Source organism: uncultured Roseibium sp., from assembly GCF_947494555.1.
Taxonomy (GTDB): domain Bacteria; phylum Pseudomonadota; class Alphaproteobacteria; order Rhizobiales; family Stappiaceae; genus Roseibium.
On the sequence record NZ_CANLVF010000003.1, the window covers coordinates 746,379 to 861,721 of the forward strand.

Sequence of the window (115,343 nt, forward strand, 5' to 3'; positions counted from 1 at the left end):
TCAGCTCCAGAACACGCTGACGGGCCTGGGTGTCTCCCATGCCGCGATGCGTTTTCAAAATTTCCGAAATCTGTTTTTCGACCGTATGAAGCGGATTGAGCGATGTCATCGGCTCCTGAAAGATCATGGAAACGGTATTGCCGCGGATCTTGCGCATCTCATTGTCTGACGCCGCCAGCATTTCCTTGCCGTCCATAACGATTTCGCCTGACGGATGAGACGCTGCCGGATAGGGCAGCAACTTTAGGATCGAAAGGGCGGTCACCGATTTTCCCGATCCGCTTTCGCCCACGAGCGAGACGGTCTCGCCCTTCTTGATATCGAAGGAAATCTTGTCGACCGCGACAGTCTGGTTGCCACCTTGTGTGAAGACAACGGACAGATCTTTTACGGAAACGAGCGCGTTGTTCGTCATGCTGCCTTCCTCACGCCAGGCTCTTGCGCGGATCGAAGGCATCGCGCACGGCTTCACCGATAAAGATCAAAAGACTGAGCATCAGCGAAATCACCACAAATCCCGAGATCCCGAGCCAGGGTGCTCCGAGATTGTTCTTGCCCTGGGCGAGCAACTCGCCGAGCGAGGCGGATCCCGGCGGCAATCCAAAGCCGAGGAAGTCGAGTGCGGTGAGGGTTGAGATCGATCCGTTCAAAATAAACGGCATGAAAGTGAGCGTGGCAACCATGGCGTTCGGAAGCAGATGCCGCCACATGATCACCGGGTTCGACACGCCAAGCGCTCTCGCTGCCGATATATATTCAAAATTCCGGCCGCGCAGAAACTCCGCGCGCACGACCCCCACAAGCGCCACCCATGAAAAGGCAAGCAGGATCGTGAACAGTGTCCAGAATCCCGGCACCAGGAACGACGACACGATCAAAATGAGATAGAGCGAAGGAACTGCCGTCCATATTTCGATAAACCGCTGGGACAGAAGGTCTACCATCCCGCCATAGTAGCCCTGAACGGCACCGGCGGCGATGCCGATGACTGAGGAGGCCAGCGTCAGGCTCAGACCGAATAACACCGATACACGGAACCCGTAGATGACACGCGCCAGAACGTCCCGCGCCTGATCGTCCGTTCCAAGCCAGTTCCAGTTGCCGATGATGCAGTTGGGATCATCGGCTCCCAGAGGATATCGGGCGCATCGCGTTTCCTTGTCCATCGTCCATGAGGGAGGCGCCGGTGCCGTAACCGGAATTTCCCTGTTGACGGTTCTGAAGTTGTAGCGGACCGGTGGCCAGATCATCCAGCCGTTTTCTTCGATGATCTCCTGAATGAACGGATCGCGATAGTCGGTCACCGGAAAGGCGAACGGATCGTCGCTGAACCTGTCTTCTGGATAATCAATCAGCGCGGGTACCAGCACGTCGCCTTTGAAATACACCAGGATCGGGCGGTCGTTGGCGAGAAAATTGGCGAGAAGCGCCAGAATGAACAGGACCAGGAAAATCCACAGCGACCAGTAACCGCGTTTGTTCGCCTTGAAGTTTGTCAGGCGCCGCTGATTGATCGGCGACATCTTCATCCGTTTCGGCGGAGGTGCGGTTTCCTCCGGCAATGGATTATAGACGTCGTAGCCGCTGTTTTCGAGGTTGTCCCGTGTCTGCGAATCCATGGATCAGACCTCCCTGCTCTCAAAATCGATCCGCGGATCGATCCAGGTGTAGGTGAGGTCCGAAATCAGGCCGATGACCAATGCCATAAGTCCGAAGATATAGGCTGTCGCGAACACCACGGCATAGTCACGGTTCAGAATCGATTCAAATCCGAGCAGACCCAGTCCGTCGAGCGTGAACACCGTTTCGATCAACAGTGAACCGGCGAAAAAGGCCGAGATGAACGCCCCCGGAAAGCCGGCAACCACGATCAACATGGCATTGCGGAAGACGTGGCCATAAAGAACCTGTTTTTCCGTGAGCCCCTTGGCGCGCGCCGTGACCACGTATTGCTTTCGGATTTCATCGAGAAAGGAATTTTTTGTCAGCAGCGTCGTCGTTGCGAAAGCGGACAGGACCATGGCCGTCAGCGGGAGCACCAGATGCCAGAAATAATCGACAATTCGTTCCGGCCAGGACAAGTCCGCCCAATTGTCCGATGTCAGCCCTCTCAACGGAAAAATGTCCCAAAAGGAGCCGCCGGCAAACAGGACGATCAGGAGAACGGCAAAGAGAAACCCGGGGATTGCGTAGCCGACGACAATCACGCCCGACGTCCACACATCGAAGCGCGAACCGTCGGAAACGGCTTTGCGAATGCCGAGAGGGATCGACACCAGATAGGATATCAGGGTCATCCAGAGCCCGAGGGAGATAGACACCGGCAGTTTTTCTGCGATCAGATCGATGATTTTGATGTCGCGAAAATAGCTTTCGCCGAAATCGAACCGCGCATAGTTCCACAAGAGATTCAGGAACCGTTCGAGCGGCGGCTTGTCAAAGCCGAATTGCTCCTCCAGTTGCTTGATGAATTCCGGATCGAGCCCCTGTGCACCCCGATACTTAGATGTGACGCTGTCGGCCGCCGAGCCCGTGCCTCCCGAGGTGTCGTTGCTCGCCCCGACGAAATCGTTGCCACCGCCGCTGATCCGAGATGTGGCGGAAACATCTGTTCCCTGCAGCTGCGCGATGACCCTTTCAACCGGTCCGCCCGGAGCGAACTGGACGATCATGAAGTTGACCGCCATGATCCCGACAAGCGTCGGTATCATCAACAGCAAACGGCGAAGGATATAGGCACCCATGGGGTTCGTGCGTTCCCTTTTCTTTATCTCGGCCTTCTGGAACGGGCTTAGGTATCTGTTTGAAGACTAACCGGCTTTGCCAAGTTTTTCTGCCTTTTCCTGGTCTATCCACCAGAGATCTTCAACAGGAAAGAAATAAGGCGGCGTTATGTCGGGATGACCGAAGATGTCCCAAACCGCAACGTTGTGAACAGGTTTGAACCATTGCGGTACCCAGTAGTGGCCGGACCGCAGAACCCTGTCGAGTGAGCGAGCGGCGACATTCATTTCCGCTCGCGTATCCGCTTCAAGTGCCTTGTCGATGAGTGCATCCACGACAGGATCGGAAATACCAGCGATGTTGTAAGTGCCCGGCGTATTTGCCGCAGCAGAACCCCAGGAGGTTCGGATAGCTTCCGAAAGCGTCGGGTTGAGCGAATAACGGCGCGAGCAAATATCGAAATCGTAGTCGTTCAGGCGCGACTGGTATTGTGCGGCGTCTACAAGCCGGAACGTTGCTTTGATGCCGAGCCGTTCGAGGTTCTTGATATAGGGATTGAGGACCCGCTCGAAGGCCGGTGAATTGTTGAGAAACTCGATTGTCAGCGGGTTACCATCCGGACCGACAAGCTCCGTACCCTGCCGCTGATATCCTGCGTCCGAAAAGAGCTGGCTGGCCTCGCGCAGCAGGCCGCGATCGAAACCCGAGCCATTGCTGACCGGCTGTATGTAAGCTTCCTCAAAGACGCTTTCAGACACCTGATCCCGGAACGGCTCAAGGAGCGTCAGTTCCTCGGGCGTGGGCAGTCCAGTCGCCTTCATTTCGGAATTTTCAAAGAAGGACTGGGTCCGCTGATAAAGATTGAAAAACAGGTTCTTGTTGGACCACTCGAAGTCGAATGCGTAGCTGAGCGCCCTGCGAACACGCGGGTCCTTGAACTTTTCCAGCCGCGTGTTGATGAACCAGCCCTGTGCACCGGACGGGCGGCCGTCGGGGAAATTCTTCTTGATGACGCGTTTGTCTTCGGCTGCTGGGAAGGTGTATTCGGTCGCCCAGGTTTTCGACCTGAATTCTTCCCGGTAGGTCATTTCCCCCTTCTTGAAGGCTTCAAAGGAGATCTGGAGATCGCGATAGAAATCTACCCTGACAACGTCGAAATTTTTCTGGCCTCTCAGGACCGGCAGGTCGTTCCCCCAGTAGTCCTCGACCCTGTGGTATTCCACGAACCTGCCCACGGCATGCTTGCCGACCTTGTAGGCTCCTGATGAAAGCGGGGCCGTCAATGTGCTCTGACTGAAATCGTAAGCGGTGTAGTACCTCTTGGAGAAAATCGGCAGAGCGGCGATCAGCAGCGGCAGCTGTCGCGATTGTTTGCCCGAAAAGTGCAGCGCGACCCGATATTCGTCGAGAATTTCCGCATCCAGAAGTTCCTGGATATTCTGGCTGATCTGCGGATGCCCGTCTCCCTTTAGCAGCATCAGCGAAAAGGCAACATCATCGGCGGTCAGTTTGGAGCCGTCATGGAAACGGGCTTCGGGCCGCAGATTGAACGTATAGGTATTGCCGTCTTCGGAAACCTCGACCGTTTCGGCAAGCAAGCCATACATCGCATCGGGCTCGTCATAGGCCCGCACCATCAAGGTGTCGAAACACAGTTCCATACGCGGCGGCGCATCACCCTTCAGTATGAATGCATTGAAGGTGTTATAGGTCAGGCTGTTCTGGTTGTAGTACCAATAAGGCGCCTGAAAGATGAACCTGCCGCCCTTCGGCGCGTCCGGATTGACATAGTCGAAATGCGTGAAATCCGGTCCGTATTTCAGATCGCCGAATACGGACAGACCGTGACGGCGTTTGCCGGCTATGCCGTCCCCCGCAAGGGACGCACCGGGGACAAGCGGTGCGGAAGCTGCGAGCGCAGCAGCGCCGGTCAATTTCAGGAGTTTCCGGCGCGACGGCCTTGAAAATGTGTTCATCTCGCAGCTCCCGTCTTTTCGGCCAGGTCTTGATCGTACCACCAGATCGACGGGAAGCCGGTTGAAAATTCCGGCATGTTTTCCGGATGCGCAAACCGGTTCCAGCGCGCTGTGCGCGTCTCACCTGTGTAAAATTGCGGCACCAGATAGTGGTTCCACAAAAGAACACGATCGAGTGCCCGCGTTGCCGCTACCAGCGTATCCCTGTCCTCTGCAAAGATAACCTTGTCGATCAGGTGATCGATTGCCGGGTTCTTGATGCCCATATAGTTGGCGGAACTTGGATTGTCGGCTGCTTCAGTTCCCCAGTATTCCCGCTGCTCGTTGCCGGGCGACAGGGATTGTCCGATTGCCAGTGTCGTGGCGTCGAAATCCCTGCTGCGAATGCGATTAATGAACTGGGAGGTGTCGACGAGACGCAAGACCGGCTTGATGCCGATGCTTTCCAGGTTCTTGGCGTAGGGCAGAAGCGTGCGTTCGCTGGCCTTGTCCCGGTAAAGAAATTCAATGCTCAGCTGCTCTCCGGTCGCCGGATCGATCATCTTGCGGTCCTTGAACTCAAATCCCGCTTTGTTGAACAGCTTGACCGCCTCACGCAGATTGGCGCGAACATTTCGCGGATTACCGCCGACGGGGTTCTTGAATTCTTCGGTAAAGACTTCGGGCGGAACCTGGTCCCGGACCTCCTCCAGGATTTCCAGTTCCTTGCCTTCCGGCAGCCCGGACGAGGCAAGATCCGTTCCGGCAAAATAGGAATTGATCCGCTTCAGGAGATTTGCCGAAACGATCTCGTTGGTGGTCTCGAAGTCGTAAGCGTAGTTCAAAGCCCTGCGCACGTCAGGATTCTTGAACTTGTCCCGGCGAAGGTTCAAAAAGAACCCCTGCATCACGCCGGACGACTTATCGAGGAAAATTTCCTTGACCACACGTCCGTCTTCTATCGCCGGAAAGTCGTAGCGTTTTGCCCACTGACTGGAGCTCCGCTCCAGGTGATAGTCGTACTGGTCGCCCTTGAAGGCTTCGAACTGAACGGCATCATCGAGAAAGAGGACATAGCGAAGCTCATCGAAGTTTCCGGTCCCGACCCTGATCGGCAGATCCTTGCCCCAATAGTCGTCAACGCGCTCATAGATAACATTGCGGTTCGGGGAAAAGTCCTTGATCCGGTACTGGCCGGACCCGAGCGGCGGCTCGAGCGTTCCCTTCGAAATGTCGCGCTTCTCACCTTTGTCGTTCGTGCCTTCCCACCAGTGTTTCGGCAGGATATCCAGCTGACCCATGATTTTGGGCAGCTCCCGGTTACCGACGGTGTCGAATGTGAAGCGGACAACACCGTCTCCGACAATTTCCTTCTCAACAACGTTCTGAAAATAGAATTTTCTTTGCGGATTCAGCTCAATCGCCTTTTCAAACGACCAGATCACGTCTTCCGCTGTGACGGGTTCTCCGTCGTGCCACTTTGCTTTGGGATTAAGGCGGTATTCCACCCAGGAATAGTCGTCCGGAAATCGCACCGCTTCTGCCAGAACCCCGTAGGCCGCGCTGATATCTTCTTCATCAAGCGAGGGTTCCATGAGGCTTTCGTAGATGTTCTGAATACCCGGGGCCGGGTTGCCCTTGGTCAAAATGAAGTTGAACGTATCGAAACCGCCTCGGCTGGCAAGGCGCACCGTGCCCTCTTTGGGCGCATCCGGATTGACATAGTCGAAATGGGAAGCGTCAGGTCCGTATTTCGGTGTGCCGTTCAACGCCGATGCGTGGTGCCACTCAGCTTCTTCCGCATTCACCGGCATCGCAGCCAGACTTGTGAAAGAAATAAAACCTGCAAACGCTGCAATTGCAGTCGCCGCATTCCAAGCGCGCGATCCTAACACTATCGGTTTCTCCGTCCCGTTCCGTTCCTCAGACCCAGATTAATAGGGTTGCTTGAACAATAGTGTAGGGATCACCCGGCCAAAGGTCACGCGCTGGATGCCATTATGACATAAATTTAACCGGCTTGAGGGACACCGTTTTCGGGAACGTCCATCGCGGACTGTTTGGATTTGGCTTTTTGCGCATACATCCGCCGGTCTGCGACGCGCAAAAGGTCTGCAACGGTCGAAGCGTCTTTTGGAAAGCTCGCGCTGCCGATGCTCGCCTTGACGTCGATGGAAGCGCCGGAAAACTCAAACACCCGCGTAACGCGTTCCAGCATGCGGTTCACGAAAGTGTCTTTCTCCGGGCTGCGCATGTTTCCAGGCGTGAGAACGATGAACTCGTCACCGCCGACGCGGGCGACCGTATCGGATTGACGGGTCTGACCTTGGAGCCTGTCTCCGATCTCGATCAGCAACTGGTCACCCACCGAGTGACCATAACTGTCGTTGACAGGTTTGAATGCATCCAGATCGACGTAGAAAATTTCGAACCCGACACCGGATCGCTCGCACATGGATGCTAGCTGATACATGCGCTCTTCGAGCAGGCGACGATTGGCAAGCCCGGTCAGCGGATCGTGCAGGGCCATCGACCTGACCTTGTAGATCTCGCTGATCAGCAGAAACGCCATGACGCCGAAGACCAGGGATATCAGGCTCCCGACAAATTGCGTGATCCAGACCTGTTTTCCAGTGCTGGACCAACCACCGGCCGGATAACCCAGCAATTCCCAGTTCAGTCCACCCGGCAGAAGAAGAGGCAGGGCGACATGATCCAGGTCGGCAAGTGTTTTGTCGCCAAAAAGAAATCCTGAGCCGGCACCATCTTCGCCTTTGTCGAGGACGGAAAGACTTATGTCTTTGATCACCGGCTGGATGCCTGCCGAGGCCATCAGGCTTTCTTCATCGAGCACGAGCGACGCAACGCCCCAATACGTTCGATCCGCCAGCGGCTGGCCGGAAAACTGCGCGGGATATACAGGAATGCGGATCAAAAGTGCACGGCCGCCTTGCACCAGATCGATCGGTCCGGCGATCACGGTCTCCCGGGACAGCATCGCTTTTTCTACCGCCGGCCATTGCGAGGCGTTCGAACGATAGTCCAGGCCGAGCGCTGCTTTGTTCGGCTCCAGCGGAAATACGGCTCTTAGTATGTTTCCGGGCGCCAGTCCTACAGAACGGATAGAAGGGTTTTCATTGATGAGTTCGGTCGAGATGTTCCGGTAGTCGGCCGCAACAAACCGCTTGTCCTTGAGTTCGGCTACAAATGCCCTCAACGCAAGCCCATGTGCGACGGTGCGGCTGATTTCGGTTTCAAGGCGTGCACGGGCTTCCGACAATTCGGTCGCAATGCCACGCTTGTGTTGGGCGACCAGCTCGTTACGGACGAGAAGGCCGACATGCGCCGTGACCGCGATGCCTGTCAGGAAACAGACAATCGCAATAGCCGAAGCGACCCAGGTTCCGTTGGACCTGGACACAAATTTTCTCGTCAGCTGCCTGCCCATACGGCCCCTGTCTGACGTTAACCCCAACGTCACCCTACAACGGAAGCCAAACTTTGTTAATTTTTCTTGTAAATCAAGAAAAAGCCGGGCGAGAGGCCCAGCTTTTCACAACTCATTCCGTATTGGAACAGGTTTACATCACTCGGCAGGTAGCGGCTTGGGCGCTCCGGACTGCTCTCTCAGATAGGCGATCATGTCTGCGCGCTCTTCCGGCTTGCGCAACCCGGCGAAGCCCATCGAGGTACCGTTGATGTATTTCTTCGGAGCCTGGAGAAAATTGTTCAGGGACTCGTAGGTCCACTCCGGGTTCTCCTCGCCGTATGTCGTCATTGCCGACGAATACCGGAAACCTTCATGGCCACCCGGCTTACGGCCGACGATGTCCCAGAGCGCCGGTCCAACCTTGTTGGCTCCGCCGTCATCGAAGGTGTGGCACGCAGTGCATTTCTTGGCGACATTTGCACCTTCCGATGCAGACGCTGCGAGCAGAAGTTCGGAAATCGGTACGACGTCCGGCTCGGCTTCGACCGTCGACGTTGCATCCGAAGCCGCTTCCACGACGATTTCGTAACCCGGTTTTCCGGGTATCGTCGGGTGGAAGATGATGTCGGATACGATCCCAACACCCATTGTCAGAATAAGAACCATCAGAACCGCACCAGCGGCCTTGTTCAGCGTGAAGGAATCCATTCTCTCCGGCTCCAAGCTCATACGCGCCCGGGCCCGCGATACCGATCGCGAACCCTATCAGCTTTTGTAAATTTGCCGGAACCTACAAATTTTTTGACCTCGCTGTCCATAGCTTTAAAAGGGCAACTGATATGACAAACGGACGCGGCAGGTTTTTTTAGCTAGAAATCATCGCGGCACCGCCCAATGGAGACCCGATTGACAGCAGCACTGGTGATCATCCCTGCCCGACTCGCGGCGACCCGCCTGCCACGCAAGATTCTTGCGGACATCTGCGGAAAACCGATGATCGTTCGCGTGGTCGAGCAGGCATTGCAGGCCGACATAGGACCCGTGGCGGTCGCCTGCGATCACGTCGAAATTGCAGAAGCAGTGACAGATCACGGCGGCAAGGCCATTTTGACCCGCACCGATCACGTATCCGGCTCCGATCGTATCCAGGAGGCTGCCGAACTGCTGGATCCCGAAGGGCGATTCGACGTTATCCTGAATGTGCAGGGAGACGTCCCGCTCATCGAACCGGGCGCAATTCGCGCCGCCTTCGCGCCTCTGGAAATCCCGGACGTTTCGATCGGCACGATCATGACGGAAATTACGGAACAGAGATTCCGTGACGATCCCAGTTTCGTAAAGGCCGTAACGACGCCCAACGGCCAGGGTCATCACAGAGCGCTGTATTTCACCCGGACAACGGCTCCCGGCGGCGAGGGCGTGCTTTATCAGCATATCGGCGTTTATGCTTATAGAAGGTCCGCACTCGACCGGTTTGTCCGCCTTCCTCCGTCCCCGCTGGAGCAGCGCGAGAAGCTGGAACAGTTGCGCGCGCTTGAAGCAGGCATGCGCATTGACGTTTCAATCATTGACAGCGCCCCCATGGATGTGAACACACCTGAAGACCTGGAGCGCGCCCGAGCCGCCTACCAGACCCTATGAACCAGACTGCCAGAACGCGAAAAGATCCATGACAGACAGAAAGAAAATTGTATTTCAGGGAGAAACCGGCGCAAATTCCCATATGGCCTGCCGGAGTGTCTATCCGGACTATGAGGCTATTCCCTGCGCGACGTTCGAGGATTGCTTTTCCGCGATGGCCGACGGTACAGCCGACCTTGCCATGATACCGATCGAGAATTCCGTTGCCGGCCGCGTGGCGGATATCCATCACCTGCTGCCGAAATCCGACCTGCACATCATCGGCGAATATTTCATGCCGATCCGGTTTCAGCTGATGGCCCCAAAGGGCGCAACTGTGCAGTCGCTGAAGAAGGTTCAAAGCCATATTCACGCTTTGGGTCAGTGCCGCAACATCATCCGCGAGCTGGGCCTGACGGCCGTTGTCGGCGGCGACACGGCCGGATCCGCGCGTCAGGTCGCCGATCTCAACGATCCGACAGTGGGTGCCTTCGCGCCTGAAATGGCCGCGGAGATTTACGGGCTCGACATTCTGCGGCGGGACGTGGAGGATGCGGCACACAACACGACACGCTTTGTGATCCTGTCACGCGAGAAGATGGAAGCGGCCCATAACGGGCAGCCGGTTATCTCGACATTCATCTTCAGGGTCCGCAACGTGCCGGCTGCGCTTTACAAGGCGCTTGGCGGGTTTGCGACCAACGGCGTCAACATGACCAAGCTGGAATCCTATCAGCTGGAAGGCCAGTTCTTCGCTTCGATGTTTTATGCGGACGTTGAAGGTCATCCGGAAGATCCCGCAGTCGGCCTAGCCCTTGAAGAACTTGCCTTTTTCTGCGCAGAACTGAACATTCTCGGCGTTTATCGCGCAAGCCCGTTCCGGGACAAGATCAAGGAACCGGAAGCCAATCGCGCCCTGCGTCCCAATCCACATTCCTGAACCTGTGCAAGCAGTGAGCAACAGAGGTATTTATGACCGAAACGAGATTTGATGCGCTGTGCATCGGCAATGCGATTTGCGACGTCTTCGCCCATGTCGAAGAAGATTTCCTGGTTCGGGAAAATCTGGTCAAGGGGTCCATGCGGCTGATCGACACCGAAGAAGCGGTGCGTCTGTTCGACAAGATGGGCCAGACCGTGCGCATCTCCGGTGGCAGCGCGGGCAACACGGCGGCAGGCATTGCCTCGCTTGGCGGCAAGCCCGCCTATTTCGGGAAGGTTGCCGAAGATGAACTTGGCGACAGCTACTATCACGACATGAACGGGACAGGCGTTTATTTCAACACGCCCCGCCTGGTGGAAGGCAACCCGACCGCACGTTCGATGATCCTGATCACGCCCGACGGCGAGCGGACAATGAACACGTATCTCGGCGCTTGCGTCGAATTCGGCACGACCGACGTTGACGAAGAGGTCGTTGCCGCATCGGCGGTGACCTACATGGAAGGATATCTGTGGGATCCTGAAGAGGCCAAGAAGGCCTTTTTGAAGGCCGCAGACGTCGCGCATGCGAACGGGCGGAAAGTCGCGATCACCTTGTCGGATTCCTTTTGCGTCGACAGGTATCGCGGCGAGTTCCAGGCGCTCCTAACGGACGGTGTTGTGGATCTCATGTTCGCAAATGAACATGAGCTCAAGGCGCTCTACCAAACGTCGGATCTCGATAGCGCTATCTCGGGAGCGCGCGAGACCGGAGCGCTCACCGCCCTGACGCTCGGCTCTGAAGGAGCCATGGCATTTAAGGGAGACGAAACCGTCAAGGTTGCCGCGCAGACTGTCGACAACGTCGTCGACCTGACGGGTGCAGGTGACCTGTTTGCGTCCGGTTTCCTCTTCGGTCTGGCGCGGGACTACAAGCTCGGAGATGCTGCCGAACTCGGCTGCCTGTGCGCCGCCAACGTCATCAGCCATGTCGGCGCACGCCCGGAAAAGCCGCTCAAAAACGTTGCCGCACAGGGCGGATTTGAAATCTGATCAAAAAAAGAAGGCGGTCTAAATGACCGCCTTTTTGTTACTGCGTGCAACCGAGCATCAGTCAGCCAGATCCTGCACACTCATGACACCGCCATTTTCGTCCAGCCGGTAGACGATGGGTGTTCCGGTCCCGAGTTCTCTTTTCAGGATTTCTTCAGAGCTCAGGCCCTCAAGCTCCATGATAAGCGATCTCAGTGAGTTGCCGTGCGCTGAGACGAGTGTTCGCTTGCCTGCAAGTACGCGAGGAAGAATTTCCGCCTTGTAGTAGGGCAGGACGCGTTCCGCGGTCATCTTCAGGCTTTCGCCACCGGGAGGTGGCACGTCGTAGGACCGGCGCCAGATGTGCACCTGCTCTTCGCCGAACTCCTGACGCGCCTGATCCTTGTTCATGCCGGTCAGATCACCGTAGTCCCGTTCGTTCAGCGCTTGATCCTTCAGTGTTTCCAGACCGGACTGGCCGAGCTCACCCAGGATGATATCAAGTGTCCTCTGCGCACGGGACAGCACCGATGTGAACGCAATATCGAACTCCAGCTTCAGATCCCGCAATTGCTGGCCCGCCTTGTGCGCCTCAGAGACGCCCTGCTCGGTCAGGCCCGGATCCTTCCAGCCCGTGAACAGGTTCTTCAAATTCCACTCGCTCTGTCCGTGACGGACAAGTACAAGAAGGCGTTCCATGCCGTTCTCCTTAAACTAGATAAATCGTCATGCGTTCAGGCCGAGGACATCGGCCATCGAATAAAATCCGGGTTTTTGGTCAAATCCCCAAAGCGCCGCTTTTACTGCTCCGCGCGCAAACAGCTGCCGGTCCTCGGCGCGATGGGTGAGTTCAATACGTTCGCCCTGACCGGCGAAGACGACCGAATGCTCGCCAATCACCGATCCGCCCCGCAGGGTGGCGAAGCCGATGTCACCGGTTTTTCTGGGATCCATGATGCCGTCACGAGATCGCACAGAATGAGTTGGCAGGTCTATGCCACGCCCTTCCGCTGCGGCCTGCCCCAGCAGAAGCGCTGTGCCGGACGGTGCATCGACCTTGTGTTTGTGATGCATTTCAATAACTTCGATATCGAAGTCCGAATCGAGCGCAGCCGCGGCCTTGCGAACGAGGCTTGCCAGCAGATTCACGCCAAGGCTCATATTGCCCGACTTGATGATACGCGCATGCCGCGCAGCGGCTTTCAGAGGCTCGTCTTCACCATCTGCCCAGCCAGTCGTACCGATAACATGAACAATGCGTGCCTGCGCAGCAAGTTCTGCGAACCAGAGCGTTGCAGCCGGAGCGGTAAAGTCCAGGACGCCGTCGGAATTTGCAAAAGCCGTCAGGGGATCGTCGGAAACAGCAACACCAAGCGGACCGACACCAGCAAGTTCACCGGCGTCCTTGCCAAGAAATTCGGAGCCTTCCCGCTCAATTGCGGCAACGACTTCCGTGCCGTCCTGCTCCGTCACTGCCTGCGTCAATGCGCGCCCCATCCTGCCGCCGGCGCCGACGATTACCAAGCGCATATGACCCATGCCTATCCTCTTTCTCACTATTCGCCAGCGGGTATAGCAGCTTCGCCGGAAGAGGCAAATCCATGTTCAGGTATCAGCGGCTATTCTCGATTGCCGCCCTATGAGACACGGTTCAAAAACCGGATATGCGCGACATCGGCAGGGGGCTGTTTTGGCGGCGCGCAAAGAAAAACGCACGAAAGACGATGCCCTTCGCGCGTTCCTTTTTAGAAAATGCAGATAAGCTTATTCTGCGGTTTCTTTTTCGATTTCCTTGCCGCTCTCCTGGTCGACGACTTTCATAGACAGGCGAACCTTGCCACGCTCATCGAAGCCCATCAGCTTGACCCAGACCTTGTCGCCTTCCTTGACGACGTCGGTGACCTTGCCGACTTTGCGGGGTGCCAGCTGCGAGATATGCACCAGGCCGTCCTTCGCGCCGAAGAAGTTGACGAATGCACCGAAGTCAACGCACTTGACGACCGTACCTTCGTAGATCACACCGACTTCCGGCTCCGCCGCGATGGAGTTGATCCAGTTGACGGCCGCCTTGATCGCTTTGCCGTCCGAGGACGCGATCTTGACAGTGCCATCGTCTTCGATGTTGACCTTCGCGCCGGTCTTTTCGACGATTTCGCGAATGACCTTGCCGCCCGAGCCGATAACTTCACGGATCTTGTCGACCGGAATTTTCATCATTTCGATGCGCGGTGCATGTTCACCCAGCTCCGAACGGGCCTCGGTGATCGCATTGGCCATCTCGCCGAGAATGTGGATGCGCCCATCCTTCGCCTGACCCAGAGCGACCTTCATGATCTCTTCGGTGATACCGTCGATCTTGATGTCCATCTGGAGCGAGGTGATGCCGCCTTCGGTGCCGGCCACCTTGAAGTCCATGTCGCCGAGGTGATCTTCGTCGCCGAGAATGTCGGACAGAACGGCAAAGCGGTCACCGTCCTTGATCAGGCCCATCGCGATACCCGCAACCGGTGCCTTCAGCGGGACACCTGCATCCATCAGCGCCAGCGATGTGCCGCAGACGGTTGCCATGGAGGACGACCCGTTGGATTCGGTGATTTCGGATACGACACGCAGCGTGTACGGGAAATCGTGGTGCTGAGGCAGCATCGGGTTGATCGCACGCCAGGCCAGCTTGCCGTGACCGATTTCGCGGCGTCCCGGAGAGCCCATGCGGCCCGTTTCACCGACCGAATAGGGCGGGAAGTTGTAGTGCAGCATGAAGTGCGACTTCACGGTGCCTTCCAGCAGGTCGATGAACTGCTCGTCTTCACCCGTACCAAGCGTTGCGACCACGAGACCCTGGGTTTCACCGCGCGTGAAGAGCGACGAACCATGTGCGCGCGGCAGAATGCCGACTTCGGAGGAGATGGCGCGCACAGTGGAAAGATCGCGGCCGTCGATACGTGTGCCGGTGTCGAGGATGGCGCCACGAACGATCTCTGCTTCCAGTTTCTTGAACTGCTCGCCGAGAACGGTGCCTTCCGGTGCCTCGCCTTCTGCGGCGTTGGTGATCAGGGCCTCAACAACCTTCGCCTTGGCGGCGTCGACAGCGTTCTTGCGGTCGGTCTTTGAGGTGATCTTGTAGGCAGCCGTCAGTTCGTCTGCAGCCATGGCCTTGACCTTGCCGAACAGGTCGGAATGGTCCGGTATTGAAAGTTCACGCGGCTCTTTCGCTGCGGTTTCGGCCAGCTTGATGATCGCGTCGATCACGGTCTGGAAACCCTTGTGACCGAACATCACCGCGCCGAGCATGGTGTCTTCGTCCAGTTCCTTGGCTTCCGATTCCACCATGAGAACCGCGTCATTCGTGCCGGCGACTACAAGGTCGAGAGCGCTCTCCGGCATGTCGTCGACAGCCGGGTTCAGCACATATTCGCCGTTGATGTAACCGACGCGTGCACCGCCGATCGGGCCCATGAACGGAACGCCCGACAGCGTCAGCGCAGCAGAGGCTGCAACCATCGCCAGAATGTCCGGTGCGTTTTCCATGTCATGGGACAGGACGGTGATCACAACCTGGGTGTCGTTCTTGTAACCATCAGCAAAGAGCGGGCGGATCGGCCGGTCGATCAGACGGGAGGTGAGCGTCTCGTGCTCCGACGGGCGGCCTTCGCGCTTGAAATAACCGCCCGGGATCTTACCGGCGGCAAACGCCTTTTCCTGGTAGTTCACAGTGAGCGGGAAAAAATCCTGTCCGGGCCGCGGCTCCTTTGCGGAGACGACGGTCGCCAGAACCTTGGTTTCGCCATAGGTCGCCATAACTGCGCCATCGGCTTGACGGGCAACCTTGCCCGTCTCGAGAACGAGCGGCCGTCCGCCCCACTCGACTTCCACACGATGAATATCAAACATCATCTGTCCTTACGTATTTGCCCGCTCCGCGCTGCTTTCGGTACAGCTTTCGCGAACAGGCACATTCCCGGTCGGCCCCGGATGGGCCGGTTACCGGCGGACAGGTCACGGGCAAGACAACGGGCTGCTTTCTTGGGTTCAAATCGAAAGAAGCCGGCAATCCTGCCCCATGACATGTCACGAGGTTTCTATAGAGCGTTTGCCGTCACTTGGAAACGCACTAACTGCCTGAAGTTTTTCCGAACCACAAATGGATTGCTGTTTTGAAGAAAACGCATTCAGGCCTTGAAGCGTTTCCGGACTTTCAAAGCCAACTTGCCTTTGATGGAAACGCTAAAAAAAACGCGGTGGACACTCATCCACCGCGCTTCAAATTTCAACCTTAGCGACGGATGCCAAGACGCTCGATGAGGGTCTTGTAACGCTCTTCGCTCTTGCCGCGCGTGTAGTCCAGAAGGGACCGGCGCTGCGCAACCATCTTCAGGAGACCGCGGCGGGAGTGATTGTCCTTGCCATGGCCCTTGAAGTGTTCGGTCAGGTTGTTGATGCGCTCGGTGAGGATCGCCACCTGGACTTCCGGAGAGCCGGTGTCGCCTTCCTTGGTCGCAAATTCCTTGATGAGCTCAGCTTTACGCTCTGTAGTAATCGACATCGCTCTTTCCTTTCAAAGAGAGAGGTCCGTTGACCGGACACGTTGAACTGCCGGAAAACCGGCCAAATCCGGATGTCTCCAGAGCCGAGATGTCGTTCAGCAAAGGATCTTTCCGGATGCATCGGGCCTCAATGCCCAATGGCGGCGGTATATGGCAGAAAACGCAGGGAAAAGCTAGGAGATTCTTCGCCAATCCGGTCGACCGTTTTGCGTGGCATCAAATCTCTTCAACCTCCAAGGGAAATCAGCTCGCATCAATGCGGGTGTGACAGCAACATGATCAAACTGTCAAAAAGCAGCTTGCCGCCGGCCAGCGCCAAAAAGCCGTAGACGAGTGCGGTAAACCGTCGTTGGTCAATGTGTCTGTGCAGCAAGGTGCCAACCGCTATGCCAAGAAGCAGCACCGGCGAAATGGCTGCGCTTACCACGAGACTTTCCAAAGACAGTTGCCCCATTGCCGCATAGGAGACGGACTTCAGTGCATTCATCGAGAAGAAGAACATGGTGTTTGTGCCGACAAAGAGGGACTTGTCCATCCGCTGGCTCAGCAGATAGCCCTTTACGGGCGGTCCGCCGGCATGCGCGACATAGCTTGCAAATCCGGACGTCGTGGCCATGAGGAACGCCGCACTTTGGCTGTGCTGCGGTTTCTCGGTCGAGCCATTTCGGGAAAGCAGATACTGCGCCACGAAGGAAATGGCCAGGACGCCAACCGCGAGGCGGATCGTCTGGGCATCCATCCAGCGAAATGTCGCGAGGCCAATAGCCAGACCGACCAACGCGCCCGGCAACAAGGTGCGCACCACCGCCGCGTCCCAACGATGACGGTACTGCCACGCAACGATGATATCCGTCGCAATCAGCAGCGGCATCAGCACGGCAACGGCAAATTGCGGCGCCACGAAGAGGCTCATAAGCGGCACCGACAAGACGCCCAGCCCGCCGCCAAATCCGCTTTTCGACAATCCTGTCAGAAATATTGCAACAGCGGACAACAGGAAAAAAGACAGCGGCAAGGTCACGATCGGCTCCTTTGGTGGAAGGAGCCAATCCATAGGCCTTGTTTTAAAATCCTGAAAACGATTTATTCTGCCACTTAAAATCCTGAAAGGAGATTTTAATGCTTGATCTCAATTGTCTGGAGAGCTTTATCGTTGCAGCTGAAACGCTGAACTTCACTGACGCGGCAGAGCGCCGCAACACCGTACAGTCCGCGATCAGCAATCATGTACGCAAGCTCGAGGACGAAACCGGCCGCACCCTGTTTGAGCGCGGGCGCGGACAAAGCATGCGGCTGACACCGGAAGGGCACGCGCTTCTGGCTTACGCGCGCAGGATTCTGTCCTTGACCGATGAAGCCCTGACCACGGTGAAAAATTCGCGTTTCTCACGTGCAATCCGACTTGGTACGACCGTCACTTTGGCTCAATCGGTGCTCCCGCCCGTGCTCAGTGCATTTTCGGAGCAAGAACAGGACTTCCAGATTCATATTCATTGCGGCCGCAGCAACGCATTGCTTGATCAGCTTGATGCGGGTGAAATCGACGTTGCCTTCATGTTGGATCAAGGCAAACGCACCGAACGTGTCTTTGCCGAAAGCACGCCCCTTGTCTGGGCGGGATGCGCAACTTTCAATCCCCAGGATTGGACCGATATTCCACTGGTCTTTCTGACCGACGGGCGCGATTTGAGACGGCACGCGTTCGACGCTCTGGATCGGGCCAGGCGAACGGGTCACATTGCCCATCAAAGTCCACACCCGGTCGGCCTTAGGGCCTTTGTCCTTGCGGGGCTTGCATTGACCGTCATGGTCAAGCCAGCCGTTACGCCACCTCTGAAGGTCTTTGGACCCGACGATGGTCTGCCACCGCTTGCAACCAGCGTGCTTTCGTTCTACCGGCATTCCCGCCACAACACCCGGGAAGCAGACGTGCTTGCAGAAATTCTAAATCAGGAAGTCAGAAAACAGTCTTCATAGTCCCTTGTCGCATACACCCAGAGGTGCGACGACATCAGAGATTGAAGACGCGTGTCGGCTGAAAACGGCCCTTTTCGATCGAACCGATCGCCACCGGCACGCTGGCATGGCTGGCGAAAGCGACATCCGAATTCAACGGTGCCTCCCGACCACGCAGCAGGACTGCCATGCCCTTGCGGATCCTGGCCGCGTCGTCAAGCGAGACAGGCACTTCGACCAGTGCATCCATCGCCTCGCGCACAGGCAACACGAATTCTTCGACAAGAGCCTCAACGCCCTCACTTTCATCAAGTTCCGTCGACGCTTCCATCATGTCTTCGAAGTCTATCAGATCGTCTTCCCCAAAGGGACCGACCAGAAGGCGGCGCAGTTCGGTAACATGGCCGAACGTGCCGAGGCGGCGTCCAAGATCGCGCGCCAGTGCGCGGACATATGTGCCCTTGCCGCACTCTGCCTCAAAGACGGCGCGCTCCGCGTCCGGGCATTCCACAAGATCCAGGCGGTGGACATCGATCGGGCGGGCTTCCAATTTCACCGTTTCGCCATCGCGGGCCAGATCATAGGCTCGCTCGCCGGCGACCTTGATCGCCGAGAATTTCGGCGGCACCTGCATGATCGTGCCGGTAAATTCGCTCAAGACCGATCCAATTGCGTCAGCAGATGGCCGGGTTTCAGAAGTCGCGATGACCTCACCCTCGGTGTCATCCGTGTCGGTTTCAGTTCCCCAGGTCACTTCGAACCGGTAGACCTTGCGTCCGTCCATGACGAAGGGCACGGTCTTGGTTGCCTCGCCGAAGGCAACCGGCAACAGTCCTGACGCACGCGGGTCCAAAGTGCCTGCATGCCCGACCTTTTGCGGGGAGAAAATCCGCTTGATCTTGCCGAGCGCCTCGTTCGACGTGATGCCGTAAGGCTTGTCGAGCACCAGCCAGCCGTTGATGGCGTTCTTTTTTCTTTTGACCTGTTTCTGGCGAGCCATGTGTCCGCTTTGAATTCCAATGGACAGCACCTGCAACTGAGCTTTGGGTGCATTTGTCCCTGCTGCTGTCCTGTTGTCGTCCCGGTTCGAGCAAAGCGAGAGACCGGGATCCAGTAGTCTCGACGCCGAACTAAATCCAAGGCTACAGCTGAGGAAAGTGTTTACTGGATCCCTGCCTACGCAGGGATGACAATCCTAACTGCCTATGCCTGGACCCCGTACATTCAGTCGCCGTGATTTTCGTCTTTATCCAGATCCCGCGATACGCCTGGCGAATGAAGCAATGTGCCAATTCGGTCGTCGTCGTCGAAACGGGTGTCCAGAACGAAGCGCAGGTCCGGCATGTACTTCATTGTCAGACGGCGCGAAACCTGGCCGCGCAGATACTTGGCGCTGCGGTTCAACGCCTTTTCGACTTTCTCGGCATTTTTACCGCCAAGCGGCATGACAAGGCACGTCGCCAGACGAAGGTCCGGTGTCATTCGCACTTCGGGTATCGTGACAATGGCTCCGTCCAGATCCGGGTCGGAGAACTCGCCGCGTGTGAAAATGTCGGACAGTTCTTTGCGCACCGTTTCACCAACCTTGAGCTGGCGCTGAGACGGGCCACGGTTGTCCTGACCGTGATGTCTAGCCATCTTAAATCCTTTTCGAGGCAGCACGGCCCCTGAAACAGACGGCGCCGGCGCGATCCCATTGAACCCCGCCGGCGCATTCGCCATTGTGTCTGATCCGGCGGTTAGAGCGATCTTGCGATCTGCTCAACCCGGAAACATTCGATGATGTCGCCCGGACGCATATCCTGATACTTCACGAAGTTCATGCCGCACTCCTGTCCGGATTCGACGGTCTTGACCTCGTCCTTGAAGCGCTTGAGCGTGCCAAGTTCGCCTTCGTGGATGACCACGTCGTCGCGGATGAGGCGCACGTTCGCGCCGCGTTCCACGATCCCCTCGGTGACAAGACAGCCTGCGACCTTGCCGACCTTCGAAATGTGGAAGATCTCCTTGATCTCCGCATTGCCGAGGAAGGTTTCGCGCCGCTCCGGCGACAACAGTCCGGACATGGCAGACTTGATGTCGTCGACGAGATCGTAGATCACGTTGTAGTAACGGATCTCGATACCGTCGCGGGAAGCAGCTTCACGGGCCTGCTTGTTGGCGCGCACGTTAAATCCGAGGATCGGTGCATTGGACGCAGCCGCAAGCGTTATGTCGCTTTCGGTGATGCCGCCGACGCCCGACAAAAGGATCCGGGCTCCGACCTCATCGGTTCCCAGCTCGTTCAGCGCATGTGCGATCGCTTCTGCCGATCCCTGCACATCCGCCTTCAGCACCAACGGGAACTCCTTGCGGCCGGATTCCTGCAGACGGTTCATCATCTGCTCGAGCGAACCGCGGGCGCCGGATGCAACTACCGAAGCTTTTTCGCGGATCTGGCGCTGACGATAGTCCGTGATTTCGCGCGCACGGGCTTCGTTTTCCACGACCGCGACAAGATCACCGGCGGCCGGCGTTCCCTGGAAGCCAAGCACTTCAACGGGCTTTGCCGGACCGGCTTCCTTGACCTGCTTGCCATTCTCATCGAGCATGGCGCGGACACGGCCCCACTCGGAACCGGCGACGAGAATATCACCCGGCTTAAGCGTACCCTTTTGAACCAGAACGGTCGCCACGGGTCCGCGGCCACGATCCAGCTGCGCTTCGATGACGATGCCTTCAGCGGTCCGTTCGGGATTGGCCTGCAACTCCAGAACCTCGGCCTGCAGCAGGATCATTTCCAGCAGCTTGTCGAGATTGGTGCCATTCAGGGCCGAGACTTCCACGTCGATGATATCACCGCCCATGGATTCGGTAACGAGTTCCTCGCTGAGCAGTTCCGTGCGCACACGGTTCGGGTCAGCACCGGGTTTGTCGATCTTGTTGATTGCAACAATAATCGGAGCCTCGGCGGCCTTTGCGTGCGCGATCGCTTCCTTGGTCTGGGGCATGACGCCATCGTCGGCGGCCACAACCAGAATGACGATATCGGTCGACTTGGCGCCGCGGGCACGCATTTGCGAGAATGCCGCGTGGCCAGGCGTATCGATGAAGGTGATCTTCTGACCATCCTGATCGACCTGATAAGCGCCGATGTGCTGCGTGATGCCGCCTGCTTCTCCCGAGACCACCTTGGATTTACGGATCGCGTCGAGAAGAGAGGTCTTGCCGTGATCGACGTGACCCATGATCGTCACCACCGGAGGACGCGCTTGCAGTGTTTCTGCGTCGTCTTCCTTGGTGAAGAGGCCTTCTTCAACGTCCGCCTCGGAGACACGCTTCACCGTGTGTCCCATTTCCTCGGCGATCAGCTCTGCCGTGTCGGCATCGATGACGTCGTTGATCTTGAGCATCTGGCCCTGCTTCATGAGCAGCTTGATCACATCAACAGCGCGCTCCGCCATACGGTTGGCGAGTTCCTGGATCGTGATCGCTTCAGGAAGCGTGACTTCGCGAGAGATCTTCTCACGCACAACCTGCTGCTGGCCCCGCTTGGCTTTTTCCTGACGGCGGCGCATCGAAGCAAGTGAGCGCGCACGTTGCCCGTCATCTCCGCCTGTCGCAGCAGAAATTGTGAGCTTCGACCGCCTGCGGTCTTCACCGCCCCTTGGTCGGGTCGTGGGCGCCGGAGCCTGTTTCGGACGCTTGACGGCGCGGAGCCCTTTGTTGGCACGATCGTCTTCGGCAGCTGGCTGCGCGTCCGGTTTCGGTCGTGCCGGAGCCGGTGCGTTACGCTTGCCCATGTCGTCCAGGCTACGCGGCTTGTTGCCGTTGGACGGTGCCGGCCTGCGCGCAGGTGCCCTGGCAGCATCGGCTCTTGCCGCCTGAGGCGCTTCTTCCACTGCAGCCTGTTCGGCTGCCGGCTGTGTCGGCGCTGCCGCGGAGCTTTCTTCCACCTTGGCAGTTTCAGCAGCCTGCAGTGCTTCTTCCGCTTCACGCTTGGCGCGCTCTTCGGCTTCGACCTTGGCGCGTTCTTCTTCTTCCGCCTTGCGCAACGCGGCTTCCGCTGCGAGGCGCTTCTCATCTTCAGCGCGGCGCTTACGCTCTTCGACTTCCCTTTCCTTGGCCATCTGAAGTGCAGCCGCGCGTGCAGCCGCTTCTTCCTTGGTCAGGGTGCGAAGCACGTTGCCGTTGCCTTTCTGACGCTGACCAGAAGCGGCGCGGCGCGCCTGCTTGGCGGCCTGCGGGTCGGGCTGTTGCGGCTTGCGCGGCGCTTCAGCCGGTTTGTCGAGACGCTGCGTCGTCGGCGCCGGCGCTTCCGGTTTCGGTTCCTGGCCCGGAATTACAACACGGCGCTTCTTCTTTTCCACGACGACGGCCTTCGACCGGCCATGCGAAAAGGACTGGCGAACAGTCCCCTGATCGCCGCCGCCCCGCTTGAGGCCGAGCGTCTTGCCACGCTCAACGCTGATTGTCTTGTCGCCTGGATTTTTCGTATCGCTCATATTGCCTTCAGTCCTGCGCAACCGCCCTGCTATGCGTTGCTCTATTCGTCACTTGCTGCGGAATAACCGCGAAATCGTTCAATGTCACGCACTCGTGCAAGAAAGTTTTCGCTCGCCTGCCCTGCAAGCAGTGCAGCATGTATCACATTTGACCGGCCCAATGCCAAATCCATTTGGGTCGAATTGAACAAACGGACGATTTGACACCCGTTTGCCAGTTCTTCTCTTGCGGCGACCACAGCCGCCAGTTTTCGTATCCCATCCTCGGCCGCATCCGAGGCGTGGATCAGTCCCGCAACGGCGTCCCGCCGCAAGGCTGCGTCTACTTTTGCGTAACCAGTGACGAGTTCACCGGCCTTGCGCGTCAGGGAAAGCGCCTGAAGCGCTGCCCGTTCAAGGAGCGCATCGACGCGATCTGCCAGTCCCGGTTCTGCCCGGGCTTCACATTTGAACCCCCGGCCAAACACCTTCTTCCGGTTCTTTTCTGCTGCAACGACACTTTCTCTCGTTGCCGTTACCCAAACGCCGCGCCCCGGAAGCACGCGTTTCAGGTCCGGAACCACCTCGCCCTCGGGATCGAGCACGAACCGGATCAGCAAATCGATCGGGTGAACCTCCCGCGTCACGGCGCATTGCCGTTCGGTTGGTTCATTCTTCCTTGGCACGCCGTTACTCCTTCGGACCAGTCGGACTCAATCCGGTCCGTCGGCGGTCAAACGATCAATTCACTTCCAAGCCTGAGGCCTTCACCTCATTCATCCATTCAAAATGGCACCCGCCGGTGCTTCTTCTTCAGCCGTTTCCAAGACGTCGACAACGTCTTCCTCGATTTCCTCTACCTCAGCCGCCTGCGCGGCCAATTCTTCTTCCGTGACCCAGCCAGCGGCAAGACGTGCCGCCATGACAACGTTTTCCGCGTCCGCACGGGACAAGTCGAAAGCAGACAAAGTGCCTTCAAACCGCTTGGTTTCTCCGTCCTTGCGCTCCGTCCAGCCGACAAGGTCGTCCGCTGCGCACCCTGCAAGGTCTTCCATTGTCTTGATGTCGTCCTGACCAAGAGCGACGAGCATCGCCGTGGTCAGTCCGTCGATCGCGCGAAGATCGTCCGAAACTCCGAGCGCGATGCGTTCTTCATCGAGCTTGGCTTCCAGTTCGCCGAGATAGTCGCGGGCACGCGCCTGAATCTCAACAGCGGTATCGTCGTCGAAGCCTTCGATCATGGAGATTTCCTCAATCTCCACATAGGCGACTTCCTCCACGGAGGTAAAGCCTTCGGTCGCAAGCAGCTGACCCACCATCTCGTCGACGTTGAGAGCTTCCATGAACAGCTGTGAGCGTTCCAGGAATTCCTTCTGGCGACGATCCGATTCTTCCTGTTCGGTCATGATGTCGATCGCCCAGCCGGTCAGCTGAGAAGCGAGGCGAACGTTCTGGCCGCGCCGACCGATCGCAAGAGACAATTGGTCATCTGGAACGACAACTTCAATACGTTCCGCATCTTCATCAAGAACGACTTTTGCAACTTCGGCAGGCTGCAACGCGTTGACGATAAATGTTGCAGGCTCCTCGTTCCACGGAATGATGTCGATCTTCTCGCCCTGCAGTTCGCCGACAACAGCCTGAACGCGGCTGCCGCGCATCCCTACGCAGGCGCCGACCGGATCGATGGACGTGTCCTTGGAAATCACCGCGATCTTCGCGCGTGAGCCCGGGTCACGGGCAACGGACTTGATTTCGATCACACCATCATAGATTTCAGGTACTTCCTGCGCAAAAAGCTTTGCCATGAACTGCGGATGGGTCCGTGACAGGAAGATCTGCGGCCCACGCTGTTCGCGGCGCACATCGTAAATGAATGCGCGAATGCGGTCGCCCGTCCGGAAGATTTCGCGAGGGATCAGTTCGTCCCTGCGTACAATGCCTTCACCGCGTCCGAGATCGACGATGACATTGCCGTATTCGGCACGCTTGACGACTCCGTTGATGACATCGCCGACACGATCCTTGAACTCATCGTATTGCCGGTCGCGTTCAGCTTCGCGCACCTTCTGGACGATGACCTGCTTTGCAGACTGGGCCGCGATACGTCCAAAATCGAGCGGCGGCAGCGGCTCGGCGATAAAGTCACCGAGGCTTGCTTCAGGATTGCGAGCCGTCGCATCGCCAAGCGAGATCTCCGTGGAGACGTTTTCAACGGTTTCGACCACCTGCAGGAGGCGTTGTAAACGGATCTCGCCGGTCTTTGGATTGATTTCAGCGCGCACTTCGGTTTCGGTGCCGTATCGGGAACGGGCCGCCTTCTGGATCGCGTCTTCCATTGCATTGATCACGATCATCCGGTCGATCGACTTTTCCCGGGCGACCGCGTCAGCAATTTGCAGCAGTTCCAGCCGATTCGCGCTGATTGCCATATTCCACTCCTCTTGCGCCAGCTTCATGCCTTGGTCGTTGTGGCGCGTTTGTCTTGGCCCCGAGCCGGATGCTCAGTTGGGCGTGTTGTCCTGTGTCAGGTCATCTTCCTGGCCACGGGCTGCGAGTGCAGCCTTTTCCGCCTGAAGAGCCGCGGTAATCAAATCGTCTGTCAGTACGAGCTTGGCTTCACCGATATTTTCAAGCGGCAGCAAGACGGTATCGTTCTCACCCTCGCGCGCATCCGGCACGCGCATCTGCGCCGCACCGTCCTGCGCTCCAAGCAGCGTACCGCGAAACCGTTTGCGGCCGTCCAGCATGACCTCCATTTCGACCTTCAGCTCGTGGCCGGCCCAGCGATCGAAGTCACCGGGGCGTACAAGTGGGCGGTCAATACCGGGGGAAGAAACTTCCAGGTGATAGGCCCGGTTGATCGGGTCCTCGACGTCCAGTGCCGGAGAAACAGCCCGGCTGATCGTCTCGCAATCCTCCACCGTCATCGTGCCGTCCGGACGCTCAGCCATGATCTGCAATGTGCAGCCATTGGCCGCGCTGATCTTGGTGCGCACAAGACGATAGCCGAGATCTTCGATCACCGGCTCAACAATCGCGGCAACACGGGCGTCAAGGCCCTGCTCCGTAACAATTCTTGGTTCGTGTGCGCTCACACTTGGCTCCTGTCAAAACCGTTTCCGGTCATAAGCATCAGATGCGCCCGATTGTCGGTCTACATGAGGCTATCCTGCTTCGTTCGTTGCTTCCGGCCTGTACTTAAGCAAAAAAGAGCGGGTCCCCGGCGGGCCCACTCTCAAAGTGCTCTGATTAAGCCGTTTGAGGTGAAACACCGGCTGTATAACGCCAAAGCCTGCCGGAAAGCAAGTCTCCCGAACCGAATCCCAAAAAGAACTTGATCAAATATCGGCAGCGCATGATTGCCGGCGATGCAGAGACCGGTCAGATGCGCCGGAAAGTCAGATACCGCCCAATTCGGCCTTCGCGAATTGCCTTGGCTTCATATCGTGTCCCGGGCCACCCCTGCCACGGCTCCTTCCAGTCGCGCGCTCTTTCGGCACTCCATTGGAATGCCTCGTGATCGCGCAAATGCCGCAGCGTCCAGTCCACATAGGTATCAATGTCGCTCGCGAACCTGAGTTCACTGCCCGGTCGCAAAACGCGCGCATAGCGATCCAGATTCTGCCGATTGATAAAGCGCCGTTTCCAGTGCCGCTTCTTTGGCCAGGGATCAGGGTAAAGCTGATAGGCAATATCGAGAGACGCGTCCGGAAGCCAGTCCAGCACATTTACCGCGTCATCCTCATATAACCTGACATTCCGCAGACCTTCGTCGACGACCGCGGCGAGTGCCTTGGCCATGCTGCCAACAAAAGGTTCAATTCCGATGAAGCCGGTTTCCGGACTTGTGCGGGCCCTGTGCAGCAGATGCTCGCCTCCACCAAAGCCGACTTCCAGACAGACAGTGTGCACGTCAGCGTCAAATAGGTCTTTCACATCGGAGGGGGCGGCTGCATTCAGGTCGAGCGCCAGACGCGGCAGCTCCTTTTCCATCAACGCTTCTCGGCGCGGACTCAATGGCTTGCCCTTGCGGCGGCCAAAAAACGAACCTTCGTAACGGTCTGTCATCTTGAACAAGTAAAGTCTTAATCAAGCAGACCGCCGGCGCATTACCGGCGATCCACTCCATGTTCCCGGGTTCTGTTCGCTTTGAACAGATTTATCCAGCAAGCGGACGCAGCGCGTCGACGAGATCGGTCTTTTCCCAGCTGAAGCCGCCATCGGCGTCCGGCTGACGGCCGAAGTGGCCATATGCAGCGGTGCGCTCGTAGATGGGGTTGTTGAGCTTCAGGTGCTCGCGAATACCACGCGGACTCAGACCCATGACCTCACGAAGTGTTGCTTCCAGCTTTGCTTCGTCGCAGCGTCCGCTCTGGTGCAGGTCGACGTAGACCGAGAGAGGTTCGGAAACACCGATTGCGTAAGACAGCTGGATCGTGCACCGGTCCGCCAGATCTGCCGCCACAACGTTCTTTGCAAGATACCTGGCTGCGTAGGCAGCAGAGCGGTCGACCTTGGTCGGGTCTTTACCGGAGAAAGCGCCGCCGCCATGTGGTGCCGCGCCGCCATAGGTATCGACGATGATCTTGCGTCCGGTGAGGCCGGCATCGCCATCAGGACCGCCGATCACAAATGCACCCGTCGGGTTCACGTGCCATGCGGTTTCACCGCTGATCCACCCGTCCGGGAGCGCCGTGCGGATGTAGGGCTCGACAATCCTGCGAACGTCTTCGGACGTCAGCGCCGGATCAAGGTGCTGCGTCGACAGCACGATTGAAGTCGCTGCGACAGGCTTGCCGTTTTCGTAGCGGACCGTTACCTGGCTTTTCGCATCCGGGCCGAGAACCGGCTCCTTGCCGGACTTGCGCGCTTCAGCCAAAATCTGGAGAATCCTGTGAGAATACAGGATCGGGGCCGGCATCAACTCTTCGGTTTCACGGCATGCATAACCGAACATGATGCCCTGATCGCCAGCGCCCTCGTCCTTGTTGCCGCCAGCGTCCACACCCTGCGCAATGTGCGCGGACTGTGCGTGCAGATGAACCGCTACGTCGCAATTTTCCCAGTGGAAACCATCCTGCTCGTAGCCGATATCCTTGACGGCCATGCGCGCAAGATGGGCGATGTATTCGTTGGTGATGCTCGCCGGTCCACGCGTTTCGCCTGCAATGACGATTCGATTTGTCGTTGCCAGGGTTTCACAGGCAACACGCGCTTCGGGCATTTCTTTGAGATAAGCGTCGACAACTGCATCGGAAATGCGGTCGCAGACTTTGTCCGGGTGCCCTTCAGAAACAGACTCGGACGTGAATAGATAATTCTGACGTGCCATTGGCGATCGTCCTTCTGGGAATGAATATAACTGAAGCGGCAAATGACATTGCCGCTTCAGGTGCATCAATCTTAGATGTTTTTCGCCGCGTCAAGCGCAATATGAAAAATTATCGGTCGTCACCTGCCAGCGAACGCACAAGATCTACAATGCGGCGACGTACCTTCGGATCCTCGATCCGCACAAAGGCCTTGTTCAAAGACAACCCTTCAGAAGATGACAGGAAATCGACGACATAAGAGGTCGGCTGGGTTTCTCCAAACCCTTCAGCTTCCTCCGGCGTACCCGGAGCGTCCTCGAAAAAGAATGAAACCGGAACCTTCAGAATGGTCGCAATGTGCTGCAGGCGGCTGGCACCGATACGGTTGGTGCCCTTTTCGTATTTTTGAATCTGCTGGAAGGTGATGCCAAGGCTTTCACCCAGTTTTTCCTGGCTCATACCGAGCATCATCCGCCTCAGGCGAACTCGGCTACCTACATGTATGTCTATCGGGTTTGGAGACTTCTTACTGGGCATGTACGTCGCTCTTTCTTTTTCTTGCGGCGAATGTCCGCTCGTTTTCGATTGTACAAGTTCCCCTTAGTCCTCCCACGAGACCTTGGAGATTGAAGCAAGCCCGCAACCCCTCACTTGTACATGAATCAACCTTCAATCGGCTATTTCACGGTTGTATCACACTTTAATCACTCAACTCAAACAAAAAATATCAATTTTTACGCGAGTAGCGGTTGTATTTCGATAGACCCGCAAATACAACAAGCACTATTGAAATAAACAACACGGGAAGATCGCCAAAAATCCCGTAGAAAGTTCTGCCTAACCTCTGTGGAAGCTTGGCATCGAGCACACCGCGCTCAAAAATTACCAATTCCTCAACGACAGCTCCGCGTCCATCCACGACAGCCGATATCCCGGTATTGGCCGCCCTGACCAGCGGAAGACCGGTCTCGATAGCGCGCATGCGCGCCTGAGCAAAATGCTGATACGGTCCGGGTGTGCGTCCGAACCATGCGTCGTTGGTCACATTGAGCAGAAACGAACTCTCTCCTGCAGCAGAAGCGATTGCGGCGGGGAAAATGGCCTCGTAGCAAATCAGGGGTAGAAACGGGTACCGCTCGGAGGTTGTCAAAACACGTTGCTGATACCCTGCTTCGAAACCTTCCAAGGGACCGGCGAGATTTGAAACTCCCAGTCTTTCAAGCAAGTCCCTCAGCGGCACGTACTCGCCGAATGGCACCAGCCGGACCTTGTCGTAAAATCCTTTTATCGTGCCATTACCCGCAACGACAAAGACGCTGTTGAAATACGCTGGACCGGAGGGTGAGTTTTCGGCACGCACCGCTCCGGTGACAAGTTCCGTATTCGCGCCAAGCACGTTCCCAATCCGAAACAAGGCCCCCGGTTCCTGCGTCAGCAGAAAGGGCAGCGCCGATTCGGGCCACACCACAAGTCTGGGCGCTCCGACGCGGGCGTCGCCGCCAAGCGGGCGTTCGGTCATGTCCAGATAAGTCTGGAAGATTTCATCCTTGAGTTCGGGGCGCCATTTGTCTTTTTGATCGATGGCAGGCTGAATTATTCGTATGTCAAGATCGGTATTCTCGGTTTCGACGGTCCAGATCCGCACCGAACCGTACACCGCAATAACGCCCAATGCCGTGACGGCGATCGCCAAAGCCCTCAATCGCGCGCCGATCGGTTTGACGTCAGCCAGAACGGCCGGCGCCGCGCCGATAGCAACGACAAGAAACGACAAACCGTAAATTCCTACCAGGCTCGCAGGTTGCGCAAGGGGCAGATAGTCGGAAACACCGTACCCGAAGGCATTCCACGGAAAGCCGGTCAGAACATGGCCCCGCAACCAGTCGGATAGCGTGAGACAGGCCGCGAGCAACAGGACCCGGCGGAAACGGTCGCTCCAGAGTAACGCAGCAATTGCAACACCAACGCCCGAAAACAGCGCCAGACCGGCGGGCATGGCCAGGACCGCGAAAGGCATCAGCCAGGCAAACCGCTCCGCCTCCACGAGAAAAGCCGAACCGATCCACCAAAGACCTGCGAGAAAGTACCCGAAACCGAAGAGCCAGCCGAGAAAGAACCCCGCGCGCGCATTTGCCCAAGACTTGCCTGTACCCGGCTCAAGTGCTCCGTCCAAAGTCCAGACGAGTGCGGGGAACGTGATCAGAAAGATCGGCAGGAACGCGTAAGGCGGCATTGCCAGTGCGGTCAAGGCCCCGCAAACCACACAGAGAAATCGCCGCTGCCAACCCCAAGCCAGCAGGAAGGTGTTTGGCAGGACCGAAAGTCTTTGTGATAGCCAATGCATGAAAACCGCCCCCCAAGCTAGCCTTGGAGAGTTGTCGGCTCATCGCGGGCCGGTCAAGGGCAATTATCCCGAACGCTCGCCCAATTCACTGCGTATATCGCTGTCCTGCGGTGCGGCAGACTCCTCGCCGCTTGTATCGGTACGCTGTTCTGACGGGCTGTCTTGCGTATTCGCACCGGGCTTCTTCTGTCGCCGCCTGAGATCCTGAGCGCGCGGCTCAGCGCGCCTTCTGCGGATTTTGAGGCGTTTGATCCGCCGCGGATCGGCATCCATGACTTCAAATTCAAATCCGGGGACTTCACCTGGAACAAACAAAAGCTCTCCGCGAACCGGCACGCGGCCGATCGAGACATAAAGAAGGCCGCCCAGCGTATCGACGTCCTCCGAAATCTCGCCATCCGTCAGCCGCGTTCCTAGCGCCCCGTCCAGATCTTCCAGCGGCAGCCGCGGATCAGCGATCCATACGCCATCGCCGGCCGACACGAGCATTGCCTCTTCATCCTCATCATGCTCGTCTTCAATGTCACCAACGACTTCCTCGACCAGATCTTCCAGGGAGACAAGCCCGTCAGTGCCGCCATACTCATCTATCACGAGCGCCATCTGAATTCGGCCGGCCTGCATTTTCGCCATGAGATCGGTTGCGGGCATGGAGGGCGGAACAAACAACAGGTTCCGCAAAAGATCCGTATCCTTCAGCGTGACCGACAGATCGACACAGGACAGATCCAGGTCCGGTAAATTATGACCTTTGCGCGCCGAACCGTTGTCCGGCTGGTCGTTACCTGACCCTTCGTCAACGCCATTTTCCACAGCAGTTGCAACGCGGCGCCGAGCACCCCGCTCCGCGATAAACGCCATCAAATCCTTGATGTGGACCATGCCGCGCGGATCATCCAGCGTGTCTTCATAGACCGGCATACGGGAATGACCGCTTTTTTGGAAAAGCTCCATGAGCCGGCTGAGACTCGTGTCAAGGTCGACCGCGTCGATGTCAGCGCGCGGGATCATGACATCGTCGACGCGCAATTCACGCAGCCGAAGAATGTTTCCGAGCAACAAACGCTCTTCCGGCGAAAACGCAGCGTCATCGCTCACTTCCCGGGCAAGCTCGTCTTCCAGATTTTCACGCAGGCTCGAAGACTGGCGCCCCAAGCGCAGGATGCGTTTGAGATTGTCGAGAAAGGCCGCAGTCCGCTGCGGCTTTATCTGTTGCGGGTCTTCTCCTTCCGGAGACTGTCCGGAACTTGCGGGCTTCCGCTCTCCCGCCGGACTTTGCGTTTCAACTGCGCTCATCATCTATCAATACAAGAACATTGTGCCTCATGATGCCACTTAACCGCCATCGGCCACAAGGGCACTGTCGGCGTAAGGGTCATCGATGTCAATTGACGCCAGGACCGCCTTTTCAAGACTTTCCATCAGCTCGGCTTCCTCTCGCTCCTGATGATCATAGTCGAAAAGGTGAAGCAAACCATGAACCGTCAGATGGGAAAGATGGTCCGAGAAATCAACTCCTAATTCCTGTGCTTCCCGCGAAATGGTCTCGCAGGCAAACACGATGTCGCCCAGCAAAGGGCCGTAGGTTTCGTCATTCGGGTCACTGCCCGGAAAAGACAGAACATTTGTCGGTTTGTCCTTGTCGCGCCACTCGCCGTTCAATTTGCGGATCGCTTCATCGTCGGTGAACAGAAGCGAGATTTCCGAATTATCCAGAACCTTGAGGTCTGCTTTTGCAAAGCAGGCGTGAATTGCGCGCAGAACGACCTCGCGCAATTCATCTTCAGACGGCCACCGTCCCGCCTCAATCGTCAGATCGACGGCAACTCCCTCTGGCAATGCGTCGGTCATATCGGCACTGAACCCTCAGGATGCCGCAGCTTTGCGCGACCGGGGCGGTGTTTCATCATTTTCAGCTTCACGTCGGCGCTCGTTGTAACGGCGCTCACGGGCTTCGGATTCCTCGCGTCCCGCGTTGTCGTAAGCGGTCACGATCCTGCCGACAAGTTCATGACGCACGACGTCGGTTTCGTTAAAGCGGATGTGTGACACAGCCGGAATGTCCGTCAACAAGCCGAGAGCTTCGCGCAATCCGGATTTCTGCCCTGCCGGAAGATCGATCTGGCTGGGGTCGCCGGTGACGATCATCTTTGACCCTTCACCAAGCCTGGTGAGAAACATTTTCATCTGCATCGAGGTCGTGTTTTGGGCCTCATCGAGAAGAACAACCGCGTTTGACAATGTCCTGCCGCGCATGAACGCGAGCGGTGCGACCTCGATCATCCCTGACTGCAGTCCCCTGTCGACCTTTTCGGCCGGCATCATCTCGTATAGCGCGTCGTAGATCGGGCGCAGATAAGGATCCACCTTGTCTTTCATCTCGCCGGGCAAAAACCCCAGTCGTTCGCCGGCCTCTACAGCCGGGCGCGACAGGATGAGGCGCGCGACGTCACCGCGCTCCAGCAAGGCGGCCGCGTAGGCCACGGCGAGAAAGGTCTTGCCGGTGCCGGCGGGCCCCGTTCCGAAAATCAGATCGGCCCTGTCCATGGACCTGATATAGGCATCCTGGGTCGGCGTGCGCGCAACAATGGTCTTGCGCCGCGTGGCAATCTGGGCAAAGGCCAACCTTGATTTCGGCTCCAGTGTCGGCAGCGGCAGTTGTGCATCGGCCGCTGCGGCCATGCGAAGAGCCCCGTCGACGTCGCCGGGATGAACTTCCTGGCCTTGAAGAAGACGCTGATAGAGTGCTTCAAGCGCTGTGCGTGCCTGGGCGCACCCGGCCCGAGAGCCCTTAAGGGTGACCTGGTTGCCACGGGCAATCGCGTCGATCCCGAGCCGCTGCTCGATCAGCGCCAGGTTCTGGTCGAATTGGCCAAAAAGATCGCCAATCAGCCGATTGTCTTCAAATGCAAGAACGATATGAGTCATGTCGGATGCCGAACCGGCAGGTGATGATTGATCTGATTGCTTGCGTGAAGAAGAACTGTCGCGCGTCAAAAGACGTCTCCTTTAGACCACCGTGGCCGGGACCGGCCGGGCTTTCTGGGTGGTATCTTGCCTGTCAATAAGTTGCCCGAACAGCGAATTAGATCCGATCTCAACGATTTCCACCGCTTGTATCGAGCCGATCAGGTCGTCGGGCGCATCCAGCTGGACGGGCTGGAGCCAGGGTGACTTTCCAACGAGCTGGCCGGGATTGCGGCCCTTCTTTTCCAATAACACGTCGCAGATCATTCCCAATCGGGACGCGTTGAAAGCTTTCTGCTGTTCGCTCACCAGCGCCTGTAGCTCTGCAAGGCGGGCCGACTTCACGTCTTCGGGCACCTGATCTTCCATCGTGGCACCTGGGGTTCCCGGACGCTGGCTGTATTTGAACGAGAACGCAGACCCGTATTCGACACGCCGGATCAGATCCATGGTGTCTTCAAAGTCCTGATCCGTCTCGCCCGGAAACCCGACGATGAAATCGCCTGAAAGGGCAATGTCGGGTGCAGCTGCACGGATCCGGTCGATCAGCCTGAAATACTCCTCGCGCGTGTGACGCCGGTTCATGGATTTCAGGATCTTGTCGGATCCGGACTGCACCGGAAGATGCAGATAGGGCATGAGGCTCTTGAGGTCGCGATGGGCCTCGATCAGATCGTCATCCATATCGCGCGGGTGGCTTGTGGTGTAACGCAGCCGGTCAAGTCCGCCGATCTCCGACAAACGGCGCAGCAAACGGCCCAGGCCCCACGTCGAACCGTCGGGTGCCTCTCCGTGATATGCGTTGACGTTTTGCCCCAGCAACGTCACCTCACGCACGCCGGAAGCTGCCATACGCTCTGCTTCGGTGACAATCTGTTCCACAGATCGCGACACTTCTGCGCCGCGCGTATACGGCACAACACAGAATGTGCAGAACTTGTCGCATCCTTCCTGGACCGTCAGGAACGCGGAGGGAGCACGTTTCAGCACATGCTTTTGCGCACGATCGGAGAGGTGATCGAATTTCGCATCAATATCGAATTCGGTTTCGACCACCTTCTTGCCGCCGCGTGCCTTTTGCAGAAGGTCTGGCAACTGATGATAGCTTTGCGGGCCGACGACAACGTCGACGATGGGCGCTCGCCTTGAAATCTCTTCGCCTTCGGCCTGTGCGACACAGCCGGCGACACCGACCATCATGTCCTTGCCGGATTTCGCCCGCTCTTCCTTGACTTTCCGGATACGGCCCAGTTCGGAATAGACCTTTTCCGCGGCTTTTTCACGGATATGGCAGGTATTGAGAATAACAAGATCGGCGTCTTCCAGATCATGGGTCGCCTCAAACCCCTCGGGTGCCAGAACATCCGTCATGCGCTCGCTGTCATAGACATTCATCTGACAGCCATAGGTGCGCACAAAGACCTTGCGCGTGTTGCTGGCAGTGTTTGAACTGGAGTCACTTGCGGAAACGGCGGATGGGGTCGTTTCGTTATCTGCTTCCGGGCGGCTTGTCATTCGCTCCTCATGGCCCTGTTCGGTCGGCCGGCATGTCATGGTGATATGGTGCCTTGCGGTCTGTCGGTCCAACACGCGACCGGGACAAAACGTTGTCGCCGGTCACTCAAACAGGTTCACCGTATGACGGCACTCAAATTCAGGCGCCAGCTTTAACGGGTTTTTCCTCGTTTGAGAAGAACTCAGACGCTTCGATTTCGCTTAATTCCGGCCGCTCGACCGGCTTTTGAAGCAAAGAGGCGACCGTCAGGGATCTGACTTCATTCTCAAGCTGCCGCGTAAGCGCCTTTCGGTCCGTGGATTTGTCGACAAGGACAGGTTCGCCCCAAGTCACAATAACGTCCAATGCACCGCGCGTGAAAATACCCCACAAGTGCCCGGGGAGCTCCATGTCACCGTACCAGGCGACATGCGGACGATGCGCCCTGCCCATGGGAAGACCATAGAAACCCTGATAGGCGACAGACAGCGGCTGTACCCAGACCTTTGTGTCCCCGTTTTCGCCGAGCGCTCTTGTGGCCGCGCCCAGAAGGGCGGAGCGGAAAGGCAGAACGCAGTTGCCGTCATTCGATGTCCCCTCCGCGAACAGAACCATCGCGTCGCCCGCAGCCATACGTTCGGCAATCTCATCGGCAACCTGACCAGTTTCCGTTCGCCTGGTCCTGTTCACAAAAATCGTTCGTTGCAATTTTGCAAGCAAACCGAATATCGGCCAGCCGGACACTTCGGACTTCGCGATGAAAGAGAGCGGGATCAGAGAACCGAGAACGGTAATGTCGACCCAGGATGCGTGATTTGCGGTGATGAGCAAGGGTCGATCCAGGGCCGGAGCGCCAACCTGTTTCACCTTGATGCCAACAAGACGCGACGCAATCCTGTGCCAGATCAGCGGAAGATGTCTTTGAACCGGGAGACGCAGCCTGATGGAAACCCATTGAAGGGGAATCAGAACCAGCGAGACAAGCGTCAGAACAAAGATAATGAATCCTGCCTTGACTTCAGCCATCGCCCTTTTCACCCTTCGAGGACGAGAGCGGAACGCCGTAAAGTTCCAGCCGGTGATCAACGAGTTTGTAACCCAGCTTCTTGGCCATGAACTCCTGCAACGCCTCGATTTCCTCGCTGCGGAATTCGATCACGCGGCCGCTGCGCAAATCGATCAGATGATCGTGGTGTTCATCCGGCACCGTTTCATAGCGCGACCGCCCGTCCCTGAAGTCGTGGCGTTCGATCATCCCGGCGTCTTCGAAAAGCTTGACAGTGCGATAAACAGTGGAAATGGAAATTCCAGGGTCGATTGCGACCGAGCGGCGATAAAGTTCTTCGACGTCTGGATGATCGTCGGACGCTTCTTCGATGACCGTTGCAATGATGCGGCGCTGTTCGGTCATGCGCATGCCCTTTGCAACACACATTTCCGCCAGCGTTGTTTGCCGCTCGTCCGTCATTTCATCGCCACCTGCTGGTTGACTGGAATTCTCGTAACACAGCGATTAGCGAAGATCGATACGCATGACAAGCGCCGTGCCGTCGCCTTCGCTGTTGCCGTAATAACCTTTTCGCTGGCCAACTTCCTTGAAGCCCAGGCCCCGATAAAGAAGCAATGCGGCTTCGTTGGCAGCGTCAACTTCCAGAAACAGGTGGCTGCATCGTTCGCTGTAAAGACGGAAGAGACCTGCTTCCATCAGCTTTTTGCCGATCCCGCGGCCGCGTTGTCTGGGATGCACGGCGACCGTGATGACTTCCGCTTCGTCGGCCACTCTTCGCAGGATCAAAAAACCGAGCGGTGCGCGCGTTCCGTACGGGCTGGCTCGGCGGGCAACCAGAATAGACGTTCCCTCCTGCGCTTTCATCCGCGCAAGGTCTTCGGTATTCCATTTGTTTGCGAACGAGGCGGCGTGGATATCGGCAATCTTCGGCAGATCCTCGTCCAGCGCCTCTTCCACAACCGGCGGCTGGGTCCAGAACCACCAGAAACTCATTGCCGTTCAATCCTTCCCCTGGTTTGCGGTGTCGCATCGGGTGGCCGCAGGTAGAGCGGCGAGGGCGTACAAATGACCGGATCTGCAAGAAGCCCGAGTTCGGCGACTTCCCGAATTCCCGGAAACGCCGACCGGGACACGATCTGTTCCAGCGGCAGACCCAACGAAGATGCGACCGAGTCCGCAGCCGACCCCGCCAACCTTATGCGCTTCGATGTCGTTGCTGCAAGATCCGACAAAGTGCGAACGGCGGCATCGCCGATCGTATCGCCAAACGGCGTAAACTCTTGACAATAGACCTCCTCCCCCTTGCCTGTCAGTGCAACAAGCAATGGTCCGCCGGCATCCCTGGGCGCAGAGGAGCGGGCAATTGCCGCGAGTGTCGTAATGCCGACCACGGGCTTACCAAGAACAAGTCCGAAGCCGCGCGCAACCGAAAGACCGACCCGCAGACCGGTAAAACTACCCGGGCCGACCGTGACCGCCACCCGGTCCAGATCTGAAAATGCAGTGGATGTCTCGGCCATGACTTCGCCGATCATGTCCATCAGCCTTTCAGCATGACCCCGGCCAATTTCCTCCCCGATTGAGTCAAAACAGGCGGTGTCTTTTCCGTCGTCGAGAACGGCGGCAGCGCAATTGGAAAGGGCTGTGTCTATGGCAAGTACACGCATACTCAATGCCACTACCTTGGACGCGGTCCGGAGTCGAGCCGAGCTTTGGGCCTAAGTCCAATTGAGGGCTTGCGTTCCACAAAGAATGGTGTAGCGAAATAAAAACGGCCCGGCGTGGCAACCGGACCGTTGAAAACACTCGGAAAACCCGATCAGATCGGTCGAACTTCCTCAACTTCCGGCACGAAGTGGCGGAGCAAATTCTGGATCCCGTGCTGCAAAGTTGCCGTTGAAGACGGACATCCGGCACAAGCACCACGCATGGAAAGATAAACGATCCCTTCCTTGAACCCCTTGAACGTGATGTCGCCACCATCCTGTGCAACAGCCGGACGGACACGTGTTTCAAGGAGTTCCTTGATTGTGTTGACGGTCTCCTCGGTGCCTTCATCGAAGAATTCCCCTTCCTCGATGTCTTCGACCTGGCCGGCGGCCATGACCGGTTGCCCGGACATGAATTGTTCCATGATGACGCCGAGAATTGCCGGCTTCATGTGCTGCCAATCCGTCTCGTCCTTGGTGACGGTTACAAAGTCGTGGCCAAAGAACACTGCTGCGACACCCGGCACGTCGAAAAGCTTTTCGGCAAGTGGTGACGCCCCGGCATCCGCGCGCGTGCGGAAATCGTACGTGCCTTCCGGCAAGACAACGCGGCCCGGCAAAAACTTGAGCGTGGCCGGATTGGGTGTTGCTTCGGTCTGAATGAACATGTGTTTCGTCCTTGCGTTTCAACAACGCGTCCTGAGGTCCAGTGTTCCGCGCCTCTCTATCATCGCAAAACACCGATGGGTTTTTGTACCCCATCTTGAAGCAGTTTGGAATAGTTAAAAACTAGATAGTCTTTAACACCGCAAGATCAAGCGCATCCTGCACATTTGAGCCAGTTTTCACTCGCTTTAGGCCAACGCGTCAATCGAATCGTCATCGAGGTTGCCAGGAACGATCGTGACCGGAATCGGAAACGTACCAGCGGATTTTCCGGCAATGGAGGAGACAAGCGGCCCGGGCCCTTCTGAACCGGTGCTCGCGGCCAGCACAAGGATCGCGATGTCGGCATCGGCCTCGATCAGTTCGAGTATCTCTTCGGACTTGGAACCTTCACGGACAACCGTCTCCGGCTCGGTTCTGGCGACCGACCTCACGCGCTCGCCCGCCTTGGCAAGCGTTGCCTCGGCCCCTTCAAGAGCTTCGGCGCGCATAATGTCCTCAACTCCCAGCCAATGCTGGAAGTCTCCCGGTGCGATCACGAACACGAGCGTGACCACGCCGCCAGTGCGCGCAGCCCGCTTCGCCGCATAGACGATTGCCCTGTCACTCTCGGGCGTTTCATCAACCACGACCAGAAACTTCCGGCGGTGGCCTTCTTCGTTGCTTTTGCGAATAGCTACCATAGGCGCATGCTGCCATCGCCGCGCGCGCATCGCAAGCGGCGAAATCGCCGCTTGCATCAGCTCTCATTTTACAGAATGAACTTCGAGAGATCGACGTTCTTGGCAAGGTCGCCGATATTTTCATTCACGAAATCCGCTGTGATCTCAATGGTTTCCCCTGAACGATCGGGAGCGGTGAAGGAGATCTCGTCAAGAATGCGTTCCATGACGGTCTGAAGACGCCGGGCACCGATGTTTTCAACAGATGCGTTGAGATCAACCGCCACGGAGGCAATTTCCTCAATCGCATCTTCGGTGAAGGCCAGATTGACCTCTTCAGTTTGCATGAGCGCCACATACTGCTTGATCAGGCTCGCTTCGGGTTCTGTCAGGATGGCCCGGAAGTCATCCTTGTTGAGCGCCCTGAGTTCAACCCTGATCGGCAGGCGGCCCTGCAGCTCCGGAAGGAGATCCGAGGGCTTGGCTACGTGAAACGCACCCGAGGCAATGAAAAGAATATGATCGGTCTTGACCGGGCCGTGTTTGGTGGAAACGACCGTCCCCTCGATCAGCGGCAGAAGGTCGCGCTGAACGCCTTCACGGGAAACATCGGCTCCTGCCCTGCCTTCTCTTGCACAGATCTTGTCAATCTCGTCCAAAAACACGATACCGGAATTCTCCACGAGCGTGATCGCCTCTTCGACCACCTTGTCCTCATCGAGCAGCTTGTCCGATTCTTCGTTGATCAGAAGAGCGTAGCTTTCGCTTACAGTCGTGCGCTTGGTCTTGGTCTGGCCACCGAAGGCTTTCCCGAGAAGGTCCGACACATTCATCACACCGACGCTAGCGCCCGGCATCCCCGGCAGGTCGAAACTCGGCATCTGCGCCTGCGCGCGCACTTCGACCTCGATTTCCTTGTCGTCCATTTCGCCATCGCGCAATTTCGTGCGGAAACTCTCTCGGGTCGCAGGGCTCGCGTTTGCGCCGACAAGGGCGTCCAGGACACGCTCTTCCGCGAGGACATGCGCTTTCGCCTTCACCTCGTCACGCTTTTTGTCCCTGACCAGCGTGATCCCGGCCTCAACCAGATCTCGGACGATCTGTTCCACATCGCGGCCGACATAGCCCACTTCGGTGAATTTTGTTGCCTCGACCTTGGAAAAGGGCGCGTTCGCAAGCTTGGCAAGACGGCGCGAGATTTCTGTCTTGCCGACACCGGTCGGTCCAATCATGAGAATGTTCTTCGGCAGAACCTCTTCGCGCATCTGACCCTGAAGCTGCTGACGACGCCAGCGGTTGCGCAAGGCAATCGCGACCGCCCGTTTGGCGTCCTTCTGGCCCACGATATAGCGGTCGAGTTCGGAAACGATCTCGCGCGGTGAAAAATCGGTCATTTCTTAAGACACACCTTCTGTATTCATGTGTTCCATAAGCAGACTGTCATCCGTCTTTCCGGCGAGCTCCGGCATCTCCCGGAACCCCGCGTTGCGGTAGGCCCTGACCGCCCTCGTGTTAACCGGGTCCGGATCGATGATGATCCGGTCATGGCCTTCCTGACGCAATTTGCGGACAAACATCTGCAAAACTCTGGTTCCAATTCCCTTTGACAGGTCTTCCTGGTCGGCAATCGACAGGTCCACCCCAACGGCATCGGCGGGCAGGAGGTCGAGCCAGGGGTAATCCTTGGCGAACTCCGTCCCCAGCTGGTCCTTTACGAACCAGACTTGTATGTAACCCTTGTCAACTCCATCGACCTGAAAGATGTAGGGAAGCGTGGTGTCGCGTCCCTCGATCATGTCGACTACATAGCGCACTTCCTCGTCCGGTTCGCCCCACCATTTGCGCCAATGCGGCCTTGCCATCCAATCGGAAAGCATCGGCACGTCTGCGTGTGTGAGGGGGCGAAACGTTATCATGACAGGCTATTCGACAGTTTCCAGCGATTCGACTGTGACACTCTCGTTCGTGTAGACGCAGATTTCAGCCGCGACGGCCATCGCCTTTCGGGCGACCGTTTCCGCATCATAGTCGGTTTCTGCCAAGGCCCGGCCGGCGGCAAGTGCATAGTTGCCGCCTGATCCGATGCCCATGACACCACCCTCGGGCTCAAGGACATCGCCTGTTCCGGTGAGCACGAGAGACACGTTCTTGTCCGCAACGAGCATCATCGCCTCGAGGCGTCGCAGATAACGGTCGGTTCGCCAGTCCTTGGCCAGCTCCACGCAGGCGCGCATCAGCTGACCCGGATACTGCTCCAGCTTCGCTTCCAGCCGCTCAAACAATGTAAACGCGTCCGCGGTCGCTCCAGCGAAACCTGCGATGACTTCGCCTTTGGCAAGCAGCCGCACTTTGCGGGCCGAGTGTTTGATCACGGTTTGGCCCAGAGAGACCTGGCCATCACCGGCAATGACAACTTTTCCGCCCTTGCGTACCATCATGATCGTCGTCCCGTGCCATTGGGCCGGTTCGCGCGTTTCGCTCATTCATTCCTCTTGGGTTTGTAGTGTGCCTGGTTTCATTAATGCTGCCGCCCTATGTAGGCGGCATTTCCGTCTTTTCCAAGCCGTCGGTCTGTTGTGGCGGATCAGCACCCTTTTCCGGGCTCCCGGTTTTATCGCGACATCTCGAGTTTCGACGCCCGAAGGAATGCGTCCACCAGCTTGTCGAGCTGACCGCTTAAGCGCTCTTCTGCGAGCTCATCTGTGTCATCGAAGGCGCTCGATGCCTTGGGAATGGTCACCATCTGCGGCACAACAATTGCCCCAAGGCCGACTTCCAGAATGGTCCGCATTCCGATAAGACCGCGCATCCCGCCGAATCCACCCGGTGACGCCGCCCCCAGGGCAAAAACCCGATGCCTGAAAGGTTCGCCCGGTTCTTTCACGCGGCTGATCCAGTCCAGCGTGTTTTTCAGCAACGGTGTAATGCCGGCATTGTATTCCGGACAGGCGAGAAAGATACCGTCATGGCCAACGAAGAGGCGTTGAAGTCGCTTGGCATTTTCCGGAACACCGTCGCTGTCCTCCAGATCGCCGTCATAAACCGGTAGGGGATAGTCGCGAAGCGAGAGGCGGGTTACGTCCGCATCGCGTATCGACAATCGCTTGGCTGCCAGGGCAGTCAGTTTTCCGTTGTGTGATCCGCTTCGCACAGAGCCGGAGCAAACGATTATTTTCGGATTGCGCATCAAAAGACCCTTTTCGGCAAATGGAGAGGCGAGGGTCTTATTGTTAAGGCAAAAAGAGGACGTTTATCCAGTCTGCCGCGTCTTGAAAACAAGGGCGTGCGCCGTTCGATAGCGCCCGCCCTTGCGAAGATCAGAAAATGCTTGCAATGAAGCCTGGAATGCACTTGACGGCGTACGACCAGTCATCCTTGCGCCACTTGGATATTTCGTATGCGGCGTCGCCAAGGTCTTCGCCCATTTCGGCAAAAACCCGCGTAGGGCCCTGCTTCATACGATCGACAAGCCTGCTAAATCGCGCCATGTCCAGGTCGCCGGTCTTGACAAAATGAATGCCCCCAAGAGCGAGCGTCGTCACGCTGTCGACGCCGGACGCGCCAAGACCGATCGGATCGCAGGCACGGATCACCTGAAACACCTTGCTGTTCTTGACCGACCCGGGTGCGATCGCTTCCACAAGGCTTTGCAGGCCCTCAACCATGCCAGCCCAGGGAATGGCCTTGCCCATGAAGTGTTTGTAGAGCTCGGACGTCCCATAAAGATAGTCGCCCTGCTCAAACTTGTCGGCAACTTCTATAAGAGTGATGACATGACCGGCGGCGCCCGCCTTGCTTCCAACCGTACCCAGGAACCGGCCGAACTTTGACGCCGGTGCGCCAATGGCATCAAGGGCACCGAACTGCCGTCCCTTCATTCCGGAAATCGCCTTCATGACGTCCCGTGCCTCGGAGACGGAGAAGCCCCACTTGCGCAGTTGAGACCAGGCCGCAATGACCTTGCGCGCATCTTCGGCACGTCCGATCGTGCCGAGAAACTTCTTCATATCAGGGATGCTTTTGTCGATCAGCTCACGCCTGAATTCGTCAAAGGCACCGCTGTCACCGATATTGGCAGCCTCTTTTGCCAGCAGTTTTTCTGCCGGTGTCAGGCGATCGTCGCGTGTTGTCTCGTTGGCAACAGTTGAAGGGTGGGCTTCCGGCGGAATACACATTCTCTGCCAGACCGATGCCGAGTTCGGATCATTGAGCGCATTGATGGTCCGGTTGGCCGGATCGACGCGGCCATCCGGAGAGCGCAGGCGGACAACGCTTGCCTGAAAATCCTTGATGGTTCCGATCGTCTTCGTTCCGACCTTGCCGTCGATAGCAAGTTCCTTGCGCGAGGCTCCCATCAGCGCATTCAAGCGCGTCTGAACCGTCTTTACGTCTAAAAATTCATTGTTGCCGAACCGGCCTACCGAGCCGGTAATTCCGATACTTGAATTGATCATTTTTAAAAAAACCTTGTCGTGACTAACAATTTCAAAATGCACGGTCAGGCTTATGTCTCAATTCGGGTGCTTTGACCTGTGACTTGCGTCACCGGAAAAACGATACTGTGCGTATTTGTCGCAAAGTGGTTCTGACAATCGGACCAGGTAGGCCGCAGAACCTCTTTACAGGCGCATGGCTTTACCAGCGCGGAAGACTGGCCTTCAGCGCAGGACGAGCGGAATTCAAGTGCCAATGACAATGTAAATGTATTCCAGGCGGTGCCGCCTGAAACGTCCGGACCTAATGGCCTTTGCGATAAACCCACACGCGCGCAGGTGGCAGATTTTTCCAGACCCAATCGGAGCTATAGACGGAGACCCCTTGGCTGTCGGGTTTGACCGGCATGACCAGTCCATAGGAAAACTGGATGAAGGGAGCGCCGGGTTTCAACAGGGCCAATGCCTCGTTCAGCAATGCCCTTCGGGCCGGCTCCGGCCGCGTCAACAACGGCAGCGATGACACCACGCCATCCAGAAGGCGTTCGCCTTCTTGCGCCTCGCTCAGAAATCCGCCTTGTTTGTGGAGCGTGCGCCCGAGCGCGTATGCATCTCCCCGCAAGACTGACAATCCAGGGTATCTCAAACTCAGGAGTTCGCAGAAGTCTGCGCTGTATTCAATGAGATTGAGGTGTTTATGTGCAAAGCCCCTCTCAAACAGTGCCTTTGTAACGACACCTGTGCCAGGACCAAGTTCAACAACGCGCGAGTGAGGGCGCGGCGCAAGAAACGACGCCATTTTCGCAGCAAGGTCCGGCCCCGAAGGGGCGACCGCGCCGGTACGGAGTGGATTTTGAGCCCAGGAGCGGATGAATTTCATTTCGTCCAGGACCTTGGTGCGCACAGCAGCTGCCTTGTCAATTTTCTCTCGAAAACGTTCGACATGAATACTGTTGCGTTTCAGCATGTTACCTCACTCTCCCCCAAGAGAATCGAATATAGGGGGGATTGTCAGGTATTGCTATATCAAGGCGCACAAATTGCGTGATCATGCACCCAGATTGTCGATGAAGTCCTTCACCTTGGAAAAGAAACCGGCCGATTCCGGGTGGTTTTCTCCGGAGGATTCCTTCTCGAATTCCGCGAGCAATTCTCTTTGACGGCGTGTCAGATTGGTCGGCGTTTCAACGGTGACCTGAATGTACATGTCCCCATGCTGGCTGGAGCGCATCACCGGCATTCCCTTGCCGCGCAAGCGGAACTGCTTACCGGTCTGCGTGCCATCGGGCACTTTCACGCGGCTGGTATTGCCCTGCACGGTTGGAACGTCGAACTGCCCGCCCAGCGTCGCGGTCGACATCGATATCGGCACGCGGCAATAGAGGTCAGCACCGTCACGCTGAAACAGGTCGTGCGGCTTGATGGTCAGAAAAATATAAAGATCGCCCGCGGGACCGCCGCGAACGCCGGCTTCACCTTCACCGGCCAGCCGAATGCGCGTACCGTCCTCGATACCCGCCGGGATGTTGACCGAAAGCGTGCGGTCCTGGGTCTTCCGGCCGGTGCCGCTGCAGCTTTCGCACGGATCGGAAATAACCTGGCCGCGCCCCTGACATGTTGGACAGGTTCGCTCCAGCGTAAAGAAACCCTGCGCTGCCCGCACGCGACCCGCCCCGCCGCAGGTACGGCAGGTTGTCGGGCTGGTGCCCGGTTTGGCTCCGGAACCGGAGCAGGTGTCGCAGGTGATGCTGGTCGGGACCTCGATTTCAACCGTCTTGCCGGTAAAGGCATCTTCCAGCGTGATGTCCAGATTATAGCGCAGATCGGCACCGCGCTCGCGGCCACCGGACCGGCGCCCGCCGCCCATGCCGAAAAATTCCTCGAAGATATCCGACATGGTGGACGAGAAATCATGCGCACCGGCACCCCCGCCGCCGCCAAATCCGCCATTTTCGAAAGCTGCATGACCGAACCTGTCATAGGCCGCGCGCTTCTGCCCGTCCTTCAACGTGTCATACGCTTCGTTGACTTCCTTAAATTTGGCTTCGGCTTCGGTATTACCCGGGTTTCTGTCTGGATGAAATTGCATCGCCATCTTGCGGTAAGCGCTCTTCAGCACTTTTTCGTCCGCATCGCGGGATACGCCCAGCACCTCATAGAAATCACGTTTGGACATCAAGATCTCTCGGTCTTGTTGTTGCGCCGCCGGCAGCCAGGATTTCTCCGGCGCCAAGGACGGCGAAAGCGCCGGACACTGGCTCCCCGTTCAACGGGCAATCAAGTGGCCGGCGCCAGACTTAAACAGCCAGCCGGAGGACCGGCTGGCTGCAGTTTCGTAGGTTATGCGGATTTCTTGTCGTCTTCGTCTTTGACTTCTTCAAAATCCGCATCGACGACATCGTCTTCGGCTTCAGATGCGGCCTCTTCGCCGCCTTCAGCTTCAGCCTCAGCATCGGCCTGGGCCGCCTGGTACATGGCTTCACCAAGCTTCATGGATGCTTCCGCAAGAGCCTGCGTCTTCGCCTTGATGTCTTCCAGATCTTCGCCTTCAAGCGCGGTTTTCAACTCGGCAAGAGCGCTTTCGATGGCAGACTTGTCGTCTTCTGAGACCTTGTCGCCATAGTCCTTGAGGGACTTCTCCGTGGAGTGGACCAGAGATTCACCCTGGTTCTTTGCTTCCACGAGCTCCTTGCGCTTCTTGTCCTCGTCCGCGTGAGACTCAGCATCCTTGATCATCTGATCGATGTCGTTGTCGCTGAGGCCGCCAGAGGCCTGGATCCGGATCTGCTGTTCCTTGCCGGTTCCCTTGTCCTTGGCAGACACGTTGACGATGCCGTTGGCGTCGATGTCAAAGGTGACTTCGATCTGCGGCACGCCGCGCGGTGCCGGCGGAAGGCCGACAAGGTCGAACTGACCAAGGACCTTGTTGTCCGCAGCCATTTCGCGCTCGCCCTGGAAAACCCTGATGGTCACAGCCGTCTGGTTGTCTTCGGCGGTAGAGAACACCTGGCCCTTCTTCGTCGGGATCGTCGTATTGCGATCGATCAGACGGGTGAAGACGCCGCCAAGTGTTTCGATGCCGAGAGACAGAGGTGTCACGTCGAGCAGGAGAACGTCCTTGACGTCGCCCTGCAGTACGCCGGCCTGGATCGCAGCACCCATGGCCACGACTTCGTCCGGGTTCACACCCTTGTGCGGCTCCTTGCCGAAGAAGGTCTTCACAGTTTCCTGGATCTTCGGCATGCGGGTCATGCCGCCGACCAGCACCACTTCGTCGATTTCACCGGCTGCCAGACCTGCGTCTTTCAGCGCCGCTTTCATCGGATTGCTGGTCCGCTTGACCAGATCCTCAACCAGCGACTCGAATTTCGCACGCGTCAGCTTGAGCGTCAGGTGCTTCGGACCGGATGCATCGGCCGTGATGAACGGCAGGTTGATTTCGGTCTGTGACGAAGAAGACAGCTCGATCTTCGCTTTTTCGGCAGCTTCCTTCAGACGCTGCAGAGCCAGCTTGTCGTTCTTCAGATCGATGCCCTGGTCTTTCTTGAACTCGGCAGCGAGATAGTCGACCAAGACCATGTCAAAGTCTTCACCACCCAGGAAGGTGTCACCGTTGGTGGACTTCACTTCGAAGACGCCGTCGCCGATTTCCAGGATGGACACGTCGAACGTACCACCACCAAGGTCATAGACCGCGATGGTCTTGCCGTCGTTCTTTTCAAGGCCGTAAGCGAGCGCTGCCGCGGTCGGCTCGTTGATGATGCGCAGAACTTCAAGACCTGCAATCTTGCCGGCGTCCTTGGTTGCCTGGCGCTGTGCGTCGTTGAAGTATGCCGGAACGGTGATGACCGCCTGGGTCACTGTCTCACCGAGATAGCTCTCGGCGGTTTCCTTCATTTTCTGAAGGATGAACGCTGACACCTGTGAAGGGGAGTATTTGTCGCCGTTGGCTTCAACCCAGGCATCGCCGTTGTCGGCTTTGACGATTTCGAACGGAACGAGCTTCTTGTCCTTGTCGACGGTCGGATCGTCGTAGCGGCGTCCGATGAGACGCTTGACCGCGAAGAGCGTGTTCGTGGGGTTGGTAACCGCCTGACGTTTCGCCGGCTGGCCGACAAGACGTTCGCCATCGTCGGAAAAAGCCACCATAGAAGGGGTGGTGCGGGCGCCTTCAGCGTTTTCAATTACTTTGGGATCCTTGCCGTCCATGACGGCGACGCACGAGTTGGTCGTGCCGAGGTCGATACCAATGACCTTTGCCATATGTGCCTCTCTTTCTAGCAAACCGGATAGACCCATGAAGGCGTCAGTCCGGCTCCTCTCACTTGGGTTCCGGGATGTCCCGGACATCGCGCCAGGGCATGGGCCCGGGATTTGGCGCGAAGCTTGACCGCTATATAGGTGGATGAAACTTTGCCTGCAAGACATCTGTCCACCGACAATGGTCCCTGTTGGTGGATAATTCCTCCAGATGGTTACTTCGCGTGCTCAGATGGCAATCAGGCAACTACATCCGTGAGTTCCGTCCCGGTTTGTAATTGGTTCAGCCTTTCGCCCTAAGGTCGCGGTGAAGACCCCTTACCGCACCCGAGGAGGCCGCCGTGCAAGACCCTGAGCTGTGGAAACGCATCAGCGAATGTCACCCCGACGATGTGGAAGCCGATTTTCCGTTCTCAAGGCGCCTTGCACGGGACAACGGCTGGAGCCACGACTTTGCCCTGAGCGTGATTACGGAATATCAGCGCTTTGCTTATCTCAGCCGGATGAAGTCCGGCATGGTGACGCCGAGTGACGAGGTTGATCAGGCCTGGCACCTGCACCTGACATATACGCGTCATTACTGGGGCGTGTTCAAAGACGCGCTGGGCGGCGCTCTGCACCATATGCCGACCAAGGGTGGCGCCGGACAGGCCGCTCTCTTCCGGGAGGCCTACCAGAAGACGCTCGATCTTTACGAAACCGAATTCGGCGCCCGGCCGCCCGAAGACACCTGGCCCTCACCGGATGTGCGCTTCGGCAGGGCCCCGCATTTTCAGCGGATCAATACGAAAGACGTCTGGGTCGTTCCGAAGCCTGCCTGGCCCAAACCCTTGATACGCGCGTGGACCTCGCTTAAGGCCGTTCCCGCAAAGGTTTACGGCGGCCTCCTCGGCTTTACAGCGCTCTTGTTCGGAACCGGACTTGCGTTCGCCCATGGCGAGCCTTCCGGTGACACGCTGGTCGAAAAACTCCGCAACATGGTGTGGCACTGGGCAAGCGAGCACACACTCTGGTTCGTTTTCGGGATTGTCGTTGCCGTCTTGATCCTCAAAGCCATGATGCAAAAGGCTTCCGGCAATGCCTCCGGCTGCGGTTCAACATGCGGCAGCGATGGTGGCGGCGGAGGTGGTTCAGGCTGCGGGGGCTGCGGCGACTGATCCGACCCTATATAAAGAGCGAATGCAGGATACTTCGATCAACGGCCTGACGGGCCTTGCCTATCTGCCCGAGTATTTCGACCGCGAGCGACAAGCCTCGCTCCTAGAAGACATTCGAGGCGTTGTTGAAACCGCGCCGCTTTATCACCCTGTCATGCCGAAGACCGGCAAACCGTTTTCCGTCAGGATGAGCAATTGCGGCCCGCTTGGCTGGGTCTCGGATATCAACGGCTACCGCTATCAATCCGCGCACCCGGACACCGGAGAAGCCTGGCCTGACATACCACCGGTTCTGATGTCACTTTGGCGCGATCTAGCGCCAGAGGCGCCGCTGCCCGAAGCCTGTCTGATCAACTATTATGAAACAGGTGCAAAGATGGGGCTTCACCAGGACCGGGACGAAGAGACCTTCGACGCTCCGGTTGTTTCCGTCTCTCTCGGCGATACCGCCACGTTCCGGGTTGGCGGCCTCAAGCGGAGCGACCCGACCAAATCCTTCCGGCTTCAATCGGGAGATGTCGTGGTTTTGGGGGGAGATGCCCGCCTTGCCTATCACGGCATCGACCGCGTCCTGAAGGGAACCTCCACGCTCTTGAAGAACAGCGGGCGCATCAATCTCACGCTCCGACGGGTGACACAGCCCGACTAGCTTTTTCGAGCAGTCATTCGCTGACGCTTGTCGCGGCGATCGTCAAACCCAAACCAGTTTAATCAGAGCGGCAACGGCTATGACGATGTTTGCCAAAAGGCAGACAACAAAAGCCATCGTGCGCGGTCCCCCGGCAACTTTGCCAAAGCCACTGTAGTAGAAACCCCAGAATAGAAGCCTGGCGAGAAGATAGACACCTGCAGCGACATTAATGGCAAACGGCGACGCACCGGCGACGATCGCGACGAGACAGGCGGCAAGGAAGGCCGGAAAGCTTTCAGCAGAGTTCTGATAAGTCCTGACAGCCCGAAAACTCAGTTTGGAATGATCGAACTTGAGCGGCATGCCAGGGGTTTGTTCCTCTTTTGCGAACGCAAGCGGCGCCGTCAAAAAGTTTTGAACCAGGACAACCAGCGACAGAAGGGCCAGCACAAGAAATGCAGGTTTGTAGGCGTTAATATACGGGATGGCTTCAAACAGATTTTCCATTTTTCGATCCGGCTTGTTTTGAAAAGATGCCCTTTCATGCCACTTTTCAATTTATGTTAAAGAACATTTTTTGAACCGGAGTAGCCTGTAGCCGCTACCAATTGGAGAGAGCGTTGCCCTACAGTTCCCAACACAAATCCAGAACCCGAAAGCGCATCGTGGAGTGCGCACGGATCCTGTTCAACCGGCATGGGTTCTCGGAAGTTTCGATTGACGAGATCATGGCAGAGGCCGGCCTGACGCGCGGCGGCTTCTATAATCATTTCAAAAACAAAGAAGAGCTCTACGCTGAAGCTGTCGCCTCGTTTTTGAACGGGCGCGGCAAAACCTGGCGGGACGAAGCCGGTGTCGATCCTGAAAACGGAGGATTGCAAACTGTTCACGACATGATTTCGAGCTATCTCTCTGACCAGCATCTCGGCGACCTTGAGGGCCAATGTCCGATGATCGCTTTGCCATCAGACGTCGCGCGTGCATCGCAGGAGGCGCGCCTTGCCTATGAATCCCTGCTACGGGCAATGATCTGGCTGTTCGAACACAACCTTCCTGAACAGCAGCACAAAAGAGACAAGGCCATCGGGCTGGCCGTTACGTGCGTTGGCGGGATGGTCCTGTCACGCACGATCAATGACAGCGCACTGGCCGATGAAATCCGCACGGTTTCGAAAGAAATCGCATTCAGCCAGCTTAGCGGCTCGTGACGCCCGGCCCGCCAGCAGACGGCTTATATTGCCAGATAGGTCAGAACCAGAGCACAGGCTGCAATCACCCAGAGCGCAATCCGTCCTGAGCGCGTGTGCCGGGCCTCCGCCTTGCCGATGGCTTCGGCGGTTTCCTTGTCGAAGCGCAATCCGTCGCGCGTCATCTTTTCCATCGCCGCTGACATGTGGCCAATCCTGTCGGCAAAAATCGGCAGATCGTTCGCGGCTTTGGTCAGGGCCGAGACCACATCACCAGCATCGCGCAATTTGCCAACCGGTCCGAGATGTTCCTTGATCCAGCTGCCGACAACCGGTTCGGCGGTCCGCCACATGTCCAGATTGGGATTGAGCGAGCGCGCAACGCCTTCCACCACGACCATGGTCTTCTGCAGCATGATCAGCTGGGTTTGCGTTCGCATTTCAAAGAGTTCGGTCACTTCGAAAAGTTGAGTGAGCAGCCGCGCCATTGAGATTTCACTGGCATCATGGCCGTGGATCGGCTCGCCAATAGCCCGGATCGCCTGGGCAAACATCTCGACATCCTGGTCCGGCGGGACGTAACCGGCTTCGAAATGCACTTCGGCGACGCGCCTGTAGTCACGCGTAATGAACCCGAACAGAATCTCGGCGAGGAACCTGCGCTCCCGCTTGTTCAGACGGCCTGTAATGCCGAAGTCGACGGCAACAAGCGTTCCATCCTGCTGAACGAACAGGTTGCCCTGGTGCATGTCGGCGTGAAAGAAACCGTCCCGCAGCGTGTGGCGCAGAAAACTTTGGATGACGGCCGCACCCAGTTCCTCAAGATCCAGGCCATCCTCGATCAGGCCCTCGACATCCGACATCTTGCGGCCGTCGACCCACTCCATGGTCAGGACACCTTTTGCCGTGTGCAGCCACTCGACCGCCGGAACACTGAAACCGGGGTCATCGGCGGTGTTTTCAGCCATTTCGGAAAGTGCGGCCGCCTCGAGCCGAAAATCCATCTCGATGGCGACCGATTGCGCCAGCGTGTCCACGATTGCAACGGGCCGCAGCCTGCGGGATGGCGCATGGAACCGTTCGGCCAATCTGGCGACCAGGTAATAGCTTTCCAGATCGCGCTGAAACCGGCGCGCAACGCCGGGGCGCAGGACTTTTACAGCGACTTTTGTCTCAGTTCCGTCTTTTTGACGGATGATAGCGGGATGGACCTGCGCGATCGACGCGGCGGCAACCGCTTCGCCGAAATCGGAAAAGATCTCGTCCACCGGACGCCCGAGTTGCTCGGAAACAGCCACTCTGGCCGCTTCATGTTCAAATGCCGGCAGACGGTCCTGCAACGCCGACAATTCGCGTGCCGCTTCCTTGCCGACCACATCCGCCCTTGTGGCGAGAAACTGGCCAAGCTTGACGTAGGACGGGCCAAGCTTATTGAGCGCATCCGACAGGCGCAGCTCCGCGCTCTTGTCCCTGACCGCCCGGCGCTCCAGCAGGCGGGCCATTGCAATCCCGATGCGCGGGGCCGGCGGCAGGTCCGGCAGGGAGACAAGGCCGAATACGCCCTCGCGCGCCATGACGAAGCCTGCCCGCACCAGGCGGAAGAATGGCATTACCGGGACTGACATAAATCAGAATTTCCAACCAAAATGCAAAGCGGCGATGCCGCCGGAATAGTTGCGGTAGCCCACCCGTTCGAAGCCGGCTTCCCTGATCATTTCGGCAAAGCGCTCCTGACTTGGGAACTTGCGGATGGATTCCACCAGATACTGGTAAGGATCGGCGTCACCGGTCACCCATTTGCCCATCGGCGGGATCGCCCTGAAAGAAAACGCATCATAGATCTTGTCGAGAACAGGAATGTCCACTTCGGAAAACTCAAGGCAGAGAAAACGGCCGCCACGCTTCAAGACGCGGCGCGCTTCCGCCAGCGCCCTGGGAATGTTGGGCACATTGCGAATGCCGAACGCGATCGTATAAGCGTCGAAACTCTTGTCCGGGAACGGCAGCTCTTCCGCGTTGCCCTGCGAAAATGTAATCAGGTCCGACAGACCGGCCTTGGCGGCCCGGTCCCGGCCGACCGCAAGCATGGACTCGTTGATATCACAGACGATTGCCTCAACGGTTTCGCCCGAGCGGCGAACGGTCCGCGTCGCAATGTCACCCGTGCCACCGGCAACATCCAGAAGACGCCAGCCGGATGCGGTCGATTTCGGGGGCGCCAGATACGATACCATCGCGTCTTTCCACACCCTGTGGAAACCACCCGACATCAGGTCGTTCATCAGGTCATAACGATCGGCAACCTTATGAAAAACGTCGTCCACCAGCGACTGTTTCTGCCCCTCCGCGACTTTTGAATACCCGAAACTGGTCGGCATATCCTCCGGTGCACGGCTTGAGCTGCCCGAATGGCCCTGAGACTGTTGCGTCATGAATGCGCCTCCTGGCGGATACTTGTCTTAAATTCACTGCAAATCGCGCCGGACAATAGTACAAGCACTGAGCAAGCGCTATCTTTCCAGACGCGAAAAGCCATATGACGCAGGCCTATAGCGCGCAAGCGATGAGGAAACCAGTGCGGAGCGGATTGTAAATGCCTGAATTGCCGGAAGTTGAGACGGTCAAAAGGGGACTGGCGCCAACACTTGAAGGCGCAAACATCGTCTCCGTCGATCAAAACCGTGCGGATCTCCGGTTTCCCTTTCCGAGCGGATTCGCAAACCGGCTTTCGGGAACGAGCGTCACATCTTTGTCGCGCCGGTCGAAATACCTGCTTGCCGACATCAACAACGGCGACGTTCTGATAATGCATCTTGGCATGTCAGGGTCGTTTCGGGTGGAAAACGACGTCTCAGCCACCACACCCGGCCAATTTACCCACGAGAGGGGAAAGGATCCGAAACACGATCACGTCGTGTTTCACCTGATGTCCCGGGACCAACACAGCGCGCGCATCATTTATAATGATCCACGCCGCTTCGGCTTCATGGACCTTGTTCCCCGTGCGCAGCTGGGCGAGCACCCATACTTCAAGGAGCTGGGCCTTGAGCCGCTCGGGAACGATCTGAGCGGTGAAAGCCTGGCACGTTTGTTTCGGGACCGCAAAACACCGCTTAAAGCCGCGCTTCTTAATCAGAAGCTCATCGCGGGGCTCGGCAATATATATGTCTGTGAAGCCCTTTGGCGCAGCGGTCTCAGCCCAATGCGCGCTGCCGGGACCCTGGTGACGAAGTCAGGCCGCCCGACAAAAAATGCCAACGAGCTCGCCTCCCATATCCGGCAAACGCTGCACGATGCCATCGACGCGGGCGGCTCCTCCTTGCGGGACCACGCTCAAACCGATGGAACCCTGGGTTATTTTCAGCATTCGTTTGCCGTATATGGTCGTGAAGGAGACGCTTGCCGGAAAGACGGATGCGGTGGAACTGTCGAGCGCACAGTGCAGTCCAACCGGTCGACCTTCCTGTGTGCGAAGTGCCAGTCGTAACTCACTCAAAGATTGCGACCTCCCCCTTTTGCCAACCTTGCCAGACCGGCATCGGGTCGGTTAGGCATGTGCGGTAAATTTGGCATGTCCTTGCATTGGGAGCAGGCGAAATGGGATACAAGAACATCCGTGTTGAAAAACGCGGCAAGGTCGGACTGGTCACGCTTGACAGGCCGAAGGCGTTGAACGCACTGAATTCGGAATTGATCGCCGAACTTGGCACTGCCCTGGACAGTTTCGACGAAGACGAGCGCATCGGCTGCGTCGTGATCACGGGATCGGAAAAAGCGTTTGCTGCGGGCGCCGACATCAAGGAAATGCATCCGCATGACTTTTCCTCCGCTTATCAGACGGATCTGATCACGCCTTTTGACCGGGTATCGCGCAACCGAAAGCCGATTATCGCAGCCGTTGCCGGCTATGCTCTGGGCGGCGGATGCGAACTGGCGATGCTGTGCGATTTCATCATTGCTGCCGACACCGCCAAATTCGGCCAACCCGAAATCACGCTCGGCGTCATCCCCGGTGCGGGCGGTACACAGCGGCTGACACGGTTTGTCGGCAAGTCGAAAGCCATGGAGATGGTGCTCACTGGCCGCATGATGGACGCAGAAGAAGCCGAACGCAGCGGACTCGTCAGCCGCATTGTTCCTGCCGACGATTTGCTCGAGGAAACGTTGAAGGCGGCGGAAAAAATCGCCGAATTCTCGTTGCCTGTGGTGATGATGGCCAAGGAAAGTGTCGACCGGGCCTACGAGACGACCCTGTCTGAGGGCGTGCGCTTTGAACGGCGGGTCTTCCAGGCGATGTTTGCGCTCGAAGACCAAAAGGAAGGGATGACCGCTTTTTCCGAAAAGCGCACACCACAGTTTCGCAACAAATAAACTTACTGGTATCAACGATAAAGCCGTTGACGACAGCCCCAAGCGCGATTATAAGCAGCGCCCAATCGGTGGCGGACTTCCGCCGCCTTTGTTTTTTGATCGGGTCTTGCCGCCTCTGCGCCTTGGTCCCGATCGCCACCGGACACTAGTCCCAATTACCGATCAGGATTGAGCCCATGGCCAACACACCATCGGCCAAGAAGGCGGCCCGTAAGATTGCCCGCCGGACGGCCACGAACAAAGCGCGCCGTAGCCGCGTACGCACATTCCTGCGCCAGGTTGAAGAAGCGATCGCTTCCGGCGACCAGGGCGCCGCTAGCGAAGCCTTCAAGGCAGCGCAGCCCGAGATCATGCGCGCTGCCTCCAAAGGCGTCATGCATGCCAATACGGCGTCTAGGAAGGTTTCCCGCCTCAATGCCCGCATCAAGGCACTCGGCGCATAATCACGGCGTCACAGGACCGTTAAAAAGACCCGGCAGAACTGCCGGGTTTTTTTTTAGCCGTGCAATTTTGTGGATGACCTGATTTGTCAACAGGCGCGGTCGATATCGTTAATTTTTACAGCCAAGACGCTGTCAGAAAAAGCCTAATAATTTCATATGTTTATATACATGTAGCGATCGGCATTCTAGATCGAACCGGATTCGGAACGAGTCAAGCTATTCGTTCTGAAAATTTTTTTAAATATGTCGTTTTTGAATTGTGACATTCAGTGAAAATGCAAAAAGTCATTGCCGCAAAAAGCATTTGCTGTCTCACCCACAGATCGCAAATTATCTCCACCGCAGGGGCAAAAACAGGACATATCGGAAAATAGTGAAAGACGCGGTTGCCCCCTTCAACTTCGTCTGTATATTAAGGGCACGGCTGGCGACGAAGACCAGCAAACAACTTGAAAACGGTGCTTGGGTCAAAAATGAATAAGTCTAAAATATCTAAAACTGAGCACGTGGCGGCAATATCACAGATTGGATACATGAACGTATTCGATCATAAGGGTATTTAGCTCCAACTTGGACTAATTCTCTATCCCGAAATTCTTGATATTACTTTTACTCGATAGCTATTAGCTATTGAAGGGGGCAATTGTGCGCAGTGAGGGTGGTTACGCTGGAAATGTCACGTCGCAGGAAGCTTTCGACAAGCTCTCCAATCAGCAAGATGCAACACTTGTCGACGTTCGTACGCAGGCCGAGTGGGCCTTCGTAGGCATTCCGGATCTGCGCCCGATCGGCAAAGAGCCCGTTCTGGTGGAATGGCAGGGTTTCCCGTCTTCCGGACCCAACCCCGAGTTTGCCGGCACAATATCCGACCATCTGATCAAAAAAGGACTTGACCAGAGCGCTCCGATATATTTTCTGTGCCGCTCCGGTGTCCGGAGCCAGGCTGCGGCCGTGGCGCTCACGCAAGTCGGACACACACACTGCTTTAACATCTCCGATGGTTTCGAAGGTCCGCTCGACGCGGACAGTCATCGCGGAACCCAGTCCGGGTGGAAGGCCGCCGGACTGCCTTGGATCCAAAGTTAGTTTAGCTGCCCTTAAAAAGGGTCAGGTGGCAGGAGAGCTCCCGCCGCCCAGATAATAACCGTCCCAAAAGGGACAAAATAAAGCTGCAAAAGCAGCAAGGCGTCGAAGATCGACTGTGGCGGACGGTCTTCATAGTACAGGAGGCAAATGACATGCAGGTTCAGGAGGCAGGTGGCTCTGAACATTGGAAGCGGGTAAAAAAGCAGCTTCGCGCGGAATTGGGCGATGATGTGTTTACCAGCTGGTTCGCGCGCGTTGACCTTGAGGAGCATCAGGACGGCACTGTGCGGTTGTCCGTTCCAACCCGTTTCCTTAAGCAGTGGATTCAAAACAACTACAACGACCAGCTCATGGGTTTGTGGCAGCGCGAGTGCGACAACGTGCACCGCATTGAGCTGACCGTTCGCGGTGCTATGCGCCCACGTCAGACCCCGGTCAGCCAGCCAAGTCTTGCTGCGCCCGGAGGTGTCAAGTCTTTGTCCACCGACGCTCGCTCGGATGCACTTGCCGATGCGACCCAGGTTACCCGCGCACAGGCGGCGACGGCGGCGCTCGGGCGGGGGGATTCCAATACGGACAGCACCCGAGACGTGCTGCAGGGTGCATCTCTCGATCCGAAATACACTTTCGAGACGTTTGTCGAGGGAGAATCGAACAATCTTGCGCTGGCTGCAGCCCGTCAGGTCGCAGCAGGTGGTTCAGTTACATTCAATCCGCTTTATCTGCACGCGGCCGTCGGGCTCGGCAAAACCCATCTGATGCAGGCAGTGGCGGCAAAAGCACGTGCCAACGGCCACAAGGTGCTCTACCTGACAGCCGAGCATTTCATGTACAAATTCGTGGCGGCGTTGAAATCGCAGTCCGCGCTTGCCTTCAAGGACACCTTGCGCACGATCGACCTCCTCCTGATCGATGACATGCAATTTCTGCACGGCAAGCAGGTTCAGCAGGAATTCTGCCATACACTGAATGCCCTCATAGATGGCGCTCGCCAGGTTATTGTCGCAGCCGACCGCGCCCCTTCGGATCTCGACACGCTTGACGACAGGGTTCGCTCGCGGCTCTCCGGGGGACTGGTCGTTGGCATCCAGGAACCCGATTTCACATTGCGCCGCAATATTCTGGAGTCACGCGTCGAGACAGCCCAAAAGTCTTATCCTCAGTTCGATGTTCCAGACGGCGTTCTGGACTATGTTGCACGCCATGTGGCGTCCTCAGGACGTGACCTGGAAGGTGCGCTGAACCGGCTGATTGCGCATAATCAGCTGACCAACCAGCCGATCACCCAGGAAATGGCCGAATTGACGCTGCGCGACCTGGTGCGCTCCAGCGAACCGCGCCGTGTCAAAATCGAAGACATTCAACGCGTTGTTTCCAAACACTACAACGTGACGAAGGCTGATCTCCTATCGGCCCGCCGTACACGGACGATCGTACGCCCACGTCAGATTGCGATGTATCTTGCAAAGGTCATGACACCGCGCTCACTGCCCGAAATCGGGCGCCGTTTCGGAAACAGGGACCACACAACCGTGCTTCATGCGGTTCGGAAAATCGAGGAAATGGCCCGCGCCGACTATGCCCTTGCCCAGGAGCTTGAACTGCTCAAACGCATGCTGGATGCCTGACGGCAAAATTGCACGATTTTCGATCTGAATTGGGGGCGTTCGCACAGAGCGCCCTCTTGCTTTTGACGCCGGTTAAGGGCAGTGTCTTCCCCCGCTCCCAAAGGGAGCCCAAATGTCCAAGCTGGTCAGGAATTTCGACCTGGCCCCCCACGAGTATGGAAGAAGCGTATGAAAGCGACCCTCGAGCGGACCGACCTACTCAAGTCCCTGACCCACGTTCACCGGGTGGTCGAACGGCGGAATACAATCCCCATCCTGTCGAACGTTCTTCTGCGCGCCGATGGCAGCGCCATCAACCTGAAGGCGACCGACCTCGACCTGGAAATCGTCGAAACCGTTCCGGCAATGATTGAAATGCCGGGCGCGACCACTGTGCCGGCGCATATGTTTTACGACATTGTGCGCAAGCTGCCGGAAGGCTCTCAGGTTGTGCTGGAGACAACCGGCGACAACTCGACCCTTGAGATCCGCGCAGGTCGCTCGAAATTCACAGTCCAGATGCTGCCGGAAACCGACTTTCCGGATCTCACAGCGGGCGACTTCAGCCATGGCTTCAGCCTGTCTGCTGCCGACGTCCGCAAACTCATCGACACAACGCAATTCGCAATCTCGACCGAAGAGACCCGCTATTACCTGAACGGCATCTATGTTCACACGGTCGACGCAGGTTCTGGCCAGCAATTCCGCGCCGTTGCGACCGACGGACATCGCCTTGCGCAGGCGGAAGTGTCTGCTCCGCAAGGTGCATCGGGGATGCCAGGCATCATTGTGCCGAGGAAAACGGTCGGCGAAATCCAGAAACTCCTGGAAGACCCGGACGCAAATGTTCAGATCGAACTCTCGGACACGAAAATCCGGATCACCACCGGGTCCGTTGTGCTTACTTCGAAGCTGATCGACGGTACGTTTCCCGATTACGGCCGGGTCATTCCGCAGGGCAACGACAAGGAAATGCGCGTCGACCGAGACGAGTTCAAGGAAGCGGTTGATCGCGTTTCGACGATCTCTTCAGAGCGCGGGCGCGCTGTAAAACTTTCTCTGAACGAGGGACGGATGGTGCTTACCGTCAACAATCCCGATTCAGGCAGCGCCACCGAGGAACTCGCCGTTGAATTTGACGCCGACCCGCTCGAAATCGGCTTCAACTCGCGCTATCTGCTCGACATAGCTAACCAGCTCAGCAGCGACACCGCTCTGTTCCGGCTGGCGGATTCAGGATCACCGACGCTCATCCAGGACAACACGGTCGACGATTGCCTGTTCGTTCTGATGCCGATGCGTGTCTGATCCCATGACGAGGGGCAAGTAAGGCAGGCGTTGCGCGATGAGTGAATTCCGGACAGCGCGACTTACGCGCCTGTCTTTGACCGATTTTCGCAATTACACGCATCTGATCATGCCCATCGCGGCAAACATGGTTGCTTTCGTCGGCGCAAACGGCGCCGGCAAGACCAATATCCTCGAAGCCATCTCGTTTTTGACCGCCGGACGCGGGCTCCGCCGCGCTGCCCTGGCAGATGCCGCCCGTTCCAGCGGAGACGGCAACTGGAGCGTCGCCGCAACTGTAATCCTGGACGGGCTGGAAACAAAAATCGGAACGGGTCTCGTTGCCGGCGTCTCGGGCAGGAAAGTGCGGATCGACGGACAGGAAGTCCGCGGCTCTGACGCACTTCTCGATTACATGCGGGTTCTGTGGCTGGTGCCTGCAATGGACGGCCTGTTCACGGGATCCGGATCGGACCGCCGCCGGTTTCTGGACCGCCTGACCCTTGCGATTGATCCCGCGCATGGCCGCCGGGTCGCCGATTTCGAAAATGCCCTCAGGCAACGCAACCGGCTTCTCGATCAGGGGGGCGCAGACGCTTACCTGAGCGCGCTCGAACAACAGGTTGCCGAAGTCGGGACGGCCGTTTCGATTGCGCGCCAGGAAACGGTCGGGCTTTTGTCCCATACGATTGAGGACCAGGCAGCGCAGTCTCTGCCGTTTCCGCATGCTTCGCTAGCGCTCGAAGGTGCCTTTGAAACCGAAACGTCAGGTCTGAGCGCGACGGATCGGGAAGAACGCTATCGGCGCTTCTTGTCGGATGGGCGCGCGCGGGATCGTGCCGCCGGACGGACGCTGAGCGGTCCGCACCTGAGCGACCTGAAAGTGCGCCATGCTGCCAAGGACATGCCGGCTGCCCAGTCTTCAACCGGAGAGCAAAAGGCACTTTTGATCGGCCTTATCCTTGCCCATGCCGAATTGACCGCGAAAGTCAGCGGCATGACCCCGGTGCTGCTGCTCGACGAAGTCGCCGCGCATCTCGATCCGAACCGCCGGGCGGCCCTCTTTTCAAAGCTCGATTCACTTGGTGGACAGGTGTTCATGACGGGTACGGATGAAGCCCTTTTCGACGCCCTGCCACCGGCCGCCGAGATCATAAAGATTTCCGCAGGCGCAAGCCGGCAGATACGGCCCGCTCAAATCCCATAAATCCGCCTGAATCTTATGGTTTTCCACCAGAATCGCTTCGCTGGTCTCGCGACGGCCCGCCTGCGGTTGAACGCGCCGGTGAACCCCGTATAACGGGGTGAGAAAAGACAAACCGATTGGTGATTGATTCGCATGAGCGACACATCCACGTCAGAGCCTAATCCGACCCCGGAAACCGACAACGGCGCCGAATACGGGGCCGACTCCATCAAGGTGCTCAAAGGGCTCGATGCCGTGCGCAAGCGGCCTGGCATGTATATCGGAGACACCGATGACGGCTCGGGTCTGCATCACATGGTCTATGAGGTGGTCGACAACGCGATCGACGAGGCACTTGCCGGACACGCTGACCATGTAACCGTCACACTCAACCCCGACGGCTCGGTCACAGTTTCGGACAATGGCCGCGGGATCCCGACCGACATGCACTCCGAAGAAGGTGTCTCGGCCGCCGAGGTCATCATGACGCAGCTTCATGCTGGCGGAAAATTCGACCAGAACTCGTACAAGGTATCAGGCGGTCTGCACGGCGTGGGTGTCTCTGTTGTGAACGCGCTTTCCAACAGGCTCGACCTGCGGATCTGGCGCGACGACAAAGAGCACTTCATGACCTTCGCACATGGCGAAGCGCAAGGTGCACTCGAGGTTGTCGGTCCGGCACACGGCAAAAAGGGAACGGAGGTGACGTTCCAGCCATCTTCCGAGACCTTCAGCAAGATCGAGTTTGATTTCAACACGCTTGAGCACCGCTTGCGGGAACTTGCCTTTCTCAATTCCGGCGTACGCATCATTCTGACAGACAAGCGCGGCGTTGAGGATGTGGTCGAGGAGCTCTTCTATGACGGGGGGCTGGAAGCCTTCGTACGCTACCTTGATCGTGCCAAGCATCCGCTGATCGAAGAACCCATCACCATGAAAGCTGAAAAGGACGGCATCACCGTTGAAGCGGCGATGTGGTGGAACGACAGTTACCACGAACACGTTCTGTGCTTTACCAACAATATCCCGCAGCGCGACGGCGGCACGCACCTGGCGGGATTCCGTGCCGCGCTGACGCGGCAGGTCACCGGCTATGCTGAATCCACCGGCCTAATGAAAAAGGAAAAGGTATCGCTCTCCGGTGACGATTGCCGTGAGGGACTGACCTGCGTCCTGTCGGTGAAAGTGCCCGATCCGAAATTCTCGTCGCAGACAAAGGACAAGCTGGTTTCCTCGGAAGTCCGGCCTGTGGTCGAGAACCTGATATCGCAGAACCTCAATGACTGGCTGGAAGAAAATCCTGCGCCTGCGAAAACCATCGTTTCAAAAGTTGTCGAAGCCGCGTCTGCCCGCGAAGCCGCCCGCAAGGCGCGGGAACTGACACGGCGCAAGGGCGCGCTCGATATCGCCTCTTTGCCGGGCAAGCTTGCCGATTGCCAGGAGCGGGACGCATCCAAAGCCGAACTCTTCCTGGTGGAGGGCGATTCCGCCGGCGGCTCGGCCAAACAGGGCCGGCACAGGGAAAATCAGGCGGTTCTGCCGCTGCGCGGCAAGATCCTGAACGTCGAGCGTGCGCGCTTTGACAAGATGCTGTCTTCAAACGAGATCGGAACACTTATCACGGCGCTTGGCACCGGCATCGGCAAAGAAGAGTTCAATATCGAGAAACTGCGCTACCACAAGATCATCATCATGACGGATGCGGACGTGGATGGTGCTCATATCCGAACACTTCTTTTGACATTCTTCTTCCGGCAGATGCCTGACCTGATCGAAAACGGGTATGTCTATATTGCACAGCCGCCGCTTTACAAAGTGAAGCGGGGACAGTCGGAACAGTACCTGAAAGACCAGCAGGCGCTGGAGGACTATCTCATCGCGCAGGGACTCGACGAAACGTCGCTCACTCTCGCCAACGGCGAGGTCAGGATGGGACAAGACCTGCAAAACGTCGTGCAGACCTCCCGCAAGATCTCCGAAATTTTCGACGGACTGCATTCGCGTTATAACCGCGACGTTGTTGAACAGGCGGCAATCGCCGGTGCCCTGAACGCCGAGATCCTTGAAGACCGTTCCAAGGCGGAGGAAGCCGCGGCCTATATCGCCCGGCGCATGGACATTCTGGCCGATGAATTCGAACGGGGCTGGGCCGGCGAAGCCAGGGACGACGGCAGCCTCGTGTTCCGGCGCACGGTTCGCGGCGTGGAAGAAGTCGCAACCATTGATGCGGCACTGCTGGATTCCGCTGATGCCCGCCGGCTCGCAGCCCATGCGGACCACTTGAGCGAAGTCTACGGCAAGGCCGCGGTGCTTCGACGCAAGGATGTTCCGACCGAAATTCGCGGGCCCCGTGCGCTCCTGGATCATGTCTACACATTCGGCCAGAAGGGTATTTCGCTGCAGCGCTACAAGGGCCTCGGCGAGATGAACCCTGAGCAACTCTGGGAAACGACACTCGACCCCAATGTCCGGTCGCTGTTGCAGGTCAAGGTGAAGGAAGCAGACGATGCCGACGACATCTTCACAAAACTGATGGGTGACGAGGTCGAGCCGCGCCGCGAGTTCATTCAGGACAACGCGCTCACGGTGGCCAATCTTGACGTCTGATCCCTTGCAGGGAAGCGCATAGTGTTTCGCCGAGCGCATAAGATTTTGTGAAGCGATGGCTTGGCGTTAACCTACTTTCATAATTTTCAACAGCTTAGACGGAAACCAACATTCTGTCTGAGTTTTGGGACATGAGCCTCACCTCGTCCCGAAACGGATTTTCGGATTTCGAGTCGATCCGGAAAGTCGTACCCCACTGTTGATCAGAACATCTCATTGCTGCGAGGTACCCCATACCTCCCATTAGTTACGCACCCGAACCTGATTTTAGTGTAAAGTCAGAAAACACAATCAAATTGAAAATGTGCGTATCGTTTTACAATGTTGTTAAGTCTAGAGATATTAGCATACGCTGGCTTGGCGCTGACAGCTTTTTCGTCAGCTTGGGGCATGCTCCATGAAACAACTGAGGACCGTGGAGCCGGCAAGCGTGCTTTAACAAAGTCAGGGCAAGTTGCTATGATATTGATCGTAATTGGTTTAGCGATCAATATCAGCTCTCGGGCGATTAAGAGCGCAAATGATGCGTTTGCAGCGGAACAACGTATTTCTCAAAACCGACTTCAGGCTTTGCGGCTTGCCGTCGGATCGCAACCACTACAAACGCTTAAACTGCATTGGGAGTTTACGAATCTACCAGACCATGTGACGAACGAGATCAAAAAGCGCTTCGATGAAGTATCGGACGCCGTAAGCCTTGACGATGATCATAAGTATATAAGTCACAAAGATCATTTAACCTGGATAAATTCTTTAGAACGGGACCAAGTAGCATATCCATTCTTTTCCTATATTGCATCAAATCGATGGGACTATGGAGATGGGATTGTAATTCGTGTACCCATTTATGGAACCCAAGCTGCGGTACTCCCAATCGGCATCCTTCCCCTAGAGCAATCTGTGTTTGAGACAGATGCCCATAAGTCGAAGGCAAACTACCTCGCGGGATGGAACCTCGAAACAAATTTGCTTGCTGACGTCGGTGCTGGAATTGATTTTGAGCAGTACATTTACGCTGATCCGGCTTCAATTGACCATGAATTCTTTGAGCAAAGGACTCGCTGGCCTCAACTACAATCGACTTCGACCTTAGAAGGCAGCAAATTCACGTTTGTTGTGGAACTTGAGCTTGAAGCTTTGGGCGACGCAATTGATCGGGTCAGCGAAGACCTTGCCGTTCTGGCTCAACTGCCAACCGAAATGGAAATCCTAATTCTTTCAGATGTCTCTGCTCTTCCGTGGCCAGCAAACAATCTATCAGGTCAATTAGCTAGTGCGGAAGAAAGTACAAGTGGGACCAATACACCTGAAATTGGCGATGCATTCCTAAAGATGGTACCCAACGGTATTGATGAACTTGCTGTGCTTTACGATTTGCGACTGGCCTACCACGGTAAGCTTACAGAACGTTCCGGGCCAGAATCTTTAAACGCAGATTTCAGTGCCGCGGCGCGCCTGACAGCTATGGGTATGAAGTAACGTTACAATCGGCCCTGAGAGGTCATGGACTTACTGATACGCTGCCGCAAAGCAGACGTTGGCATGCTGAATTCAATCTGCTGCGAGAAAAATCTTTTGCGGCAAGCCGAGCGCGCGTATCACAGCCACATGGCATACCTTTACCTTGACGACAGCAAACATCATCGTTTTGGGTTTTCGCTGGCTGCTTTTGTGATCTGCGAAGCTAATCCGTCGGGCTATCTTAGTTCGGTCTTCCGAGAGCGGCGATTCAATCCCAAAGAATTTGAATACAAGTCCTCGGCCAAGATGGCGGGAGACAACCGGCTTCGAGATCTACGAGATGCCATGAAGTACTATGTAGGCAGACATTGCAAGGTCGCCGTATGCGTTGTAAATGGCGACAATAGGCTGGGACCTACAGCTCTCAGATTGCTAAGTCTCGCCCTGACCCACCCCAGTCTTGAAGGGCAAGATCACGAAGTATTTTTTGACGAAGGGTTGTTTAAATCGCCTAAATCAGCGGCTGACTTGGCCGCAACAGAAGCCAAGCTCGCTCGCTGCAATTTTCATTTTGAGCAAGACTCGAAAAAGCACTTGGGCATTCAGCTCGCTGACCTTGTAGCCCACACGTGTAGTACGATTCTACTGGAAACACTGGGCCATGTAACCAAAAAAGTTGTCCTCGATACGCCTGGAGACAGCATTTATGATAGCCAAGAAGTCAAACTCGGCTTCGAAATGTGGGCGGGCATTCGCTATGCCTTCCTGGCTAGGAACAAACAGCTTCTGAGCGATGACATCGATCCAGCTATGGTCGACGTTTGCCCGTGGGGCTTATTTATAGACGAAAGCGCAAGCGAACAGGTCTCGGAAGCAGCAATGCAGCGGTTTGGTGAGAATTACCTTGGATGCATTCACTGACGGCCCAAAGTGGAAGTTCGTTCGCCAATAATCAGATGACCGTTTTACGCCCCCCCCAAACTGACGTTCGTTACGTTTCCACGACCAGCAGAAATAGACTGTAGGTGGCCTCCTATCTGATCATCATCGCACCGCTACGGGTCCTGGAGCAGCATCAGGCTCAGCTGCGGGTTCGCTCCTGAATGTAAAACTATGCATGCCAGCATTTGTTTCGTGTGAGATGTCTACTCTTATTTCTTTTGGGCCGGAGATTTTTAGGACAGCGTTGAACTCTCTCTCTCCTCTTCTCTCAAATTCTTCGAGAGTTATCAGCTTGGCGATTCCAGATTGGGCCATAGTGAAATGAGCTTCGATCTGAGCTTTATCCCAGTTAGCTTTTCCGACCACAATCCCTTGGAGTTCATGAATATAGTCGCCGACATAAGCACGAAGCACTCTTTCTGTGTCTACTGCTGGTTTGGCAGGCAATGCAGCTATGCACTGGAATAGTTCACCATATCTATCTTCCAAGTTGTCATCTATAGCTCCACTTGCAAGCAACGCGACCTCGTCCATAACAGCTACTTTCTTTGCGCTGTCGGTGAGATCGTATCTTTCTCCGGAGTATGAGGGCAGATAATGCTCAAGCGCACCACCCCCTAGAAGAAAGATGTTTTTTGTCCTTAGCGCAGCCCTTATTTGACTCAGCCGACCTTCGATACTGGCGACAACTGGCTCTGTCAAAAGTGCTACAATTGCGTCGCGATCAGCGGCCATTTCGATAAGAACAGCTACGCGCTGACGCTTCAGTTTCTTGTTATCTTCTGTGATAGACCGAAAGTAATTTTGAAGCGTCTCTATAACACCGACAGCATTATCAGCACCTTCGATAGTTCTGACTGCGTCCGTTAATTCGCGGTCAAGTGCGCCACAATAGGCAGCAAAATCAGCCCCAAGACCGAGGCTTGCAAGAAATTCCGCTATGCTTCCATCTTCGCGAATACACCGTCGAAGACTTCCTAAAAATAGACTATCAAGGTCGAACAGAAAGTAGGCGTTTTTCCCGTAGTGGCGACATAGTTCGACATATTTAGTCACTTCTTCACAACCTCCAACGTCAATAAGGCAGCTTCCCGCTGCGGTGATGGAGGTATTTCGGCGTTCCTGTATCGCTTCGATTATTTGGGCGTCAAATACTCCTTCCACGAAAATTGGATTGTCAGAAAAGAATAGTTGTTTGTGATGAACGTTGAGTCGCGGGACAAGCGATGCGAAACGGGCACGTTCCGCTTCCGCTAATGCGCCAATATATTTTGGAGGACTGTGGTCCGTAGAAAAGCAGACAATGGTCTGCATATCGTCTACGCTTCGGAGATCCAATATAAATGGCGAATGTGTTATTAGGATTATACCCTTGCGGCTCGTACCGGGTTCATGAGTACCTGCAACCTTTCGAACTTCTTGGACAAAAAAAGACTGGAACTGCGGGTGCAAGTTTAGTTCAGGCTCATCAACAATCAGAAACTGGTGTTCGTCATTATGCAAATGAGTGAGAAGGACCAAGAGTTCCCGAATGCCGTGGCATTCATCTCGGTCCATTCGATAATATGCACCGGTTCGAGCAAGCCGCGCTTTTGGAACGAGATTTCCAGAGTCCCATTCAAGTACGATTTCGCGACCAAAAAGCGAACTCAGTGTTGCTTCGACAATAACTCTAATGTCGGGTCGTTCTTCGAGTATGATAAACGTATCAATACCTGAGCCTTGACGACCAGCTGTGCGAAAATGTTGGAAGTGATTTTTTTGGAGTCCAGTTTTTAAGTTGTCTCCGAAGAAGTTAGAAAGACCAGTCACCGACATACGTTCGAGCCGATCTGTACCTAGCATTCGTGCGTTTGGAAGAACCGCATTTAAGGTCTCGGAAAAACGCGATTTTCCACTACCATTTGGTCCAACGAAAAAGGAGACGTCGCCAAAGCGCTCGATCGTGAATTGCTGTGTTTCCCACGGAACTGGCAAAGCAAATGTAACCGGTTGTTCGATCATGCATGCGTCTCCAGACAAACAAATTATAACCTGAAGTAGTATATTTAAATTGCAATCAATCCAACAACGTCATGTCCGGTTTGTCCGCGGAGTTGGCACTAGTTTCTGGTGTGGAGAAGGTCGGGAATCCGCTCATTTTACGAATTCGGTGCATTACACAATTAGTCCCTATGTAAGTGACTTTTTGCCATTTATTCAGTGCTCTGCGTTTAGAGAATCAAGAATCAATTCCCAGGATTGGCGTTTAGCGCTGCGTCGACGAAATTATTTGCGCTAAGTCCGCGAAAATTTATGCGTACAAAACTCTCCTAACTATTTGACTTTCCAAGAGGGCAAACGAAACATTAAGCGCTTCCCTACATCCGTTGCAGGGTAGCGCATAGTGTTTCGCCGAGCGCATAATATTTTGCGAGACGGCGGGCTGATATTCACCTACTTTCATAAATTACAACAACTTAGGCGGAGTGTTTGATTCCGTCTAAGTTGTCAGGGGATGTGTTTCGTCTCGACTCGATACAATGCCTCCTGATTTCAGTTTCATTTGAAAAACCCGATTCCTGCCATTGCCCAACATTCGCTGTTTGGGTCGCATTACGTTCAAACTCCGACACAACTCGCCGCATTGATCAAATGGTGTCCCAGGTCCGGGACCAATGCCGACCTGCATTAGCTTTTCGGTCAACGACCACTTTGCGCGCACAAAACGGTCGCACTCTGATCTGAGATTGCACCCTGGAAGCCGACATTCGTTGTCATCGGAGCAAATCCATGGGATAGGCGGGAAGCAGTCTTTTGCTGCAGTTTGAATGAATGTCCGCGTTGCGGGACCTTCACGACTTTCGGCTTTATACGAATGTCGGGCCGCCGCAGAAGACGGCCCCGCGGAACCATCACGATAGGTTCGGTGATTTAAGTGCAGACAAAGCAAATCATCTTTCTGAAATGAGCTTCGCTGAACGTTTAAAGGGATTTGCATCCGGCACTGCGAAATCCAGCTTGATCTCGCCCTTGTCGACGGCGTCGGAGATATAGCGGAAAGCGCCGACTGTCATGCGCATCAGGTGATCACCGGCCTTGATGGGCGGATATTTTTCAGCAGTTTCCGCCGTCTTGAATTTCGGCAGCGGCTCAACGACAGCATCATAATCAAGGCCGAAGAAAAGGGGCATCGAATACCGTTCCTTGCCGGTGTTCACGACGCGATGCTGGGTGGACTTGTAAAGGCCGCCTGACCAAGTCTCGAAAATATCGCCTATGTTGACAATGAAAGTGCCGGGGATTGGCGGCGCTTCCATCCAATAGTCATCTGCGTTGAGTACCTGAAGGCCAGGACCGCCTTGGAGAAGGATTGTAAAACACTCAAAGTCCGAATGGGCTTCGATGCCGACGAAGTCCTTGCTCGCCGGAACATCATTTTCCAGATAGCGCAAGAGACGCAGCTGGGATGTGGGGCAGTTGACGTGTTTCTTCAGCGTTCCAGCTTCAACGCCCAACTCCAGTTCAAGAGCGCCCAGAAGTTTCAGTCCAAGCCCGAAGACCGCGTCGTAGTATTGCGAGATCGTGTCCTTCCATCCGGGCAAATCGGGCCAGACATTTGGGCCGGTCATGCGCCAACCGGCAAGATAATCCGGATGATCGGCAGGGGCTTCAAATGACATGTCCCAGGCCTCGTTGTAGTTGATCGTAATTGGAAACGAGCTGCCGTTTTCTTCAAAGGGTACATAGCCCCGATGATTGGTGCTGTAGCCGCACCAGTATTTCATCTTGTAGCGCCGGGACTGGGTATGGAAGGCGCGGGACGCTGCGAAAGCCTCGTCGATCAGCGCCTGATCGACACCGTGGTTCTTGATGTAGAAGAAGCCAGATGTTTTCGCCGCCTTTCCAAGCTCCTTGGCAACTGAGGCCAGAGCCGCCGGATCGCTTTCGTTGAGCCCGGTCAAGTCAATGACCGGCAGTGACACGTTTTCAGAACTTAGTGCGATCTGGTCATCGGTTCCATCGGCCGCCATCTCCGGTTTAAGCGTCCTTTGGTCCAAGAGGTCGCGCATGGTGAGGCTCCAAAGTTTAGCGTGACTGTTGAGGCAATAGGTTTCCGGTAGGCCGATCATGACTGTTGGGTCGGCGCGATCGCGTTGTGGTCAGAATATCATCTGCACCTATTTGCACAATAAATGTATATGTAGAAAAAATAGGCAATTCGCCCACTAATCGCACAGACTTTATGTCCGGAGCATTGGTATTTTTTCTAATCATTTGTTTTTGTTTGTTTTTTTGTTTGGCATGCAACGTGCTTGTTTGCACTCATGCCTCAAACTCAATGAGGTTCCACCAAGGTTGGCGAACGAGGGGCCGCCGAAAATTGAGAGGAACACGCTGGATGACGCAGAAATTCAAAACAAGGCGCGCGGGCGATCTGACACGCCGATCAATCCTGAAAGGTGCGGCAGGCACCGCCGTCCTGGCAGCTGGCAGTTCATTGCTTGCCATGCCCGCGATCGCCCAGGCGCGATCAATCAAGATTGGGTCTTATGGCGGCTACTTCGAAGACAGTTTCAAGAAATTTGTGTACCCGGCCTTTACCGAGGCAACCGGTATAACAGTCGAATCCGTCACGCAGCCCAACTCGAGTGACTGGCTTGTGACGATGCAGCAGGCAGCAGCCTCCGGCACCGTGCCGGCTGACGTGTCGCTTTACGGCAAGGACACCATGATCAAGGCGACGCGTATCGGCGAAATGCTGAAACCTCTGGACGCGTCAAAGATCCCCGGGGTGACCAATCTGGACGCGGAATTTTTGTACGAAGGTCCCGATGGTCTCGTCGGCGTAGGCTCAATGGCGTGGTTCAATGCCATGGTGATCAACCCCAACGAAGTGACGCCGGCACCAACCAGCTGGAAAGAGTTCTGGGAAAACCCCGCCTACGAGGGTTCGCTCGGCATTTCCAAGAAAATCGACGGTCGTCTTCTCGATATTACGGCAAAGACATTCTTTGACGGCGCAGAAACGCTCATGACGGAAGACGGGATCGTTGCGGTTCTGGACAAGGTCGCCGAGCTGAAGCCGCATGTCGCGCTCTGGTGGTCGGCTGAAAGCCAGATGGAACAGGCTATGAAGAACGAAGACGTCATCGCCGGATCCTACTATCTGGACGTCGCAAACATCATGGCGTCCGATGGTTTCCCGATCAAACCGCTCTTCCCTGTCGAAGGCAATCCGATTGGTTACGGGTCCTGGTGCCTGAGCCCGCTTTCGGAAAAAACCGGTGAAGCCTACGAATTCATGGCGTTTTCCAGTGACCCGGCCACCCAGGCACTTATGTCGCGCAACATCGGCACTGCGCCGCTTGTCAACCGGGAGCTGACGGATCTGACGGATGAAGAGTTCGCTTTCGTCTCCGGATCGCCGATCATCACGCCTGCTTATGAATCTTATCTCGACAACGAGACGTTCATCAAAGAGCGTTGGGACGCGATGCTCGCAGGCGCTTGACGCCATTTGTGTGTGGAGCGGGTAATAAGGAACGTAGACCGTTGATCCCGCTCTTCCCACCAGATCGCGTGCGAACCTGAGTTTCGCTTGCCGAATAATCTGATAGCGAAAGCCCGCAACCTTCCAGATTTCACATTTCGAGAGTAGCAGCTTCATGGCCGGACTGGTCCTAAAGGATGTCAGAAAGATCTATGGCGACGTAACTGCGTTGCAGAATATTGATTTGGTTTTCCCCTCGGGGAAGTTGACGGCGCTTCTGGGGCCTTCAGGCTGCGGAAAAACAACGTTGCTGCGCATCATTGCAGGGCTCGACACACCAACCCGGGGAAGTCTTTCCCTCAACGGCGATGACATCACGACGCTGCCTGCGAACAAGCGGAAGTTCGGCATGGTGTTTCAGTCCTTTGCCTTGTTTCCTCATTTGTCGGTCGGAGAGAATGTCGCCTACAGCCTGAGTATTTCGGGCGTTGAGAAATCGACGCGCTTAAAGCGCGCGCAGGAACTTCTCGACCTCGTCCAGATGGCGGATTTTCAGGATCGACGGATTGGCCAACTGTCAGGCGGTCAGCGCCAGCGTGTGGCAATCGCCCGGGCACTCGCACAGGAGCCCGAGGTGTTTCTGCTCGACGAGCCCATGTCCGCACTGGACGCTCAGTTGCGCGAAACCATGCAGGTCGAACTTCGGCTCCTGCAGCAACAGTTGAACATCACCACGATCGTCGTGACACACGATCAACGTGAAGCTATGACAATGGCCGACGAGATCGTAGTCATGAGCAACGGGCGTTCTGAACAAATCGGTTCTCCGACGGACATATATCAACGCCCGGAAACACCTTTTGTCGCCTCATTCATCGGCAAGGCGAACTTTATCGACGGTATCGTTCGCGGCGGCCGCATATTTGTCGGCGACGACGCGTTTGATCTGGAAAAACCGGCCTCTTTTGTCGACGGTGCACCAGTACAGCTCGTTTGCAGACCGGAGAATGTCGAACTGTGTTCAGTTGATGAGACTTCGCCAAACAAGTTGACCGGTTCGGTTTCGTTTGTGAGAGACGTCGGCCCTACCAGGGAAGTCTTTGTTGAGACGAACGCCGGACGGGTGATCTGCGAAATGCCGTCATCAGCGGGTGCCTTTGTGGCTCAAGGCGAAAACACAGGCGTCAGACTGAGATCAAACTCCCTGTTGTGCTTTCCAGGGCAAGCACCTGCGGCGGCCGGTAAACAAACGTTGGCATCTGCCAGTCACCAGGAGAACGTCGCTGCATGAGCGACCTGGCAACAGCTTCCTATCTGGCGCAGGCAGACAATGAAACCCGTCTGAACAAAACGCTGCGCCCGCCGTTTGATGTAGTTCACCGGTTCAGCGCGCAATCGATCATCATGACAACGATCGCAGCCATTCTGCTCTTCGTCTTCCTGTCGCCGATCCTGCTGGTTGTTGCTGTCAGTTTTGGTGAGAAAATCGAAGGTGCGAGCTGGGTGTGGGCATTTGACCCGAGCAATTATGCGCGTGTTTTCGTTGGCATCGGCTGGCCGGACGAGATCACGCTGCTTTATGCCTATAAGCTTGGCTATACGCTTGCATACGCCGTCCTCGGTTCGCTGATCGCAATCGCGTTCGCCTTTCCCTTTACATATTTCCTCAGTCAGTGTTCGCGCCCGGTGCAGGCGGCCTGGCTGGTGTTCATTCTGGCAAGCCTTTCGATGTCGGAAGTCTTCATCGTGATGGGCTGGGACATCATGCTGTCCAACCGATCGGGCCTCCCGGCTCTTTTCAAGGCAACCGGTGTGACAGAGTGGCTGAAGGAGACCGGCTGGCTTGCCGTGCTCAAGGACTGGGGCCTCGCAAACCCGCGTAACGTGAAGTTCAAAACGTCTCAGATGGCAACGGTTCTGACAATGGCCTATCTGGTCTGGCCCTATGCGGTGATTTTGCTCTACGCGCCACTCTCGCGCATCGATCGCTCGATGATTGAAGCGGCGCGCACCATGGGGGCCGGCTCTTTCACCGTCATGCGCACAGTCATTGTGCCGGTCGTTCGCATCCCGGTTATGGGTACCTTGCTGCTGCTCTTCGTCTACCTGCTCGGTGCCTACGTGACAGTCACCTATTTCGCGGAGCCCGCCCACCAGACACTTCCGGTCTCGATTTACGAGGCGATCCGCGGTGCAACGCTCAATGCACCCTTTGGGGCCGCACAGGCCGTCGTGTTGCTGAGCACAGCCGGTGTATTCATTTTCGCCAGTCTCTGGCTCAGCCGTCTCGCGGAGAAACGGGGCCGATGAAAGCTGCTCTCAAACACGGCTTTATGCTGATTTGCGCCGCCTATATCAGCCTGCCGATTGTGATTGTGTGCCTGAGCGCCCTGAATGGCGGGCGCTCGATGCTGTTCCCCCCAAAGGACCCGACATTTGCGAGATTCTGGGAGTTTTTCGTGTCTGAGCCGGTTTGGCTCCGATCGATGGAAAACTCCATCATCGTCGCGCTTGCGAGTGCCACTTTGGCGGTGCTGATCACCTGGCCAATTGCCTATGACCAATGGAAACGCAACACGGCGTTTTCCCGTGCGCTCACCGGTCTTGCCGGGCTACCGTTTGCCTTGCCGCCAATCGTCTTTGGGGTAGGTCTCAGCTTTTTGTGGACCTTTGTCGGTGGGCTTGGAAATATCTTCACCGGCATCCTGAGCCACACCGCCCTGCTTGCAGCTCTGCCGCTCGTGACGATATCGATCGGGCTGCAGTCTATCGACAGGTATCACCTTGACGCAGCGCAAACCATGGGGGCCGACGAGCCGACGAGCCTGCGGACGATCATCTTGCCGCAGACCCTGTCGTATACCTTGTCCGGTTTCTTCTTCGTGGTGGTGCTGAGCTTCCACGAATTCATCGTCATCTTTTTCGTGTCTGCCTCCGCCTACAGCACGGTGACGCTGCAGATCTTCAACTCGCTGCGAAACGGGTTCACGCCGACCATGGCTGTCGGGGCGATCACCTTCCTTTTGGTATCGATCGCCGTTTTCAGCGCCGTCGCCCGCTATGGTGACTTGCCCCGTCTGCTGGGCGCGGATCCAGCGCGCAAAGACAATTGACCTGAGGAGGACAACAGTCATGCCCGAACAGCCCCTTCTTGTTGGAAACCCGGTGTTGCTGGTGATCGACATTCAAAAGAGCGCATTTCTGGAAAACTATGATGGCGGCATTCCAAAAATGTCTGCCTATACAAACGCCATGCGCCAGGCGCGCACGGTGATCGATGCTGCGCGCGCCAGTGAAATTCCAGTGATCTTCTTCCAGGAAGCCCATCGCCCCAACATGGTGGACTTTGGCCGTGAGCTCGATGGTACGGAGGACGTACATTGCGTCGAAGGCCGCGAAGGGACGGAAATCGCCGATGAAATCGTTGGCCTGAAACCAGATGACTACGTGATCAAGAAGCGCCGGTATTCATGCTTTATCGGCACCGACCTCGACATCCTGCTGCGCGGTCTGAAAGCCGACACGCTGATCATGGTCGGCGGGCTGACCAATGTGTGCGTACACTACACATTTGCGGATGGCCACCAGAAGGATTTTTACTGCCGGGTTGTAAAGGACTGCGTCGGCGGGTCCGATCCGGATGCACATTCGGCCGCTCTCGATGCGATGGAATATCTGCAAACCGGCGCTGTGCGCTCCTCTAAAGAAATCATCGCTGCGTTCAATTCACACAATGCCGCCGCGGCCTGATGACGGATAGCGCAAACGCGGTCTCGGAGCCGGTTTCAGACGCCGATATTCGCGGACTTTGGCGTCGGGCCTTTATCAAGGCCCCGGCAGAGGTTCCGGATTTCGAAGACCATGAAACGCACGTCTACTGGTTTCAGGCGGATAGCCTTTTTACAGACCTGCGAATTCCGGCCCGCTTTTCAAACGGCCTGCCGGTCGCCTGCCTTGCTGAACTCGATCAGGCAGACCTTATGGCGCTGGCGGATGCAGAAGGGTTCGCTGGTCGATCTTCCGTCGTCGGCAGTGTCTGTACCTGGGAAAGGGTGATAAATCTCCAGGGTCCGGAGACCGGACGCGATATCGGCCGCTTGCAGCGCACCTCGGGCGGTCTTTTTGAGTACGGCGTTAACGCGGATTTTGTCGAACTGTGGCTTCACCAGAAAATAAACGGTACCGCCCCGGAAGGACGGGTTTTGACATGCGATGGGGGCCTGTGGGGATTTCTGATCAGCTCTGAATCACGGTTTCTGTTCGCGCTTGATCGGCCCGCTCGGAAAAACCTCACACTCCCCTGGAAGGAAGCTCTTGCACACGCGCTGACAAATGCCGACCGGGACCAGCTCGCCGATCTGTTTCAGGCCGAATACAGTTTTGGCCGAATTGTTGATGGATCGGCCATGATCGAACTTTCGAGCCACCCTAATCGCGTTGGTGCCGTATTGTGCGACAATCTCCACGCCGTGAGCGACAAGCTCGAAACAAATCACACGCGTTTCGATGGCCAAACGCTCAGGCGAATTTGGACCGCAGCTGAGCTCAAGGTCTGATCTGTGAAATTCCGTTCACACGTCCCAGATCCGGAAATACTTTTCAACAATCTCGTCCAGCCGTTTTTTGTCGAAGCTCGGATCGTGACCTCCGTGAACAATCGACACGTCAAGTGCTTGCAGCTTTTTCATCGTGACAATGTAGTCTTCGACACGCATGCCTGGTCCGTCATAAATAAGTGGGCCGTCATAGATCGCATCGCCGGCAAATAGAACGCCCGTTTTTTCTTCAAAGAGCGCAATGCTGCCCGGCGAATGCCCCGGCACATGCAGGACGGTGTATTTCCGGTCACCCAATTCGACGGTGTCTCCTTCTTCTAGAAGTCCGGTAGCCGGCGCACCTTTGAGCACGTAGGACCTCGGATCATACCCCTCGTGGGGCAACGCGGTGATCAGCAGTTCATCCAGCGGCGGATACCCCGAGGAGGCAAAGAGATCCAACAGGGCCGGGTCTATTTCATCACGAACGATTGTGTTCATGATGGAGGGCGAAGCCATCTCGTCCGCTTCGATCGGATGCACAAGGCGGATATCGAACTCATGCACACCGCCAATGTGATCAATGTGCGTATGCGTTGAAACACAAATGATTTCCGAATGCGGTTTGGCTGAAAGAGGGTCGACATAAGGTGCGATCGGGACGATGCCCATCCCCGTGTCGATGATCATGTCGCGCTCAGACCCGCGCACGAAGAACATGTTTGCCTGTTCCAGAATATGGACATTCGGCTCAAGCAACATATCGGTGGAGTCATCGACCTTCGTAATGGTGAACCAGTTCTCGGCAATTGGGTAATCTGAAAGGTCAAGCATTTTTGCTCCAATGATCCAAGTCGTTCAAATAACGATTCGTGCCTGGTATCGTTTGTCTGTTCAAAATCGAAATTAGATCAAATATGGCTGAGCGTCTCATGTTTTGATGATGTCAAAGATCCTTGTCTTCGGTGACCTGCTAGGATCGCGTCTATAAACCGCGAAGATATAGTGAAAGATCGAATAAGCATTACCTCGGCAATTGATTGCTGCATACTCGCCCTTTGCTTGCCTCAACAACAGTGAGGAACCATGCGTTTCAAAGACGAATTTTTTGGCACCGCGGCACAAGTTTCAGTGTCGCGTCGTGCACGAGATACTTGGAAACTCATTCAAGATGATCCGCGATACGCCTATAATGGCAGGATCGTTACTGTGGCGGGGTTCATTGGGAACGAAACCTCGGAAAAACTTGCGGCTCTGGCGCGCTTGCAGGGATCCACGACCTGTCATTTCCTTCCAAAGGATCGGGTCGGCGACATAGAGAGGTTGTTGGGGGGCGAGGGACTTGCGTGCAATGTCTGGGAGTTTTGCAAAGGTGGCCTCGCTGCTTACAACGCTGCGCAAAGGATTTTGTCCACTTATCGATTGCCACCTGACATTTCCGTGGCGCGTATCGACGCCGACAAAAGTGCCGCGCTGGTAAGCGAATTTGCCAAGATGGTTGGAGAATGCGGCGTTATGGTGATGGCTGGGCGAGTAATGCGTGGTCTAGATATGCCAGGCATAACTCTCGCCGCTATCGACGACTCCGGAAGCATTGTCGGGAGTGCTTGGGGATACAAATGCTATCACCCAAAAAGTAAGTTTTCTGATTTTGCGTTCTGGGGCGGTTTGACTTGTCACCCAGAGCGACGAGGTCAAAAAATCGCACTCGTTTTGGGAGCGCTGAGCATTGTTTGGCTGTGGGACGAACTCGAGGTGCGCGGGTTTTGTACCGGGATTGCCGGGGACAATACAGCTTCGTTTGCTCTTTGCGAGAAACTGAGCGTGCTGCCTTCTGACGAAATTGGACTAGGCGTGTCGGACCCGGAGATGTTTCGGGGGACGACACTTACGAAATAGACCTTTGCGAACTCACATTGAAATAGTCGAAACCGTCCGAGATTGGGCAGGGGAGACTGCTGACTTGGTTTAGCGTCTGCGTAAGAAATCCCATTGGCTCAAAATACAATAGGCCGAACTTGGGCGGTAAGCGGGGCCCTCTACGGCCCTTTGATCTTAAATATTTTTGAATTTGCAAGGGAGGGTTTTCAATGGCAGACCAATTCGACGTGATTGTGGTTGGCGCAGGCACTGCTGGTTGCGTGCTTGCGAGCAGGTTGAGCGAAGACCCCAATCGACGCGTCCTCCTGCTTGAGGCAGGAGGTGATGACCACGACGCGCGCGTAACGACACCAGCCACCTTTGGTGCATTAACGAATACGCGTTTCGACTGGGGGTTTCGAACCGGACCACAGGATCATCTTTCAAAACGCCAAATCAATTATCCGCGTGGCCGGGGGCTCGGAGGAACAGGCTCAATCAATTACATGATTTATCTGAGAGGGCATCCTTCCGACTACAACACCTGGCAACAGCTTGGGGCGACGGGTTGGGGATGGGATGACGTTCTTCCTTATTTTCGCAAGGCGGAAAACTGGCAAGGATCAGGACAGACGAACGTCCATGGAGATACCGGCCCCTTGACGGTCACCGGACAAAGCGAGAAATCGCCACTGACTGAAATTTTCCTCTCGGCGTGCCAGCAAGCGGGCGTTCCGTTCAATGATGATTTGAATGGTGATGAAATAGAAGGCTGCGGGTATTTTCCGGCAACTCTGCAAGACAACAAGCGTGGCAGCACCGCGCGCACATATCTCAGATTTGCGACCAATCGGGATAATCTGACGGTGGCAACCGGAGCGACGGTACTTGGCTTTATCGTAGAGGGTAAGCGTGTCCTGGGGGTTAACTATTTTGCACGCGGACAAGTTCAACGTGCCGTAGCACCGGAAACCGTCCTCTCGGCCGGTGCTGTTGGATCTCCGCAACTTCTTCAGATCTCGGGTATTGGTCCAGCGGAACTTCTTCAAAGTGTCGGGGTTGAAGTCCGGCATAATTTGCCCGGCGTTGGCAAAAACCTGCAAGACCATTTGCACTACCGCAGCCGTTGGGAGATCGACAAACCATTGACCTTCTACGGGCGTACTGCGGAAGACCTTGCCGATGCCCAACGTCAATTTGAAGAAGGGCGCGGACCGCTAACGACCAATCATTTTGAGTCAGGCGCGTTTCTGAAATCAAATCCGGGCGTTGAAGCACCTGACATCGAACTTCTGATGATCCCGTTTTTTATCAGCCTCGGTGCGCCTGAAATGCGTCCGCCCGACCGGCATGGTTTTACAATCTCTGGCTTCCCGACGCGCCCACGGAGCACGGGGCATATTGCCATCGTGTCTGACAATCCTTTGGACCGGCCATTGATCGACCCGGGATATCTGAGCGACCCTGCTGATATCGATCTCATGCTTGCCTGCATTTCAGAGGCGCGACGCGTCGTGTCGCAAGAGGCCTTTGCAGAGCTAAGGCCGCGAGAAATCTCGCCTGGTCCGGACCTGACAAACTACGAAGACCTGATCGCCAATATTCGTGAAGTGTCGTCCACATCATGGCATCCGGTTGGCAGCTGCCGCATGGGTCAGGACAAAAACGCCGTTGTAGCACCTGATCTAAGAGTGCACGGACTAGACGAGCTGAGTATCGCCGATGCCTCCGTGATGCCCCGGATGAACACCGGCCATCCCCAAGCCCCTGTTATTATGATCGCGGAAAAGGCCGTCGACTTGATTGCAGCGCGCGCCTGAGAAATGGACATAAACCCGTGCAATTCAAAAGGCAGGTTTGGGCCGAAAATGCCCCCCTAACAGCTCGGAAAGGGTGTCCGTTTGGTGATCCAATAGAAAAAACCCGATAGTCCACTCCCGGCCCCGTTTGCGTCATTCATTCAGTACGCAGCGAGTAACTCCTTCTCGCCAGATTGTAAATTCGATGTATTGTGCATTTCACCCTTTTTAGGGAGCGACTTTTCTGTGATGAAATCTTTGAAAATCAAGAGAAACAAAAACTAATTCTCGAGATTTTCCTTTAAAGAGACCGCAAACGAAATTATGTGCGCCACGCCCGCAAAATTATTTGCGAACTGACCTGCTCTCCCGAAGCTGATGAGGATTGGTCACCAACCAACCTCCGGTCTTCAATGCGAGTGAACATTCTTCCTGGAACCCCACCTGGAGCGGTTCCAGCTAAGCTTGAACCGCTCTAGGCCCCGCGTTGCTCTTTTTCCGGCTGCGTGCCACCCAAGGTATTTCGGAGCTTCGTGGAAAGGGCGGTGAGTGTCTCGGCCTGACTGTCGCCAAGTGCCAAGGTGATCAGGGCAGTCGCCTCCTGCCAAACGATCAATACTTTTTCCAAAGCTGCCCGGCCGTCCGGCGTCAGGTCGAGAATATCGCTGCGGCGGTTTACAGGATTTGTGCTTTGCGTGATGAAGCCCAGCGCCACCAACCGTTCTGTCATGGAACTCATACTGCCCGCCGAAACATCGAACTGTTTTGCCAGATGCCTCTGTGAGGTCGGTCCGATCTTGGACAAGGCATCCAGGATAAGAGCCTGTCGGTGACGGATCCCGGTTGGTTTCAGCAGCATTTCAACCCGCTTTTCCAGCAAGGTGGCTGAATGCAAAACAGGGTGAAGGTCTACTGCTGTTCGTTTCATGGCCTGACTGCGTTGCAAAAAGGTGGTCACGACACTTAACAGTCATAATGTTCTGATGTAAATAGTTTGGATCAGAACAAACATTGGCATGCAACTCCCACCTTCACTGAATTCCCAAGGAGTAACACCATGAAACCGCTTATCGGGATCGCACTAGCAACCCTCGGCTTGGGAGCACTCGCCGTACCGGCTCAATCGGCAGGAAACCTTGTTGAAGTTCAACTGACTGACAGGCTGGACGACGCTCGCGGCTACTGTCTGGACATAGCTGGTGGACGGGGCAAAAATGCGCCGCTTGACAGCGGACTACAGGCACACACCTGCTACAACTACACGGGCGGCATCCTTGAAGATCAGGGCTTTGACGCGGATCTCATCGGCAAGGGAGAGTTCCGAATTCCCTATTTTGATGTCTGTATGACAGTTCCATCCGTTGAAGCTGGAGCGCCGATTGTGCTTGGCTCATGTACCGGGACAGACACACAGAAATTCACCCTGAAAGACAATGGACATCTGGTCACCCAGGCCGACCCGAAGCTGTGCGTAACGGTCAACAGTACGGAAAAACGGGAAGGACGCGGTGGCTCTCCCATCCATGTGATGCGCCCTTTGTCCCTCCAGCCCTGTGACGATGCCAACTTGGCCTACCAAACCTGGTCTTTGTTCCAATTGTAGGAGCATTCGATGAACACCAGTGTGACCAGAATTGCCTCATATGATGCCATTTCGTGGTACAGTCACTGGATCATCGCCGATGCGATGATTGGGATGAAGCCTTCCGGGCAAGGGTCGATCTTGCGCTCACTTGAAAGTTCTGCGCATTGCCACGACCGCATATTTCTGAGCTGATTTTGCGAATATGGTTTGGGTCGAAGTCTATCCGGCCAGATGAACCTTAGGACGGTGCCGCCGAGCGCATTAAATTTGCGAAGCGGCGGGCCAGCATCAATCTATATTCATAAATTACAAGACCTTAGGCGGCAACCAACATTCTGTCTGAGTTCTTGGGGCATGAGCCTCACTTCGCCTTGAAACGGATTTTCGATTTCGAAATCGATCCGAAAATCCGTCTGCTGCCAGTACCATCAATCGATCAGGGATCGGACAAGTGCGTTCGACTGATCGAGACGTTCGGCGATAGTGCGAATGAAGTGGCTGTTGAGTGCGTGGGCCAGTTCCGGCTGCGAGCGGGCAATCTGAAACAAATCGTTGTGGCTGAGCCGCCAGAGAACCGCTTCGGTTTCTGCTATTGCAGAAGCGGTTCGGGCGCGCTGCAAGAAGAATGACATCTCACCAACAGTCGTGCCTGGACCCAGCGTGCGCAAGTGCACTGGCTGTTCATTTAGGGTCTCGAGCTGAACTCTGACAAAACCACTTTCGATAAAATAGATATCTGTCCCCCCTTCGCCCTGGTTGATAATGCGGTTTTGCGTCTGGTATGTGATTTTTTCCAGGTATGGCCGCATTGCTTCGAACGCGTGCGGATCGTCCAGATCGTGCGCGAGTCGATCAGCAAACCGCTGGGTGTGCTGCGTGCCGGGGCGGTTCTCCCATTCATGCAGCAGACAGTCTTCGCACCATGCAACGGCTTGGTCTGTCTCATCGAAATGCAAAACGGCTGAACCGTGCATGCCTCCCAAAATCAGCCTGTTCAGCCTTTGGGACAGGGCCGGGTTGAGCCCGCTGACGATCAGCCTGCAGTCCTTTTCCCGAACCATCCCGCAAATCTTGGTCAAACTCTGAATGGCGGAGGAGTCAAAGCCCGTAACATCCCGGCAATCCAGAACCAGGAACCGAACGTCCGAGGTCTCGAAGCACTGTCGCACACGATGATACACCTGCTGTACACTTCCAAAAAAGATGAACCCCTGAAGCCTCAACACTTGTATTTTCGAGCCGTTTTTCCGCAGATAGGCCTGGTCATCGGGATGATGCTCCACGCGACTTTGATAGGTTTCGCCGCTGATGGCGTATTTCACAACCTCAACGCGTGCATATTCCAGCACAAAGAGCGCCGCTGCCGCGAAAACGCCCACCAACACACCCTCCAAAAGCCCGACATTGATAATCAGCGCGACGATAAGCAAGACGATGAGGTACTCACGACGCGACACCTTGGCGTAGATGCCGATCAGCCATTGATAGAGCAAGCCACCGCCGATCCAGAGCAGAAGGCCACCAAAAAGCGGGATTGGAATGAAGCTGAGCAGGGTCGCTCCATAGAGCAGAATGGCTATACAAACGGCCGCCACCAGCAGACCCGTGATGCGATAGGACGCGCCGAGATGGTGCGCCAATATCGTCAGGCCCAACCCCTGAAACCCTGCGGCCCCGCCCCCCGCACCGGCAAGCACATTCGCAAGGCCAGCGGCGCGCAACTCGCGGTCCAGATCAATGTCGCGGCGCACAGACAATTCGATGCCGCTGGATGCAAACAGCAGCGCCGCGCCGCTGATCGCCAGCAGAGCGCTGATTTTCGGAAGCTCCGACCAGATCGCCGTCCAATCGGCCTGCGCCAGCGGGTTGCCCTGAAATGGCAGGGTGATGCTGCCGTCCTGCGCAGGCGTAAAGAACCAGCCCTGGCCTTGCAGTTCAGCCATTGGCAGGCCGAGCACCCAGGCGGCCACATGGAACGCCACCAGGAAGACTGCAATGGCGAGCGGCAGGACCATCGGGCTTCCGCTGCGCCGCGCGGCAAGATCCACGACAAGAGCGAAGGCGACAGCGGGGAGCCATTTGATCAGGTTTGCGGTCTCAAACAGCGTGGGCAGGGTCTGTGCCGAGAGAGGATTGCCAAGGATGACCGCCATGGCTCCGGAGACGATCAGCCAGCCCATACCAGCCAGAAACCCGGCCAGCACCGGATAGGGAATGAAGCGGATCAGCCCGCCCAGGCCGAACACTCCCATCGCAAGGAGCGCAGCACCGGTGACGGTTGTTGCCAGTCCGATCATCACGATGATGGTGGCCAGGATTTCGGCTTCGCTGTGTGCCGCGGACATGGTGCCGTGGATTGAAGCCGCGATGACGGCCAGCGTGACCACCGTCACCTCTTGCGTCACCGACAGCATTCCCGGGCAGGAACTGAAGAGTGCGATCACCATGCTCAGCACGATGGTGCCAAGAAGGCAAATGCCGATGGCCAGTGTGATGTGCGTGCTCAACACCGAAGAAAACAGCAGCGCTGCCGCAGAAATGGCAAACATCGCGGTGAGCACACCGCAGATCAGCCCGGCGGAGAGGATGGCCAGCAGGTCGGTCAGCCAGTGTGCGCCGGTCAGAGGGCCGAAGCCACCCTCTGCCACGGGCGCGCGTCCTGCGCCAGCGGCGACGGGGCCGCTGGTCTCCTCTGCGAAAGCCTCTGCGTGGGCGTGGTCATCCATGTTGCGCGATGCGGCATCAAGGATGCCGTCCTTCAGAGGTTAGCCGGGTATCAGCGAGCCTCGTCTGTCTTGCTCCGCGCTTGAACCAATCCGAGCCCGGCGAGCCCGGCGAGCAACAAAAGCCCACCCGCAGGAAGGGGAACGGCGGTGATCTGTGACGGGGTGAAACGGGCAAAGACAAAGTAGTCGATATTGGATGTATCATCAGCGACTTTTATGCTCGTGTTAGAATTTGTCGAAACTGCATCATCCCCGCCCAACACACCATAATTGAAAAAGGCGATTGTTCCTGCACGCATAAGCCCCGGTCGGAACTCATACGGAATGTTGATCCAACCACGGTTAAAAAAGTTTGTTTCAATACCGGCAGTCAGAGTATGATCACTGTCGAAATCTCCCAGGGGTCCATCGAGAAAAACCGTGTTCATGAGACTTGTGGCCGCTGCAGCGGCCAGAGTGCGTGTCGAGAAATCAAAGTCGGATGCGCTGGTGCACCCGTTAAACAGCGCCACGCAGGTGCCATCGACAAATTCAACATCATAAAACGTGCCATTGACATCGACGTTTCTGGCGCCCAGCAGCTGGCCGCCGGCGACGTTCAACTGCACGGTGGCCGCGAGGCCCGATGTGGTTGTCAGTGCAACCAGAGCGGCGGCGATGGCAAGTGACCTGATGGTCATATCTATGTCTCCTTGTGAGTGGTCCTGATTGACAGGCCTTTGGGACGTTTGAACCCAGACAGTGACCGCTTGACCGCTCGGTACGAGGGCGCGCGACGACGTCCGAGACATGGGTTGCACCTGTCTGACGTCCTGCGCCAGCGGCGGCGGGGCCGTTGGTCTCCTCTGCGAAAGCCGCCGGGTGGGCGTGATCGTTCATGGGTCGCGTTGCGGCATCAAAGATGCCGTCCTTCAGAGGTAAGCCGGTTATCAGCGAACCTCTTCTGTCTTGCGCCGCGCTTGAACCAATCCAAGCCCGGCGAGCCCGGCAAGCAACAAAAGCCCACCCGCAGGAAGGGGAACGGCGGTGATCTGCGACGGGGTGAAACGGGCAAAGACAAAGTAGTCGATATTGGACGTATCAGTAGTGAGTTTTATGGAAGAGAGCGTTGAAAGAATGTCGAAGTCGTCAGGCTCATTGAAAAAGTTGATTGTTCCTGCACTCAAAGATCCCGGTCGGAACTCATACGGAACAGCGATAAAGCCAACGTCCAAAAAGTTTTGTTCAATGCCGGCAGTCAGTGCTGGATCACTGTCGAAATCTCCCAGGGGTCCATCGAGAAAAACTGTGTTCATGAGACTTGTGGCCGCTGCAACGGCCAGAGTGCGCGTCGAGAAAGCGAAGTCGGATGCGCTGGTGCACCCATTAAAAAGCGCCACGCAGGTGCCATCGACAAATTCCACATCGTAGAGCGCGCCGTTGACATCGACGTTTCTGGCGCCAAACAATTGGCCACCGACGACGTTCAACTGCACGGTGGCCGCGAGGCCCGATGTGGCTGTCAGTGCAACCAGAGCGGCGGCTATAGCAACTGACCTGATGGTCATATCTATGTCTCCTTGTGAATGGCCCTGATTGACAGGCCTTTGGAACGTTCGGGCGCAGCAGGACGTCGACCTCTTGACCGCTCGGTACGAGGGCGCGCGACGACGTCCGAGACATGGGCTGCACCCGTCTCACGGTAGTTCTCGTCCCGGTTGAAGTGGGCGGCGATTGCAGGCATCATCAAAACCAAGTTTGCTGTGTGAAGAAAACCGCGCGACTGACTTTTGACCGAAACGTGGCCAATTTTGTCCCAAACAAGCGCAGTCGGATGCTGCGAATTCGCATGGAACCTTCGAAACACACAGTCTTGGTTGGGGACGATGATCAGAAATTGTGTGATCGCCTGCGTGCTGTTTTTGCTGTCTTGCGGCAGCGGTGCCGTCTGGGCTGACGATGCGCGGAATCCGGCATGCCAGCAGCCGGAGCAGACTGCGCCAATGGCCAATTCGCTCTTGGACGAGCCGACCGACAAACTGCGCCCTCTTGGAGCCGAATACTACCTCGATCCTGCCGGAGACGCCGGGCCCGACCGCATTTTCACCGAGGCCTTCGCCCCCGCCGCCTGCAACGGGATTTTCAAAGCGCCTTTGCCGGGTCAGTCCGCATGGCTGCGGTTTGCGCTCGCCAACCCGCATGACGAAACCCACCGCTGGGTGATTGGCCTGATGGAGACGATCTTCGACGAGGTGACCCTGTTCGAAGAGAGGGATGCCAGGCTGGTCGAAGTCGGACGCACGGGCCGCGTGGTGCCCTGGATGGACAAGAACAACACCGCTATCCGGACAGGCATTGAAGTTACCATGCAGCCAGGAGACGAGCGGGTGTTTTACCTGCGTCTCGCAGGCACCTTCGCGCCCACCATGACCGCTGTGATCATGTCGGCGGACCTGTTCTTCGGCTGGAGCACGCTGAGACTGATCATGACCGCCCTGTTTTTGGGGTATGTCGCGACAATCGCGCTGTTCAGCCTGATCCTGTTCCGGCAGATCGACGTGCGCTTTTATCAGTACTACACGCTCTACATCCTGTGCCTGTTTGTCTATTCGTTCATCTATGATGGCTGGCTAAGCAAATTCTTCGACGTCACGCTGCCGATTACCACACTCGCCCCGATCACCGAGTTATTCGCCGGACTGAGTACGCTCGCCATCGTGCAGTACTGCCGGATCCTGCTGAATACTCACGACGATCCATGGGTCTGGCGCCACCTGTTCACACTGCTGTCGGCTGTGGTGGTCGTCGTGATCGCGTTGGCGGTGGTTGACCCGTGGCGCCTGTCCGGACCGCTGCATCTGATCTACTTCCTCAGCCCACTGATCCTGCTGACGGTTGCTGTCCGCAAGATCATAGCGGGGCTGCCACAGGCAAGGCCCATTGCCTGCGCGCTGCTGTCGCTGAGTTTAGGGCTCTCGATCGCAGTCTTCGCGTTCATGTTCCCGCTGAACATCACCGGTGCGGCCCACGCTTATGAACTGGTGCTGCTACGGCCCCTGTCCTGGGGATATTATCTCGCGATCGCCGGCGAAACGCTGTTCATGATGTTGGCCATCTCAACAATGGTGCGCTCCATGCAGAGCGAACGGCATGTCGCTGCCGCTGAGCTCGCCTCATTGGGGCAGCAGATGCAACATATCGAACAAAAACACCGGGCGGTGGAGAAGACGACGACCGCGCGGCTTGAAGCGTTGGAGAATGCGCTGGCGGATGATCCGGAGAACCGGCAACACCTGTCCGCCAAGCAACAGTTCCTGGACCGTGTCACGGAGTGCGTTCTCGACAGCGTGAAGGATCAGGATTTCAGCGTTGAGAAACTCGCATCCTCCCTTGCGATCAGTCAAAAGACACTGGGACGCCGACTGAAAGAGGCCAGCGGGCAGTCGCCCGCTTCGTTCATCAGGTCGGCGCGCTTGAACTTCGCCCGCAATCTAATCCTTCTGGATCAATACAACACCGTTGCCGAGATTGCCCATGCATCGGGTTTCTCAAGCGTCAGCAACTTCGCCAAGCACTACCGGCAAGAGTTTGGCGAGATTCCAAGTAAGTCCATCAATTCACTCAGGAAAAATCAATGAAGACACAAAGCTTCATTGGAGTCCGGTCATTTTGATCAGTTTTGTGCCGCGGACGCGTTCAGCGTACAGCCCGGCAACGCCCTCGGAAGAGGAAAGACGCATAAGGAACGGAAGCGCTTTGATGACTGAAGGGGTACATGCGTCCCAATATTGGGCCGGATTGCGGTTTCGAAGCAAACGGCCGAAATACCGTTCTGTCCTATCGCCCGCAACAAGGAGCGCCGGCCCTTTTTCTTGCTCAGATTTCAGGCCAGGGTGCCGGCCTGCCGAAGTGGAAACCCTGCGCAGCGTCGATGTCGAGCGTTTTCAGAAGCTCCGCCTCACCTGGCGTTTCGATGTGTTTTGCAATCACCTTCATTCCTAGATCACGGACCGTTCCGATCAACCCGTTGAGGATTTTCGCCTTTGACGGATCCAGCATCACCTGACGGATCAGACCGGCCTCCAGCTTCAGCCATTCGACCCGCATACCATTCAGTCGCGACAGGACCGGCCAGTGGCCCGCAAAATCGTCGATTGCCGTCTGGCAGCCGAATTCTGCGACAAAGCCGAAAAAGGATTCCACGGTCGAAGGTTCCCGCAAAAGATCTTTTTCAGCGATTTCAAGGCACAAACGCGAGGCAAGCAGCGGGTTGACCGAGAGACGGTTGTGCAAGGCGTCCCGGAAGTCGGGATCCCGCGCCGACTCGGCAGACACATTCATTGTCAGAAGCGTTCGCGTCGCCTGTCTTTCGGCGGCGTCCAAGACCCGGTCCAGCGTCCAGGTATCGACCTGGGCGATAAAGCCGGACCGCTCCGCAGCTGAAATCCAGGCGCGCGAAGACATGCCTTTCGCCCTGTCCCCCTGAAGGCGCAACAACACTTCGGCTCCGCACACCCGATCGTTCTTTAAAGACACGACGGGCATGGCATAGAGCGTCAATTCCTTGCCGCAGAAACTCTCCGGTTCGGGAACACTTACCTGATCACCGGTAGCGCAGGAACACTCATCCGGCCGGACCTGGTGCACCTGGACGGAATGCCCCCCAATCCGTTTGCCACGTAAACACGCCCGGTCGGCGAGCCCGAGCAGTGATGCTGCGTCCTTCTTTTCGAGCGCCGCCGTTCCGTCAATGAAAGCGACCCCGACGGATCCGCTGATCGTGAAAACGCGATCCTTTACCTCAAGCCTGATGCGGCCGAAGCCTTCCAGGATCTGTTCGGCGAATTCGAGTGCCGTCTCCTCGCTCGAAACGGGCAGCATTGCCGCAAACTCGTCGCCGCCTATACGTGCAACCGTGCCGAATTCGCCAAGTGTCAGGGTCAAACACGAAGCGACGCGCAAAAGCATGTCGTCGCCTGCATCGTGCCCGCCAAGGTCGTTGACCTTCTTGAATTCATCCAGATCGATGTAATAGACGGCCAGGCCTGCTTCCGCCTCGCAGGTCATGCGTTCCAGCTCACGCCGCAGGGCCCGTGTGAATGCGCGGCGGTTCTCCAGCCCGGTCAGGGGATCCTGATAGGCCAGCCGCCTGTTTTCAGCAATCTCGTGAGGATTGTCCACATTGCGGCGGATCACCGCCATGAAGGACCCGTTGCTTGTTTTTGTGTCCTGTTCCAGCGGACAACCGACGAGCCGGATTTCAGACATTTTCGCGCCGCCTGCGCTCCTGGCATTGCCCATGCCGGTATCTTCGGGGATGTGGAACGTATGCGGCAGTTCGTTTCGCGCCTGCTCGAGCGTATCGAAGATGACTTTCGGGTCGACACCTGTCCCCGTGCGCTCGACAAGCGTGGCAACGATGTCTCCCAGGCTTTCCGTCCCGTCAAAAATCAGCACGTCATCCGGGAAATGTTCCAGCACCCGTTTGTCCAGAAGCGCTTTTCGCACCTTCGGGGCATCTGCGGAAACCAGCGCGCTTTCGGTTACGCCGGAGCTTTCCGGAACCGGTTGACGCTCAACTTCGAACTGAACCAGCACTGCTTCGCTGTCTTCCTGCAGGAAAATGTGAGAGGTGCAGACTACGTGACTGCAAAAAATTTCGCCCGACGTCAGCCTGACCTCACCGCAAACTTCCGCCGGAAACCCGCCAAAGGCAGCGGACAAGACCAGTTCGCATCTTTTCCAGCTTTCCGCCGACAAAAGCGCATCAAGGCGCTTGGGTGCCGGACGCTCTCCAAGGTTTGCGCAGGCTGTCTCGAACAAACCATTGTGTTTCACAATAGCACCATCGCGCGCGACGTAAGCGGCCGCGAACGGAAGCACTTCCAAGAGGGAAGCGTGAAATGCCGATAGCGTATTGCTTTTCACACGACCGAGGTGATCCCGCCGGTCAAGCTCCAACCGATGGCTGATTTGCACCAGACAACCCTTTCAAATAAGTTTGCTCGCTTGGCGCCAACTCAAATACAACAGCGCCGCCCCCCGAAAATTATTACCACAGTTTAACTGTTATTCTCGCTCAAGCAAAATAACTCACAGCTCTTAAAAAGTTTATGGTTAATTTTAAATTTACTAATAAGATTCAAATTTATTTCAAATTTATACTTCTCTCTACTCTTATTCTTATAAATTGCGGAATTTGCCTTATTTTGATCACGCGACTGACGTAAGGGCAGCCCGCAGCCGCTTCTGATATCCGAAATTCTGTTTGCGGTTTTTCCATTCACCTGCTTCTGAAGAGTCGTGTCATGAAGAGTATTTTGGCTTGGCCGGCATGCCGAATGTCTGTGCTTTGCGTCATCCCGTTTCTCGCATTAGGTGTAGGCCCGGCGGTTTCAAAGGACGCCTTTCAGCAATGTGGCAAAGCGTCCTGGTACAAGCTGGGCGGAACGACAGCGAGCGGAGAGCGCGCCAACCCCCAGGGCATGACGGCCGCGCACCGGACACTTCCCTTCGGAACGCTCGTGGATGTTACCAACCTGTCAAACGGCAGAACCGTGACAGTTCGAATTAATGACCGGGGGCCTTTCGCCAAGGGGCGGGTCATTGATGTCACCTTGGCGGCGGCGCGAGAGCTTGGCTTCGTTGGAAAAGGTATTACCAGGGTGCATGTCGCCAACGCCGGAGCCAAAAACCGCGCCAAGTCTAAGCAGAAATGCCAGTGATTGCCGAAGGCAACCGCAGTTTCACGCCCGGATAGCGAGACTCGAGTGGCAAGCTAGAGCGCTCCAACTTACTGATTCAATTTGATAATTTTCGTACTTCACTTGTTTCGCAAACGACTCAGTATGAATAACGATCAGTCGCATTACGGTGAATCAAAAAATAAAATATTTTACGGTAATGACATTCAATTGAGATGCCGTTAGAGTTGCCGCCGTGGTCGATGGGGCCACGTGCACAGTAACTTATTTCGCGCAGTCTCACGGCTGCGCGTTTTTTTTAATCCTGCCAACAAATTAGGCACTATATGCGCTCGCGCTTTCCTTCTGCCGCACTGATCATCGTGGCCAAGGTGGAGGCAATGCATCAAACGCCGGCACCCCGGTCGAGCAGGCTCAGAAAAGACGCGGCACTGTCGCGCAGGTCCTGTTTTTTCCGATCATCCATGCGCTTCCACGTCGCGTAGGGCTGACCTAACCTGGGGTTGTTTCCAAGCCGATCCTGGTTCCGATCCAGAAAGTCCCAATAAAGAGCGTTGAACGGACACGCTGTTGAACCGGTCTTCTGACGCACGTCATAGGCACAGCTCTGACAATAGTCCGACATCTTGTTGATGTAGTTGCCGCTCGACATGTAGGGCTTGGAGGCGAGCAACCCTCCGTCCGCAAACTGGCTCATGCCGATCGTGTTGGGAAGTTCGACCCACTCATAAGCATCGGCATAAACGGCAAGGTACCATTCGTGTACTTCGTGCGGGTCGATGCCGGCCAGCAACGCGAAGTTTCCCGTCACCATCAGCCGCTGGATGTGATGCGCGTAAGCTTCCTCGATCGTCTGCCCGATCGCTTCGGCCATGCAGTGCATTTTGGTGTCACCGGTCCAGTAAAAATCCGGTAGCGAACGGGACGCCCCCAACGCATTGGAGCGCGCGTAGTCCGGCATATTGAGCCAGTAGATGCCGCGCACATATTCGCGCCAGCCGAGGATCTGCCGGATGAAGCCTTCCGCAGCGTTGAGCGGCGCCTTGCCTTCCCGGTGGGCGGCCTCGACCTTCAGGCATAGATCCATCGGGTCGAGGAGACCGGCATTCAGGTAAGTGGACACCACGGAGTGATAGAGGAAATTTTCACCGGTGAGCATGGCGTCCTGATACGTTCCGAAATCTGCAAGCGCGTTTTCCAGGAATACGTCGAAGGCGGTTTCAGCGTCTTGCCGCGTCACGGCGAACCAAAAGGGATATAGATCACCGAGGTGGTCGCCAAACCTTCGCTCGACCAACTTAAGAACGTCTTTTGTCAGTTCATCAGGTTCAAACTTCGCCGGCTGGGGCATGAAAAAATCTGAGCGCGCAGGTTTGCGGTTGTCGGCATCGAAATTCCATTTGCCCCCTTCCGGCTTTCCGTCCGCCATCAGAAGGCCGGTCTTTTGACGCATGTCCCGGTAGAAATGCTCCATGCGCAGTTGCTTGTGTCCCGTTGCCCACGCGTGAAATGCCGCCCGTGTTGCGATGAACCGCGTGTCCTCCAGGATCTCGACCGGAGACTCAAGGGCCGTCTGCCAGGACTGAGCGTCCTCCAAGACCCGCCATTCTCCGGGCTCGGTTAGAAGAACCTTCTGCGGAGACAGTCTTTCGCAAGCACGGACGACCTCGCCGCGAAAGCTGCCTGTATTTCCGGGGTCCTCCAGCTTCACATAATCGACCTGCCAGCCACCTTGGCGCAACTCATCGGCAAAATGGCGCATCGCCGACAGGATGAACGCGATCTTCTTCTTGTGGTGGCGAACGTAAGTGGTCTCGTCGTGCACTTCGACAAGAAGAACCCGATCCAGCGACTTGTCGGCCCGCCGCAGGCTGGAAATGGACGGCGTCAGCTGGTCTCCCAGGATCAGAACGAGGTTTCGGCAGCCGGAAAATTTGCTCATTTTAATCTTGACCCCAGATCGGCATTTGCCGTTGATACGCACCGGATCGGCGCGCCTATCACCTTCTGCGGCAAAAAAGCTGACTTTTTCACGCAAGAGAAAAACGAAAGCTGCGCAGGCAGCGCACCTGCGGCGATATCTTGTCCAAATTCGCAGAAACCCATTGCCGGACGCAGCCGGATCTAGTATCAGGACGCTCTATCCGCCGCGTGGACAACCCACGCGCGGCCTGGCACCCGTAGCTCAGCTGGATAGAGCGCTGCCCTCCGAAGGCAGAGGTCACAGGTTCGAATCCTGTCGGGTGCGCCAAAAAAATCAATAATTTCAGTAAGTTACGGAGCGCTCTCAAAAAGAGAAGTTAAGGCACTGCAAATTTTTGCAAGTGTTTTCCGGCGATTTTCGAGTTGTGCTCGTACAAATCCCGTACAGCGCTTCTCTGAAAGTTGGAGGGGCAAATGCACTCGCCTTGCCTGCCTTCCGGCAAGGAGGCATGCATGAGCGAGCGCCGCCCGTTCCGGGAAGTGAAGCTTCAATGGCTAAGACTGCTGAGCTGTGATGCCAATATCAACGACAATGCCAAGTGCGTAGCGCTCTATATCGTGACCGCACATGTGAACGGCCACACCGAGAAGGCGTGGCCGTCCTACAAGACCATTGCCGAGGCAACCGGCAAGAGTGTCAAATCCATCCAACGCGCCATCCGGGATCTGGAAATCGGTGGATGGCTCAGCGTTCAACGCGGGAATGGCGTCGGGCACAATACGGAGTATTGCCCTACCGACGCCTCGATCCTAAAGGCCTCCGAGCTTCGAGAAAAGACGGACAAATCTGCCCCCCTTACCCCGTCCGAAGGCGGACAGATCTGTCCCGAAAGGCGGTCAGACGTGTCCGGCAAACGCGGTCAAATCTGTCCACCAAACTTAGAGAAAGAAAAAAATATAAAACCTAACGCGCGTGAGGTGCGCGCCAAGGCCGTCTCTCGCCGCTCCATTCCCGTCGTCGTCCTTCCAACAGCCCGGACTAGGCAGGTCAATGAATGGAATGCCTGGCTTGCCGAAAAGACCCTGCCAGACCTGGCGCGGTTCAATCTCGCAACCAGCGTTGACGGCTCATCCGGGTACCAGCTTCCAGGGCGTTGGCCCCCGGAAGGTGGCTCCGACAAAGAGCAGGATTGTTTGTCGTATTTCCTGAGCAGACTGCCAGCGAGTGCACACCAGGAAGCCGCTCAAGCAGCCTGTTTGGAGGCAGCATAACCGCAGCAGAATAGCCATTATTGCAGATACCGAGAGCTTCATCGACCTGGCCCAAACTCGAGTTGAAATCCTTGTTGAAACATCATTCAGCATCTGATTGAAAGCTTAAGCACAACACTCAATGCGCGAATATGCAGCCGAAGAATTTGGGAATTCCCATGATGAAAATTGTCGCGAGAATTGCAGCAATCGAGCTCGTTCGAGCCGTCTCGTTGACTGCCATCGCAATGTCAGCCTTTTGCATGGTGATGCTCACGTACTGTATCTTGGTGATTCCTTTGTCCCTCTATTTAGGCCGTATTCCGCTTGAAGACTGGCAGGTCTTTTCAATGGCATTTGGATTGGCGGTTCTGCCGGCTGTATTCGTCGCCAAGGTCCCATCCGTCGCCGCAGGAAATTTCGATGTGATTTTCGCAACAAGGCGCCCTTCTGAGCGGGAAAAGACATTGATTGGCGAAGTCGAGGCGGTTCTGCAAGCGCGGTCTGTCGCGACGGGGATCAGGCTTCCCAGGCTGGTTTGGCGGATACAGGACAGCGGGGAGCTCAATGCTTTTGCCTATGCCCACAATCGGGTCGTGTTCACCAAGGGGCTATTGCTCAAGTATGGGGACACAGCTTCTGGGATTGAGCGCCTCAGCGGTGTCATCGCCCATGAAATCGGACACTTACGCAATTGGGATACTCGGATCCAAATGATGCAACACTATCTCAATCTACCCATCAATTTCGGTGCTGAACTTGCCAACAGAACACTCAACCGGATCCCCTTCGTCGGTTTGCTGTTCACCGCCGGAACAACAGTCCTATGCATCCCGGCCAAGGTCGCTGAGATGCTCATCAATTCGATATCGAGGTTCACCGAGTACGAGGCCGACCGATTTGCCGCCCGTCTTATTGAGGGAAACCGACTTTCTGAAATTCTAGACGACTTCTCGAAGATGGAAGAACAACAGAGCGACACTTTCAGCGCGTGGATACAGCGCTCTCATCCGCCGGCAGAATTGCGACATGAGGCCGTATCGAAACACGTTCTTTGAAAAGACCAGTGCCCTATTGGTCAGGGCGCTGCTGACGAACGACCGCTTCGCGCCCCCATTTCGGAAGTTCAGCAAGTTGGGGCCAGATCCCGAATACCGACATTCATTCCGAATGCAGCGAAAGTGAAGAGAGGGCGGATTCCGGACTTCCGCTGCGCGTGTGATCTCAATACTGAGGCAGCACCAAATCGGACATTCACGTTCGTGTGCAGTTGCATGCGACAGCTGCTTGGTGGCGCCAAGAACTTAAAGGTTTCCCTCTAACGGGAGACACGTTCGATTTCCTAACGTGCATCAGCTGATTTTGAACAGATCGCCCCAGCCTTTCACACAGGAAGGGTTCACACCAACCATGTGCATGGTATGGGCTGCCGTGACGGCAATGGAGTCGATGATCGGGATGTCCAATTCGGCCTCCAGCTCTGCCGCCACCGGAGCGCCTCGAAAGTTGGTGCAGACGACCGCAATGGCGTCAGGACGTGCCTCGGCCACGTCGCGGATCATGTCGCGGATTGTTTCGAGACCATGTTCAGCGAAGCTGAAATTCCCGCGATCTTCCAGCCGGCGATCGCCTACGACGTCTATCCCTTGTGCGGCATAGTTGGCTATTATCCGCTCCTGAATTTCGGTCAGGTACGGTGTAACCAGCCCGAGACGCGTGACGCCGAGTCGGTTGAAAAGATCGTCGAAGGCCAGCATTGTCGAAGTCGCGCGAATACCCGTCCGGTCTTCGATCTGGTCGCATAGTGTCTTGTCCCGGTCCAACCCAAGCCAAGAGGCTGACGTGCCGTTCCAGGCGATACAGTGGACCTTGGCCTCGGCCAGCCGATCGGCTGCCTCCAGAATGGGACCCAGCTCGAACTGCGCCTGTGAGGCATCAGACATTGATATCTCGACCACACGAAACCGGGCGAAGTGGACTGTCGCCTGGCCACTGGTGGCTGCAAACATACTGGAAGTAATCGGCTCTAGAACCGTGTTGGACGATGGTGTCAGCATTCCAACCCGGCGCGGGATATTCGAATTGGGACTATTCACCGAGCAGGATCTCCTCGAGGGAAAGGGTTTCCGCCGGGCGCAGGTTTAGGTCAAGCCCAGCGGCAATGCCCTCAATATGCTCTTCAACCATGTTGGAGATGAGTTCGTCATCGCGCGTCTGCAGTGCCGCGACAATCTCGGCGTGCTCGTCCCGGGAACAGTTGTCATGAGCACGGATGCCAAACAACTGGATGATTAGGGACTCGCGCGCGACAAGGTCTTCCAAATACCGTTTCAAAGGCGCGTTGCCTGCTATTTCCGCGATCAGGATGTGAAATTCTCCGGAGAGTGCCACGATCTGAGCCATGTCACCATGTTCACGCGCCTTTTGCTCGCGTGAAAGATGTTCTTGCAGTCGTTTGAGACCGCTTGGCGTCATATTTTGCGCTGCGATGCGGGCGACCGCAACCTCAATGCATTTCCTGGCTGCAAATAACTCCTTGGCCTCTTGCGCAGAAGGTTGTGCGACAGCTGCACCGCGGTTTAGCTGATGTTCGACGAGCCCCTCGTGGGTCAGACGATTGAGAGCCTTACGCACTTCCCCACGCGAGGCGCCCAATATCTTTCCCAATCGAACCTCGCGCAACCGGGTTCCGGGCGCAAGCTTGCGTGACAGGATGGCATCACGCAGTGCATTTACGATCGCATCTTCGGAGGTGCTGGTAACGGTCATGAGCCTGAGTTTCAATTCGCAGGGCGCTTACTAATAGACGTATTTATCAAAACGCCCAACATTGAAAAGCAAAAATCGGATACCCCCGAGCTCACAGGCATCACACTGATAAATAGAAGAAAATTTGCTCAATAGCTCAGGAATTCATCGCCGCGCAAAATATTTGTGCACAAAACTCGCTTGAATTGTTAACAAAAATTGAGTCTCACTGAATTGTCAAGAAATCGATCACTGCACAGCAACATCGCGATCGCACAAGGCTCGTCAACGTGGCGTTTAGCCGACACCGTCGTATTTCGAACTTCGAAAGGATCCACTGCCATGAGGCCCGTCTTTTTCGTCGCAACCGCCCTTGCCGGTACCGTTGCAATGACCACTTTGGCTGACGCGCAATCGATGCGCCTGATCACGCAGAACCAGGAACAGCGGGCGCAGTACCCCGCAGAAGCCGATGCTGTCGCCGCCCTTGCGGATGCAGGGTTTGAGGTCAACCGGAGCGAATATCAAGCAGTCGGGATAGACCTCGCCGACGGCCTGCGTCTTCTGAGTACCGGCGCGTTCGACATGGCCACGATTCAGGTCGGTAGTGTCGCCAAGGATGATCCGTTCCTCGAGGGCATCGACCTCATTGGAGTGTCGACCAATATGGAAGACCTCAAGGGTGCCGTCGATGCTTACCGCGACGTTTTTAACGCTCGATTGGCGGAAAAGTTTGGCGTGACCGCCGCTGCAATCTGGCCATTCGGGACACAAGTGTTCCTTTGCAACGCAGACATGACGTCCCTGGCGAATCTGAACGGGTTGAAAGTTCGCTCATTCACTGCGTCCATGTCAACGCTCCTGGAAAATCTCGGCGCGACACCTGTCACTCTTTCGTTCCCCGAGGTCTATCCGGCGCTCCAACGCGGGGTGGCGACTTGTGGCGTGACCTCACCGACCTCGTCCAACACCGGCAAATGGCCCGAAGTCACGACACATCTCTATCCGCTTTCGGTTTCCGGTTCGGTCCAGGCGCACATGGTCAACCTGGGTTGGCTTAACGGGCTGAGCACGGAAGATCGCGCTAAGTTCGATGAAGTCATGGCCGCTATGGAAGCCGAGCTTTGGGACGTGGCGATCAATACAAATGGCACTGCGCAGTCGTGCTCCACCGGCGGCGACTGCCCCGAAGGGGGGATTTACACCTCCTACGACATGACGCTCGTCCCCGTCAGCGATGCGGACAAGGCGCGGGTCGCTGAGATATCAGTGTCAAAGGTTCTGCCGGAATGGGCCGCAAAATGCGAAGCCTCTTATCCTGGCTGTACAAAGATCTGGAACGACACCGTCGGCGCTGCGCGCGGCCTGACAATCGAATAAAGGCTCGCAACGCTTGGACCGGCTCCTAAGAGTCTTCGAACATGGCGCTGCCACGCTCGCGTTGTTCGCGGGCGTGGCCATCGCCGTGCTTGCTGTGCTCATAACAATCGACATCGTGGGTCGGGATTTTTTTGGTGCGTCGATACAGGGTACAGATGAGATCGGTGGCTATGTCTTGGCCTTCGTCGGCTCACTTGGCATGGCACTGACGCTATTGCGGCGCGGGCACCCGCGGATCGAACTCTTTTTTCGTTTCTTCCCGCAGGCAATGCGCGACGGCCTGCACGCGCTGGCGCAGCTCACCATGGCGGGTTTCGCTCTTTTCATGGCCTGGCACGCATGGGGTGAATTGCAGACGACGCTCAGGTTCGGCGCAATCACGAACACGCCGCTGCAGACGCCGCTTTGGGTGCCGCAGGCGGTGTGGCTCGCCGGGATGGTGTTTTTCGCCGTAACCGCCTGCCTGACCAGCGTCCACATTCTAACCCTGCTAGTGACCGACCGCAGGTCAATAGAGCGGTGCTACGGCCCCTACACGATCGAGCAGGAGGTACGGCAGTACACTGGTGCGGAGGGCGACGATGCTCGGGATTGAAGACGCTGCCATCGGTTTCGCCCTGCTGCTGTTTTTGTTGTTCATCGGGTTGCACATCGCAACAGCGCTTTTCATCGTCGCCATCGCGGGTGCCTATATCTTCATAGGCGACGCGATGATTCGCCCGTTCGGCACCATGATGTGGGGGACGTTAAACAACTTCCTCCTGGTCGCGATACCACTGTTTGTTCTTATGGGCGAGATCCTTGTGCGAGGCGGTGTGACTGAGCGAATGTACCGTGCGCTGGCGGATTGGACCCGGCCGCTCCCCGGCGGGCTTCTACATACCAATATCGCCGCCTCTACCGTTTTCGCCTCGATCTCGGGATCATCGGTGGCAACAGCTGCAACCATAGGCACGGTCGCTTTCCCGACCTTTCGCCGCCAGAACTATGCGGAGGCCTGGGTCGCGGGCAGCGTCGCCTCTGGCGCGACGCTCGGTATTTTGATCCCGCCTTCGATCAACCTAATCATCTATGGCGCAATAACCAACACCTCCATTGGCGCGCTGTTCACGGCCGGCATCTTGCCCGGTCTGCTGCTGGCACTGTGCTTCATGCTGATGATTGCGGTCGCTTCGCTCTTGAATCCGGCAGTCGCAGGCCGTCCCGAGCCGCTGGCGCCGTGGTCAGAACGCCGCCGGAGGCTTACCGACCTGATCCCGCCACTTGTGATCTTCATTCTCGTGATGGGCTCGATCTACCTCGGTTTCGCCACCCCAACCGAGGCCGCAGGTGTTGGCGTCATGGCGGCGTTTGCGCTGACTGCGTTTTATCGCACGTTGAATTGGCGGATGCTGCGTGAAGCGATGATGTCGGCGGTCACTACCACCGGCATGACGCTGCTGATCCTGATCGCTGCCTTCTACCTGAACTTCATTCTCGGCGTTCTCGGCGTCCCGGCCCAAGTCTCGGCCTTCGTGTCCTCGTTCGATGTTTCGCCGTTGGCGATGATTTTGCTGCTAGTGCTGCTTTACATGCTGCTCGGGTGCTTTCTGGACGCATTGGCCATGATGATCGCGACCATCCCTATCGTGCTGCCCGTGGTTACCTTGCTAGGGTACGACAGTATCTGGTTCGGGATCTTCCTTGTCCTGATGTGTGAACTGGCGCTGATCACTCCGCCCGTGGGCATGAACCTATATGTCACCCAGAGCGTGCGCGGGTGCGGTCATGTCGGAACCGTCATCGCGGGTGTGCTGCCTTTCGTTATTTGTATCCTTGCGGTCGTTGGCTTGATCGCGGTGTTTCCTTGGATCCTGATCTGATGCCTCCGCGCCTGCTGGTTGTGAACCCGAACACCTCGACGGAGGTGACCCAGGCCTATCTCGGCGCCGCTCGTGCAGTTGCACCCGAAGGTGTAACGCTGACCGGGGTGACCGGACGCTTCGGCGCGCGGATCGTGTCCACCGAGGCGGAGAATGTCATCGCAGGCCATTCGGCGCTGGACCTTGTGGCGGAACACGCTGCTGAATACGACGCTGTGATCCTGGCGATTTCCTTCGATACGGCACTTGAGGCCCTGCGGCAGGTTTTGCCGGTGCCGGTCACAGGTATAACGGGTGCGGCGCTTCAGTCCGCAGGAGCCGGGGGGCGACGTGTTGGTGTTGTCATCTTCGGTGAAGTCAGTCGTGTGCTGTATGAAACCTTGATCGACCGGTATGGTGTCGTGCCTGCCGGGGTTGTTGCCGTCGACATCGGCTCAGCGGCCGATTACTTGTCACCTGAGTCCAAGGATACGGCAGTCCTGGAAGCCTGCACGCGACTGGAATCCGATGGGGCGCAGGCCATCGTGATCTGTGGAGCTGCCATCAGCGGTATGGCTGCGCGTCTCGCGACCCGGCTAACACTGCCTGTTTTCGACGGAACCGAGGCCGTAAACGTCTGCCTCGCCGATCTCGCGGCGAACGATGGCGATCGGCCGGAGCGGCGTCCTCCGTTGTCGGAAAGCGTCGGGCTGTCGCCTGCGCTCATCCGACTTTTGCGAGGGGATCTCCGATGACCTTGCCCGTTCTTTTCCGCGACGTCCGTCTGCTGGATTTATGCGCTGATGACGGTATGACCGCGCCGACCGATTTGTTAACCCGCGACGGTCAAATCACAGCGATCGGGCCGCGGTTGCTGACTCACGGCGCACGCGTGATCGAAGGGCACGGACATTTGTTGATGCCGGGGATCGTGAATGCACATTTCCATTCTTCGGTCAATCACATGAAGGGGCGGTTGCCTTGCCTGCCGCTTGAGCTCTTCATGCTATACGAGAGCCCGGCTCTCGATGTCCTCGCGCCAACCCCGCGCGAGGCTTACTTACGCACGATGCTGGGCTGTCTGGAGATGCTCAGCACCGGGACGACGACGGTCGGTGATGATTGCTTTTTCGTCCCGCGGCCAACGCCGGAGATCATCGACGCCGTGTGCCAAGCCTATGCCGATAGCGGCATACGCGCCACTGTCGCGCTGGACGAGCCGGAGCTGTCCGAACTCGAGAAGCTGCCGTTTCTGGGCGACATCGCCCCACCCGAGATACGTGCACGGTTGGCGCAGCGTCCATCGATGGACGGTAACGCACTTCTGGAGATGTATGCCCACCTGATCGGAACCTGGCACGGTGCGGCGGAGGGACGCATTGCGGCAGCGGTGTCCTGCTCGGCGCCACAGCGGGTTTCACCGGAGTATTTCGCGGCGCTCGACGACTTGAGCAGCCGCCATGGCCTGCCGTTCTTTGCCCATATGCTGGAGACACGGCTTCAACGCGTGCTGGGCACTGAGAAATTTGGCGGCCGTTCGCTGGTACGATATACAAACGACATCGGCCACTTGAGCGAAAGGATGCTCATCATCCATGCGATCTGGGTCGATGCAGAGGATCTGGACCTTATCGCGGCTTCAGGCGCGTCGGTCGCACATAACCCGAACAGCAATCTGCGCCTTGGCAGCGGAATTATGCCGTTCCGTGCCCTGCGGGATCGTGGCATTCCGATCTGCCTGGGCGTCGACGAGGCTATTGCCGACGACGCGGTCAACATGTGGTCTGTGATGAAGACCGCAGGGATGTTGCACACACTGAGCGGCGACGACCCTGACCGATGGCCCTGCGCGCGCGAAATCCTGACCGCCGCCACCAGCACCGGTGGCGCGGCTCTGCGGCGCGAGGGGCTGGGCAGCTTGACCGTCGGCGCGCCAGCGGATTTGGTGATGGTGGACCTCAGCACACTCGCCTTTTTGCCTCTCAATGATCTGGCAAGGCAGTTGGTCCATGTTGAACTTGGCCAATCGGTTCGGCTTACCATGGTTGCCGGGCGGGTTGTGTTTGAGGACGGCCGCATTACGACCGTCGATCAAGGCGCCCTGATGGAAGAGGCACGCGCTTTGTTCAGTGGAAAACAAGCGGCACTGTCCAGGGCCGCAGAGGAAATGGCATCGCTCCTACCCTTCTATCGCGCTATGTACGACAAGGCAGTGGCGATGGAGGTTGGCATGGCGCGTAAACTCGCGGGGGAGTTGATTTGAGACTGCCCTGGACCCACTCAGTCTTGCCCGCCCGCCCGCCGTCTCGCTGGCCAGGCGGGCAAAAGGTTGCGCTTTGGGTTGCGGTCGGAGTCGAAACCTATCGCGAAGAGGGCCGCACGGAGGATATTCTCCCGCCGGGACCAGCTCCGGACCTTGTCAATATCAGCTGGCGCGACTACGGCAACCGCGTCGGCGCTTTTCGTCTTATCAGCCGACTGACCGGCCTTGGCATTCGCCCCGCCCTCCTGCTCAACACAGACGTCTATGATGCGGCTCCCGAGGTTATCGTTGCGGCCCGCGACGCCGGCGCCGAGATAGTTGCACATGGCCATTCGAATTCTGATTGCCTAACTGAGATGACCACCACGGAAGAGCAGGACTATATTATAGCCTGCCGCGACAAAATCTCGTTGGCAGAAGGGCAGGCACCAGGTGGCTGGTCCAGTCCATGGCTGCAACACCGGCCAACGACGCTCGATCACCTCGAAAGGGCTGGATTTCGCTATGTCCTCGATTTTCGGCTCGACGATCAACCTGTCTGGCTCGACGCCGGCGCCTCGGAAATTTTGGCCATCCCGTATGCGACGGAGCTCAACGACAGCACAACTGCTATCGGGCGCTTTGTGACGGGGACAGATTTCGCGGAAATGATAGCAAACGAATGTGACGAGCTTATCGAACCGCCGGGCGACCAAGCCGTGGTAATGAGCGTCGTTGTTCACAGCTTCATCTCCGGCCAACCCTTCCGGCTGCGTCCGCTAATTCGTGCGCTTGAGAAAATGGTAGCGCGGAAGGACCTATGGATCGCCACACCCGGCGAGATCTATGCCGCCGTATTAGCCAACCCTGATCTGGCAGCGGGGAAAGGCCAACCCTGATCTCACAGCGCAGGGATCCGGACGACAATAAGGCCCTGCCGATAATTGGAGAAAGATCGAATTTTGCGGCCGTGCCGAATGGCTGCTTTCGAGATGCGCAACGCGGTACAGAGGCACATCATCGAAGGTCTGCAATGGGCTTATTCCGTTGAAAAATTCCTGTTGTGCTGAGCCAAGAGCGCTGATTCAATCTCCTTATTGATTTTGGAGATCCGAGCAATGATGGGTCCGAGGCAAGAAGCGCAAGGCGCTTTGTTTTACGAGTTTTCGGTTGATGATCATGTGCCGAAGGATCATCTGCTACGGGCGATTGACCGGTTTGTTGATCTGGCAGATCTTCGCAAGCATCTGGCTCCGTTTTACAGTTCCACTGGCCGCCCATCGGTCGATCCGGAACTGATGATCCGGATGCTGGTTGTCGGCTACCCGGTTCCGTTCGTCTTCCAGAAGTCCCTTGAGACGATCCCCGAAGGCATTGAGGATTGAGACCACCGCCAGGATCGGATCATCCTTCTGATAGGAAATCCCGGTTTCCCGGTGGGCAACTTCGATTGCCTCTTCGAGCGTCATCTGCTGCCACTGCTCGCTGTCGGCAGCATCTATTTTCTGGGCAGTTGCCGAAGTCATTGGACTGCCTCCTGCTCAAATCCATTGAGAAAGGCAGCGCTATCCAGGCGTTCGATCGCCCTGGTCCAGTAGATCTTGAGACGTTGGCGCGCCATCACGTTGAAATCGTTTGAACAGATGGCTTCGTCGAAAGTGAGTTTGGCCTTCATCATCGCCCGGATGTCTTCTCCAAAGGTTCCGGCCTGGACCCTCGGATGGCACATCACAGCTGCAATTCGGTCGCGATTGTCCTGATAGACCTTGCTGTCTTCGAAACTACGCCCTTCATTGGCGACGGGACCAAAAAACTCATTGAGCCAGACGATAACCGGCACGGTGGGAAAGTGACCGAGAATTGCAAGCAAGCTGTTGAACGTGTCGTCGAGCGCGGCTCCTCCGCAGATCGGGCAATGTATGAATACCCGCACGTCAAAGCTCTGGAGCAGATCAAATGCATTGTTCTCGGCAAGGTAGGAGCAGGTCGCGATAAAAGAAGACGTGCCTGTGTCGATGACTGTATGAGTTTCTTCCGGTGCTTCAAAAATCCGCGTCATCAGGTGATCGAAGAGGCGCGGGTTAATGTCGTCGCCGTCCATGATCTGGATCGGAAGCGCCTTGAGCCCCTTGATCGCGGAAAGGGTCGGTGTGGTCGGGTCCAGATCGATCGCCTGAACACTGTGATCAGCGTAGCGCAGATATTGGACGAGCATTGAGGACGTTAGGCTCTTGCCGGCGCCGCCCTTGCCTTGCATGACAAGATGCACGGTTTTCACCATTGGTCTCGTACTCCGTCAGAGCCGGTCGGCACTGTAAACTTGGTGATTTCCGGGAGTGGTTTTCTAGCCTTGTCCTGCTTGGCTGCAGGCAACTGATTGCAAGCAGGGCTTTCAGTTAACGGGGTCGTGACAACTTCTTCCGTTTGCTTTGCCTGCACCTTTTTCCAGGACTTGGCAAAGGCGTCATATTTGACGGTGATCAACCCTTCCGCCTGTAATCGGGCGAAGGCAGATTTCAGTGACGGAGAGCTGTCGACGATGGTCTTGATTTGAGCATAGTTGGTCACAAGCTCCATCGGAGCTTGTCCCCAAGGAGCCCGTGCAACACCGGATGATGCAGACGTCATGGGTCGTTAACGTTCTGAAACAGAACGCCCTCAATGTTGTTGATGAATATTGAAACTTGGGCGTATTGGCCGCACTGTTGGCGCGATTCAGCTAAAACCGCATCAGCCTGCCGAAAGCTGATACGGCCAATACAGACAAAGTTGGAGTTTGTAAGGGTCTCCTTATGCGGACATCAAAGGACGAGTTTGGTGTTCGCTAGGCTCGAGCGGTCCTGACTACCACATAAGGACCGCTCGAGCTGCTAACGGGATCTGTTTTACGATCCGTCGACTTGGTTGTACATCTTTTATTCTGTCAATCTAGGCGGGTTTTCCACAGCGTTAATTTGATGCTTAAAGTCAGGTTAAACCTCCCGCAGCGGCGGTTGTTGCGTTGAGACGAAGGCGAATAAGTGTGCAAAATGAAAGATTTCGTGAGTTTTGCGCCCAGAAAGTGCCTCACTTTCTCTATCTTGCCGTCTTACCTACTTCCAAAAAAGTACGTTAAAGTCCTCAGTTATCCTCAAGCATATCCAAAGTTATCGCCAAATATCAAATCTCGTCCGTTTTCGTACAAGGTTGTGATCAGTAATCAAAATAAGTCATTGAATTGTATGTGTTTTGAAAAGAAGGATTGGCAGAATTCCGAGCACCTTAAGAATTCGGTGCAATCGATGAGGATGGCTAAAGGCAGCACAAGAAAGAAGAAGATAAACATACAATTCAAAACCGGTCCGAATTTATCAAAATTCATCTAGGTAGTCTGTTTTTGTGAGCGACGGCGAGAAAGAGGGTTTCAAGGGTGTTCGCGAGCTAATGTGCTGCCGCTGACCCGACGCCCGTGTCCAAGCTTTGAAGTGGCTGAAATGGGGCCGGGAGCGGACTGTCGGGTTCCGTCCCTGAGCGGACCTTGGTACCGCTTGCAGCGAAGGTCCGGATCGAGCCCAAAGCCTCAGAATTCTGCGGTGCGACGAATGCCCGAAATGCGTTAGTGTTTCTTGCTAGACCGAAACTCCCTCAGGTCCTCACTCAGCAAGTCGATGAAGCGGCGGACACGGGGTTCCAGCAGGCGCTTGTGAGGGTAGAGCGCGAGGATCGGAACCTTCCCCTGGTTCAGCCGGGGCAGGACTCGCTCAAGACGACCCTCCGCAATATCGGCTCCGACCAAAAGCTGCGGCAGCAAGACGATACCAAGACCATCCAATGCCATTGCCCGCAAGGCTTCGGCGCTGTCGAGACGCAGGCGAACCTGACCCTGAGCGCGGACCCAGGTGCCGTTTTCCTCTTGCAGGTGCCAGCCTTGACGCTCACTGCGGCTTGCGAACTGAAGCAGCTCATGGCGCGTGAGCTGTTCGACATTCAGCGGCCTGTCACGCCCGTCAAAATACGCAGGCGCTGCACACAGGACCGCCTCATCCCGCAGAAGCGTACGCGCGATGAAACCTTGATCCGGCGCACTTACGCCGATACGGATCGCGAGGTCGAAGCCTTTCTCGATAATGTTGTCGACCCGATCCGAGAGTGACATTTCGATCTGCGTATCAGGCCATGTTTCCAGATACCGACGAACGGTAGGCAGCAAAAGCCTGCGCCCCAGAGCATCCGGTGCCGTGATTCGCAAGACGCCACGAGGGACACCGCTTTCACTGGCGATACTGTCGTCCGCGGCTGCGACCGCCGCACGAATAGCCTGCCCGTGTTCGTAGAGGCGCTTTCCCTCTTCGGTCAAGTCGAGGGCGCGTGTGCTTCGGTTCAAGAGCCGCGCGCCGTAGCCATCCTCCAGTCGTGCGATGGCCTTCCCGGCCGTCGAGCGCGACAGCCCGAACAACTTGCCAGCCGCAACGAAGCTTCCGGTCTCAACCACCGAGAGAAAGAGGAGGATGTCGTTCACCTTCGATCCAATCATTGGGCTTTGTAGCATGGAATTCGCGACTGAGGCGAACACTGTTCGTCGGATGTCGAGCCTAGATCTCTTCGCATCACATTCCATGAAAGGAGAAAGACATGTCCGCTTTAATTGATCGTATGAACCCGTCCGCCCTGCCGGATGCAAGTAAGATCGGATACTCCCAAATCGCCATCGCACATCCCGGGCCCCTGGCTTTTGTGTCCGGGCAGGTGGCCTGGCGACCTGACGGGTCTCCTGCACCGGTATCACTAGCTGAGCAAACCGCCATCGTCATCGAGAACCTGAAAGGAGCGCTCGATGCGCTTCAGGCAACCACGGATGATATCGCTCAGATGCGCATCTACATGACAGACCTGCGGGGCGAAACGCAAGAAATCGCCATGGGTGCCATCCTTGGTTTCCTCAATGGCGCACAGCCTAGCCTGACCGGTATCGGCGTGGCCGCGCTGGCAGGTCCAGACCTTCAAATCGAGGTGGAAATGGTGGTGCAAGTCGCTGCCTGACACTCGCTAACGAAAGGCACACCCATGACAGCTTCTACACCTTCCCAGCCCGGACCGAACCGGCGCGAGGTATTGCTGGCGGCCACTGCCGTTTCAGCGATTGCCTTGCTGCCGAGCGTCGCGTCCGCCCAAGCACAACCGGAATTCAAAGGACCGAAAGAAATGTCTACGTTCACAACCTCAGACGGGACCGAGATCTTCTACAAAGACTGGGGCCCAAAAACCGCGCAACCCATCGTGTTCCACCATGGCTGGCCACTTTCCAGCGATGACTGGGACAACCAGATACTGTTCTTTGCCTCAAAGGGCTATCGGGTGATTGCCCATGACCGCCGGGGCCACGGGCGCTCCAGCCAGACTGATTTGGGCCACGACATGGATACTTACGCCGCTGATGTCGCGGAATTGGTCGCGCATCTGGACCTAAGGAACGCGGTTCATATCGGCCACTCCACCGGCGGCGGCGAAGCAGCCCGGTATGTCTCCCGCGCCCAACCCGGGCGGGTGGCCAAGGCTGCGCTTCTCGGGGCCATCCCACCCCTGATGCTGCAAACGGAAACGAACCCCGATGGCATCCCAATGGAGGTCTTTGACGGGTTCCGGTCTGCCCTGGCCGCCAACCGCGCTCAGTTCTACCTCAATGTCCCCTCTGGCCCCTTCTTCGGCTTCAACCGCGAGGGTGCCGAAGTCAACCAGGGGCAAGTTCAGGCCTGGTGGCGGCAGGGCATGATGGGCAGTGCCTCAGCCCATTACCAATGCATCAAGGTCTTCTCGGAGACTGACCAGACCGAGGACCTCAAGGCCATCGACGTGCCGGTCCTTGTGATGCATGGGTCAGACGACCAAGTCGTCCCGATTGCCAACTCTGCCGAGAAAGCCGTGAATCTGCTGAAGAACGGTGCGCTCAAGGTCTATGATGGCCTGTCGCACGGCTTCTTCGCGACGCATCCCGACTCTGTGAATGCCGATCTGCTGGCGTTCATCGAAGCCTAGTCACGTATTGCTGCGGGGAAAGTGCCCCCCGCATCATTGCACCAGCCTGGTTTGAGCCCACTGTACCGCATCCTGTAGAGCGGACAAATGCCCGCTTGAATCTTCGAAAAGGAACTTGGGTGCTGCTAGAAAGAGTTTGCCAACCCGACTTCGAGCGCAAACAAAGAGCCGTCTGGATCGCAAAGGATAAAGCCATGAGTTTGAGCAGTTCTATCTGCCTCCAGAGGAGCCAGACGCGCGCCATTGGCTTCCGCTAAACTGCGGGCATTGGAGACGGAAGCAACCTTTATACTTGGCACCCAAGCTGCGTTTGAGCTTGTTGGTACATTCGAGACATATCGAACTGCAACAACATCGCCCGAAGGCCCGGCGAAAGAGACGCATCCCGGATCGCGTTTCGAAGCAACCTGCCATTCGAAAAGCTCAACATAAAACTCTTCTGGAAACAGACCGCTGTTGCTGACATACACTTCACGCCCGAACTGACGGTGCGGCACCGGGAAGTTGTGCCGCGATAGGGATAGTCCGAAGGGCACGCCGAGCGGATCGCGGACGAGCGCATTGCGACCGACGCCCGGAACCTCGAATGGCTTTCGAACAGTCTTACCTCCGAGCGCATCGACGCGCTCCACCGCGGCGTCGACGTCGGGAACCTCAACATAGGCGATCCAACCGTTTTCATTGTCTGGAGGTGTCTCGGCGAAACCAGCACCCGCTTCATCGGCCAACAGCGCGAGGACGAAATCCTTCTCACCACCGCCCCAAGCAAAGTCGGTCGCCCGCTCGACTTGGTAGGTCCAGTCGGCGATGTGCTGGTAGAAATCCATCGAACGCTTTCTGTCCGAAGTGAAAAGATCGTGCCACACGACCTTCCCGGCTTTTGACTGCGTCATCGTCTTACCTCCCGGAATCTTTAAGTTTCTTAACGCCGCGAACCATCTTCCCGAACGCCTTGTCCCGCGACCTGCGTTCCGCAAGACTGGCCGAATTGAAGGCATCTTCTGCCAAGAGTTTGCGCCATCTCCCTAGCCGAACAGCATCGAGGGCACCTTGTTCGACGGCCTTCAGTACAGCGCATCCCGGCTCGGTCTCGTGCTGACAGTCGTTAAAGCGGCAACCTGCGGCAAGCTCCTGAATGTCGGCAAAAAGGTCATTGATCCCGTCCACCGCATCGGTGAGCTTCAATTCTCGCATGCCGGGGGTGTCTAGGATCAGGCATCCATTGGGCATCGCATGAAGTTCGCGCCTGGTTGTTGTATGCCTCCCCTTTGCATCGTCTTCGCGAATGGCCTGGGTCTCGATGGAATGGCTTTCGAGCAACGCATTGGTCAGCGTCGATTTCCCAACGCCAGAGGAGCCCAAAAACGCCACCGTCTTTCCCGGCCGGCACCACGAGGACAGTTGCGTCCGGGGCGCGCTTCCACGGGCGTCGAGTGCGACCACTTCGATCATCTCCGACACGCCGCGGGCCGCGTCAGTATAGCTTTGCGGGTCTGTCGCAAGCTCTGTCTTTGTTACGACGATGACCGGTGTGATCCCGGCCTCAAATGCCAGAGCGGCATAGCGTTCGAGCCGGGCCACGTTGAAGTCCTGATTGCAAGACGTGACGATTAAGGCCGTATCAATGTTCGCTGCAATCAGTTGTTCCTGCCGGCCTGTGCCAGGTGCGCGCCGCTTAATTAGGCTTATGCGCTCAAGAACTCGACTGGATTGCGGGTGCGAAGGATACAGCATCAACCAGTCACCGACAGTCACATCCGGCCGGGGAGGAAGCAATGCGTCAACACTGTCACCGAGAACGTGCAGCCCATTGCGATGCACTTCAACGACGCGAGCAGGAGGTGTCGCTGCTAGCTCGTCTACACTGATCTGCTGGGCGAAAAAGGGTTGCCATCCCAGTGCCTGAAGGGGGTTGAGATTGGTTCGTGATCCGGAGTCTCGCGCGCGTTGCAGAAGGAAAGTTGTAAGGAAAGTTGTGCGGTCCCGTTTCATGGGGTGTCCACTTTCATGTCTCTAGCCCAAGCTATTCTTGAGCAATGATGGCAGGAAACGAATGTGCACATCAAAACGAGCCGTCAGCCTCAAGGCTACGGAACTGTTTCAATAGTTGGATGTGCACCGGAAGGCGTGCTGCCTCCCTTCATTACCAGGACATGAAGTCTCCATTTCGGATAACGAACACATGGGGTGTGGCAATACACAACGCAAGTGCTGACGACTAAGATGAAACGTTTATGCGTTTACTAGAAGCGTCTATCTGGCGGGATGAAAGGGAAGTCAGCTTTGTCCGCATTGCCGACGTCTGTTGGCCGCCCAACTTCGCGGACGCAAAGAATGACCGCCTTGGCGGACTGCACCGCAGCAGCGCTTCAAGGCGTGAATGCCCGGTTAGGGGCCGGAAGTGGACTGTCGGTTTTGCTATAGGATCACAAAACGGACACTCTTTCTGAGCTGTTAGGTGGACATTTTCGGCTCAGAGCGGACTTTTGGCGCGACCGTCTCAAAATCAGGTTTGAGCGCAGAGTGGACGCTGCCATCGGCTATCGTCAGTTGTGTTCAATGGCTTTTGTTGAATTCTCAGCCAAAACTGGGGGCAATTCTCGTTTCAAGAATTTGAGGAATGCTTCAATAGCTGGCAACAAGCCTTGGCGAGACGGCATCAAGAGGCTGATCTGCGGACTGCCCGCAGTCCACCCCGGTAAGGCGCGCACAAGCGATCCTGCCTCCACCTCTTGTCGGCAGACGTAGGAAGGCAGGGCTACTAGCCCAAGGGACGAGGCTGCCGCGTTTTTGAGGGTCGACATATCATCACTGGCGAAACGAACTTGGCAAGGGACAGAGGCGGTTTGCCCATCATCGCCGGTCAGCAGCCATTGGTGCGTTGCTCGCGGCCGGCCAAGAACCAATGCGGGATGATTTGCTAACCTGGCCGGGTCATCAGATTGCTCCAACGTCTTATGGTAATCTGGCGAACAGAACAGGTGCCATTCCACCCGCGCCAGTCGCACCTGAATGAGACTGGAGTCCGGTAGCGTTTCCATATGCCCGCGGATTGCGACGTCGATCCCACCTTTGATAAGGTCCTCTATCTGGTTCGAGGCCCTCTGCACCACTGTTACGCCGGGATTGTCCTGCAAGAAACGTGGGAGGATCTGATAGAGGCCAAACTGCGCCATTCCTACTGAACAGGACAGCGCCACGGTCCCTTCGATCCTATTGGTTTTTCGGCGAACGGTCGTTTCGGCGGCTTCAAATCGCGCCAAGGCGTCTTGGGCGTGTCGAAAGTATTCTTCGCCGACCTCTGTCGTCGTAACGACGCGTGATGTGCGTTGCAAGAGGCGCACGCCAAGGTCACTCTCAAGTTGCCGCACGCGGCGGCTGAGCCGCGATTTTGGGATGTTCAGCGATCGCGCAGCTGCTGAAAATCCCCCCTTTTCAACAACCTGAACAAAATAGAAAGCGTCGTTAAGGTCCATGCTGCACCTCTTTTCGTTCTATCAGTAGAACAATATGTTCTGATATTGGCGGATTTTCGATCGATTGTCTCGTTTGTATTGATAGTTCAGTAGATACGAGGGAATGACATGAACACGCAAGAGATCGATAAGTTTGCAGGCGTCACCTGCGACGACCATGCACGAAGTGACGGGCGCACGATCAGGATTGGCGATGGCTTTGAAGCCAAAAGCTATCAACACGCGGATTTCCAAGGTCTGATGGATCCGCTGATCATGGTGGATCATTTCCGCATGACAATGCCTACATTCGGGACACATGCCCATGCTGGGCTCTCCGCGGTCACGGTGGTGTTTGAGGACAGCACCGGAGCCTTCCACAATCGCGATTCCCTTGGAAATGACGTCGACCTGGCCCCCGGTGATCTCTATTGGTTCAAGGCCGCACAAGGGGCTATTCACAATGAAGCACCGCGGCCGGGTGCCAGAACCCATGCGTTGCAGGTTTTCGTCAACCTGGCCGAAGAAAACCGGCATGACGCGCCATCAGCGTTTCACCTTGCTGCCAAGGACATTCCAAAACTGCCGGGCGACCGCGCCACCGCACGGCTTGTCCTTGGCGAAAGCAATGGTGTTGCGGGCGCCGCAGCACCGGACATCCCATTGACGTTGCTCGACATTGAGATTCAGGCCGGGGGACGGTTCACGCATCAAGGCGACAGCCGCCACCATGCTTGGATCCTCGGGGTCAAGGGAACATCCACCGTGTCGTGGAATGAAAGCACTGCCGAACTGACGACAGGCAAAGCCATTGCCTTTGCCGGCGCCATCGACATCTCATTTTTCTCCGCACAGGGCGCGCACGTCGTCCTGTTTCGTGGCCCCCCTCTCCGCCAAGCCTTCGTCCAACGCGGCCCGTTTGCGATGGGCAACGCGGCTGAGCTTGACGCAGTCGAGGCCGACTATCGAGCCGGCCGCCTCGGCTCAATTGACTGAACACAACCCACTCAAGAGCAATCAGAAAAGGAGAAGACCATGACCAATCGACACAACCCGCTCCCCCTGACCCGTGACAATACCGCTGTCGTGTTTGTCGACAATCAGGTCGGGCTGATGACCGGCATCCGCGACTATTCGATCGCGGATCTCAAGCACAATATTGTCGGTTTGGCCAAATCCGCGAAGATCCTCGGCCTGCCGATTGTCACGACTACTACTTCGTCAGAAACACTGTGGGGACCCGCCATTCCGGAATTGACGGCAGCTCTGCCTGACCAGACTTTCATCGACCGGACAACCGTAAATGCCTGGGATGACCCGCGGGTGGAAGAAGCCATTCGCGCAACCGGGCGGAGCAAACTCATTTTCGCGGGTCTTTCCCTCGAGGTCTGCGCCGCGTTGCCCGCAATGCGTGCCGTTCGCGAAGGATTTGAAGCCTATATCGCCGTGGACGCCAGCGGGACATTCAACATGACGAAGCGCGAAACCGCTTTGGTCCGTTTGACCCAAGCCGGAGTGGTCGTCGCCGATGGCGCAAGCCTTGTGATCGAAATCCTCGCGGACAATGCCAGCAATCAGGCTGGTGAAGTCTACAGCGCCCTGGGCATGGATTGGTCGCTTCTCGTCAGCCAGGTCCGACAGAGCGCGTGACTGCGCGCAATCCGTGAGAGACCAAAAATCGGAAGCTTCAGCGGGTCATTTTTGGCTGGATAGTCGTTGTATACGGACCCTACAGCTTCTCCAAGCAGTTACGAAGTGTGGAAAGCTGCGCTTCGTTCTCAAAAAAATTCCAACAGAACTCGGTCCGCGGAGCAGAATTTCGAGTCCTCCAGCACATATTTCTGCTTTCCGCCGTCACTTCCCCGGGGAGAGACGCCCTGTAGCGGGCATTGATTTTATCTGCAACGAACCTCCGCTTCGGGCCAAGTGAGACAAAGCCTGGCAAGGGCAGACTACGGGCATGCACTTCAGCCACGAGCGCGCCTTTAAACCAACGCTCACTCTCAAGGTCAGGCAGGGACGGCACCGGCTGCCACGGGCGAGGCGTGTTTCACGCCCTTGCTGTCGATCTTGCCACCGGTTTTCAGGTGATGTTCGAGGCTGTCGAGCATGAGCGACACACGCTTCTTCATCACGGGTTTCATCATCAGGTTCCCCATGATCGCGCCGAGGGGCCCCATGCCCAATTGGATATCCATCTCCACCGTAACATCGGTCGCGTTGCCGCGCGGAGAAAGGCGTATCACGGACGTGCCACCCTTCATCGGTTTCGGCGCCTCGCTGAGCGACAAGTGGACTGCACGGCCGTTCTCGATCTTGGTGATTGTTTCGACGATCGAGGTCTTGTCGACGAACTCGCAACGCCGTTTCGCGCCGACGCCCTCGTTGTTGTGGCTCAGCAGCGGCGAGCGCACGACCCAGGGCTGGAAGCGCCAGATGCCACCCCAGTCGTTGAAGGCCGCCCAGGCATCTTCCGCCGAAGCGTTGATCCGTTTTGTCAGTTCTGCACGCATGGTGGTTCCTTTCGCGTTTCAGGGTTTTCGATTGAATCTTCTTGGTTCGTGTCCGGAGGACAAAAACTCTGTCCTCGGCGGAATCGAGTGAGAGGTTGGAATGGTCGACATCGCGTGATGATGTCCGCCACCGCACCGTCTGCAGTTTCGGGCGTCTTGAGTTCGAGTTGAATTGTGGCGTGCTTGGTCATTTCGGGCGCGTCCTCTGGCGCGATTTTGTTCGCTTGGCATTGTTGAAAGTGATTACCGCCCCTCGCTTTTGCCACTTCTAATTTTGCACCAGTGAGGTGCAAATTTCGAAGGTGATGGACGGAAATCCTTCCACTAAGAACATGCGGTACGACCCCACTCCCTGACCACCGCAGGAGGAAAGCCGATGCGTCGTCTCATGCTCACTGCCCTCATGGCCGCTTTGCTTCATACGGCGCCGCAGGCGTCTTCAGCCGAGGAAGGTTGGACAGAACTCGATCTGTCCAAGACGCGGATCGTAGCAGCTCAGACGGCGCTGCCGGCGAACGGGGCGATCCGGATAGGCGTCGACATTGCGCTTGATGACGGATGGAAGACCTATTGGAGGAGCCCTGGCGACGCCGGCTATCCCGTCACCGTCGACTGGTCCAGATCGCAAAATGCGGAAGTCGGAGAGATGCAATGGCCCGCACCGTACCGTTTTTCGCTCTTCGATCTCGATACCTTCGGTTATGGTGAGCGGGTGGTCTTTCCCTTCGATGTGACGGTTCTCGATCCCTCACAGCCGACACATCTAAACGCCACTGTCGATTACCTGCTCTGCAAGGAGGTCTGCGTCCCGCAGGTCGCCCAGGTTTCTCTGACGCTGGAACCGGGTGTGTCGGTGGCCAGCACCGAAGCTCAGCTTATCGATCTTTACAGTTCACAGGTTCCTGGCAATGGGGCCGGGGCAGGGTTGGACCTTCGCATGGCTGCAATCGAACCGGGCGGGTCCCGCGTGAGTGTCGAGGTCGCGTCGATCTTTCCGTTCACCTCTCCAGACGTGATCATCGAGGGGCCGGAAGACGTTATCTTCGGCAGGCCTGAAATCGCGTTTCGCGAGGACGGACTTGTCCTATCGGCGTCCGTGCCAGCCGAGACCTTCGAAGGTGGGTCCGTGCGCCTATCAGCGGAAGACATCACGATTACGGTCGTTGACGGTGCGCGCGGCCTTGAGACGGGGATAAACAGCAACCCTGCAACGTCCCGCGCTCCGGTCCCGACGACGGCCTTCCTTGGGCTGCTGGGCATCGCCTTTGTTGGTGGCCTGATCCTGAACCTCATGCCCTGCGTCTTGCCGGTTCTGTCGATCAAGCTTCTGTCGGTCGTCTCGCATGGCGGGCAAAGCCCGACGCGCGTGCGTCTTTCTTTCTTGGCGTCAGCGTTCGGAATTATCGCCTCCTTCTGGGTGCTGGCCCTCGGCGCCATTGCGCTCGGCGTGCTTGGGGTCGCGGTGGGATGGGGCATCCAGTTCCAGAACCCGTACTTCCTGGTCTTAATGGCGAGCGTCGTTATGATCTTCGCCTACAACCTCTTCGGCATGTTCGAGATATCCTTGCCGCAATGGATGTCCGTCGCCGCACAGATCGGCGACTCAGACAGCCTGCGCGGGCATTTCCTGACCGGCGTTTTCGCGACGCTCCTGGCCACGCCCTGTTCGGCGCCCTTCGTTGGAACGGCGGTCGGTTTCGCGCTGTCTTCGGGCGCGCCCGAGATCCTGGCCATCTTCACGGCTCTCGGCTTTGGGCTCGCGGCGCCGTTCCTGCTCGTTTCGATTTTCCCGAAAATGGCGACGTCGATGCCGAAGCCAGGCAAATGGATGCTAAAGCTCAAGAAAC

103 protein-coding genes, 1 tRNA gene and 1 pseudogene (2 of these 105 cut by a window edge) are annotated in these 115,343 nt (G+C 56.6%); 44 read left to right on the forward strand and 61 right to left on the reverse strand.

From position 1 onward, the window contains the following. From Q0915_RS18155 to Q0915_RS18185, 7 genes are all read right to left on the reverse strand, one after another. On the reverse strand, positions 1-415 hold the beginning of the coding sequence (locus Q0915_RS18155; protein WP_299476561.1) for an ABC transporter ATP-binding protein. It extends 1,217 nt beyond the left edge of the window; the window shows 415 of its 1,632 coding nt (coding positions 1-415); its start codon is at positions 413-415; the stop codon falls past the left edge of the window. Positions 416-425: 10 nt separating this feature from the next. Then, on the reverse strand, positions 426-1,619 hold the full coding sequence (locus tag Q0915_RS18160) for an ABC transporter permease (protein ID WP_299476564.1): 1,194 nt from the start codon (positions 1,617-1,619) through the stop codon (positions 426-428). Positions 1,620-1,622: 3 nt separating this feature from the next. Further along, a complete protein-coding gene (locus Q0915_RS18165; RefSeq protein WP_299476567.1) occupies positions 1,623-2,744 on the reverse strand; it encodes a microcin C ABC transporter permease YejB in 1,122 nt (373 codons plus the stop codon). Positions 2,745-2,810: 66 nt separating this feature from the next. Then, positions 2,811-4,700 (reverse strand): extracellular solute-binding protein, encoded by a 1,890-nt coding sequence (locus Q0915_RS18170; RefSeq protein ID WP_299476572.1) that lies wholly within the window; start codon positions 4,698-4,700, stop codon positions 2,811-2,813. Then, positions 4,697-6,574 (reverse strand): extracellular solute-binding protein, encoded by a 1,878-nt coding sequence (locus tag Q0915_RS18175; RefSeq protein ID WP_366525295.1) that lies wholly within the window; start codon positions 6,572-6,574, stop codon positions 4,697-4,699. Before Q0915_RS18175 ends, Q0915_RS18170 begins: the two co-directional genes overlap by 4 nt. Before the next feature lie 116 nt (positions 6,575-6,690). Beyond that, complete coding sequence (locus tag Q0915_RS18180) at positions 6,691-8,100, reverse strand: diguanylate cyclase (RefSeq protein WP_299476575.1); 1,410 nt, start codon at positions 8,098-8,100, stop codon at positions 6,691-6,693. A gap of 165 nt (positions 8,101-8,265) precedes the next feature. Further along, the gene (locus tag Q0915_RS18185; protein WP_299476578.1) at positions 8,266-8,817 is read right to left on the reverse strand and encodes a cytochrome c family protein; all 552 of its coding nucleotides are present in this window, start codon (positions 8,815-8,817) and stop codon (positions 8,266-8,268) included. A gap of 186 nt (positions 8,818-9,003) precedes the next feature. Between Q0915_RS18185 and Q0915_RS18190 the strand changes: the two genes are divergently transcribed. Genes Q0915_RS18190 through Q0915_RS18200 form a run of 3 tightly spaced genes read left to right on the forward strand, consistent with a single transcriptional unit; the run spans position 9,004 to position 11,703 of the window. Further along, positions 9,004-9,750 carry a 3-deoxy-manno-octulosonate cytidylyltransferase gene (locus Q0915_RS18190; protein ID WP_299476581.1) on the forward strand — a complete coding sequence of 249 codons (747 nt, stop codon included), beginning with the start codon at positions 9,004-9,006 and terminating at the stop codon, positions 9,748-9,750. Between the two features lie 28 nt (positions 9,751-9,778). Further along, positions 9,779-10,669, forward strand: coding sequence for a prephenate dehydratase (locus Q0915_RS18195; protein WP_299476584.1), 891 nt, complete (start codon positions 9,779-9,781; stop codon positions 10,667-10,669). A gap of 32 nt (positions 10,670-10,701) precedes the next feature. Beyond that, a complete protein-coding gene (locus Q0915_RS18200; protein WP_299476587.1) occupies positions 10,702-11,703 on the forward strand; it encodes an adenosine kinase in 1,002 nt (333 codons plus the stop codon). Positions 11,704-11,760: 57 nt separating this feature from the next. Here the strand turns inward: Q0915_RS18200 and Q0915_RS18205 are convergent, their stop codons facing one another. The 5 genes from Q0915_RS18205 to Q0915_RS18225 all read right to left on the reverse strand — a co-directional run bounded on the left by Q0915_RS18205 (position 11,761) and on the right by Q0915_RS18225 (position 17,247). Then, entirely contained in the window at positions 11,761-12,381 is a 621-nt protein-coding gene (locus tag Q0915_RS18205) for a 2,3-bisphosphoglycerate-dependent phosphoglycerate mutase (protein WP_299476590.1), read from the reverse strand. A gap of 27 nt (positions 12,382-12,408) precedes the next feature. Next, positions 12,409-13,221 (reverse strand): 4-hydroxy-tetrahydrodipicolinate reductase, encoded by an 813-nt coding sequence (dapB, locus tag Q0915_RS18210; RefSeq protein ID WP_299476593.1) that lies wholly within the window; start codon positions 13,219-13,221, stop codon positions 12,409-12,411. Positions 13,222-13,446: 225 nt separating this feature from the next. After that, entirely contained in the window at positions 13,447-15,573 is a 2,127-nt protein-coding gene (gene pnp / locus Q0915_RS18215) for a polyribonucleotide nucleotidyltransferase (RefSeq protein ID WP_299476596.1), read from the reverse strand. 382 nt (positions 15,574-15,955) lie between these two features. After that, a complete protein-coding gene (rpsO, locus tag Q0915_RS18220; protein ID WP_299476599.1) occupies positions 15,956-16,225 on the reverse strand; it encodes a 30S ribosomal protein S15 in 270 nt (89 codons plus the stop codon). A gap of 254 nt (positions 16,226-16,479) precedes the next feature. Then, positions 16,480-17,247: a sulfite exporter TauE/SafE family protein gene (locus tag Q0915_RS18225; RefSeq protein WP_299476602.1), complete on the reverse strand. Its 768-nt coding sequence runs from the start codon at positions 17,245-17,247 to the stop codon at positions 16,480-16,482. 98 nt (positions 17,248-17,345) lie between these two features. Here Q0915_RS18225 and Q0915_RS18230 point away from each other — a divergent pair, with 98 nt between their 5' ends. After that, the gene (locus tag Q0915_RS18230; RefSeq protein ID WP_299476605.1) at positions 17,346-18,203 is read left to right on the forward strand and encodes a LysR family transcriptional regulator; all 858 of its coding nucleotides are present in this window, start codon (positions 17,346-17,348) and stop codon (positions 18,201-18,203) included. Positions 18,204-18,237: 34 nt separating this feature from the next. Here the strand turns inward: Q0915_RS18230 and truB are convergent, their stop codons facing one another. The 28 genes from truB to dnaK all read right to left on the reverse strand — a co-directional run bounded on the left by truB (position 18,238) and on the right by dnaK (position 47,508). Further along, positions 18,238-19,182, reverse strand: a complete 945-nt coding sequence (truB, locus tag Q0915_RS18235; RefSeq protein ID WP_299476608.1) for a tRNA pseudouridine(55) synthase TruB — start codon at positions 19,180-19,182, stop codon at positions 18,238-18,240. Between the two features lie 224 nt (positions 19,183-19,406). Next, positions 19,407-19,820, reverse strand: coding sequence for a 30S ribosome-binding factor RbfA (rbfA, locus tag Q0915_RS18240; RefSeq protein WP_299476612.1), 414 nt, complete (start codon positions 19,818-19,820; stop codon positions 19,407-19,409). Between the two features lie 101 nt (positions 19,821-19,921). Then, positions 19,922-22,666, reverse strand: coding sequence for a translation initiation factor IF-2 (infB, locus tag Q0915_RS18245; RefSeq protein ID WP_299476616.1), 2,745 nt, complete (start codon positions 22,664-22,666; stop codon positions 19,922-19,924). A 41-nt stretch (positions 22,667-22,707) separates the two neighbouring features. Then, a complete protein-coding gene (locus Q0915_RS18250; protein ID WP_299476619.1) occupies positions 22,708-23,331 on the reverse strand; it encodes an RNA-binding protein in 624 nt (207 codons plus the stop codon). A gap of 90 nt (positions 23,332-23,421) precedes the next feature. Further along, complete coding sequence (gene nusA, locus Q0915_RS18255; protein ID WP_299476622.1) at positions 23,422-25,077, reverse strand: transcription termination factor NusA; 1,656 nt, start codon at positions 25,075-25,077, stop codon at positions 23,422-23,424. Positions 25,078-25,149: 72 nt separating this feature from the next. After that, positions 25,150-25,743: a ribosome maturation factor RimP gene (gene rimP, locus Q0915_RS18260; protein WP_299476625.1), complete on the reverse strand. Its 594-nt coding sequence runs from the start codon at positions 25,741-25,743 to the stop codon at positions 25,150-25,152. A 286-nt stretch (positions 25,744-26,029) separates the two neighbouring features. Further along, positions 26,030-26,716: a tRNA (guanine(46)-N(7))-methyltransferase TrmB gene (locus Q0915_RS18265; protein ID WP_299477090.1), complete on the reverse strand. Its 687-nt coding sequence runs from the start codon at positions 26,714-26,716 to the stop codon at positions 26,030-26,032. A gap of 91 nt (positions 26,717-26,807) precedes the next feature. Then, positions 26,808-27,980 carry a methionine adenosyltransferase gene (metK, locus tag Q0915_RS18270; RefSeq protein WP_299476628.1) on the reverse strand — a complete coding sequence of 391 codons (1,173 nt, stop codon included), beginning with the start codon at positions 27,978-27,980 and terminating at the stop codon, positions 26,808-26,810. Positions 27,981-28,089: 109 nt separating this feature from the next. Further along, complete coding sequence (locus Q0915_RS18275) at positions 28,090-28,497, reverse strand: helix-turn-helix transcriptional regulator (RefSeq protein ID WP_299476631.1); 408 nt, start codon at positions 28,495-28,497, stop codon at positions 28,090-28,092. 190 nt (positions 28,498-28,687) lie between these two features. Next, on the reverse strand, positions 28,688-30,304 hold the full coding sequence (lnt, locus tag Q0915_RS18280) for an apolipoprotein N-acyltransferase (protein ID WP_299476634.1): 1,617 nt from the start codon (positions 30,302-30,304) through the stop codon (positions 28,688-28,690). A 63-nt stretch (positions 30,305-30,367) separates the two neighbouring features. Further along, on the reverse strand, positions 30,368-31,600 hold the full coding sequence (locus Q0915_RS18285; RefSeq protein ID WP_299476637.1) for a hemolysin family protein: 1,233 nt from the start codon (positions 31,598-31,600) through the stop codon (positions 30,368-30,370). A 39-nt stretch (positions 31,601-31,639) separates the two neighbouring features. Beyond that, positions 31,640-32,155, reverse strand: a complete 516-nt coding sequence (gene ybeY, locus Q0915_RS18290; RefSeq protein WP_299476641.1) for an rRNA maturation RNase YbeY — start codon at positions 32,153-32,155, stop codon at positions 31,640-31,642. 15 nt (positions 32,156-32,170) lie between these two features. Next, on the reverse strand, positions 32,171-33,232 hold the full coding sequence (locus Q0915_RS18295) for a PhoH family protein (protein WP_299476645.1): 1,062 nt from the start codon (positions 33,230-33,232) through the stop codon (positions 32,171-32,173). A gap of 81 nt (positions 33,233-33,313) precedes the next feature. Beyond that, positions 33,314-34,786 (reverse strand): tRNA (N6-isopentenyl adenosine(37)-C2)-methylthiotransferase MiaB, encoded by a 1,473-nt coding sequence (gene miaB, locus Q0915_RS18300; RefSeq protein WP_299476649.1) that lies wholly within the window; start codon positions 34,784-34,786, stop codon positions 33,314-33,316. Between the two features lie 139 nt (positions 34,787-34,925). After that, on the reverse strand, positions 34,926-35,792 hold the full coding sequence (locus Q0915_RS18305) for a lysophospholipid acyltransferase family protein (protein ID WP_299476653.1): 867 nt from the start codon (positions 35,790-35,792) through the stop codon (positions 34,926-34,928). Continuing rightward, positions 35,785-36,234 carry a Fur family transcriptional regulator gene (locus Q0915_RS18310; protein WP_299476656.1) on the reverse strand — a complete coding sequence of 150 codons (450 nt, stop codon included), beginning with the start codon at positions 36,232-36,234 and terminating at the stop codon, positions 35,785-35,787. The genes Q0915_RS18305 and Q0915_RS18310 overlap by 8 nt, the downstream gene beginning before the upstream one ends. A gap of 45 nt (positions 36,235-36,279) precedes the next feature. Next, positions 36,280-36,768, reverse strand: a complete 489-nt coding sequence (gene rimI / locus Q0915_RS18315; RefSeq protein ID WP_299476659.1) for a ribosomal protein S18-alanine N-acetyltransferase — start codon at positions 36,766-36,768, stop codon at positions 36,280-36,282. Continuing rightward, positions 36,765-37,442 carry a tRNA (adenosine(37)-N6)-threonylcarbamoyltransferase complex dimerization subunit type 1 TsaB gene (tsaB, locus tag Q0915_RS18320; protein WP_299477092.1) on the reverse strand — a complete coding sequence of 226 codons (678 nt, stop codon included), beginning with the start codon at positions 37,440-37,442 and terminating at the stop codon, positions 36,765-36,767. Before tsaB ends, rimI begins: the two co-directional genes overlap by 4 nt. A 152-nt stretch (positions 37,443-37,594) precedes the next feature. Continuing rightward, complete coding sequence (locus Q0915_RS18325; RefSeq protein ID WP_299476663.1) at positions 37,595-38,152, reverse strand: NifU family protein; 558 nt, start codon at positions 38,150-38,152, stop codon at positions 37,595-37,597. A 186-nt stretch (positions 38,153-38,338) separates the two neighbouring features. Beyond that, the gene (locus Q0915_RS18330; RefSeq protein WP_299477094.1) at positions 38,339-38,833 is read right to left on the reverse strand and encodes a universal stress protein; all 495 of its coding nucleotides are present in this window, start codon (positions 38,831-38,833) and stop codon (positions 38,339-38,341) included. A 68-nt stretch (positions 38,834-38,901) separates the two neighbouring features. Continuing rightward, positions 38,902-40,206: an ATP-dependent protease ATPase subunit HslU gene (gene hslU / locus Q0915_RS18335; RefSeq protein ID WP_299476666.1), complete on the reverse strand. Its 1,305-nt coding sequence runs from the start codon at positions 40,204-40,206 to the stop codon at positions 38,902-38,904. Positions 40,207-40,209: 3 nt separating this feature from the next. After that, entirely contained in the window at positions 40,210-40,728 is a 519-nt protein-coding gene (locus Q0915_RS18340) for a GNAT family N-acetyltransferase (protein WP_299476670.1), read from the reverse strand. Positions 40,729-40,734: 6 nt separating this feature from the next. After that, complete coding sequence (hslV, locus tag Q0915_RS18345) at positions 40,735-41,295, reverse strand: ATP-dependent protease subunit HslV (RefSeq protein WP_299476674.1); 561 nt, start codon at positions 41,293-41,295, stop codon at positions 40,735-40,737. A 128-nt stretch (positions 41,296-41,423) separates the two neighbouring features. Further along, positions 41,424-41,999 (reverse strand): NAD(P)H-dependent oxidoreductase, encoded by a 576-nt coding sequence (locus Q0915_RS18350; RefSeq protein ID WP_299476676.1) that lies wholly within the window; start codon positions 41,997-41,999, stop codon positions 41,424-41,426. A 130-nt stretch (positions 42,000-42,129) separates the two neighbouring features. Beyond that, a complete protein-coding gene (locus tag Q0915_RS18355) occupies positions 42,130-43,266 on the reverse strand; it encodes a peptidoglycan-binding protein (RefSeq protein WP_299476678.1) in 1,137 nt (378 codons plus the stop codon). Between the two features lie 283 nt (positions 43,267-43,549). Beyond that, positions 43,550-44,212 (reverse strand): rRNA adenine N-6-methyltransferase family protein, encoded by a 663-nt coding sequence (locus Q0915_RS18360; protein ID WP_299476682.1) that lies wholly within the window; start codon positions 44,210-44,212, stop codon positions 43,550-43,552. A gap of 81 nt (positions 44,213-44,293) precedes the next feature. Next, positions 44,294-45,421 carry a molecular chaperone DnaJ gene (gene dnaJ / locus Q0915_RS18365; RefSeq protein ID WP_299476685.1) on the reverse strand — a complete coding sequence of 376 codons (1,128 nt, stop codon included), beginning with the start codon at positions 45,419-45,421 and terminating at the stop codon, positions 44,294-44,296. Between the two features lie 164 nt (positions 45,422-45,585). Then, the gene (dnaK, locus tag Q0915_RS18370) at positions 45,586-47,508 is read right to left on the reverse strand and encodes a molecular chaperone DnaK (protein WP_299476688.1); all 1,923 of its coding nucleotides are present in this window, start codon (positions 47,506-47,508) and stop codon (positions 45,586-45,588) included. A 338-nt stretch (positions 47,509-47,846) separates the two neighbouring features. On the opposite strand from dnaK, the gene Q0915_RS18375 reads away from it, so the two are divergent. Then, positions 47,847-48,662: a hypothetical protein gene (locus tag Q0915_RS18375; RefSeq protein ID WP_299476692.1), complete on the forward strand. Its 816-nt coding sequence runs from the start codon at positions 47,847-47,849 to the stop codon at positions 48,660-48,662. A 22-nt stretch (positions 48,663-48,684) separates the two neighbouring features. Beyond that, positions 48,685-49,311 (forward strand): alpha-ketoglutarate-dependent dioxygenase AlkB, encoded by a 627-nt coding sequence (locus Q0915_RS18380; protein WP_299476696.1) that lies wholly within the window; start codon positions 48,685-48,687, stop codon positions 49,309-49,311. 42 nt (positions 49,312-49,353) lie between these two features. On the opposite strand, the gene Q0915_RS18385 is transcribed toward Q0915_RS18380, so the two are convergent. Further along, a complete protein-coding gene (locus Q0915_RS18385) occupies positions 49,354-49,800 on the reverse strand; it encodes an MAPEG family protein (RefSeq protein ID WP_299476699.1) in 447 nt (148 codons plus the stop codon). 113 nt (positions 49,801-49,913) lie between these two features. Between Q0915_RS18385 and Q0915_RS18390 the strand changes: the two genes are divergently transcribed. After that, positions 49,914-50,501, forward strand: a complete 588-nt coding sequence (locus Q0915_RS18390) for a TetR/AcrR family transcriptional regulator (protein WP_299476702.1) — start codon at positions 49,914-49,916, stop codon at positions 50,499-50,501. Between the two features lie 23 nt (positions 50,502-50,524). On the opposite strand, the gene ubiB is transcribed toward Q0915_RS18390, so the two are convergent. Then, entirely contained in the window at positions 50,525-52,105 is a 1,581-nt protein-coding gene (gene ubiB, locus Q0915_RS18395) for a 2-polyprenylphenol 6-hydroxylase (RefSeq protein ID WP_299476706.1), read from the reverse strand. A gap of 3 nt (positions 52,106-52,108) precedes the next feature. Beyond that, positions 52,109-52,858: a bifunctional demethylmenaquinone methyltransferase/2-methoxy-6-polyprenyl-1,4-benzoquinol methylase UbiE gene (gene ubiE, locus Q0915_RS18400; RefSeq protein WP_299477096.1), complete on the reverse strand. Its 750-nt coding sequence runs from the start codon at positions 52,856-52,858 to the stop codon at positions 52,109-52,111. A gap of 215 nt (positions 52,859-53,073) precedes the next feature. Here ubiE and mutM point away from each other — a divergent pair, with 215 nt between their 5' ends. The 10 genes from mutM to Q0915_RS18450 all read left to right on the forward strand — a co-directional run bounded on the left by mutM (position 53,074) and on the right by Q0915_RS18450 (position 65,449). Continuing rightward, the gene (gene mutM / locus Q0915_RS18405; protein WP_299476710.1) at positions 53,074-53,967 is read left to right on the forward strand and encodes a bifunctional DNA-formamidopyrimidine glycosylase/DNA-(apurinic or apyrimidinic site) lyase; all 894 of its coding nucleotides are present in this window, start codon (positions 53,074-53,076) and stop codon (positions 53,965-53,967) included. Between the two features lie 110 nt (positions 53,968-54,077). Next, positions 54,078-54,851: an enoyl-CoA hydratase gene (locus Q0915_RS18410; protein ID WP_299476713.1), complete on the forward strand. Its 774-nt coding sequence runs from the start codon at positions 54,078-54,080 to the stop codon at positions 54,849-54,851. Positions 54,852-55,027: 176 nt separating this feature from the next. Next, a complete protein-coding gene (gene rpsT / locus Q0915_RS18415; RefSeq protein WP_299476717.1) occupies positions 55,028-55,294 on the forward strand; it encodes a 30S ribosomal protein S20 in 267 nt (88 codons plus the stop codon). Positions 55,295-55,936: 642 nt separating this feature from the next. Further along, a complete protein-coding gene (locus Q0915_RS18420) occupies positions 55,937-56,380 on the forward strand; it encodes a rhodanese-like domain-containing protein (protein ID WP_299477098.1) in 444 nt (147 codons plus the stop codon). A 152-nt stretch (positions 56,381-56,532) separates the two neighbouring features. Beyond that, the gene (gene dnaA, locus Q0915_RS18425; protein WP_299476721.1) at positions 56,533-58,008 is read left to right on the forward strand and encodes a chromosomal replication initiator protein DnaA; all 1,476 of its coding nucleotides are present in this window, start codon (positions 56,533-56,535) and stop codon (positions 58,006-58,008) included. A 168-nt stretch (positions 58,009-58,176) separates the two neighbouring features. Next, positions 58,177-59,295 carry a DNA polymerase III subunit beta gene (dnaN, locus tag Q0915_RS18430; protein WP_299476725.1) on the forward strand — a complete coding sequence of 373 codons (1,119 nt, stop codon included), beginning with the start codon at positions 58,177-58,179 and terminating at the stop codon, positions 59,293-59,295. A 37-nt stretch (positions 59,296-59,332) separates the two neighbouring features. Beyond that, on the forward strand, positions 59,333-60,481 hold the full coding sequence (gene recF, locus Q0915_RS18435; protein ID WP_299476729.1) for a DNA replication/repair protein RecF: 1,149 nt from the start codon (positions 59,333-59,335) through the stop codon (positions 60,479-60,481). Positions 60,482-60,613: 132 nt separating this feature from the next. Then, positions 60,614-63,067: a DNA topoisomerase (ATP-hydrolyzing) subunit B gene (gene gyrB, locus Q0915_RS18440; protein ID WP_299476733.1), complete on the forward strand. Its 2,454-nt coding sequence runs from the start codon at positions 60,614-60,616 to the stop codon at positions 63,065-63,067. Between the two features lie 357 nt (positions 63,068-63,424). Beyond that, positions 63,425-64,546 carry a hypothetical protein gene (locus tag Q0915_RS18445; RefSeq protein ID WP_299476737.1) on the forward strand — a complete coding sequence of 374 codons (1,122 nt, stop codon included), beginning with the start codon at positions 63,425-63,427 and terminating at the stop codon, positions 64,544-64,546. A gap of 63 nt (positions 64,547-64,609) precedes the next feature. Beyond that, complete coding sequence (locus Q0915_RS18450; protein WP_299476740.1) at positions 64,610-65,449, forward strand: DUF3800 domain-containing protein; 840 nt, start codon at positions 64,610-64,612, stop codon at positions 65,447-65,449. A gap of 123 nt (positions 65,450-65,572) precedes the next feature. On the opposite strand, the gene Q0915_RS18455 is transcribed toward Q0915_RS18450, so the two are convergent. Both Q0915_RS18455 and Q0915_RS18460 read right to left on the reverse strand, forming a co-directional pair. Beyond that, positions 65,573-67,474 carry an AAA family ATPase gene (locus Q0915_RS18455; RefSeq protein WP_299476744.1) on the reverse strand — a complete coding sequence of 634 codons (1,902 nt, stop codon included), beginning with the start codon at positions 67,472-67,474 and terminating at the stop codon, positions 65,573-65,575. Between the two features lie 929 nt (positions 67,475-68,403). Further along, on the reverse strand, positions 68,404-69,522 hold the full coding sequence (locus tag Q0915_RS18460; RefSeq protein ID WP_299476747.1) for a 2-oxoglutarate and iron-dependent oxygenase domain-containing protein: 1,119 nt from the start codon (positions 69,520-69,522) through the stop codon (positions 68,404-68,406). Positions 69,523-69,851: 329 nt separating this feature from the next. Here Q0915_RS18460 and Q0915_RS18465 point away from each other — a divergent pair, with 329 nt between their 5' ends. The 6 genes from Q0915_RS18465 to Q0915_RS18490 all read left to right on the forward strand — a co-directional run bounded on the left by Q0915_RS18465 (position 69,852) and on the right by Q0915_RS18490 (position 75,499). Next, a complete protein-coding gene (locus tag Q0915_RS18465; protein ID WP_299476750.1) occupies positions 69,852-70,964 on the forward strand; it encodes an extracellular solute-binding protein in 1,113 nt (370 codons plus the stop codon). A 154-nt stretch (positions 70,965-71,118) separates the two neighbouring features. Beyond that, entirely contained in the window at positions 71,119-72,234 is a 1,116-nt protein-coding gene (locus tag Q0915_RS18470) for an ABC transporter ATP-binding protein (RefSeq protein WP_299476755.1), read from the forward strand. Beyond that, positions 72,231-73,253, forward strand: a complete 1,023-nt coding sequence (locus tag Q0915_RS18475) for an ABC transporter permease subunit (RefSeq protein ID WP_299476760.1) — start codon at positions 72,231-72,233, stop codon at positions 73,251-73,253. Before Q0915_RS18470 ends, Q0915_RS18475 begins: the two co-directional genes overlap by 4 nt. Then, a complete protein-coding gene (locus Q0915_RS18480) occupies positions 73,250-74,056 on the forward strand; it encodes an ABC transporter permease subunit (protein WP_299476763.1) in 807 nt (268 codons plus the stop codon). Before Q0915_RS18475 ends, Q0915_RS18480 begins: the two co-directional genes overlap by 4 nt. Before the next feature lie 19 nt (positions 74,057-74,075). Next, positions 74,076-74,693 (forward strand): isochorismatase family cysteine hydrolase, encoded by a 618-nt coding sequence (locus Q0915_RS18485; RefSeq protein WP_299476768.1) that lies wholly within the window; start codon positions 74,076-74,078, stop codon positions 74,691-74,693. Continuing rightward, positions 74,693-75,499: a hypothetical protein gene (locus Q0915_RS18490; protein WP_299476771.1), complete on the forward strand. Its 807-nt coding sequence runs from the start codon at positions 74,693-74,695 to the stop codon at positions 75,497-75,499. Before Q0915_RS18485 ends, Q0915_RS18490 begins: the two co-directional genes overlap by 1 nt. 15 nt (positions 75,500-75,514) lie before the next feature. On the opposite strand, the gene Q0915_RS18495 is transcribed toward Q0915_RS18490, so the two are convergent. Then, positions 75,515-76,312, reverse strand: coding sequence for an MBL fold metallo-hydrolase (locus Q0915_RS18495; RefSeq protein ID WP_299476774.1), 798 nt, complete (start codon positions 76,310-76,312; stop codon positions 75,515-75,517). 252 nt (positions 76,313-76,564) lie between these two features. Here Q0915_RS18495 and Q0915_RS18500 point away from each other — a divergent pair, with 252 nt between their 5' ends. After that, a complete protein-coding gene (locus Q0915_RS18500) occupies positions 76,565-77,377 on the forward strand; it encodes a hypothetical protein (protein ID WP_299476777.1) in 813 nt (270 codons plus the stop codon). Between the two features lie 191 nt (positions 77,378-77,568). Continuing rightward, entirely contained in the window at positions 77,569-79,158 is a 1,590-nt protein-coding gene (locus tag Q0915_RS18505; protein ID WP_299476781.1) for a GMC family oxidoreductase N-terminal domain-containing protein, read from the forward strand. Between the two features lie 454 nt (positions 79,159-79,612). On the opposite strand, the gene Q0915_RS18510 is transcribed toward Q0915_RS18505, so the two are convergent. After that, a complete protein-coding gene (locus Q0915_RS18510; RefSeq protein ID WP_299476784.1) occupies positions 79,613-80,065 on the reverse strand; it encodes a MarR family winged helix-turn-helix transcriptional regulator in 453 nt (150 codons plus the stop codon). 129 nt (positions 80,066-80,194) lie between these two features. Between Q0915_RS18510 and Q0915_RS18515 the strand changes: the two genes are divergently transcribed. Both Q0915_RS18515 and Q0915_RS18520 read left to right on the forward strand, forming a co-directional pair. Further along, the gene (locus tag Q0915_RS18515; RefSeq protein ID WP_299476789.1) at positions 80,195-80,740 is read left to right on the forward strand and encodes a ricin-type beta-trefoil lectin domain protein; all 546 of its coding nucleotides are present in this window, start codon (positions 80,195-80,197) and stop codon (positions 80,738-80,740) included. Positions 80,741-80,749: 9 nt separating this feature from the next. Continuing rightward, positions 80,750-80,914, forward strand: coding sequence for a hypothetical protein (locus Q0915_RS18520; RefSeq protein ID WP_299476793.1), 165 nt, complete (start codon positions 80,750-80,752; stop codon positions 80,912-80,914). A 236-nt stretch (positions 80,915-81,150) separates the two neighbouring features. Here Q0915_RS18520 and Q0915_RS18525 read toward each other — a convergent pair whose 3' ends face one another. The 3 genes from Q0915_RS18525 to Q0915_RS18535 form a co-directional block, all read right to left on the reverse strand. Next, positions 81,151-83,448, reverse strand: a complete 2,298-nt coding sequence (locus Q0915_RS18525; RefSeq protein WP_299476796.1) for a SulP family inorganic anion transporter — start codon at positions 83,446-83,448, stop codon at positions 81,151-81,153. A 50-nt stretch (positions 83,449-83,498) separates the two neighbouring features. Beyond that, positions 83,499-84,128: a VPLPA-CTERM sorting domain-containing protein gene (locus tag Q0915_RS18530; RefSeq protein WP_299476801.1), complete on the reverse strand. Its 630-nt coding sequence runs from the start codon at positions 84,126-84,128 to the stop codon at positions 83,499-83,501. Between the two features lie 249 nt (positions 84,129-84,377). Then, a complete protein-coding gene (locus Q0915_RS18535) occupies positions 84,378-84,995 on the reverse strand; it encodes a VPLPA-CTERM sorting domain-containing protein (protein ID WP_299476805.1) in 618 nt (205 codons plus the stop codon). A 318-nt stretch (positions 84,996-85,313) separates the two neighbouring features. On the opposite strand from Q0915_RS18535, the gene Q0915_RS18540 reads away from it, so the two are divergent. Then, positions 85,314-87,065 carry a helix-turn-helix domain-containing protein gene (locus Q0915_RS18540; protein ID WP_299544367.1) on the forward strand — a complete coding sequence of 584 codons (1,752 nt, stop codon included), beginning with the start codon at positions 85,314-85,316 and terminating at the stop codon, positions 87,063-87,065. Positions 87,066-87,303: 238 nt separating this feature from the next. Here the strand turns inward: Q0915_RS18540 and Q0915_RS18545 are convergent, their stop codons facing one another. Beyond that, positions 87,304-89,406, reverse strand: a complete 2,103-nt coding sequence (locus Q0915_RS18545) for an EAL domain-containing protein (RefSeq protein WP_299476812.1) — start codon at positions 89,404-89,406, stop codon at positions 87,304-87,306. A gap of 362 nt (positions 89,407-89,768) precedes the next feature. On the opposite strand from Q0915_RS18545, the gene Q0915_RS18550 reads away from it, so the two are divergent. After that, the gene (locus Q0915_RS18550; RefSeq protein WP_299476816.1) at positions 89,769-90,152 is read left to right on the forward strand and encodes a septal ring lytic transglycosylase RlpA family protein; all 384 of its coding nucleotides are present in this window, start codon (positions 89,769-89,771) and stop codon (positions 90,150-90,152) included. 364 nt (positions 90,153-90,516) lie between these two features. Here the strand turns inward: Q0915_RS18550 and Q0915_RS18555 are convergent, their stop codons facing one another. Further along, positions 90,517-92,073: a cryptochrome/photolyase family protein gene (locus Q0915_RS18555; protein ID WP_299476820.1), complete on the reverse strand. Its 1,557-nt coding sequence runs from the start codon at positions 92,071-92,073 to the stop codon at positions 90,517-90,519. A 232-nt stretch (positions 92,074-92,305) separates the two neighbouring features. Here Q0915_RS18555 and Q0915_RS18560 point away from each other — a divergent pair. The 3 genes from Q0915_RS18560 to Q0915_RS18570 all read left to right on the forward strand — a co-directional run bounded on the left by Q0915_RS18560 (position 92,306) and on the right by Q0915_RS18570 (position 94,363). After that, positions 92,306-92,382 (forward strand) — tRNA-Arg (locus Q0915_RS18560). A 185-nt stretch (positions 92,383-92,567) separates the two neighbouring features. Beyond that, a complete protein-coding gene (locus Q0915_RS18565) occupies positions 92,568-93,326 on the forward strand; it encodes a helix-turn-helix domain-containing protein (RefSeq protein ID WP_299476823.1) in 759 nt (252 codons plus the stop codon). Between the two features lie 278 nt (positions 93,327-93,604). Then, on the forward strand, positions 93,605-94,363 hold the full coding sequence (locus Q0915_RS18570; protein WP_299476827.1) for a M48 family metalloprotease: 759 nt from the start codon (positions 93,605-93,607) through the stop codon (positions 94,361-94,363). A 294-nt stretch (positions 94,364-94,657) separates the two neighbouring features. On the opposite strand, the gene Q0915_RS18575 is transcribed toward Q0915_RS18570, so the two are convergent. Together Q0915_RS18575 and Q0915_RS18580 are read right to left on the reverse strand one after the other, a co-directional pair. After that, positions 94,658-95,401 (reverse strand): aspartate/glutamate racemase family protein, encoded by a 744-nt coding sequence (locus Q0915_RS18575; RefSeq protein ID WP_299476832.1) that lies wholly within the window; start codon positions 95,399-95,401, stop codon positions 94,658-94,660. Next, positions 95,394-96,074, reverse strand: a complete 681-nt coding sequence (locus Q0915_RS18580) for a GntR family transcriptional regulator (RefSeq protein ID WP_299476836.1) — start codon at positions 96,072-96,074, stop codon at positions 95,394-95,396. Before Q0915_RS18580 ends, Q0915_RS18575 begins: the two co-directional genes overlap by 8 nt. A gap of 321 nt (positions 96,075-96,395) precedes the next feature. On the opposite strand from Q0915_RS18580, the gene dctP reads away from it, so the two are divergent. From dctP to Q0915_RS18615, 7 genes and pseudogenes are all read left to right on the forward strand, one after another. Continuing rightward, positions 96,396-97,433: a TRAP transporter substrate-binding protein DctP gene (gene dctP, locus Q0915_RS18585; protein ID WP_299476840.1), complete on the forward strand. Its 1,038-nt coding sequence runs from the start codon at positions 96,396-96,398 to the stop codon at positions 97,431-97,433. A gap of 13 nt (positions 97,434-97,446) precedes the next feature. After that, complete coding sequence (locus tag Q0915_RS18590) at positions 97,447-98,028, forward strand: TRAP transporter small permease (RefSeq protein WP_299476845.1); 582 nt, start codon at positions 97,447-97,449, stop codon at positions 98,026-98,028. After that, entirely contained in the window at positions 98,015-99,295 is a 1,281-nt protein-coding gene (locus Q0915_RS18595; RefSeq protein WP_299476848.1) for a TRAP transporter large permease, read from the forward strand. Before Q0915_RS18590 ends, Q0915_RS18595 begins: the two co-directional genes overlap by 14 nt. Further along, positions 99,295-100,029: an aspartate/glutamate racemase family protein gene (locus tag Q0915_RS18600; protein ID WP_299476851.1), complete on the forward strand. Its 735-nt coding sequence runs from the start codon at positions 99,295-99,297 to the stop codon at positions 100,027-100,029. Before Q0915_RS18595 ends, Q0915_RS18600 begins: the two co-directional genes overlap by 1 nt. Next, complete coding sequence (locus tag Q0915_RS18605; protein ID WP_299476855.1) at positions 100,026-101,537, forward strand: amidohydrolase family protein; 1,512 nt, start codon at positions 100,026-100,028, stop codon at positions 101,535-101,537. Before Q0915_RS18600 ends, Q0915_RS18605 begins: the two co-directional genes overlap by 4 nt. Continuing rightward, positions 101,534-102,415 carry a polysaccharide deacetylase family protein gene (locus Q0915_RS18610; RefSeq protein ID WP_299476859.1) on the forward strand — a complete coding sequence of 294 codons (882 nt, stop codon included), beginning with the start codon at positions 101,534-101,536 and terminating at the stop codon, positions 102,413-102,415. The genes Q0915_RS18605 and Q0915_RS18610 overlap by 4 nt, the downstream gene beginning before the upstream one ends. 219 nt (positions 102,416-102,634) lie before the next feature. Then, positions 102,635-102,841: pseudogene (locus Q0915_RS18615) on the forward strand (IS5/IS1182 family transposase); the annotation flags it as partial. Positions 102,842-103,038: 197 nt separating this feature from the next. On the opposite strand, the gene Q0915_RS18620 reads toward Q0915_RS18615, so the two are convergent. From Q0915_RS18620 to Q0915_RS18630, 3 genes are all read right to left on the reverse strand, one after another. Continuing rightward, positions 103,039-103,797, reverse strand: coding sequence for a conjugal transfer protein TraL (locus Q0915_RS18620; RefSeq protein ID WP_299476862.1), 759 nt, complete (start codon positions 103,795-103,797; stop codon positions 103,039-103,041). Continuing rightward, positions 103,791-104,093, reverse strand: a complete 303-nt coding sequence (locus Q0915_RS18625) for a hypothetical protein (protein WP_299476866.1) — start codon at positions 104,091-104,093, stop codon at positions 103,791-103,793. Before Q0915_RS18625 ends, Q0915_RS18620 begins: the two co-directional genes overlap by 7 nt. 1,018 nt (positions 104,094-105,111) lie before the next feature. After that, entirely contained in the window at positions 105,112-106,029 is a 918-nt protein-coding gene (locus Q0915_RS18630; RefSeq protein ID WP_299476869.1) for a LysR family transcriptional regulator, read from the reverse strand. Between the two features lie 98 nt (positions 106,030-106,127). Between Q0915_RS18630 and Q0915_RS18635 the strand changes: the two genes are divergently transcribed. Next, the gene (locus tag Q0915_RS18635) at positions 106,128-106,535 is read left to right on the forward strand and encodes a RidA family protein (RefSeq protein WP_299476873.1); all 408 of its coding nucleotides are present in this window, start codon (positions 106,128-106,130) and stop codon (positions 106,533-106,535) included. Positions 106,536-106,697: 162 nt separating this feature from the next. After that, positions 106,698-107,528 (forward strand): alpha/beta hydrolase, encoded by an 831-nt coding sequence (locus Q0915_RS18640; RefSeq protein WP_299476876.1) that lies wholly within the window; start codon positions 106,698-106,700, stop codon positions 107,526-107,528. Positions 107,529-107,653: 125 nt separating this feature from the next. Here the strand turns inward: Q0915_RS18640 and Q0915_RS18645 are convergent, their stop codons facing one another. The 3 genes from Q0915_RS18645 to Q0915_RS18655 form a co-directional block, all read right to left on the reverse strand. Next, positions 107,654-108,526, reverse strand: coding sequence for a VOC family protein (locus Q0915_RS18645; RefSeq protein WP_366525296.1), 873 nt, complete (start codon positions 108,524-108,526; stop codon positions 107,654-107,656). Beyond that, positions 108,426-109,520 (reverse strand): ribosome small subunit-dependent GTPase A, encoded by a 1,095-nt coding sequence (rsgA, locus tag Q0915_RS18650; protein WP_299476882.1) that lies wholly within the window; start codon positions 109,518-109,520, stop codon positions 108,426-108,428. Before rsgA ends, Q0915_RS18645 begins: the two co-directional genes overlap by 101 nt. Before the next feature lie 554 nt (positions 109,521-110,074). Next, positions 110,075-111,004, reverse strand: coding sequence for a LysR substrate-binding domain-containing protein (locus Q0915_RS18655; RefSeq protein WP_299476885.1), 930 nt, complete (start codon positions 111,002-111,004; stop codon positions 110,075-110,077). Between the two features lie 108 nt (positions 111,005-111,112). On the opposite strand from Q0915_RS18655, the gene Q0915_RS18660 reads away from it, so the two are divergent. Continuing rightward, positions 111,113-111,979 carry a pirin-like C-terminal cupin domain-containing protein gene (locus Q0915_RS18660; protein WP_299476888.1) on the forward strand — a complete coding sequence of 289 codons (867 nt, stop codon included), beginning with the start codon at positions 111,113-111,115 and terminating at the stop codon, positions 111,977-111,979. 39 nt (positions 111,980-112,018) lie between these two features. Beyond that, entirely contained in the window at positions 112,019-112,633 is a 615-nt protein-coding gene (locus Q0915_RS18665; RefSeq protein WP_299476892.1) for an isochorismatase family protein, read from the forward strand. A gap of 359 nt (positions 112,634-112,992) precedes the next feature. Here the strand turns inward: Q0915_RS18665 and Q0915_RS18670 are convergent, their stop codons facing one another. Further along, complete coding sequence (locus Q0915_RS18670) at positions 112,993-113,496, reverse strand: SRPBCC family protein (protein ID WP_298963380.1); 504 nt, start codon at positions 113,494-113,496, stop codon at positions 112,993-112,995. 376 nt (positions 113,497-113,872) lie between these two features. Between Q0915_RS18670 and Q0915_RS18675 the strand changes: the two genes are divergently transcribed. After that, on the forward strand, positions 113,873-115,343 hold the 5' portion of the coding sequence (locus tag Q0915_RS18675) for a protein-disulfide reductase DsbD domain-containing protein (protein WP_298963378.1). Its footprint extends 596 nt past the window's final position; the window shows 1,471 of its 2,067 coding nt (coding positions 1-1,471); it begins with the start codon at positions 113,873-113,875; the stop codon falls past the right edge of the window.

Coding starts and splice junctions, on each gene's coding strand:
- Q0915_RS18160 (WP_299476564.1), bottom strand. CDS start 1,619: ATGGATTCGCAGACACGGGACAACCTCGAAAACAGCGGCTACGACGTC.
- Q0915_RS18165 (WP_299476567.1), bottom strand. CDS start 2,744: ATGGGTGCCTATATCCTTCGCCGTTTGCTGTTGATGATACCGACGCTT.
- Q0915_RS18170 (WP_299476572.1), bottom strand. CDS start 4,700: ATGAACACATTTTCAAGGCCGTCGCGCCGGAAACTCCTGAAATTGACC.
- Q0915_RS18185 (WP_299476578.1), bottom strand. CDS start 8,817: ATGGATTCCTTCACGCTGAACAAGGCCGCTGGTGCGGTTCTGATGGTT.
- Q0915_RS18190 (WP_299476581.1), top strand. CDS start 9,004: ATGGAGACCCGATTGACAGCAGCACTGGTGATCATCCCTGCCCGACTC.
- Q0915_RS18195 (WP_299476584.1), top strand. CDS start 9,779: ATGACAGACAGAAAGAAAATTGTATTTCAGGGAGAAACCGGCGCAAAT.
- Q0915_RS18200 (WP_299476587.1), top strand. CDS start 10,702: ATGACCGAAACGAGATTTGATGCGCTGTGCATCGGCAATGCGATTTGC.
- Q0915_RS18205 (WP_299476590.1), bottom strand. CDS start 12,381: ATGGAACGCCTTCTTGTACTTGTCCGTCACGGACAGAGCGAGTGGAAT.
- dapB (WP_299476593.1), bottom strand. CDS start 13,221: ATGGGTCATATGCGCTTGGTAATCGTCGGCGCCGGCGGCAGGATGGGG.
- pnp (WP_299476596.1), bottom strand. CDS start 15,573: ATGTTTGATATTCATCGTGTGGAAGTCGAGTGGGGCGGACGGCCGCTC.
- rpsO (WP_299476599.1), bottom strand. CDS start 16,225: ATGTCGATTACTACAGAGCGTAAAGCTGAGCTCATCAAGGAATTTGCG.
- Q0915_RS18230 (WP_299476605.1), top strand. CDS start 17,346: ATGCTTGATCTCAATTGTCTGGAGAGCTTTATCGTTGCAGCTGAAACG.
- truB (WP_299476608.1), bottom strand. CDS start 19,182: ATGGCTCGCCAGAAACAGGTCAAAAGAAAAAAGAACGCCATCAACGGC.
- rbfA (WP_299476612.1), bottom strand. CDS start 19,820: ATGGCTAGACATCACGGTCAGGACAACCGTGGCCCGTCTCAGCGCCAG.
- infB (WP_299476616.1), bottom strand. CDS start 22,666: ATGAGCGATACGAAAAATCCAGGCGACAAGACAATCAGCGTTGAGCGT.
- nusA (WP_299476622.1), bottom strand. CDS start 25,077: ATGGCAATCAGCGCGAATCGGCTGGAACTGCTGCAAATTGCTGACGCG.
- Q0915_RS18265 (WP_299477090.1), bottom strand. CDS start 26,716: ATGACAGACCGTTACGAAGGTTCGTTTTTTGGCCGCCGCAAGGGCAAG.
- metK (WP_299476628.1), bottom strand. CDS start 27,980: ATGGCACGTCAGAATTATCTATTCACGTCCGAGTCTGTTTCTGAAGGG.
- Q0915_RS18275 (WP_299476631.1), bottom strand. CDS start 28,497: ATGCCCAGTAAGAAGTCTCCAAACCCGATAGACATACATGTAGGTAGC.
- lnt (WP_299476634.1), bottom strand. CDS start 30,304: ATGCATTGGCTATCACAAAGACTTTCGGTCCTGCCAAACACCTTCCTG.
- Q0915_RS18285 (WP_299476637.1), bottom strand. CDS start 31,600: ATGAGCGCAGTTGAAACGCAAAGTCCGGCGGGAGAGCGGAAGCCCGCA.
- ybeY (WP_299476641.1), bottom strand. CDS start 32,155: ATGACCGACGCATTGCCAGAGGGAGTTGCCGTCGATCTGACGATTGAG.
- Q0915_RS18295 (WP_299476645.1), bottom strand. CDS start 33,232: ATGACTCATATCGTTCTTGCATTTGAAGACAATCGGCTGATTGGCGAT.
- miaB (WP_299476649.1), bottom strand. CDS start 34,786: ATGACAAGCCGCCCGGAAGCAGATAACGAAACGACCCCATCCGCCGTT.
- Q0915_RS18305 (WP_299476653.1), bottom strand. CDS start 35,792: ATGGCTGAAGTCAAGGCAGGATTCATTATCTTTGTTCTGACGCTTGTC.
- Q0915_RS18310 (WP_299476656.1), bottom strand. CDS start 36,234: ATGACGGACGAGCGGCAAACAACGCTGGCGGAAATGTGTGTTGCAAAG.
- rimI (WP_299476659.1), bottom strand. CDS start 36,768: ATGAGTTTCTGGTGGTTCTGGACCCAGCCGCCGGTTGTGGAAGAGGCG.
- tsaB (WP_299477092.1), bottom strand. CDS start 37,442: ATGCGTGTACTTGCCATAGACACAGCCCTTTCCAATTGCGCTGCCGCC.
- Q0915_RS18325 (WP_299476663.1), bottom strand. CDS start 38,152: ATGTTCATTCAGACCGAAGCAACACCCAATCCGGCCACGCTCAAGTTT.
- Q0915_RS18330 (WP_299477094.1), bottom strand. CDS start 38,833: ATGGTAGCTATTCGCAAAAGCAACGAAGAAGGCCACCGCCGGAAGTTT.
- hslU (WP_299476666.1), bottom strand. CDS start 40,206: ATGACCGATTTTTCACCGCGCGAGATCGTTTCCGAACTCGACCGCTAT.
- Q0915_RS18340 (WP_299476670.1), bottom strand. CDS start 40,728: ATGATAACGTTTCGCCCCCTCACACACGCAGACGTGCCGATGCTTTCC.
- hslV (WP_299476674.1), bottom strand. CDS start 41,295: ATGAGCGAAACGCGCGAACCGGCCCAATGGCACGGGACGACGATCATG.
- Q0915_RS18350 (WP_299476676.1), bottom strand. CDS start 41,999: ATGCGCAATCCGAAAATAATCGTTTGCTCCGGCTCTGTGCGAAGCGGA.
- Q0915_RS18355 (WP_299476678.1), bottom strand. CDS start 43,266: ATGATCAATTCAAGTATCGGAATTACCGGCTCGGTAGGCCGGTTCGGC.
- Q0915_RS18360 (WP_299476682.1), bottom strand. CDS start 44,212: ATGCTGAAACGCAACAGTATTCATGTCGAACGTTTTCGAGAGAAAATT.
- dnaJ (WP_299476685.1), bottom strand. CDS start 45,421: ATGTCCAAACGTGATTTCTATGAGGTGCTGGGCGTATCCCGCGATGCG.
- dnaK (WP_299476688.1), bottom strand. CDS start 47,508: ATGGCAAAGGTCATTGGTATCGACCTCGGCACGACCAACTCGTGCGTC.
- Q0915_RS18380 (WP_299476696.1), top strand. CDS start 48,685: ATGCAGGATACTTCGATCAACGGCCTGACGGGCCTTGCCTATCTGCCC.
- Q0915_RS18385 (WP_299476699.1), bottom strand. CDS start 49,800: ATGGAAAATCTGTTTGAAGCCATCCCGTATATTAACGCCTACAAACCT.
- ubiB (WP_299476706.1), bottom strand. CDS start 52,105: ATGTCAGTCCCGGTAATGCCATTCTTCCGCCTGGTGCGGGCAGGCTTC.
- ubiE (WP_299477096.1), bottom strand. CDS start 52,858: ATGCCGACCAGTTTCGGGTATTCAAAAGTCGCGGAGGGGCAGAAACAG.
- mutM (WP_299476710.1), top strand. CDS start 53,074: ATGCCTGAATTGCCGGAAGTTGAGACGGTCAAAAGGGGACTGGCGCCA.
- Q0915_RS18410 (WP_299476713.1), top strand. CDS start 54,078: ATGGGATACAAGAACATCCGTGTTGAAAAACGCGGCAAGGTCGGACTG.
- rpsT (WP_299476717.1), top strand. CDS start 55,028: ATGGCCAACACACCATCGGCCAAGAAGGCGGCCCGTAAGATTGCCCGC.
- dnaA (WP_299476721.1), top strand. CDS start 56,533: ATGCAGGTTCAGGAGGCAGGTGGCTCTGAACATTGGAAGCGGGTAAAA.
- dnaN (WP_299476725.1), top strand. CDS start 58,177: ATGAAAGCGACCCTCGAGCGGACCGACCTACTCAAGTCCCTGACCCAC.
- recF (WP_299476729.1), top strand. CDS start 59,333: ATGAGTGAATTCCGGACAGCGCGACTTACGCGCCTGTCTTTGACCGAT.
- gyrB (WP_299476733.1), top strand. CDS start 60,614: ATGAGCGACACATCCACGTCAGAGCCTAATCCGACCCCGGAAACCGAC.
- Q0915_RS18450 (WP_299476740.1), top strand. CDS start 64,610: ATGCTGAATTCAATCTGCTGCGAGAAAAATCTTTTGCGGCAAGCCGAG.
- Q0915_RS18455 (WP_299476744.1), bottom strand. CDS start 67,474: ATGATCGAACAACCGGTTACATTTGCTTTGCCAGTTCCGTGGGAAACA.
- Q0915_RS18460 (WP_299476747.1), bottom strand. CDS start 69,522: ATGCGCGACCTCTTGGACCAAAGGACGCTTAAACCGGAGATGGCGGCC.
- Q0915_RS18465 (WP_299476750.1), top strand. CDS start 69,852: ATGACGCAGAAATTCAAAACAAGGCGCGCGGGCGATCTGACACGCCGA.
- Q0915_RS18470 (WP_299476755.1), top strand. CDS start 71,119: ATGGCCGGACTGGTCCTAAAGGATGTCAGAAAGATCTATGGCGACGTA.
- Q0915_RS18475 (WP_299476760.1), top strand. CDS start 72,231: ATGAGCGACCTGGCAACAGCTTCCTATCTGGCGCAGGCAGACAATGAA.
- Q0915_RS18480 (WP_299476763.1), top strand. CDS start 73,250: ATGAAAGCTGCTCTCAAACACGGCTTTATGCTGATTTGCGCCGCCTAT.
- Q0915_RS18485 (WP_299476768.1), top strand. CDS start 74,076: ATGCCCGAACAGCCCCTTCTTGTTGGAAACCCGGTGTTGCTGGTGATC.
- Q0915_RS18490 (WP_299476771.1), top strand. CDS start 74,693: ATGACGGATAGCGCAAACGCGGTCTCGGAGCCGGTTTCAGACGCCGAT.
- Q0915_RS18495 (WP_299476774.1), bottom strand. CDS start 76,312: ATGCTTGACCTTTCAGATTACCCAATTGCCGAGAACTGGTTCACCATT.
- Q0915_RS18500 (WP_299476777.1), top strand. CDS start 76,565: ATGCGTTTCAAAGACGAATTTTTTGGCACCGCGGCACAAGTTTCAGTG.
- Q0915_RS18505 (WP_299476781.1), top strand. CDS start 77,569: ATGGCAGACCAATTCGACGTGATTGTGGTTGGCGCAGGCACTGCTGGT.
- Q0915_RS18510 (WP_299476784.1), bottom strand. CDS start 80,065: ATGAAACGAACAGCAGTAGACCTTCACCCTGTTTTGCATTCAGCCACC.
- Q0915_RS18515 (WP_299476789.1), top strand. CDS start 80,195: ATGAAACCGCTTATCGGGATCGCACTAGCAACCCTCGGCTTGGGAGCA.
- Q0915_RS18520 (WP_299476793.1), top strand. CDS start 80,750: ATGAACACCAGTGTGACCAGAATTGCCTCATATGATGCCATTTCGTGG.
- Q0915_RS18525 (WP_299476796.1), bottom strand. CDS start 83,448: ATGGATGACCACGCCCACGCAGAGGCTTTCGCAGAGGAGACCAGCGGC.
- Q0915_RS18530 (WP_299476801.1), bottom strand. CDS start 84,128: ATGACCATCAGGTCACTTGCCATCGCCGCCGCTCTGGTTGCACTGACA.
- Q0915_RS18535 (WP_299476805.1), bottom strand. CDS start 84,995: ATGACCATCAGGTCAGTTGCTATAGCCGCCGCTCTGGTTGCACTGACA.
- Q0915_RS18540 (WP_299544367.1), top strand. CDS start 85,314: ATGATCAGAAATTGTGTGATCGCCTGCGTGCTGTTTTTGCTGTCTTGC.
- Q0915_RS18550 (WP_299476816.1), top strand. CDS start 89,769: ATGTCTGTGCTTTGCGTCATCCCGTTTCTCGCATTAGGTGTAGGCCCG.
- Q0915_RS18555 (WP_299476820.1), bottom strand. CDS start 92,073: ATGAGCAAATTTTCCGGCTGCCGAAACCTCGTTCTGATCCTGGGAGAC.
- Q0915_RS18565 (WP_299476823.1), top strand. CDS start 92,568: ATGAGCGAGCGCCGCCCGTTCCGGGAAGTGAAGCTTCAATGGCTAAGA.
- Q0915_RS18580 (WP_299476836.1), bottom strand. CDS start 96,074: ATGACCGTTACCAGCACCTCCGAAGATGCGATCGTAAATGCACTGCGT.
- dctP (WP_299476840.1), top strand. CDS start 96,396: ATGAGGCCCGTCTTTTTCGTCGCAACCGCCCTTGCCGGTACCGTTGCA.
- Q0915_RS18595 (WP_299476848.1), top strand. CDS start 98,015: ATGCTCGGGATTGAAGACGCTGCCATCGGTTTCGCCCTGCTGCTGTTT.
- Q0915_RS18600 (WP_299476851.1), top strand. CDS start 99,295: ATGCCTCCGCGCCTGCTGGTTGTGAACCCGAACACCTCGACGGAGGTG.
- Q0915_RS18605 (WP_299476855.1), top strand. CDS start 100,026: ATGACCTTGCCCGTTCTTTTCCGCGACGTCCGTCTGCTGGATTTATGC.
- Q0915_RS18620 (WP_299476862.1), bottom strand. CDS start 103,797: ATGGTGAAAACCGTGCATCTTGTCATGCAAGGCAAGGGCGGCGCCGGC.
- Q0915_RS18625 (WP_299476866.1), bottom strand. CDS start 104,093: ATGGAGCTTGTGACCAACTATGCTCAAATCAAGACCATCGTCGACAGC.
- Q0915_RS18630 (WP_299476869.1), bottom strand. CDS start 106,029: ATGATTGGATCGAAGGTGAACGACATCCTCCTCTTTCTCTCGGTGGTT.
- Q0915_RS18635 (WP_299476873.1), top strand. CDS start 106,128: ATGTCCGCTTTAATTGATCGTATGAACCCGTCCGCCCTGCCGGATGCA.
- Q0915_RS18640 (WP_299476876.1), top strand. CDS start 106,698: ATGTCTACGTTCACAACCTCAGACGGGACCGAGATCTTCTACAAAGAC.
- Q0915_RS18645 (WP_366525296.1), bottom strand. CDS start 108,526: ATGCCTTCAATTCGGCCAGTCTTGCGGAACGCAGGTCGCGGGACAAGG.
- rsgA (WP_299476882.1), bottom strand. CDS start 109,520: ATGAAACGGGACCGCACAACTTTCCTTACAACTTTCCTTCTGCAACGC.
- Q0915_RS18655 (WP_299476885.1), bottom strand. CDS start 111,004: ATGGACCTTAACGACGCTTTCTATTTTGTTCAGGTTGTTGAAAAGGGG.
- Q0915_RS18660 (WP_299476888.1), top strand. CDS start 111,113: ATGAACACGCAAGAGATCGATAAGTTTGCAGGCGTCACCTGCGACGAC.
- Q0915_RS18665 (WP_299476892.1), top strand. CDS start 112,019: ATGACCAATCGACACAACCCGCTCCCCCTGACCCGTGACAATACCGCT.
- Q0915_RS18670 (WP_298963380.1), bottom strand. CDS start 113,496: ATGCGTGCAGAACTGACAAAACGGATCAACGCTTCGGCGGAAGATGCC.